The sequence below is a fragment of the Leptotrichia trevisanii DSM 22070 genome, from assembly GCF_000482505.1.
Taxonomy (GTDB): Bacteria; Fusobacteriota; Fusobacteriia; order Fusobacteriales; family Leptotrichiaceae; genus Leptotrichia; species Leptotrichia trevisanii.
Window position 1 is genome coordinate 115,344 of record NZ_KI519443.1, and the last position, 115,343, is coordinate 230,686.

Here is a 115,343-nt window from a genome sequence, read left to right on the forward strand (position 1 = left end):
TATTATATTGCAGATCATGGAATTAGAGAAGCCATTACCGAAAGTAATGAACGGGATATTAATCAGATTTTTGAAAATATAGTATTTTTGGAACTCCTAAGAGAGGGATATAATGTCAAAATAGGAAAAATTGACAGTTATGAAATAGATTTTGTATGCACAAAGCCAAATAGAGATTTAATCTATATCCAAGTAGCCTACCTGCTAGCTTCTCAGGAAACAATAGAGCGTGAATTTTCCCCACTTGAAGAAATCAAAGATAATTATCCAAAATATGTAATCTCAATGGATGAATTTGATATGTCTAGAAATGGTATAAAACACATAAATATAGTTGACTTTTTAACAAATGGATTTAACAATAAATAAGCAAGAGTGTAAAAAACAATTATGCTCTTGTTTTTTTGTACTACAATTTTTCAGAATTATACAAATATAAACTTTAAGCAGAGTTTATCAATACTTTTCTTCTCTTTTAAACAAATTTTTTAGAAAAATTTAAAAATGGACTTCCATTTAATAAAAATCGAGTTATAATTATGATATATAAAACTAATTTTGGACTAAACTTAAAGGGTGTGATAAATAATGATTGAACTGGAAAAATTGTCTACCGAAGAGAATAATCCAAACAGCAAGGATATTGAATTGCAGGATAGCCTTGAGATTGTGAGAAGGATAAATGAGGAAGACAAGAAAGTGGCGTTTTGCGCAGAAAAAGAATTAGAGAGCATTTCACGGCTGATAGATGCTATTTTGTCAAGATATAAAAAAGAAACAAGGATAATATATGTTGGGGCAGGAACATCAGGAAGACTTGGAATTCTTGACGCTTCAGAATGCCCTCCCACTTATGGGGTTTCCTTTGAAAAAGTTCAAGGAATAATTGCTGGTGGAAATGAAGCGATATTTAAGGCTAAGGAAAATGCTGAAGATAATCCAGAACTTGGAAAACAGGATTTGATAAATATTAATCTTACTGAAAATGATGTAGTTATTGGACTTGCCGCTTCTGGCAGAACTCCCTATGTTTTAGGGGCAATAGAATATGCAAACAGTATTGGTGCAGTTACAGGAAGTATAACTTGCTCAAAAAACTCTGAATTATCAAAGGTTAGTCAATATTCTATAGAAGTCCCTGTTGGAGCTGAAATTGTTACAGGCTCTACCAGAATGAAGGCTGGAACGGCACAGAAAATGATACTTAATATGATTTCCACAACAATTATGATAAAACTGGGAAAAGTATTTTCAGGCTACATGGTGGATGTAAAAACTTCCAATCAGAAACTGGTTGAGCGAGCGAAAAGAATAATAATGAAAACTACTGGGACTGATTATGAAAAGGCAAGTTCTGTTTTGGAAAAAGCTGGAAATGATGTAAAAACTGCTATCGCTATGATACTTTTGGATATTGATAGAGATATGGCAACGGAAAAATTAAAACAATACGACAATAATGTAGCAAAATTGATACATGAATATTCTGAAAAAAATATTTAGCAATTTAGAAAGGATAGTAAAATGGAAAAAAGGGATGGAATTAAAATTGTAACGATTGGTGGAGGCTCCAGCTATACTCCTGAACTGATAGAAGGATTTATTAAAAGGATAAAGGAATTGCCAGTAAGGGAAATATGGCTGGTTGATATTGAGGAAGGGAAAGAAAAATTAGAAATAGTTGGAAATTTGGCTAAAAGAATGGTGGAAAAGGCTGGTATTGACTGCAAGGTTTATTTGACGCTGGATAGAAGAAAAGCTATAAAGGATGCGGATTTTGTAACGACTCAGTTTCGTGTGGGACTTCTTGATGCGAGAATTAAGGATGAAAGAATACCATTTGAAAACGGACTTCTGGGACAGGAAACAAATGGGGCTGGGGGAATATTCAAGGCATTTCGTACAATTCCTGTGATACTTGATATTGTGAAGGATATTAAGGAACTTGCTCCAAATGCTTGGCTTATTAACTTTACAAATCCTGCGGGAATTGTGACAGAAGCTGTACTAAATTATGGAAATTTTGAAAAAGTTGTTGGGCTTTGCAATATCCCAGTACATACTCAGATGGATTGTGCAAGCCTTTACGAAAAAGATATTAGCGAGTTTAAATTCCAATTCGCAGGGCTAAATCACTTTGTCTGGTACAAAGTTTGGGATAAGAAAGGAAATGAACTTACGGCGGATTTATGGGATAAAAGGCAGGATAAGGAAAATCTCGGTGTAAAAAATATTGTCAGCATAAATTACGATTATGATCAGATAAAAAATCTAGGAATGCTGCCTTGTGATTACCATAGATATTATTATTTACAGGATGAAATGTTGGCTGAAGGATTGAAGTCATATAAGGAGAGGGGAACAAGAGGGGAAATTGTTAAAAGAGTTGAAGCAGAACTTTTTGAACTTTACAAGGATATAAATTTGAAGGAAAAACCTAAACAGCTTGAACAGAGAGGTGGAGCTTATTATTCTGACGCAGCCTGTGAATTGATTAGTGCGATTTATAACGATAAAGGCATAATAATGGCTGTAAATACTAGAAATAAAGGGGCTATTGCAGACTTACCGTATAATTCAGCTGTTGAAATTTCCTCATACATTACAGCAAACGGACCTAAACCTATAACATTTGGTAAATTTCCAAATGCTGGACAGAGAGGATATATTCAATTAATGAAGGCAATGGAAGAACTGACTGTGGAAGCGGCTGTTACAGGAAATTATTACACCGCATTGCAGGCTTTCACTACAAATCCATTAGTTCCTGGAACTACAATTGGAAGAAAAGTTTTGAATGAGCTGCTGGATGCACACGAAAAATATTTGCCACAGTTTAAGGACTATTATGAAAACAGAGAAAAATATCAAAATGGAGGAAAATAAGAAATTATGGACAAGGAACAAATGGAATTAGTCGTCTTTGAAATTGTAAATAGTGCCGGAATGGCAAAAGGACTGGCTTACGAAGCATTAAGCGAGGCAGGAAAAGGGAATTTTGAAAAAGCAGAAAATCTATTGAAAGAGGCTGATGAGGCTCTGTTGTCAGCTCACAATGTTCAGACGGAAATAATTCAGGCAGAAGTAAATGGGAAAGGTATCACGCCTTCGGTTTTATTCGTTCACTCACAAGATCATTTAATGACAGCAATTGAGGCAAAAACGTTAATTGAGGGTATGATAAAAATGTATAAAAGAATTGATAAACTTGAAAAGCAATAGGTTTATAAAACAGATAATTGGAAAACTAACACTATTTTGAATAGAATTGATACAAAAACTATAAAAATTGAAAAATAAAAACAAAATTAGGAGGATTTTATGAAAGTATTATTTGTATGTTCACTAGGAATGTCTAGTGCAGTAGCGGTAAAGGCTCTCGAAAAAGAAGCAAATGCAAAAGGTGTGGAAATTGAAGTGAAGGCTGTAAGTACGCAGCAATTTGAAGAAGAAGTAAAAAATGGATATGACGTGGCAATGGTTGCTCCTCAAATAAGACACAGATTTGACACATTAAACGCTCAGGCAAAAGATGCAGGTGTGCCGTGTGCAATGATTACGCCGCAAGGATACAGCCCGCTTGGAGGTCCAAAACTGTTAAAACAAATTCAAGAGCTGTTATCAAAGTAACAAATTTTAAAATACCAATACTAAATCCCATTTAAGAAACAGAAATTATGTTTTAGTCATTTGATAACAGGGGTATTTGCACCTTGCTAAAAAGATTTAGAACCGATCTGCTATTTAAATGGACAATAGTATAAAATTCAAAAAAAAATAATATTACAACAGGAAAGGAAGTAGAATTATGGCAGTTTTAGAACAACTTTCAATAAAAATGGCAAAAATATCAGAACAAAGACATTTAAGGGCGATACGGGATGGTATAGTTTCCACATTGCCACTAATCATTGTCGGATCAATATTTTTAATTTTAGCGTTCCCGCCTTTTCCAAAAGAATGGGCAATTTCAATTTTAGCGAAAAAACACGCAGTGCAAATGCTGCTCCCCTATCGTATGACAATGTTCATAATGGGACTTTACGCAGTTATGGGAATCGGTTACAGTCTTGCAAAATCGTATAAGTTAGACGGAATTACAGGGGCAATCCTCTCAGTCTGCGCATTTTTGCTTACAATTATGCCTAAAATGATTAATCCGATAGAAGTGATAAATCAGACTATCGGCGGAAAAGCAGTGCAAATTATCGTTGAGGAAGGTACAAAAGGCTCTCAAATTATTCAGGAAGATATTGGATACGCCCTGCAAATGTCAAAATTAGGCTCTGCAGGCTTATTTGTAGGAATAATAGCAGCAATATTTGCAGTTGAAGTATATAGAATGACTACAACAACTGGATTTAGAATAAAAATGCCTGAAGCTGTGCCAGAATCAGTTGCACGTTCATTTGAAGCCTTGACTCCAGCAGCAATAATCATTTTCACATTGACAATCTTAACTTACTGGCTAAATATCGATTTACACGACATAATTGGCTCAATTATAAAACCCGTTCTGAAATTTAGTGATTCGTGGTTTTCTGTAATACTTATCGTATTTATGATTACGTTTTTCTGGAGCTTTGGAATTCACGGTGATTCAATCGTCGGCTCAGTTGTACGTCCATTATGGCTTATGCTTCTTGAACAAAATGCCACAGCTTTGGCAAATGGACAAAATATTCCTCATATTGCGGCAGAACCCTTATATCAATGGTTTATCTGGATTGGCGGTTCAGGAACGACAATAGGATTTGCATTATTACTACTGCTTAAATCAAAATCAACTTACGGTAAGACTCTAGGAAAAGCAGCAATCCTTCCTTCAATATTCAACATAAACGAACCAATTATTTTTGGAGCTCCAATCGTATTGAATCCTACATTGTTGCCACCTTTTATAATTGTTCCAATCGTTAATGCCTCAATCGCCTATTTTGCAATGGTAGCAGGACTGGTAAACCGTGTAACTTCAACACCGCCTTGGACTCTTCCAGGACCAATAGGAGCATTTTTAGCAACAAATGGAGATTACAGAGCTGTGATTTTAAACATACTTCTAATTATAATTTCCGTTGCAATTTACTATCCTTTCTTTACAGCCTACGAGAAAAAATTGTTGGCAGAAGAACACGCTGAAACACAAGAATAAAAAAGAAGGGAAATAGTACAAAATGAGAAGATTAGGAATTTCAATTTATCCTGAAAAGACAACTGAAGAAGAATTGCTAAATTATATTGACAAATCTTTTGAAGCTGGCTTTAGCCGAATATTCAGTTGTCTGCTCTCTTCTACGGAGAATAAGGAAATAATTTTAAAAAAATTTAAAAAAGTAAATTATTATGCCAAGGAAAAAGGCTTTGAGATTATCCTGGATGTAAATCCAAAAGTTTTTGATGATTTGGAAATCAGTTATGATGATTTAACTTTCTTTAAGGAAATAGGAGCTGATGGAATCAGGCTTGATATTGGATTTACTGGATTGCAGGAAAGCATTATGACATTTAATAAGGAAAATTTAAAAATTGAGGTAAATATGAGCAACGATACCCATTATATCGACACGATTATGGATTACTGCCCAAATAAAAGCAATCTAATAGGATGCCACAATTTTTACCCTCATATTCACACAGGACTTGGATTGGAATTTTTCAAAAAATGCACAGAAAACTTTACAAAACATGGCTTACAAACAGCGGCATTTATAACTTCACAAGCCAAAAACACTTTTGGGCCTTGGCCAGTAACACAAGGGCTGCCAACTTTGGAAATGCACCGTAACTTGCCGCTAATAGTTCAGTTCAAGCATTTTGTGGCACTAGAAACAATTGATGATATAATTATTTCAAACTGCTATCCAACTGATGAAGAATTAGAAAAATTTAAAAAAGTGCGTAAAGATATGGTAAGTTTTTCAATCGAGCTGGAAAAAGATGTTCCTGAAATAGAGCAAAAAATAATTTTTGATGAATTTCACTTTAACAGAGGTGATATTTCCGAAAATCTAATCCGTTCCACAAGTAGCCGTGTCAAGTACAAAGGACATAATTTCAAAATTTTTAATGCTCCTGAAATAATAAGAAAAGGAGATGTAATTATTGAAAGCAGTGAATACGGGCATTATGCAGGTGAACTTTTAATTGCAAAGACAGAGATGAAAAATACTGGAAAGTCAAATGTTGTTGGAAAAATAGCTGATGAAGAAATATTTTTAATTGATTACATCAAACCTTGGCAAAAATTTTCTTTTGTAAAAAAATAAAAATGCCTCTATCTAATAGATTTATCTTTCACTATTTAATTAAAAAATTTTGAAACTTCAACTTACAAAGGAGATGAGCATTATGGATGCCAAAAAAACAGCACAGAAAATTTATGATATTTTAGGCGGTAAGGAAAATATTGTTTCAAATGCAGTCTGTATAACAAGACTGAGAGTAAAAATTAGAAATGAAGTGGATTTGGAGAAATTGAAAAAGGTTGATGGTATACTAAATGTAGTGAATGCCGAAACTTTACAAATTGTATTAGGGCCTGGAAAAGTAAACACTGTGGGAGATGAATTTTCAAAACTTAGTGGTATTGCTCTAGGATTTTCAGATAGTAATGTAAAAGATGTGGCAAATGAAAATAAGAAAGTCAATAGACAAAAACATAATGGGCCTGTTCAACAATTTCTTCAAAAAATTGCAAATGTATTTGTGCCTTTACTACCTGGAATAATTGCAGCAGGATTAATAATGGGACTTACAAATGTGATAAATGTTGCAACTAAAAATGCTTATAATACAATATGGTGGTTTGCTGCTATAAGAAGTATCGGATTTGTAATGTTTGGCTATCTTGCAATCTATGTAGGAATGAATGCATCAAAAGAGTTTGGCGGAACAGCCGTCCTCGGTGGAATTATCGGCTCTATATTCATAGCAAATCCTGCTTTGCCGCTACTTTTAAAAGTTGAAGAAAAAAACGCAATTATGCTGCCTTTTATTAACCATCCCTTTACACCAGGAATGGGCGGATTACTTGCAGCTCTTTTTATGGGAATGATTACCGCATTTCTGGAAAAGCAGATAAGAAAAATAATCCCATCAATGCTCGACACTTTCTTTACTCCCCTTTTAACATTAATAATCGGGATATTTATTGCACTGCTTGTAATTCAGCCTTTAGGAAGCATTATAACAGAATTTATATACGCTATTCTTGATTTCACATACAACAAACTAGGAATATTAGGCGGTTATCTGCTAGCTGCAGGATTTTTACCTCTCGTTTCCGTAGGATTGCACCAGGCATTAACTCCTATCCATGTAATGCTTAACAATCCTGAAGGTCCCACAAAAGGTATTAATTATTTACTCCCAATTCTTATGATGGCAGGAGGAGGACAAGTTGGTGCAGGAATTGCAATTTATATAAAAACTAAGAACCAAAGGCTTAAAAATATGGCAAGAGATTCCATTCCAGTTGGAATACTTGGAATTGGCGAGCCATTAATGTATGCTGTAACTTTGCCATTAGGAAAGCCATTTGTTACAGCCTGTCTAGGCTCTGGGATTGGCGGGATTCTTGCAGTTCTATTCCATCTTGGGACAATTTCTCAAGGTGTTTCAGGATTATTTGGGCTGCTTATTGTAGTCCCAGGAACTTGGATTTACTTTATGATCGCAATGCTTGGAGCGTATGCAGGTGGATTTGTGCTAACTTATCTATTTGGAATTGATGACGAAAAGATAGAAGAAATGTACGGTGAACAGTAAATTTTTATTTAATTTTATACTAAATTTTTCAAATTTTCCCTTGAAGCAGAAGAGCAGGTTTGCTATGAATAAATATAAAATGGAGGTAGCCATTATGAGAAAATTAAGATTATTACTATTATTATTTGGATTGCTTTTTATTTTTTCGTGTGATTCTAACTATATCAAGGAAGTGAAAAGAGTAAAATTTGAAACAATGGTTGTAAACAACTTTAGATGTCATTCAGTAGAAGATATTGCAGGTGCTTTAATTAAATATGTTTATCCAGAAGTTAATCTCGGAGATATAAATGATTTTATGAAATGGGAAGAAGATTCAGAAAATGGCTCTAAAATAATAAAAATTTCTTATAAAAAGGCAATTGTAAAAGTACCAACACACAAACAAGGAGATTCTATCCAAGTATCTCCTGAAGAAATTACATTATTAGCAAACAATAGATCATTACCATTATCTCAATTTGTAAGTCCTTACCATTGGAAATAACCTTAGCGAATTTATTTTGTCCTATTTCTTTATACAAAAAATATAGTGAAAAATTTTTATTTAATTTTATACTGACTTTTGATAAAATAAAAAGAGAATATTAAAACTTTTAAGGAGCAAAAGCAATATGAAAATCAGCAGATTATTTGAAATTGTTTATCTATTACTTGAAAAAAGGACTATTACTGCAAAAGAGCTTGCTGCACATTTTGAAGTATCAGCCAGAACAATTTACAGAGATATTGACATTCTCTCTTCTGCTGGTATTCCAGTTTATTTTCAAAGAGGAAAGCACGGCGGAATAAAGTTAATGGATAACTACATAATGAATAAATCCCTACTTTCCCAAAAAGAACAAAACGAAATACTTTATGCCCTCCAAAGTCTGAATGCCACAAACTATCCCAACAACGATAAAACTTTCTTAAAATTAAGTTCCATTTTTAATCAAAAAGCAAATAACTGGATAAAAATAGACTTCTCAAGATACAACAATGATGACAATACCCTATTTGAAAAATTAAAAGAAGCAATATTAACTAAACAAACTGTAAAATTTGACTATTTCAATACAAAAGGCGAACATTCTGAAAGAACAGCAGATCCCCTGACTTTATGGTTCAAGGAAAAAGCGTGGTATTTATTTGCCTATTGCCACGAAAAAATCGACATTCGACAATTTAAAATAACAAGAATCAAAAATTTAACTTTAACAAACGAATATTTTGAAAAAACAATCAAAGACTTTGAAATAAATAACAACAAAAGCACAGTAAAAAGTGTAAAAGTCACAGTTGAAATAGACAAATCACAGGCATACCGTGTCTATGATGAATTTTCGGAAGAAAATATAAATAAAATGGAAGATGGTAATTTTGAAGTTACAATGGAAAATCCTGAAAACGAATGGATTTATGGTTATTTACTTTCATTTGGAGAATATTTGAGGGTAAAGGAACCTGAGAGAATAAAGAAAATTTTATTTAAAAAAATTGAAAAAATGAAGAAAAATTATTTGTAAAAATAAATATTTTAAATATGACACACTGATGTCATATTTTTTATATTATAATAATTATAGAAATTTTATACTATTTCCCATTTAAATAGGGTTTAGTATTAGAGAGGAGAAACTTTTAAAATAATAAAAATAACTTAACAAAGGTGGTATAATTATGAAATATGAAATAGTAGAAATTAAAGAAAAAACTCTTGTTGGATTAAAGGCAAGAATAAAGGAAGAGAAAACAGCACATGATACAATCTGGAATTTATGGAAAGATTTATATTCTGAAAAAGGTGTGAAAAATGTAAAAGATAGAAAAAACGGTAATCTTATGGGAGTTTATTATAACTACAGTAATGAAAATGGATTTGCGTATGACTGTCTTACAGGTTGTGAAGTAAAGGATACAATAGATAAAATCCCTGAAAATATGATAAAAATACAAATCCCTGAGGGAAAATATGCAAAATTTGTAATTACTGGAAATCCTGAAAAGGCTGTTGGAGAGTTTTGGAATAAATTTTGGAAAGAATTGAGTAAGGATTTTTCAGATAATAGAAGGTATACATACGATTTTGAAGAATATATAACTAAAGATAACTATGAAATATCAGGTGAAAGCTATGAAAACATGGAAATTCACATTTATATCAGTATAAAATAATAATTAGGAGATGATAATTATGAAATATGAAATAGTAGAAATTAAAGAAAAAACTCTTGCTGGATTTAAAACAAGAGTGAAAGATGATGAAACAATGTATGAAAAAATTTCAGATTTATGGAAAAAACTGTATTCTGAAAAAGGTGCTAAAAATATAGAAAACAGAATAAATGACAATGCTATAGGTGTTTACTATAACTACAATAACGAAAATGGATTTGAGTACGATTGTCTTACAGGCTGTGAAATAAAAAGTACAATTGGTGAAATTCCTGAAGATATGATAAAAATACAAATTCCAGAGGGAAAATATGCAAAATTTATAATTATGGGAAATCCTGAAAAGGCTGTTGGAGAATTTTGGAATAAATTTTGGGAAGAATTTGGGAAGGAAAAATCTGACATGAGAAATTATACCTATGATTTTGAAGAATATATAGCAGGTAATGATTATGAAAATGCAGAAATTCACATTTATATCAGCATAAAATAATCATTAGGAGATGGTAGTTATGGCATTTGATTTTAAAAAGGAATTTAAAAGATTTTATAAACCATCAGAGAATCCTGAAATTATAGAAATCCCTAAAATGAATTTTATAGCAGTACGTGGAAAAGGAAATCCCAATGAGAAAGAAGGGGAATATCAAAAAGCTGTTGAAATGTTATATGGAGTTGCCTATACCCTTAAAATGAGTTACAAGACACAATATAAAATTGAAGGATTTTTTGAATATGTTGTTCCGCCACTAGAAGGACTCTGGTGGCAGGAAAATGTAAAGAATGAAAATTATCTGCTAAACAAGAAATTATTTAACTGGATTTCTTTAATTAGAGTACCTGATTTTATTAAAAAGGAAGATGTGGAATGGGCTATAAAGTGTGCTACTGAAAAAAAGAAAAAGGATTTTTCAAAAGTTGAATTTTTCAGCTATAATGAAGGGCTTTGTGTACAATGCATGCATATAGGAAGCTACAATGATGAACCTGAAACTATTCAGAAAATGAATGAATTTGCACAAAAATGTGGATACAGCATTGATTTAACAGGGAAAAGATATCACCATGAAATTTATTTGAGCGATCCAAGAAAGGCAGATGTGAATAAGATTAAGACAGTGATAAGACAGCCTGTTAAAGAATAGGGAGAAAATTATGCAGGAATATTCAAGTAAAAAAGAATTGACAGATGAAATAAATAAAAGAGCTGTATTATTTATTAATGAATTTTCAGAAATTACTGATAAAAATAAAGATACTTTTGTAGATGAAGTTGACAAAAGTCCTGTTCAAATGATTGCTTACCAGCTGGGATGGATGAATTTAATACTTTTATGGGAAGAAAAAAATAAAAATAATGAAATAGTTATTACTCCTTCAGAAAATTACAAATGGAATAATTTAGGTGGACTTTATCAATCATTTTATAAAAAGTATGAAAATTATTCAATAAAAAAGTTAATTGCAGAATTTAATATAACCGTAAAAAAAATAACTAATTTAATTGAAATTTATACAGAAAAGGAGTTATTTGAGCAAAATCAACGACAATGGGCTTCTTCCACACCAAGTAACTGGCCTATCTGGAAATGGATACACATAAATACAGTCGCTCCTTTTAAAACTTTCAGGACAAAAATAAGAAAATGGAAAAAATTAAATATTTGACTTTTTTTATATTATAATTTATAATATTTTCAATTCTTTTAAAACTTTAGAAAATTAAACTATTAAAAACGAAATAATTTTATTTAGTTTTAAAGTCGAAAATTTATTGCAACTAAGAAAGGACAAAATGATAATGAAAAATATAGTTTTTTTAATTTTAGATGAATTTGCAGATTGGGAAGCTGCATTTCTGTCTTCAGCATTGAATGACAAAAATATAACTCAAAATTATTCGATTAGTTATGCTTCAACTAACAAGGATATTAAAACATCAATGGGAAATTTAAAAATGTTGCCTGATATGACATTAGAAGAAATTATGGAAGACAATACTGATGGACTGATTTTAATTGGAGGAAAAACTTGGAGAAATCAGAGCTTTAAAACAAACTACACGATTATTGAACTTGTTAAAAAATTTAAGAATAATCCAAATAAAGTTGTAGGTGCAATTTGTGATGCCGCTTATTTCCTTGCAACTAATGGACTTCTAAATGATTACAAACATACTGTAAACAATTTTGCGGAAATAAAGGATAATGAAAATTATACAAATTCTGAAAATTTTGTGAAAGCAGAATCAGTAATTGATGGAAAGATGGTAACTGCAAGAGGTGACAGTCCCTTTCATTTTGCAAAAAATGTTATGAAAGCATTAGGCGATATTCCTGAAAAAAATATAAATTTCTTTTTTGATATGTACACAATTGGATTTGAAAAGGCTTTTGAAAAATATTCTAATAAATAAAAATTTAAAGGGAGTGACTTATTCGCTCCCTGTTTTTATACTATTTCCCTAATTCTTCCTTCAATCCTTCAACTTTATCCAGCTTTTCCCAAGGTAAATCAATATCAGTTCTTCCAATATGTCCAAATGCCGCTAAATCTTGATATCTAAATGATGGTTTTCTCAAGTTTAATGATTTTTGGATTCCATTCGGTGTTAAGTCAAATAATTTTGCAACAGCCTCTTCAATTCTTGTTTCTTCAACTGTCCCAGTTCCAAATGTTTCTACACGAATTGACACTGGTTCAACAACACCTATCGCATAAGATAGTTGAACTTCACATTTTGTAGCAAAGCCTGCTGCAACAATATTTTTAGCAATCCATCTTGCCGCATAAGCCGCCGATCTGTCAACTTTGGATGGATCTTTTCCAGAAAATGCTCCTCCACCATGTCTAAAATATCCACCATAAGTATCAATTATAATTTTTCTTCCAGTAAGTCCAGAATCTCCGTGAGGCCCTCCAATCACAAATCTTCCAGTTGGATTAATATGAAATTTTCTTACATTTTCAATATTCAAGTTATATTTTTCCAACACAGGTTTTATAACAAGTTCTTTTAAATCCTTCTCAATTTGTGCATTTGTAACATCTTCATTATGCTGTACAGATAAAACAACTGTATCAACATTTAACAACTTTCCATTTTCATCATAAGCCAGTGTAACCTGAGATTTTGCATCAGGCCTTGCCCAAACAAGTGTTCCATTTCTTGTGATTTCAGTTAATTTCTGAATAATTCCACGTGATAATACAAGTGCCAAAGGCATTAATTCTTCAGTTTCATTAACTGCTCCTCCGAACATAATTCCCTGATCTCCAGCTCCACCTGTATCTACCCCCATCGAAATATCAGGCGATTGAGAATGAATAGTATTTAACACACCGCAGTCAGAGTCAAATCCCATTCCTGGACGATATCCGATTTCATAAATTTTATCTCTAACAATCTTCTGCACATCCACATAAGTCTTAGTTGTAATCTCTCCCCCAACAACTACAAGCCCAGTAGTTGCAAATGTTTCACAAGCCACTCTCGAACTTTCATCATCTGCAAGACAGGCGTCCAATATTGAATCTGAAATCTGATCGCAAATTTTGTCTGGATGCCCTGGTGATACAAATTCCGATGTAAAGTAAATTTTTTTAGCCATTTCATTTCCTCCTAATTTCTAATTTCTATTTTTTTTATTGTAAAACAAATTATAATTATCAACCTTAAAATTTACACAATATTTTGTTATAAAAAATATTATTATCCTAAAAAAAACTCTTCCTTGCAAGGAAGAGAATTAAAATTCTTATCTTTGCATTTGTATGCCGGACTTAGCACCTTGTAATTACAGGTTGCTGGATACTCAAACGGGCCGTTCCCTAATATCTCTCTTGATAAGTTTTATTAAATTGTATCATAATTTTAAGTTTGATTTTCAAATAACTTTATTCTAAAACTAGTATATCCCATTTTTTAAAAAATGTCAATATTCAAAAATTTTTATTTTTCATATTTTTTTATTTATTGTATTCTGCTGCTTTTTTCTTCATAATTTCATCAATATTCACATCCGAAGATTTTTCAGCAGGTTTTACTGTCTGTGCAGGTTGTTGCTGTTTGGCTGCACTTGGTTTCTCAGCTTTAATCTCAACTTTTGAGGCTTCTTCCGCTTTGCTTTTACTTTTCACATCATTAAGCGTACTTTCCGTCAAACTTTGAGAAGAATTTCCGTTTCCTAAGAAAGTTTTTACGTGCTTATCATTTTTCTTTTCTTCAACTACTCCACCATTTTGAATTCTTTCTATAGCAGCAGCAGCATTCTTATCTCCATTCTTGGCAGCGATTTTATACCATTTTAAAGCCTCTGTCATATTATTCTGTTGATGATATGACATCGCAATCGGCATTGCAAGTCCTTTATTTCCAGCATTATATGCTTTCAGAAGATATGGACGTGATTCAGTCTGTTTTCCTCCATCATACAAAATTGCTCCAATTTCATAATTTGCTTCCTTTACACCACGATTTGCAGCCTTTTGGAACCATTTCATTGCTTCTGATTCATTTTTAAGCTCTTTATTTAAAAGTGCCACACGTATATCAGCTTCCTTTATTCCAGCATTATATGCTTTTTCAAATTCTGCTTTAGCCTCTTTGTATCTCTTTGCCTTTATTAAGTCAACACCTCTATTGTATGCTTCTGCACCAGGACGCATTTTTATTTGACGCATTTGCTGTCTACCAGCAGTCGTTGTAGCACCTTTTGGAAGTCTTGCAATCAATTTATTTGCTTCCGCCATATTTCCTTCTTCTTTAAAAATTACAGCCAAGTTATAAATTGCTTCAGGATAATTTTTATCTACACCATATTGCAAAATCTGTTTCACTTTATCCATATTTTTTAAGTTGTAATAAAGCTGTGCAAGTGACATAATTGATTCTTTATCTCCATTTTGAGCTTTTGTCAACGCTTCTGAAACTTTTGCTGGATCAATTTGATTGTCAATTAAATTTTGCTGCTCCTCAGGAGTCAAGTTTTGTATGTTAGGATTTCCTTGTGCCTGTCCTCCAAGATTAAAAATATCAGTATTGATGTCCTTATTTTGTTGCTGTTGTGTCTGTTGATTGTTTTTCTTGTTATCCTTTTTCTTTTTAAAGCAAGAAACTGACATCATTCCAATAGCCAAAATTACTATTGCAAACATTATTTTTCTTTTCATTTACTGCTCATTCCTCTCTTTCAAATTCTTTTCATTTTATAATTCAATAAAATCTTCTGCCCAATTTTTACATTTAAAATGATCCTAACTGTGTTGCATCCAATATTTTATACATAAAATCTGTACTTGCTTTCGTAGTTGGCTCATCATCAAAATTTATTGTAAACAAGCCATCCTTATTTTCCCACAATCTATCAAAATATGTATAAATATCCTTTGTCAACTTAGAATTTTTATTTGTCAAAATCCTAAAATTAGCATCCATTATGTAACCACGTATATTTTTTTTGATTAAATTAGCTGAACCTGTGTGTATTATAACATTGCCGTCTGTTTTTTTGATTAGTGTTATCTTTGTGTGATATTGCTCATTATTCGTAAAATACCATTTTACTTCTATTTTATTTTTAGTTTTTTTCTTCAATTTCTTAGAAACAGGTTTGTTAGGGAGTCCATTCGTACTCATTCCAAAAGCATCTCTACTTCTATCAAAAATAATCCGAACTTTTACACCACGGTTTGCAGCCTTTATCAGCCTTTCAATGACACCCTTGTCAGCCAGAAAATACATTCCCATAAGTATCTCATCCCCAGCTCTCGCACTGTCAATATCCTTATCCAGATGCTCCCCAATTTTTGCCTCTGTCACAAACTGCAGCTGATATTTATTATTTTCATCATCAAATCTGGTAATCATATCTCCATTTTTCTGATTTTCATTTTCAGAATTTTGACTTTTTTCAGGAAGTTCTCCAGTTTGTGCAAACCTTCTTGTTTCCTCTTCTACAAATTCTTCCTTCTTTTTCTCAATTTTTTTAACTTGCTTTTCAGTCTCACTTTCAGAAAAACTATTTATTAGGCTTGTCCTATCTTCTGTTAAATTCCCAATTTGACTGCTATTTATTCTATTCTCCTGCTTTCTGGTTACATCAATCTTCCCATCTGAAAATTCAGCCACAAGCTGCAATCCATGCAAAATATCCTTCGTAATTTCTCCATTAGCTGATATTGCCACATTCTCATGATAATAACTTGGATCGTGAATATTTGCACTCGAAACTACAACATTTTCCTCATTCAAAAATATTTTCCTATGATCCGCCTTCACATTCAGCGCCCTCAACAAATTTCTCAAAGTCAGTTTAGGCCACATAGGCCCATAAAAGTTCCCAATCCATCCCTTCCCCTGCGGATTCCCATGAGGTGCAATCAATGTTCTCCAAATTGGCGAGTACCAAGGAAACGTATCTTTTAACTTAAAAATATCCACCATTATAACATCAATCCCAGCATTTTTCATATCCGTAATAAATGGATGCTCAAAAGCCCCATACAAATTATTATTCTCATCTGAAAGCACATATACCTTCAAATCAGGATTTTCCATCTTCTTTTTAATAAGCCTTCTCGTATATTCCTTAGCAAACTCTGGAAAATGCTCCTTATCCTTATTATAAATGTCATTAAACAAAAACATCTCCACAATCAGATAATCCTTAGCCTCATCCACAACCTTATAAGTCGCCTCCCAAATCTTCCTGTCATACCGAATATTCCCATCCTTGTCCAGATAAGTCAAATCATAATGAAACTCAACATTATCACTATCCCTCAATGGACCTTCATAATTTACTCCAAGCGGAGGAGTTTTTATTGTGGAACATGAAATTGTAAAGGCTGTTAAAATACCAATTAATAAATACTTTTTTCTTCTTACTAAGTTCATTTTTCCCTAAGAGATTTTTATAATTCTTGAAAAAATCTCATTCTCCTTTCTTTTTGCATAAATTTGTTTGCCAGTTTTTCCTTTTTCTTTTTGGTTTCTTATTTTCTAATTCTTTTACACATTCAGAAATTTCTTTAGAAGTTGTTATACAAAATAACACAATACTAAATATTATCAAAGGTATCGATTCTAATGCTAATGTTAATGCTAATGTCCAAAATTTGATTTGTTTAACCATTTCTCCAATATTTGTTGTTGTTGCTATTTTCCAAATATTTTGTATTGTAATTCCAATCGCTGATAATGTTAAAAATTTATCATATTTATTTCTGTCTAAAAGAACTTTAGTTCCTTTTTTTATTTCTAATAATGTTATATAATCATAGTATTCTTTACTTTTTTTACCATATAACTTTAGCCAAAAATATATTATTCCAAATAAAAATAAAATTAAATTTAATAAATTATAACTAAATTTATCTTCTTCAATTTTTATTTCCTCACTCTGATTTAATTGCCATCCTAAATTATTTCCTAAAAATATATAATTTTTCATATTATTTTTATCAGCCATATTATTTTCTATTATTATTATTTTAGCTTCTATACTTATTTTGTCATTTATTGTTTTTTCATTTGCATCTAAAATTTTTAAATTTTCATTATTAATAAGTACAAACTCTCCTTTTTCTATCTTTCCATTTTTTGTTTCTATTTTATTAGAAATTTCAAAAATAGGTAAAGGAAAGGATGAAGGCATAAACAAAGATACATTATTTTCTTTGTTAAATAAAATTTTTTCTATAATAGAATTTCTAAATAATGAATCATTTTCAATATAAAATTCTTTATTTTTACTCATTATATTAAACTTCTTTTTTCCATCCTTAAAAAACAATTTTATACTTTTTCCTTCTAAATCTTTTAATTTTCCTTTTGTAACTCTAATTGCATTTTTATTTTCTTTAGTTGCATGATACCAAATTACATTAAAAACTATTATAAATGATAATACAAAACTAATTAAGTAAAAAAGGTAAGAGCCTTTGCATTTTGTAAAAATTAATAATCCGATTTTCAAAAAAAATAAAATATAAATTACAAACAAAAATTGAATGAAAATTATTGGCAATATAAGGCTAAATTTTTGAAACCAATTAAAAAGGTTCATTCCAAATAATGTTATTAAAACTATCCAAAGAATATCAATAAATTCTATAATTTTATTAAATAAAACTTTGATTATCTCTAATATTAATTTATTTGGAACAGGAAATAATAACGGAAAAATTACTATAAATTGTGGTAGCTTCATATGTAATACTAATATTAGCAATAATACTAATTTCAATGTAATTACCATATTTGATGTTTTTTTATTTCTAATTATTCTAACTTTATTATTATCTTTAAAATATTTTATAAGATATTGTGATAAGTAGAACTTATCCTTATACTTAAAAAGTAATGATATAATACATATTGTTGATAACATATATGCAATTCCATTAATCCAATTCATCATTTACTTCCTCCATAAAATTACAATTATCGAACTTTTTCCTTCACCATCTTAAATTTCTTCTTATAAAACGCTATCCCAATCAAATCAATCCGTTCAACATCCCCAAATTTATAAGTTTCTAAAATACTCCATACTTTCTGTATTTTCAATTTTTAATCCATTAAATAATTTTCTATTTTCGTCTTTTTTTGTTATGTCAAAAAAGCATTCCAACATTGATAAATTCGTTGTTTTTCCAAATCTTCTCGGACGAGTGAATATTTGAGCTTCCTCTTTTTTTCTTATTATTTCGTGAATCAATAAAGTTTTGTCTATAAATAAAGCATCGTCCTCTATCCTGTTTTTAAAACTGTCCGAACTTGTTTTTAATACTTTCACATCATTCACTTCCATTTCAGAAAATTTTCTGTTTTCTTTTTTTCCCCAATTTAACCACCCTCTTTTATTTTTTATTACTTTCCCTTTTAAATACTTCATTTTTATTCAAATTTCTAACTAACTAGATTATTTATCCACTTCTTGCTCTTTAATCTCCATATACATGGAAATATTTTTATAATTTCATCGCTACATGAAAGTAAATATACAAATACAACTGGAAATCCTAAATATAGTCCAGAAAAATATGTTATTGGAATCGCAATAAACCAAAGCGGAATCAAATCCACAAACATCGTCCAGAGCGTATCCCCTCCCGAACGTAAAATTCCAACTAACAGCTGCAAACTTATTGCCTTTACGAAAATTACAAATACTTCTGCCTTCACAATCTCCCTTGCTAATGGATAACTTTTTTCATTTACATGTTGTAGGATAAATGGACTGAAAATAAACACAATTGCTCCAATAATAATTCCTGAAACAACAGCCACCTTTAATAAAATTATCGAATAGTCATAAGCATTTTCTTCTCTTCCAGCACCAATCTCATTACCAATTATAGCCGAAGTTGCACTTGAAAGTCCAAATAACAATGTTAATACAAGACTGCTAATTGATTTTACAACCTGAACTGCAGCTGCAAAGTTTGTCCCCATTCTACCAAAAATCATCACATACATGCTTGCTCCAAGTACCCATAATATTTCGTGAATAAATACAGGAAGCGATATTTTCATAACCTTTACAAAAAATTCCATTGACAAATCAAATAACTCATTTATTTTACCTGCAATTGGCAATTTTAACTTGTAAATTATATAAATGATATAAAAAGTGCTTATAATTCTTGCAATAACTGTTGCAACCGCAGCACCACGTACTCCCATCGCAGGAAATCCAAAATGTCCAAAAATCAGCACATAATTTATAGTCACATTTATCAAAAGTCCAACAACGCTTGAATAAAACGAATACTTTGTTTTTCCAATTGCACGAAGCTGTATATTAAATGCAAATCCCACTCCCACAAGTGGATAAGTCCAAGCTACTATTCGCAAATATGAAGCTCCTATTTCTATAACTTTTTTGTCATTTGTAAATACTGAAATTACAAGTTTTGGTACAAATAACCCAGCAAAAAGGAACAGCAATGAAAATAAAAAACCAACGATAACAGTTATCCCAAGACATCTCTTCAAATTCTTGTAATCCTTATTTCCAAAATATTGTGCCGCCAAAATTCCACCACCACTATTCATCCCAAAAAGCGATGTCATAAAAATCATAAATATCTGATTAGCAAACCCCAATCCTGCAACAGCAACTGTCCCCAGTCCAAGTGCCACAATCTCTTTCCCCACCATAAACATATCCACAAAGTTCATAAGTGCATAAATCATATTCTCAATTGCCACAGGCAATCCAATATTAATAACCTTTTTATAAACCAATTTTCTATTTAATGCTTTTTCTTTCATTTATTTCCTTTCTTTTTCATTGATATTTTTTTAGATTTTCTCAACAGTTTCAGTTTACTTAATAATATTTTTTCCTTAATAAAATAAATTTTTAACTTTAATAAATCTATTTAATCTAAATCCTCCAATGTTGAATATTCTGAGAATATCAACAAATGATCTGACACATATTTCTTTATTATAGCATAGTTATTATTTTTTATAAAGTTATAAACTCCAAAATTTCCAGTAAATTCTTTTGTTTTTTCAAAATTTATGAAAAAATTATCATAAGAACTTACAAGTTTACTATCCGAAAGTGTAGTCAAATTTTCTTCAGGATTTAAAACATACTTGACGTTATATTTATCAGCCATATTTTTAAAAGCCATATTATCAGCAGGTGTATTAAAATCCCCAGTGATAATTATATCATCCTCATCTGTCAATTTAGAAAAATATTCATAAACATTGACATAATTTGCCGCCTCCAGTAGCCTCTGCTTTTCTTTATCACCAAAAACCGAATGTGCAATCACATACACAAAATCAAAGTTTCCAGCTTTAAAATATGCACCATACGGCTCTCTCATAAACTCATTCTCATCCTTTTCCTTATAAAATCCAAGCCCTCTTGCCTCAGAAAATTTGCTTTTCCTATAAATAAATGCAAAATATTCACGATAATTCTCACTTCCTACAGAATTTTCCGAAATAATATAATCCCATTTCTCCTTAGTCAATTTTTCTAAGTATGCTTTCGTTTTTTTAACTCCCTTCTCATTCATAACCTCTTCCAGCCCAATTAAATCAAACTTTGCCAAAATCTGTGCAAATATCCAATAATCTTTTTGTTTCTCTCCAAGCCGTAATGCATTAAACGATGCCACCAAAATCGTATTTTCATCCTTATTTATATCAATTTCCTCATTTATCTGCCCCTTTTTAAAACAAGAAAATATTCCAAAAATTAAAAATACAAAAATTACCCCTTTTACTGTTCTATTTTTCATCTCAATCAACCCCTTGATCTTTTAATTTTCTATTTTAAATTCAATATTATTCATAACACACCATTTCGGTATTTCCTCCAAAATTTCGAAAAATTTCTTCTGCTCGCTCTTAATCAATTCATAATCTACCATTTTTGTAAAAGTTATGCCAAAATTACAGCGTATCTCCTCTCTTTTCTTAGATATTCTAAACTCCAAATTATATTTGCTCGCTTTATCCACTGCCATACTTATAATTTCCTCAACTTTTATTCTGTTAATGTAATCTCCAGTATCTATAACTATTTTATCCTGATAAAAAGTTATGCTGTAAATCAGTGCTTCCAATTTTTTTCTCAAATTATTTTTCTTAATAAGAAATTTTACAATTATTATAAAAAGAATTATTACTACCATAACTGGATTTAAAAATTTTACATATGCAAGAATTCCCAATGTTAAAACATAATAAAATACTTCTGTAAACGATAGGTTTAAAAAATTTACAAATCCAGAATTCTTTTTAAAATCGTCTAAAAGTTCAGCTTTTCTAATTTTAAAAACTTTTTTCTCATAATTTGATAAAAATTTTTCTCGTGCCTCATTGTCTTTTATCTGCTCATCGTATTTCTCTTGAAGCTTTTCTCTACTTATTTTTCTTGAATCATAATTCCAAATCCACTCATTTATCAATTCATCTTTCATATGAAACTTCTGCTCATCTAAAATCAACCTTTTTGTTTTCAAACTTTCGATACAATCTCCCAGCTTTTTGAACTCATAATCATCCAGTTCACTTACATCTATTTCTTTTCCATCTAAAAATTTCAATTTTTTATATTTTATTAACTCTTTATACTTATTTTTATCTCTAATTTTATAATTTGGTTCTGGTGTGATAATTTCCAAAAAAAGACTAAGTCCTTCTTTATTTACATACTCTGTTTCAATAACTCTTTTATCAAATTTTTCAACATAAATAGCTTCTTTCAAATCATCATCTTCAAAATAATAAATTATTTCATTTTTTATTACAATTTTCTTTTCAAAAAACGACTTTTCATAAACTTCTGTGTTCATTTTCCCTATCTTCCACAATCTAAAATTTAAATTCCAAAACAATACTCTCACTAAGTATTTCCCTCAATTTTTCCTTGTCCTCAAAACTCAACCAATCCGTACTTTCCTGTAAAACCATTCGCCTTCCAAAATATTTTACTTTTTTAAAAGCTCTTAAAACTTCAACTATAACAGTTCTTCTAGGATGCCTCCCTGCAAATCTTTCATATGACACTTCCTCCAAAACGACTTCCTTTTCCATAAAGTTCAAATTAGCTTTCCTTATCCCAAATTCATAAAATTTTACATTTTTATCCTCAACAACTATTTTTATCATAGAATAATAAGAAATGTATAAAACTAAATAACTAAATATAAAAATAATTATCTGAATTTTGTTAAAAAAAACACTATAATTAAACATTGCCGCCATCGCAAAAATATTACTTTCTATTATTTGAGCCTTTCTCTTTAGAACTTCAAAAAGCAATATAAATATTGCACTTAAAATTGGAAAAATAATAATTTTTAAGTGAATCGAACTTTCATTTACTGGGAAATTTTGAATATTTGGAACAAACATCCATAAACATAAAATCACTATAAAGATAAATACTTTTATGAGTTTTCTTTTCAAAATTTTAAAATCTGTCTTAAATACAATTTTTTCCATTCACATTTTTCCTTTCTAAACATTTCAATATCTATTTACTTTTATTTTTATTCTATATTTTAACTATCTTCTCAACATCTTCGCTGCAATCTCTACCATCCTAATTGCCAACTCATGATTTTCCCCAAACAAATTATAAGCTCCATCTTCACTTAAAACTCCACATTTCAAGTCTTCTGGCAACACCCCATTATTAAAGTCTTCTACATCCAAAAACCAGTTTTCACTGCTATAATATTCATCCAGCTTTTTATAATCTGACAAATTTTCTTCCAGTTTGTCCAACGCTACGTTTAATTCTCTAAAAATATCTGCTGATTTATCCATAATTTTTTCCATTTTATCAATTCTTTTTATTTTATCTTTATTCACAATTTTTACCTCTTTCTAATTTTAATATATATTTAATTTTATCTTGTTTTTTCAAAAAAAGCTACCGTTTTTTCGATAGCTGTATTTTTTATTATTATAATCCTGAATCTGAGTCATTATTAATTTGCTCTTTCAATATATTCACCAGTTCTTGTGTCAATTTTGATTTTATCTCCAATTGCTACGAATAAAGGTACTTGCAATTCATAACCTGTCGATACAGTTGCCGGTTTTGTTGCACGTCCGATTGTATCTCCTTTTAATCCTGGTTCTGTGTAAGTTACTTCTCTAATTACTGTATTTGGCAATTCTACCCCAACTGGAGTTCCTTCATACATCAATACCTGAATAATCATTTCTTCTTCCAAGAAATTTACCGCATCTCCTAAATCTTCAGATGACAAGGTAATTTGCTCAAAAGTTTCCTGATCCATAAAATTGTATTCACCATCAATTTCATATAAAAATTGCATTTGATTTCTGTCAAGAATAATATCGTCCATAAGTTCAGTTGCCAAAACTGTGATTTCCTGTATTTTCCCTGAAATTAGCTCTTTTGTTTTAAATTTTACTTCGGCTGCTCTTTGTCTTTTTCCTGATGTTGACTGGTGTCTTTCAGCTTTTAATATTAAATATGGGATATTGTCCTTTCTATATGTACTTCCTTGTCTTAATTCTGCTGCTGGTTTCATTAATTTTTTCCTCCTAAATTTTACTTTTTATTTATAATTTTTTTTAATATATTTAAACAATTTTAAAATCAATAATTTGCAATTTAAATTTTAAAATATATATTCAAATTTTTTTAATTATTAACTATTAAAAATATTTTTAATATTTTATCAAATAAGTTGTCGTAACAACCAATCTCAATTTTTTATAAATTTGATTGCTTCCATCTTCATTGATTTTTCTCACATCTTCTGTATCTTCCAGTATTTCAAATTGCCCTTGACTCATATTTTTTAGTCCACCAATTTCATTGTTATTTACTTTTAACATTTCAATTGCTCTTATTTCGGCATTTCTTGAAGCATCAACAATCAAATCTCTTTTATATTTTTCAATATTTGTTATAAAATATTCAGGCATATTTATTTCTATATTATTATTTTTTAACTTTAGTTCCGATAATTTTTCATAAAATTCTTCTGCCTTATCAATATTTTTTGTAACAATCGAAATAGTTTCTATTCCGTCATAATCCAAAATTTTTACAATTGGTGCAGTTGTTGTGGAAGCTGTGGACGGCTGTTTCGCATTTGATGAATTTTCCGAATAGTTTGGCTGAATACGTAAATTTCCAACGCTGTATTCATTTACATCAATTTTCAGATTTTTAATTAAGTCAATTACCAGTTTTTCCCTTTCTGATACTTCTTTTTTTAATTCATCAAGATTAGTAGATTTTTGGGAAATAACTATATTTATAAGTGCCTTGTCCGCTTTAATCCTACGCTCAGCAACTCCCTTCACTGTAATTCTATTTTCATCCTTATTGGCTCTATTCATCGCATTTGAAATCAATGCCGAAGATATGATTAATCCGAAGGATAATATTATAGGAATTATTATAAATTGTATCTTTTTCAATTTTTACTCCTTTACTGAACTTTATAACCAGTTATAATATTCAAGTATTTACAATTATGATTTATCTACACAAAAGTCCTATCAAATTATAGATTATTTTAATAAAAAAGTCAATTACTATCCTAAACTTTTTTACTTTTTCTAGTTAAAATTTATAAAAAATAAAACAAGGGTAATAAATTTACTACCCCTGTATCAAATAATTAATTACTTTGTTTATACATTAGCCATCCATTAAAGTATAAAAAGGCACTGTCCCGTCCATTTATTCTTCTAATCTGTCCATTTTCCAGATACCATTTACTTCTATTCATTACTGCATCATAATTTTTTTCTTCTGCTAAATTAACTGTTATTGTTACAGGCCCCGTATGTTTCACAGAACCTCCACTATTAACTATGCAGTCTTGAAACGAAACATCAGCCATATATCCATGTTCCGCATATGAATCTACAACTGTATCGGTATCAAATGCTGATTCAGCAGGATTTGGATTTACACAATAACTTCCTTTTTTTACTGTTACTGGACTTTGCACAATTAATTTTCCGCCTGATTTTTGAACTTCCTCATTTGCATCCTTTTTTGGCTCAGCTTTTGGTAATTTATTAGCACTTTCAGAAGGCTTTTGCTCTGTTGTCTGAGTGCTTTGAGGGGTTACAGCAGGGATATTTTGAGTTTGTGACACAGCTGCCATTTCCTTTTTCAAATTTTCCCTTTTTTTCTTATTTTGGCTTCTCAAGTAAAAAATTCCAGAACCGATAATGACTATTGCCACCGCAACTACTGCCGCCAAAATCGTTGTCATTTTATTTGAAATATATTTTTCCTCAATTATTTCTTCTTCCACAGGCTCTTCTTCCGCCTGTCCAGACACTTCTTCCTGTTTTCCAGCTTGTCCACCCAAACTACCAAACACTGTTCTTTCAAGCTCTTCCTTCTGTCTTTGTAAATCCCTGATTTCCTTTTGACGTTTTAATTCTTCTATTTCTCTTTCTAACTGCTCTTTTGCATTTTCACCGAATTGGTTATCATCCATAATGCCCTCCTAAAAATTAATAATACTCTTAATAACAGTAATTTTTACACCGTAACATCCAATACAGTTTTTTACATACCCATATTAAATGTCATTACTTTATTAAATTTCGGATCCATTTCATCAGGTGCTGTCCAATTACCATTTACATTTTTATATGTTATGTCAAATGTTTCTTCCAAATACTTTACACTAGGATCGTTTATTTTTTGATTAATTAATTCTTTCATCCATTTCATAGTTTGCTCTTGTATAGCTGTTTCCGATTTACCTTGCAACTGTTGTACATTATCAGTTACTTTTTGATTAAGAAGCGTCGAAACTCCTGATAAATCAGGGTATCTCATAGTTACATTTAAAACAACTTTATCTTGTGTTTCAGTTGTATTATTTACTTTATAGCTTATTTTTTTGTATGCCTCTTTAAATAAATTCATTGACTCAAGTGCATTTTTATCTGTTACCGTTGATGAATATTCACCTTTTTGCAAAATATCAACTGTTTCTTTCAATATACTCTCAGCTGCTTCCTTTCCACTTCCACCATTTGTCACTGTCTGCGATTGTGGTTGTGGTTGCGGTGTAGTTATGCTCGCCATATTTTGACTTTGCACTATTGCCGGCACTGATAATTTTTTTAAGTTATCTTTTTTTCTTTTGTTTTGTGCATTTAGATAGAAAATTCCTGAACCTATTGCAACAATAAACAATGCTACTACACCTGCTAAGATTGTAGTTTTCCTATTTGAAAAAAAGTTTACTTCCTCTTTTGAATCTTCCTCAATTTTTTCTTTAACTTTTTCCTGTTTCTCGGCTGTACTTCCTCCTACGCTACCAAACATAGTTCTTTCCAGCTCTTCCTTTTGTCTTTGTAAATCTCTAATTTCCTTTTGACGTTTTAATTCCTGTATTTCTTTTTCCAATTGCTCTTTTGATTCTTCATTAAATTTATTATTATCCATAATATATCCCTCCTAAAAAATAACTTTCATATTTTACAGTAAATATTATACCATAATAAATTTAAAAAATCAAGAAAATTTAACAGAATTTTTTTTACTGTAATAATTCATTAAAAATTTCAAATAATATTTTATTACATTTGATAATTAAATGACATTACTTTGTTAAATTGTGGATTATCACTTTCTAATTCCCAATTTCCATTTTGTTTTACATATACCATATCAAATGTTTCTTCCAAATATTTTAAATTAGAATCATTTAATTTTTCATTTATTGCTTCCTTTAAGAATTGCATACTTTGTTTATCCACTTCATCATTTGATTTTCCTTGTAGCTGCTGTGCCTGGTTTAATACTTTTTCCTTGAATGTTTTTCCTGCTTCTGATAAATCAGGGTATTTCATAGTAACATTTACAAGAACTTTATCTTTACTTTCTTCTGTTGTTTTATTAATTTTATAAGTTATTTTCTTATATGCTCCACTAAATATTTGTAACGCTTCAACTGATTCCTTATCATAGTTTAATTTAGAAAAATCTCCTTTTTGAAGCGCTTCCATTGATTCTTTTACGTCATTTTCAGCAATTTTTTTCCCATTTTGACAACTTACCACCGTTAGCATTAAAACTAATCCTACAATAATTGATAATATTTTTTTCATATTTATCCCTTCTTTCTTTTTTATTTTTTAAAATCTTAATAAATTGTATAATCAAATCTATTTAAAACTAAACTTAAAAATTATGATTATCTTAATTAAAATTCAAGTTTATATAATCTTAAATTTATTATTTTCCCCATTTTTCAGGGTTCTTGCTCCATTCTAAAGCAATTCTTGCTTCATCCTGTGTCAAATAATCTGTCTGAGCCAATAACTTTATTAAAACATCAAAATTTGAAAGTGAACTGAATTTACAATTGTATTTTGCATAATTTTCCCTTGCACTGTCAAATCCGTAAGAAAAGATTGATTTCACTTCCAGCTCCCTCACTTCTTCCTTTTGAAGCACATCGACTGCAATAAGGCTGCTTTTCCCTGTTGTAATCAAATCTTCAATTACAACTACTTTTTCCCCTTTAACTTCAGCTCCTTCAATCTGTTTTCCTGCACCATGATCTTTTGGCTTGTTTCTCACATATGCAAGTGGTTTTTTCATTCTGTCCGCAATAAATGCAGCCCAAGGGATTCCTGCAGTTGCCACTCCCACAATCACGTCCACATCCTTGTCAATTCTTTCAATAAATGCTTCAACAATTGTATCCCTCTCATCTGAAAAACCTAAAACGTAACGGTTATCACAGTAAATGGGGCTTTTTATCCCAGAAGCAAATGTAAACGGCTCTCCCACATTAATTTTTACCGCCTTTACATCAAACAATGCCTTTGCCACTTTTTCTTCCAATGTTAAATTCGCCATTTTTTTATTTCCTTTCACCTTTCAAATTTTGATCTTTTTACTTTATTTCTAATTATTTAATAACTATTTAAATAGGGGTAAACAAATTACTTCAAAAAATTAACTTCTTTTCCATTATGACTATCATTAATTTTTCCATTTTCATAAACAATTTTTCCATTTACAATTGTCATTGTGTTTTTCCCCTTTAATTTCCAATTTTCATAAGGAGTCCAGCCACATTTTGACTCAATTGTGTCATCTACACCGACAATCCATTCTTTTTGTGTATCAACAACAATTATATCGGCAAAAAATCCTTCCTGCAACTTTCCTCTTTTTTCAATTTTCATTATTTTTGCAGGGTTTTCACACATCAACTTCTGTATTGCTTCAAGTGATATTTTCCCTTCATTAAAGGCATTTATCATAAGTGCAAGTGAAGTTTCCACTCCCGGCATTCCAAACGTAATTTTTTCCAGTTTTTCACTTATCAGATGCGGTGCATGATCCGTTCCAATTGTGTCAACTTCCCCACGATTTATTGCCTCCCACAAAAATTCATTATCAGATTTTTCCCTTAATTCAGGCTTCATTCTCAGAAGCATTTTATTTCGCTCTGTACTTTCACGAATTTCAGTATTTAAAAATAAATGATGAGGAGTAACTTCGGCATAAACTGGATGTTCTTTTGTATTCAATTCATTATTTTTCTTGGCATTTATAACTTTTTTTAATTCTTCTTCTGATGGAATATGACAAACGTAAAGCCCTTTTCCATAATTTTTATTTAATTCTATCGCCTTGTCAATCATCTCATTTTCAGCGTGAACTAGCACCAACTTAGAATTTCCAAATACTTTTTTCAATACTTCATCATCTTCAATAAGCATTTCTCCAGTTGTTACATTCATAAAAATTTTGACTGTATTTGCTTCACCATTTCTCAAAACCTTTTTTATTTCCTCAACATTGTCATTTTTACTTCCGCCAAAATGAAATCCAAAATTCACAATCGACTTTTCACCTGCCAATTTTTTCTTTTCCAGCAAATTTTTCAATGTTGTAGTCGTAGGAATTGTATTTGGCATATCATAAAAAGTCGTAACGCCAGCTTTGACACATGCACGTGAACCTGTTGCAAAATCTTCTTTGTATGTAATCCCAGGCTCTCTCATATGTGTATGCACATCAATAACTCCTGGCATTACCAATTTCTCTTCAACATCAATAATTCTCACATTTTCATTATTTTCAAATTTGCTTTCATCAATATTTTCAGAAATTTTTTCAATAATTTCTCCATTTATCAAAATTTCAATTTTATTTCCAAGAACATCCGTTCCATTTTTTAGAATGATAATTTTATTTTTTGTCATTTTCACTCCCAAATTCATCAATTAATTTAATTTTTATCTACCTTCCAGACTTTTTAACAGTCTTTCCATTTTCAAAATTTGCAAATCCAATTTTTCATCTAGTGACATATTTTTTTCCTTATTTCTTTTAGCTTTAGCTTCTAATCTTTTTTCCTGTGCCGGTGTAAGTTTTTTAGCTTTTGATGCTTCTTTTTGAGCTGGTGCTATCGTTGTCTGAGGTTTTTCTTCTGTTTCTGCTGTTTGATTTGATTCTGTTTCTGCTGTTTGATTTGATTCTGTTTCTGCTTCTACTTTTTCTGTTTCATCTGAATTTATCTGTTCTTGTTTCATTTCTGCATCTTGAGTTGTTTCAACCTTTGTATCTGTATTTTTTGTATCGGCATTTTCACTGTATCCCAGTTGATATGCTCCTAAAATTCCCAATATTAACAGTAATACTCTTTTTTTCATAAATTTCTCCTTCTATTTTTATTTTTTAAATTTAATACTCCTTATTTTAATACAGTTTTCTTTGAATTTCATTATTTTTGTTTCAGAATTTATATTTTTTTATTATTTTTATTTTACATTCAAAAAATTTTCAAATTTTACAATGCTTCTGAAATCTCTTCTAAAATCAATGTCGCACTTTCCACAGGATTTGCAGCCTTAGTTATTGGCCGTCCAACTACAAGAAAATCCACTCCCTGTTTTATCGCATCCGATGGTGTCATAATTCGTGTCTGATCATCATTACTTTTCCCATCAGCATTTAACGTAAATTTAGGACGTACTCCAGGACAGACTGTCACAAAATCCTGCCCTAATTTCTCTTTCACATCCTTTGCCTCCTGTGGCGAACATACAATTCCATGCATTCCGTTATTTCTGGCAAGTGTTGCAAGATTTAAGACAATTTCCTCCAGCTTTAGCTCACTTTTAAACATTTCAAAAATATCATTTTCTCCTAAGTTTGTCAAAACTGTTACTCCGATTAGAAGGCTTTCTGATTTACTTTCTTTCACCAAATCAGCAACTTCCCTCATAGTTTTACTTCCATTTGAGCAATGAATATTAAACATAAATACATTTTTTTTAATAGCATTTGCACAAGCCATTTTCACAGTATTTGTAATATCGTGAAACTTCAAATCCAAAAACACCTTTTTCCCATTTTCGTGAAGATAATCCACCAGTTTCCCATCTGTATTAAGATAACTTTCCAGCCCAACTTTGTACATCGAAATATTATCTCCCAACTCTTCAACTAGCTTCTTTGCACCTTCCATATTATCGTAATCCAATGCAACAAATATTCTCTCTTTTGCTCTCTCATCAATTTTACTCATTTATTCATTATCCTTTCTTTTAATTTCCCTTATTTCAAATATTCCCATAAAAATTAAAATCAAAAAATTTGTTATAACTATCATAAATGCTGTAAAAAATGGAATTGCTGCAAAAACAAATATCGACAATATCATTATAATATTTAAAAAAGTTACAATTCCCCATGCCTTATAATGAAGTGTAATTTTATATTTTTGATTATCTGATTCCACATTTATAATTTTTTTAGGCGTTTTTGCAAATAAATTATTATATATTTGGAGTGTTTGTTCTCCATAATCTACATCAATTTCTGTTTTTCCATTAGATTTTACTTCTACATTTCCTTCATCATTTATTCTTAATTTGAAATTATCTTCCCTACCGTTTAAAGATATTTTTGATTCTATAATAATTTTAGGCATTAAATATCCTCACTTTCTTCAAATCAACTATTTTAAATTACTTTGATTAATAATTTTTTTCTTATTTTTTATGTTGTTTTTTAAACAAATCTAGTTATTGTAATTAGACTAAAAACATAGTATTATTAAAAATACTTATTAACACTACTTTACGGTGTATTTAAAATTAAATTATTGAATTTGTATTTCATCTTCCAAAATTATTTTTTCACAGTAAAAACATTTATATTTTTCTTTTTCTTCCAAATTATTCTCATTTAAATTTTCAGTGTTTTCTTTTATACGAATAAATTTTGTTTCAATATTTTCGTGATTTGAAATGCATTTTGGATTATCACATTTCATAAGTCCGATAACTTTATTCAATTTTTCCAATTTTGCCTTTTCTACGACTTCATAATTATCAATTATATTTATTGTAACATTTGGAGCGAGTAGTGAAATATTGTTCAGTTCCTTTTCTTCCAATATTTTTTCCTCAATTTTTATAATCCCTTTTCTTCCAAGTGAACTGCTTGGCATATTTGTTGCGACTGTGATTCTTTCGCTATATTCCTTTAATTTTAAAATTTCCACAATTGCAAAAACTTTTTCTGACGGGATGTGATCTATTACAATTCCATTTTTTATTGCCCGTATAAGTAATTCTCTTCCTTCAGACATAATCTTTTCCTTTCCAAATATAATTTCTTATTTTACAAATAAATTTATAGAAAAAATTCCTTATCCTTTTTCAAAACAGTCATCATCATCGCCTGCCTCATAGGAATCCCATTTTTAGCCTGCTTAAAGTACAAAGCATATTTTGTATTATCTAAATCTGTATCAATTTCATCAACTCTTGGCAAAGGGTGCAAAATTATCATGTCATCTTTACATTTCCCTTCGATATTTTCACGATTTATAACATAAATTCCCCTTACTTTCTCATAATCTTCAATATCTGGAAATCTCTCCTTCTGAATCCGAGTCATATAAAAAACGTCAATTTTATCAAGGCAATCCCTAAAATCTTCCAAAACTTCATATTTTATCCCTTTTTTTCTCAAATCTTCCAATGAATAGCCAGGCATTTGTAAAATTTGCGGTGCTACAAAATAAATTGTTGGTTTAAAATGCGTAAGCGCCTTTACTAGCGAATGAACCGTTCTTCCGTATTTCAAATCTCCAACAAATGCAATTTGTAAATTCTCAAGCGTACCCTTTTCCTCTAGAATTGTGTACAAATCTAGCAAAGTCTGGCTAGGGTGCTGATTAGAGCCATCTCCTGCATTAATTACAGGTTTTCGTGATGTTTCTGAAGCAAGCCTCGCTGCTCCGTCAAACGGGTGTCTTACAACTATCACGTCTGAATATGCTTCCACCATTTTTATTGTATCTCTAAAGGATTCCCCTTTTTTTAAAGACGACTGCTCTAAAGGCGGTAACGATAAAATATTTGCTCCAAGCCGCATTGCAGCCGATTCAAACGACATTCTAGTACGTGTGCTCGGCTCAAAAAACAAAGTCGAAATAATTTTCCCGTGCAAAAACTTCAATTTTTCCTCTTCCGAACAACCCTCAATCTTCCTTGCCAGCTTTAAAATATCAAGAATCTCCTCTTTTTTCATATCATTCATAGAAATAATATTTTCCACCACTATCTCTCCCTTGAATTTTTATTTTTTCCTAAATTTATGATAACAAATTTTAATACCATTTGCAAACTTTTCTTTAATAGTAAATTTTTTTATATGCTTTGATAAAATTAAATAGTCATAACTACTATATTTAACTTTAAAAACATTAATACAAATAAAAATAGAGGGAAAAATTAAAACTCCCTCTTTTCTATAAAAAAACTATTTTAATAACATCATCACTAATGGCAAAAAAACTACTACTATTGCTAATATTAACTCTTTATTTGTAAGTTTGAATTTTTTTAACAAAATATGATTTAATACTAAAATTAAATAAAATATACTTATATATAAAAAAATGCCCATTTTTTTTAAAACAAAATATTTACTATATTCTTGTATGGCTTTATCTAAAGTTTTAAAAATAATAAACCAAAAAATAATAGTTATGAAATTTCTTTTTGTATTATTTCTTTTTAATAGAAAAGAGTATAGCTTTTCTAAAATTTCATTTATTTTTTTTATTATCATTATAATTTTATTCTCCTATTTAATAGTCGTATTTTTTCCATTTCACAAAACATTTTTTACAAATCATTTTCAATTTGTTTTATAACTTTCGCAGGAACTCCGCCCACAACACTATTATCAGGTACATCTTTTGTAACAACCGCCCCAACCGCAATAACAACATTATTTCCTATCATAACACCAGGCAAAATTGTGCAGTTGCCACCAATCCAAACATCATTTCCTATATTTACTGGCATTCCCTGTGCTTTTCTTTCCCGTCGTCCTTTTGGAGAAATCGGATGTCCCACTGTTGTTATTAATGTATTAGGCCCAATCATACAGTAATCTCCAATTCTAACTTCTGCAATATCCAGAATTGTAACATTGTAATTTGCTAAAAAATCTTCTCCTACATGAATATTTTTCCCACTATCACAATTAAAAAATGGCTGCACAATAAGCCCCTTTTTCTTAGCCAATTCAAACAATTCCTCAGCCTGCTCCAATGTTTCAACAAAAGGCTTTTCCACAAGGCAGTTCTTACCGTGTTCCAGTACCTCTTTGGCATATTTATAATGCAAATCAGGTCTTAGGCAGATAACAACCAAATCAATTTCAGGATCATTATACAATTCTTCAATTTTATCAGTATAATTAATCTCGTCTATTCGCTCCCAAGTTCTATTTTCCAAGTTATTCGTAACAATCGTCTTCACTTTTATTTTATCTTTTCTTTGCAGTAAAAATGGCAGATGGTATCTGTTTGCACTTTTGCCATTTCCAATAATTCCTATTTTCATCATAATAATTATCCTTTTTACAATTCCTTTCCATTGCTTTCAATTACTTTCTTATACCAGTAAAATGAGTCTTTTTTACTTCTTTCCAGCGTTCCGCTCCCGTCATTATTTTTATCCACATAAATAAATCCGTATCGCTTTTTCATCTCTCCAGTTGTAAAAGAAACCAAGTCAATACATCCCCAAGGAGTATATCCCCAAAGTTCCACACCATCAATTTCAATAGCTTTTTGCATTTCCTCAATATGTTTTCTCAAATAGTCAACTCTGTAATCATCGTGAACTTCACCTTTTTCATCCTTCACATCAATTGCTCCAAAACCATTTTCTACAATAAATAAAGGTTTGTTGTATCTTTCGTGCATTACGTTAAGAGCGTATCGAAGTCCAACAGGATCAATTGGCCATCCCCAGTCTGATTCCTTTATATATGGATTTTTAACGCTTCCAACCAGTTCATCTCCACTTTCCACATCTGATTTATCCGCTTTGTCAACTGAAGACATATAATAACTGAACCCAATATAATCAACAGTTCCTTCCTTCAAGTCAATCAAATCCTGCGGCTCAATATGTATGTTAAATCCTTTTCTTTCCCACATTTTTTTAGTGTAGGTAGGATACTCTCCTCTTACGTGAACATCAAGAAAGTGCCATCTTTTGTGCATTTCTTCTACAGATTTCATCATATCTTCAGGATTACATGAATACGGATAAATAGGTACAAATGAAACCATGCAGCCAATTTCAAAGTCAGGATTTATTTTTTTACCAGCTCTGACGGCTCTCGCACTTGCAACAAATTCATTATGAACGACTTGATACATTGTTTCCTCACGGTTTTCACCATCTTTGTAAGTAACTCCCGAACAAGTAAAGGCAAATATGTCAACATCAAGATTTGAAGCCTGATTATTGATTTCGTTAAATGTCATCCAGTATTTAACTTTATTTTTATATCTTTCAAAAACGGTAATTGCAAATTTTTCAAAAAAATCAATAACTTTTCTGCTTCTAAACCCGCCATAATTTTTTACAAGGTTATATGGAATTTCAAAGTGCGACAATGTAATTACAGGCTCAATTCCATATTTTAATAATTCGTCAAACAAATTATCATAAAATTGCAGTCCCGCTTCATTCGGCTTCTCATCATCCCCATTAGGAAAAATTCTGCTCCATCCAATAGAAGTTCTAAAACACTTAAATCCCATTTCTGCAAACAATGCCACATCTTCCTTGTATTTATGATAAAAGTCAATCGCTTCATGATTTGGATAATTTTTTCCAGCAATTATGCCATCTGTAATCTCTCTAGGCACTCCATGAGCTCCAGCTGTCATCACATCTGCTGTACTTGGCCCTTTCCCGCCTTCATTCCATCCACCTTCAAGCTGATGAGCAGCAACCGCCCCACCCCATAAAAACCCTTCTGGAAATCCTTTATTTACCATTTTCATCCTCCTAAAAAATAGTCATTTGTAAAAGTTTAAAATCTTTAATAATTACAACATTTTTGCATTTTTAATTTTTATCATTTTTGTATCAGCAAAATCGCTTTATTATGAATACAGGACATTCACACATAAAATATCACTTTTTATATGCAATTGTCCTGCCATAAATATTTCAAAATTTAAATTCTAAAAATTATTTCTGTTCCAATCTCTTATAAACTTCAATAAATTCTTTTGCAAGTTCCTTAAATAAAATCGCTGTCATCAAATGATCCTGTGAATGCACCATAATCAAACCAACATCAATTTTTTCTCCACCAGCTTCTCTCACAATCAGATCTGTCTGCAATTCATGAGCCTTCAACATTTCTTCAGTAGACTGCTTCATAAATTCTTCCGCCTCATCAAACTTCCCTTCCTTCGCCGCATTCATAGCCTGATAAGCCAAACTCTTAGTTTCCCCCGCATGCCCAATCAATGTCATCGCAATCATTTCAATATCCAATACTTCTTCAGCCATAGTAATTCCTCCTAAAATTATTTTTAATTTTTATTTTTTCTAGTCATCAAATATTTTTACTAAAATTTCTTCTTAATTTTGTTATAACACACGTTTCCCACTATGTCAATTTTTCATTTATTTAACCTAATTTTCGTCTATTTTTATTGTTTTTTTATTAATTTAAGCATAATTTCAATGTTTCCTGAAAATAAACGATTTACAAATCTATATTTTTTCGTGTATAATATCTACTAAGAAGTTTAAAAAAATATAAAATTAATAAAAATATTTTTACTTAAAGCCTATCAAACTAAATATTTAAAATTAAGAGGGGAAATTATATATGGATATTTACAAACCAATTAATAAACATTTTTTTGAAAATAAAAAAATAAAGATTTCATTTTCAAAAACGTTAAACAAAAAGGAAAAACATTTTTTGAAATTTCTTTTTACAGAATATAAATTGCTGGAAAAATTTGAGAAAACACCAATTTTGCAAGATATTGAATTGGATGAAATATTGGATGTACTTAAATTTAGTAAATTTGAACAGTTAAAAAAGTTTTTGGATAATTTGCAGGCAAAAAAATTAGAGTTTTCAATTTTTAGTAATGATAAAACTGTGCTTTATGGACGGTTTCCAATTTTGGTATCCTATGGTATTGTTTACTCAAAAATTGAATTTCAATTTGCACGAGAGATTCAAAGTGCCAGAAAAGATAATACTTTGTTTTCATTGCTTAGATTTGATTTTTTAGTTTTTATGGGGGATGAGGCTACTTATAACTTTTATACATATCTGATTTCTGATAAAAATTATAACAATGATACTATAATTACGTTGGAAAGATTAAAGGAAATGTTTGATACTGGGGATAAATATGAGCGTTTTTTTGATTTTGAAAAGCAAGTTTTGAAAAAAGTAGTTGAAACTATAAATCTTTTTTCAGATATTAAGGTGACTTATGAAAAAATTAAGGTTGGAGAACATATAAATAATAAAGTGGAAAAAATTCGTTTTAAAATAATTGACAATAGTAAAACTTTTAAAGAAAAAAACAGGGAACTTGTCCAAAATATAAATAGTGTTATGGATTTAATAAAAAATGATGTGAAAGATTTTCACACTACTTATGAACTAATAAAAAAGTATATTTTGAAAAGAAATTATGATTATGTCTATACAAATGTTCTTTTTACAAAAAAGCAATTTAAAAATAACGTAGAAAAACAATTAAAAAAAGTCTTACTGCTTGACTTGGCACAATTTTCAAAAACTAATTTTAGAGAAGAGTTAGAAATTATCAATATTAAAAGAAAATACTCTACATCTTTTTTTCTTCAGTTGGATGTAGCAAATCTTATGAGGCAAAATCATTTGGAAAATGAACTAAGAATAATAGTCGATGATGGTTATTTCAATGAAATTCTTACTTTAAAAAACGAACAAATTTTGAAAAAAAACTTTTATGATTTTAAAATTTATATTCAATATTTTCAAAATGCAAAAAGTATCATAAAATTCACTAAATATTTCTAAAAAACAGGTATATTTTTTAAAAAAATTTTATTTTTTTTGAAATATTTGTGTAAAAAAGCGAACGAAAAAACTAATAAATTTTTTATCGTTTATTTTGTTTTTAGTTTTATAAAGCCTTATTTTAATTATATTTAACATAAATTATAGACGAAAAATGATGATTTTTTTATAAAATTTGACTTCTTAAAATTTAATGGTATACTATAAATATGAAAGTTAAACTCATTGATTTGATAAAACAATGAAATTACAGAACAATAAAAAATTTAAGAAAAAGAAGAAAGGATGATTGAAAATGAAAAAAATCTTATTATGTTGTGCAGCAGGAATGTCTACTAGCCTATTAGTAAACAAAATGAAAGCAGAAGCTGAAAAAAGAGGACTAGAAGTTCAAATCTGGGCTGAACCACTTGACAAGGCAAAAGAGGAATTTGCTAAAGCTGACGTTGTTTTATTGGGGCCACAAGTAAAATATGCTTTACCAGAAGCTAAAAAAATCGCTGAAGAAAATAGCATTAGTATAGATGTAATTAATATGGTTGATTATGGAATGATGAATGGTGCCAAAGTATTAGATCAGGCATTAAATTTACTTTAATATAATTTATTTCTTTGATTGTATTCTAATTTAAAGTTTAAAGTTTAAATACTAATATTTGTAACTTACATATAAATTTGAACAATTATGAATATTAGTATTTAGCTTTAAGATAAATTGTATTTAAATTCTTTAGAACATACAGAAAAGAATTCAAATATAATTTAAAATTTCATAATTATTCATATCATATTTATATTTTTATTAATTTAACAATTATTTATCTTATAAATTGATTTGATAAATACTTTTAACATTAACATATTAATTACACTATCTATTCATTTTAATATATATTAAACGCTCTATTTATTGCTAAAAACAAAATGTTAACAAAATGAAAGATAATATATTTTTTACACAAGAACATTAAAATTTGAAATAAATATAATTTAGGAGGAATTAAAATGGCAAATATTATGGACAAATTTACACAATTTTTAGAAGAAAAATTAATGCCAGTTGCTGGAAAAGTGGCTAATCAAAGACATTTGGCAGCAATTAAAGATGGAATGGTTATTACATTGCCATTCATTATAGTAGGGTCTGTATTCCTAATTCTAGGAAACCTGCCAATACCGGCACTATCTAATTTTTATGCAAACAATGCGACTGGAAAAATTATTGCAAGATGGTTATCTTATCCTGTTGATGTAACATTTAACTTGTTAGGATTTATTGCGTGTATCGGTATTTCATATAAATTGGCTCAATACTATAAATTAGATGAGATTTCCAGTACAATATTAGGAGTTTTAGCATTTTTACTAGTAACTCCTTTTAATAATGGAATTCCGTTAATCAGTATGGGTAGTGGTGGATTATTTGTAGCTATAATAATGTCACTTTTAGCAATAGAAATTGTAAACTTTATTGTGAAAAAGAATATCGTTATTAAAATGCCTGATTCTGTACCACCTTCAGTAGCAAAATCATTTGCAGCATTAATTCCAGGATTTTTTGTTATTATGATTTCACTGATAATAAGAATTTCATTTGAAGTTTCACCATTTGGAAATATACATAAAGTTGTTGAAATGGTTTTAACTAAACCACTTACAGCATTAGGAGGATCTTTCTTTGGAATGATAGGGCTTTCTTTTATAACTAATTTATTATGGTCTGCTGGAATACATGGTTCAAATCTAGTAACCGGAGGTATTGCAAAACCTATATTAGATACATTAATGGATCAGAACAGAATTGCGCTTAGTGCAGGACAACCTCTTCCAAATATAGTTACAACTCAGTTTTTTGATATTTTCCATAATATGGGTGGGTCTGGAACAACTTTCTCTCTTGCTGTTATGCTACTTTTCTTTTCTAAGAGTAAACAGCTTAAAGAAATTGGTAAATTAGCAATCGGGCCAGCTTTTTTCAATATTAACGAACCTATTTTATTTGGACTTCCAATAGTTATGAACCCTATTTTAATAATTCCGTTTATACTGGCTCCATTAGTTACAGTAATAGTCACTTATTTGGCAATGTATTCAGGATTAGTTGCAAAAGTAACTGGAGTTGCTTTACCTTGGACAACGCCACCTTTCATATCTGGTTTCCTTGCAACGAGCCACTGGACTGGGGCAGCTATACAGGTAGTAAATTTCTTTATAACAGCAGCTATTTACTATCCATTCTTTAAATTATGGGATGATAAAAAATTGCAAGAAGAAAATGGAGCAGCAAGTACAAATTAATGATTAATAAAATTTATGATTAAATTAATAAAATATATTTTACAAAATAATTTTTTTGTGATATAGTAATTATAAATTAATAATAAAATAAAATTTTAAGGAGTGATTGCAATGATTAGACAAACTTGGACATGGTGGAAAAAATTAAATACAATTTAATATTTTTTTGCCAACTATGTTGAAATTTATTGTAATTACTATTATTAAATATTATGAGAAAAGCATTGGTGAAATAAAATCAATGCTTTTATTTTATACGATTCTCTTAGTCGGTAAATGACTTAAGGGAATTTTTTTATAAATTTCAACAAAAAAATAAAAACAATAAAAAGAAAAGAGAGGAAAAAGTATGAAAAATAAACATTTTAACGAAAAGGCATATTTTGGACAATTTGGCGGGCAATTTGTTCCTGAAACTACGATGCTTGCTCTATCGAAGCTGGAAGCGGAATATGAAAAATTAAAAAATGACAAGGAATTTTTTGAAGAATTTAATAATTTATTAAAAAATTACGTCGGACGTGAGACTCCTCTTTATTATGCAAAAAACCTTAGCGAACACTATAATCATGATATTTACTTGAAAAGGGAAGATTTGAATCATACTGGAGCTCACAAAATTAACAATGCACTTGGGCAGGTTCTACTTGCTAAAAAAATGGGAAAGAAAAAAGTGATTGCTGAAACTGGGGCTGGACAACACGGGGTTGCGACTGCTACTGCCGCTGCTCTGTTAGGCTTGGAATGTGATGTTTATATGGGAGCTGTTGATATTGAGCGACAAAAATTAAATGTATTTAGAATGGAACTTTTGGGAGCGAGGGTTATTTCGATTGAAGATGGGCTGAAGACATTGAAAGAAGCGACAACTGCGGCTATTCAGTCTTGGGTTGCAGAAATAGAAACCGTGTTTTATGTAATTGGCTCTGTTGTAGGGCCTCATCCGTATCCGACTATCGTACGTGATTTTCAGTCAATTATCGGTTACGAAACAAAAATGCAGCTGGAGAAACTTGGAAAGCATGCTGACCATGTGATTGCCTGTGTTGGTGGCGGAAGTAATGCGATTGGAATTTTTAGTGCATTTTTGGAAGATAATTCTACAAAACTTTATGGAGTGGAAGCTGGAGGTTATGGGATTGATACGGATATGCACGCTGCCACATTGACACTTGGAAAACCAGGGATTATTCACGGAATGAAAACTTATGTTCTGCAAAATAAATATGGGCAAATCAGTCCTGTTTACTCAATTTCCGCTGGACTGGACTATCCAGGAGTAGGCCCTGAACATTCACACTTATTTGATACAAAAAGAGCAACTTATGCACCAATTACAGATGATGAAGCAATGAAAGCACTAATACTTGTTACAAGAAAAGAAGGAATTATCCCAGCAATTGAAAGTTCTCATGCACTAGCCTATCTTGAAAAATTATGTTCTACTCTTTCAAAAGATAAGAGGGAAACTATCATTGTAAACGTGTCTGGGCGTGGAGATAAGGATATGCACACCGTTTTTTCTGTGTTAAAAGATAAGGAAAGTGGCGGAGAAAATGGAATTTATGAACTAAATGTAGGTTGGGAAAATGAGTGAATTGTTTAAATAGATATTTAGTAAAGATAGTTAGAAATAGCTATCTTTTTTTGTAACATTAATAAAGATTAAATAAATAAAATACGTTAGAATTTTTATGAAAATCTTTATTTTTTTTTGATTTTTGAGGTATAATTGAATAGGTAAAAATATTAATTAAAGGGGAATATATGTGTAGAGGGAATTATGAAACTCAAGATAATAGAATTGCTTTGGAAAAAAATCCAAAGAATTTAAAAAAGCTGGAAAAATACTGATGATGCAGGATATTCCACATTATAATTCAGCAGCAGGAAGATATTATTATTCTATTTATATTAGAATAGTACAATTAATGAGAATTTTGAATAAAATTAATAATATTGAAGATAGAAAGGATTCACATCAATATACAATCAGGTTGTTTAATCAAAGTTTACAACAAGAAATAGCACCTAAAATGTCAGTTAAAAACCAACATAAAGTTCTTTCTCTAATAAATAGATTGGAAAATTGTTCTAAATACAGAATAAAAGCTGACTATAAAGAAGTATTTTTAAATATAAACAATGTAAATTTTTTAAAAAAAACTTTAAATTTATTTGATGAGATTTATGATGAAACTCTTGAAGTTTTAGAAATTGAAAAATATGAAAAATAAAAAGGATGGTGTAAAAATGAAAGAAAACTGTAATAAAAAAGGTTATAAGAAAAGTGATAACAAAACTGATATTTTGGAAAGTATTTCTCCAAAAATAAAATTATTTTTTGAAGAAAATGAACAAAATACTGATTATTTAATACCTCTGGATAGAAATAACAGTGTAAAATTAGTGAAAGTGCAGGAAAAATAAAATTTTATAAATCCCCCCTAAATAATATCAAATATTTAGGGGAAATTTTTTATTTCAAATTATGACAATCTATTTCTAAAATCCTCATATCCAAACTTTCTAATAACCTCAACTCCACCTTTTTCAGTATAAACCGCAATCACAGGTAAATTTATCCCGTTGAAAGTATTCGTCTTAACCATGCTGTAATGTGCCATATCAGTAAAAATCAGCTTATCTCCCACTTTTACAGGATCATCAAAAGAGTAATCTCCAATTACATCTCCAGCAAGGCAGGTAGGGCCTCCCAATCTGTAAGTGTATTTCTTCTCATTTGGCATTCCTGAGCTGAAAATAAATGGACGGTATGGCATTTCGATTATATCAGGCATATGGCACGAAGCCGAAGTATCCATTAATAAAATATCCATCTCATTTTTTGTAATATCTAAAACTTCCGAAACTAAAAATCCTGTATTCAAGGCAACTGCTTCTCCTGGCTCCAAATACACTTCCACATCATATTTTTCTTTTATATGATTTATGCATTTTACAAGTTTTTCAATATCATAATCTTCTCTTGTAATGTGATGTCCCCCTCCAAAATTAAGCCATTTCATATTATGTAAATATTTTCCAAATTTTTCTTCAAAAACTTTTAGCACATTTTCAAGTGCATCTGAATTTTGCTCACAAAGTGCGTGAAAATGAAATCCGTCCAAACCTTCAAGTTCATCTTCCTTAAAATTTTCAAGTGTTACTCCGAATCTCGAAAATCTTCCCGCTGGATTATAAATTTCCGTCTCAACTTCTGAAAATTCTGGATTTAATCGGAGTCCACAGCTAATTTTTTTACCATTTTTTTCTTCAAATTCCTTTACTTTATTTTTAAATTTTTTCCATTGATTGAAGGAATTGAAAACAATATGATTTGTAATTTCCATTATTTCATCAAACTCATCTTCCCTATAAGATGGGTTAAAAATATGAGTTTCCAATTTTTTGTCAGGATTTTTTAATTCCATTTCCTCGTATCCAAGCCTTGCCTCAAACAGTGAACTTGCAGTCGTTCCATTCAAATACTCGCTAATTAATGGATAAAAATAAAACATCGAAAACCCCTTTTGAGCAAGCAATATTTTACATCCAGTTCTGTCAATTACACTTTTTAATATTTCAAGATTTCTTTTTAACAGCCTTTCATCTACTATGAATGCTGGCGTTGGCAAATTTATTATATCCATATCAAGATACTTGTTCTTTGACACTTTTTATCATCTCCTTTTATACTTTTATCAATATTATAATTCAAATATATCTAAAATTTATTCCTTATTATAGCATATTTTTTTCAAAATCTATAAAAAAAGATTATCTTAATTTAATATTTTTAAGATAATCAATTTTTATTTTTATCAAATTGTCAATTCTAATCTGTTCTTAGTGCCTCCATCGGCTCCAATGCCGCAGCTTTCTTCGCTGGATAAACACCAAAAACTAATCCTATCATTGTAGACACAAATATACAAACAAATACTATAACTGGACTTAATATTGGTGATGTCTGTATAAATATACCAACCAGAAGTGCTAATGAATATCCAATTACAACTCCAATTATACCTCCAAAAAATGTTAAAATAACTGCTTCTATAAGGAACTGGATAAGAATATGCCCTGTTTTTGCTCCAATGGCCTTTCTAAGTCCAACTTCTCTTATTCTTTCAGTAACACTTACAAGCATTATATTCATAACCCCTATTCCACCGACAAATAGTGAAATAGCAGCAACTCCGCTTATGAAAAGTGAAAGCATATTAAGAATGTTATTAAATTGATCCAGCCCTTGACTTGTTGAATATACATTGTAAATATTAGGTTCACTTCCCCTTGTTTTCAATAAATTTTTTACCACTTCCATTACTCTGTTCATTTCGTTGGCATCTCTTGCCTTTGCCTGTAATGCCATAAATTTCTCTTGTTCATTTCCTTCCAGATAATTCAAGTAATTATTGGGAAAAAGTGCTAAAGCAGCCATTCCATCTCCACCACCACCTAAACTAGCAAACGGATTTTTAAATACTCCAACAATTGTTACAGTTTGACTATTTTTTTTAAAGTTTAAAATCATTTTTTTCCCTATAGGATTTTGTCCAGGATATAATTGATCCGCCGTTGTACTGTCAATCATTATATATTTTCCATCTTTTCTGTATTCGTTTGGCAAAAATTTTCTTCCCTTTATTACTGTATAGTTTGACATTTTAAAATAATCTTCTGTCACTCCTGTACCTGAAAGCATCATATCCGAGCCATTGCTCAGTGATATTCTGGCATATGTACTTGAAGTCGGGGTAACAGCTTCAATACCATCTATACTTTTTATTCTTTCAATATCCTTTTTTGTCAATAAATCATATGATTTATAAGTCTGTCCTGGAGAAGTATCAATTGAAATTTGAAAATTCGATACTCCCAGCTTATTTAAATCTCCAGTAATATTTTCCTTAACTCCTGCTCCTAATGAAGACATCATTATAACCGAAGATATTCCGATTATTATTCCAAGCATTGTCAAAAAGGAACGTACCTTATAGCTAAATAAATTTGATACTGACAATTTTAGTAATTCCATAAAATCCATTTACACTACACTCCTCTCCGATGCTGAACAATTTCATCCTTTTCTATTACACCGTCTTTTAATCTGATAATTCTTTTACAATGTTCCGCCACATCTTCCTCATGTGTAACCATTACTATTGTTGTTCCATTATCATTCAGTTTTTTAAAAATCTCCAGAACCTCTTCCCCTGATTTTGAATCCAGATTCCCAGTCGGTTCATCTGCCAGAAGGATTTTCGGGTTATTTATTATTGCCCTTGCTATTGCTACCCTCTGTCTTTGTCCTCCTGACATTTCATTAGGCTTATGATGGATTCTTTCACCTAATCCCACACTTTCCAATGCTTCTGTTGCTCTTTTTATTCTTTCTGCTTTTTTTACTCCTGCATAAAGGGCTGGGAGAGCTACATTTTCTACAGCCGTCATTTTGGGCAATAAATTAAAAGTTTGAAAGACAAAACCTATTTTTTTATTTCTTATTTCAGCGAGGGCATTTCCCTTTATGGTTGAAACATCTTGATTATCCAAAATGTAAGTTCCAGAAGTAAGGCTGTCAAGACAGCCTAAAATGTTCATAAGAGTTGATTTTCCACTTCCTGAAGGCCCCATAAAAGCCACGTATTCCCCTTCGCTTACAGAAAGATTAAGCCCTTTCAAAACCTTTAATTCCATACTTCCATTTTTATATATTTTTACTATATCGCTCACTTTTATCATAAAAATTTACCTCTAAAGTTAAAGTTTATTTTTCTATCTTGGCGGTGGCCCATCAGGCCCTCCAGCATTTCCTGCCGGTTTTTCTTCCTTAAATATTACACCATTAGGAACCACTTTCTGTTTTGAAGGATCTGCAATTTTTATTTTTTGTCCATCCTTTAATCTCTCATCCACAGTAGTGATTACTCTTTCTCCTGCTGATACTCCTGATTCCACAGCATAAAAAGTATCATCATTTACTCCAACTTTAATTTCCCTTTTTGAAACTTTGTTATCTTTTCCTACAACAAAGGCATAATATTTACCATTTTCATTAATAACAGAACTATATGGAAGTTTTGTTACATTGTTACTTTCTTTGTAAAAAATTGTTGCTGTTATTGTAGCACCTGGTTTCAAGCCCTTAGTTTCATTTATTTTAATTTTTACGACTGTGTTACTTTCATCAAGCGATGAGCTTTTTTTAGCCACTCCAGAGATTTGTGTTACATAACCTTCAACTTTTTCTCCCTTAGGTAGTGCATCCGATGTAATTTCCACTCTTTGTCCTACTTCTACATTTTTTACTTCTGTATCCGACAGGCTCACTTCCACTCTCATATTTTGAGAATCTGACACCTTAAATAAAGTTGTTTCTGTATTTACTTTATAATTTTCATCGGCAGTCATTTCTGTAATAACTCCATCCACTGGACTTGTTATTTCATTTTTTATAAGTGCCAAATCTTCCTGCAACGTCGCCAATTCTAGTTTTGCAGTTTTTAAGGCAGTTCTTGAATCTTCCACGCTAGCTCTCTGCTCACTATCTACTGTTTCTAAATCCAATCTTGAATTTCTTAAAGCTTTTCTTGCATCATCTACATTCACTCTTGTTTCTCCACCGACTTTATACAGTTCTTCAGCATTATGTAAATCTCTTGATTTTTGCTGAATTTCTATACTTTTAGACTCTTTTTTTCTTCTAAGCGAGCCCTGAGCATCGGCTATATTTCTCTCATATTTTTGAATTTCCAAAGTTTTCATTTTTATTCTTCTCAAAGTTTCATTTTTATCAACTGGATAAAATGTTACAACAACATCCCCTTTTTTTACATTATCCCCTTCTTTAAAAAATACTTTACTAACCCTTTGACTTGCTGTCGTATAAACTGATACTGAGTTATCTGATACAACCTGTCCTGTTTTCGACACCGATAATGAAATGTCCCCTTTCTCAACTGTCGTAACTTCATATTCAGGTTCTGCTTCTTTTTTCCCGCATGAAACTGTAACAAACAACATTACAGCTAAAAATGTCATAAATTTATAAAAATAATTTTTATTTTTTGACTTTTTCTTCTTTGATTCAATCGTTTCAACTATTTCAGAAAATTCTGTCTTTATTTCCACAAAATCACCACTTTCCTAATTTTTATTTTTTTACATTAATAATAATTTTTACTTATAATATTTTATTTTTTTAGTAAATGCCGCTAGTTCATTTTTGGCAGTTTCATAGTCCATTACAGCCTTTTTATAGTTATTTCGTTTTTCCACGTAGTTGGAATATGTGTCAACTCCCAATTCATATTTTTTGGCATAGACTTCATACTCTTTTTTCTTGATTTTCATTGTATTTTCAGCTGTTAATTCATTTGTCTGGTAAGTTGTGTAAGTTATCATCTGCTGCCCTGCATTTGACACCAGCTCATTTTTTTTCTGTTCATACTGTAATCTCAATTTATCCGCTTCATTTTTCAAATCCTCTATCGTATCGTTATATCTCTTGAAAGATTTTGAAACAGAAAGTCCCACAACAACTGAATGATCCTTCAATGAATATCCAATATCCCCAGTCAGCTTTGGATACTTATAATCAATGTTTTCTTTTCTAAGCTGCTCATTATTCAACTGTGAATTTAATTCTATTGTTTCAGCCTCTGATAATCTAAGTGCATAAAAATCATCCTTTTTAAGCTCAACCTTTTTCAAGTCATCCAATTTTTCTTTTTCAGGCAATGTGATATTATAAACTGTAAACTGCTCGCCCAAAACTTGTAATTCTCGCCCAAGATTTTCATATTTTAACTGAGAATTTTCATATTCTGTCCTTGCCAGCTCATAATCATACTGTGATGCCGTCCCCAGTTCATATTTTTTAGACTGAATAGCATAGTCCTTTTTAGTATCTTCCAGCGTAAGTGCCTCCTGTTCAATTGCCTTCTGTTTATTCTTATAATTTTTGTACAAATCAATCAAATCACGTATTTCAGAATTTTTAGTAGTTTCATTCGTAATTTTTTGTATATTCCGTGAAATCTGATTTGTTTTTTTATTATACTTATTATCACTATAACCAAAATAATCATTCAATGTCTTTGAAATTCCAATTTTATTTTGAGTAACTTCCTTATTTCTAAAATTATACCCATGTCTATAATAGAAAATTCCATATTTCACATTATTTTCCATAGTAAGTCCATTTGCCTCACTGTGCAATGAATAATTATTATCCGATGTTACAGTAACCTCATTCCAATCCCCATTTTTCAGAACCTTATCTTTTATGTCATATTTCCTCATACTTTTTTCATTAATTTTGGTTGTATAAGAATTTTTTTCGTATTGTGAAATCAAATCATCCACATTTGTCCCAAATCCTACTAGACTAAACATAAATAATGCTGATAAAATCTGTATTTTCCTGTTTTTAAAATTTAAAAATACTCTAACCATGCAATCTCCTTTCATTCAGAATAAACAGCTTATTTTTTTAATCAAGACTTATTATAACATCTATTTCATAGAATATCATTTTTTTTTGACAAAATTATGTCATTTTTTTAAAATTTTTTATTTAATTTAACTTTAACATGAGTTGATTAATTTTTTTGTATTTTTATTTATTAAATTTGTCTAGCGATATAATTTATCAAATTCTATAATCTTTAAGTATTTAAATTAGTAATTTTAAAATAAAATTATTGAACAAACTTAATTTTAAAAATATTGAAATAAAATAAATAAAATGGTATACTTTTATAAGATAAAGAAAATTTTTGATAATATTTATAATATTTTTTCAATAATTTATTTTATGATAATTAAATATATTTTAGGAGGAACTCAAATGAATAAAATACTTGTAATCGGAACAACTTCTTGGGATACAATAATTAGTGTTAATGAATTTCCTTCAAAACCAACAACAATATTTGCAAGTGATCATAAGCAAATATTGGGAGGAACTGCTGCGGGAAAAGCTATAAACCTTAGTAAATTAGGGTTTGATGTTACATTGGCAACAAAATTTGGAAATGATGAGGCTGGAAAAAATATAAAAAATGTTTTAAGTTCAGAAAAAATCAGATTTTTTTATATTGAAGATAAAGAAAACACTGAGATGCATACTAATTTAATGGATTCACATGGGAAACGGATAAGTATCTACACTCATGTTGGAATGGCTAATCAAGATATTGACTTAAAACCGTTTAAAAAGGCTATTGATGATGCTGATATAATATTACTTGATATTTGTGAGTTTGTTAAACATCTTTTTCCTTTGTTAAAAGATTATAAAAATAAAATTTGGCTAGATATTCATGATTATGATGGTAAAAACCCTTGGCATAAAGAATTTATCCCCTATGCTGATGCAATATTTATGAGTTCCGATTCTATCCATTCTAAGACAGAATTGAAATCTTTAATGAAAGAACTTATTAAAGATAAAAAATTTGTTGTCTGCACACACGGAAAATTAGGTTCAGAAATATTGATGAATACTGGTGAAATCTACTCTGAAGGAATTTTAAGGCAATACAGACTTGTAGATTCCAATGGAGCTGGTGATTCTTTTGCAAGCGGTTTTTTATATGGTTTTTCAAAACAAAAACCAATTACTGACTGTTTAAAATATGCAACATTAGTTTCAAGCCTAACAATTACATCACCATATCTTTATTCTTCTAAACTTAACTCCGACTGGCTGGAACAAGAATTTGAAAATAACTTTAATATCTGAGTAAAACATATTTGCTTAAACTGTTTAATTTTATAAAAAATGAATATATATTTAGAATTCTTTAAAAACAAATTTGTAAAATAAAAAATAATATAAATTGGAGGGTAATTTAATGGAAAAATCGGCATTTTATCATAGGACTGAATCAGAATATGCCTATCTTTATACAAAAGACGAAATTCACATTAGATTAAGGACAAAAAAGAACGATGTCGCTCAAATGATACTGCATTATGGCGATACAGCCCTGTTTGATTTTACGCAGGACTATCAGTACCATATTCCAATGTCAATAATTACAAGTGATCTTTGTCATGACTACTGGCAAGTCAGTGTAAAAGTTGATTATCATCGAATTTCGTATCTATTTGAAATAACAGGGACAGATGGAGAAAACGTATTTTTTGGCGATATGGGAGTTGCCGAAAATCAGCCACATCAGTACAAGGATGCTTCAAACAGCTTTAGAATTCCATATTTACATGACTCTGACAGGATAAAAGTGCCTGAATGGGTGCGAGATACCGTTTGGTATCAAATATTTCCAGAGCGTTTTGCCAATGGAAAGCCTGAAATTTCTCCCATAAACAGTTTAGCCTGGGATACGGATATTTCGCCTAAACATGATGATCTTTTTGGTGGTGATTTGTATGGGATACTCCAAAAACTTGACTATTTAAAAGATTTAGGTATTACAGGACTTTATTTCTGTCCTATATTTGAAGCACCAAGCAATCATAAATACGATACGGTTAATTATTTTGAAATTGATAAGCATTTTGGAAATAGGGAAATTTTTAAAAAATTAGTTGAAGAAGCTCATAAACGAAAAATGAAAATTATGTTGGACGCTGTTTTTAACCATATTGGCAACAATTCAAGTCAATGGCAGGATATAATAAAAAATGGGAAAAATTCCATTTACTGTGACTGGTTTCATATTCATAACTTTCCAGTTTATGCGAAAACAGAAAAATTCCCAAATATTCATCATTATTTAAACTACGACACCTTTAAATTCAGTCCTAAACTACCCAAACTCAATACATCCAATCCCGAAGTTCAACAATATCTACTTGATATTGCAACTTACTGGATAAGGGAATTTGATATTGATGCTTGGAGGTTAGACGTGGCAAATGAAATCGATCATCAGTTCTGGAAAAAATTTCATAAAGCTGTAACGACTATCAAGCCAGACATTTATATATTAGGCGAAGTTTGGCATAATGCACATCCTTGGCTAAATGGTGATGAATTTCACGCTGTAACAAACTATCCGCTTGCAACCAGTATTAAAAGCTATTTTTTAACAAAAACAATTTCAACAGAAGATTTTAAAAACCAGATTAACAGCCAACTTATGTACTATCGTCAGCAAACTAATGAAGTTATGCTTAATATGCTTGATTCCCACGACACCGAGCGTATCCTTACCACAGCCAAAGAAAATCATAATGCTGTGAAGTCCGCATTAGTCTTTATGTTCCTTCATTTAGGATCCCCTTGTATTTATTACGGTACCGAAGTCGGCATGAAAGGTGGATCAGATCCCGATTGCCGCCGAGTTATGCCTTGGGATGAAAATAAGCAAGATACAGAAATGAAAAATTTTGTTAAAAAACTAATTGCTTTAAGAAAAGAGTACATAAACTGGATTATTTATGGAAAACAAAATATTCAGACTCTTGAAAATGATATTTTACAAGTTACAATTAACTATAATGGTTCTCAGATTATTATAAATTATAATAATACAAATAATTCTATTAAATTATCAAATACAGGAAAAACTCTTTTGACTAATTCTGAATTTACTTCGGATGAAAATTCTATTTTTCTTAAACCTGATACATTCATAGTAACATTACTTTAAACCAAACTTAAAAGTTATGATTATGATTGTTTAAATTCTAAATTTATTTCTGTCAGCTCAATATCAAAGAAATCCAAATATATACTTTAAATTTCAAAAATTTCCTCTTAGACTAGAGGATTTTTTTATTTACAAAAATTCAAATACAAAAAAATAAAGACAGAATAAAAAAACTGTTCTACTCCATCTTTATTATTATAATTTGTTTAATTTAGTTAATTAAAATATATGCTCAAGCTCATAAACCAGATTTAAATAAAACTGTTAAAACTTATGAGCTTAATTTAAATTGTATTTACTAAAACACTCGTCAATCCAGAAATTTTTACGTTTTTTCCATCTACATTTACATTTTTTTCTGTATTGGATAAATTATGTAAAACAATTACCGATTTATTTTTATAAGTCCGTTTATATGCCAATATTTGATTATCATTGACATTTACTATTTGTAAATCGCCATATTTTAAAGCTTCATTTCCATTTCTTAGAGCTATCCATTTTTTGTAATAATTATATAGTGAATCAGGATTTTTCTTTTGAACTTCCAAAGTAGGTGTATCTGTATTATTTTTTATTTCCTCCCATTTTGTCTGTCCATTTTCATTTCCCCACAAATAAGGTTCCCTTATCTCTTCATCAGGCTTGCTTCCCTTCATTCCCAATTCTTCTCCATAATATATAAATGGATTTCCAGACAATGTCAATAATATTGAAGCCGCTAATTTTTGCTGCCTCAAATCAAGCAGGGTGTTAGCAATTCTATTTTGATCATGATTTGTTAAAAATGGTGCATCAATGTAATTGGAAGCAACTTTTCCATAAGTTTCATATATTTTTGTTAATTTGTCAGAAAAAGTTGTAGCATCTTGAGAAATTATCGCTTCGGATATACCATTTTCCGATATTTCAAAATCAAAATTTGAATCAAAGGCTGCGTAATAAGGAGCAATCTTATTTGTATCATTCCAAACTTCACCTACAATATAAATATTCGGATGTTCCTTTTCAAGACTGCTTCTAAATTCCTTCCACCAGTTCACACTTTCCTTTTCCAAATCAACATTTTTAGAATATTCTCCATCACCATATATATGATACGCTCCATCAATTCTATAGCCATCTATGTTAGTCTCATTAATCCAATAGTTTGCAATCTTTTTCACTTCTTCCCTGACTTGTCTATTGCTGTAATTCAAATCAGGCATTCCTTCCCAGAATATAGCATAATACATTTCCTCATTATTTAACTTATTCCAAGTTTTATGATTCATTGCATAAGAATTCAGGTTTAAAGACTGATCATTGTTTTTTGCCACTCTATAATAAGACTTGTATTGACTGTTTTTATTCTGGAGCACATCTTTAAACCATGGATGTTCCTTGCTTGTATGGTTTACAGGCAAATCTAAAATTACTTTTATTCCTTTGCTATGTGCCTTTGAAACCAGATTTTTCAAATCTTCCTTTGTTCCGTATTCTGGATCGACAGTATAGTAGTCAGTTACGTCATATTTATGATAACTAGGCGACTTAAAGATAGGAGTAAGCCATATTCCCTGTATTCCTAATTCCTTTAATTCATCCAGTTTATCAGTTATCCCGTTAATATCTCCTATTTTGTCATTATTGCTGTCTGCATAAGATCTTACAAATATTTCATAATAAACTCCTGATTTTTCAATTTTACTTTTTTCAGTATTATTAAAGTCTTTTATATTTTTATTTTGACACGAAAAAAGGCTTAAAAATAATGCTGTTATTAATAAAATCCATCTATTTAATTTTTTCATAGATTTAACTTCCTTTCATTCTGAAAGATCGAGATTATCCTTTTGAAGCTCCAGCTGACAGTCCTGCCACTATATTTTTCTGAAGCAGTACAAATAGCAAAGTTATCGGTATCGCAACCAATATTGCTCCTGCCGCAAACAATGTATAATTACTGTTATTCACTCCTGAAATCCACTCAAACAGTCCGACTGCCAATGTCTTCTTATGCGGACTTAAAAGTACCATTTTTGGAAATATAAAATCAAACCAAGGTGCAGTAAAATTAATTAATGCAATAAAAACTAATATTGGCCTTGCTACTGGCATGATTATTTGGAAAAATGTTCTAAGCGGCCCTGCTCCATCGACTCTTGCCGCTTCATCCAGACTCGCAGGTATTCCATCAAAATACCCTTTTGCAAGCCAAGAATTATAAGGAATTTGCCCTGCTATGTATATCACAAGAAGTCCCAGATAAGTATCAACTAGATTAAGTCTTTTTAAGAACGCATATATTGCAGTCATTGCTAAGAATGATGGAAACATTTGCAATATAAGGACTGTTACCATTGTCTGTTTTTTCCCTTTAAATTTATATCTTGAAAAAATATAAGCCGTTAATGTTGTTATAAACAATGAAATTACCATATTTACTACTGCTATGAAAAGTGTATTCAAATACCATCTTGGATAATCTGTCTTAAACAGTTCTGCATAATGAGCAAATGTTATCTGTTTTGGAAAAATATCAGTTCCAAATATTGAAGTTCCAGGCCTTAGTGACGCTCCTACAATCCATATTACAGGAAATATTACAATGAGTGATATTATAACAAGTAATATGTATATAAACACGGTTAGTATATCAAATTTTATTTTTTTTTCTTCTCCCATTTTACAACACCGCCTCCTGATTGAAAGTTTTAGATCTAGCCAATGTCAATAAAGATATACTTGCTACAAACAGGAATATGAATATAGTTACTGTTGCCGCTAAGCTGAACAAGTTATTATCCATTGTAAGTTTGTATATCCAAGACACCAATATATCAGTATGTCCTGCATATCTCAGGCTGGAATCTGCTGGAAGTCCATTTGTTAACAGATAAATCGCTCCAAAATTGTTAAAGTTAAATGCAAAAGTTAATATCATTGTAGAACCTAATTGAAGCCATAACATCGGAAATGTTATATTTTTAAATTTTTGCCATTCAGTAGCTCCGTCTATATCTGCTGCTTCATACAACGAACTCGAAATATTAGTCAATGCTCCTGATATTAATACCATGAAATATGGTGCTCCTAACCAAGTATTTACCAATATTGCAATTATTTTTGCCCCTGTTGGATCAGTTAAAAATGGAATATTTGTATGCAACAAAGCATTTATAGGCCCTAATCCATTGAACATCAGTCTAAATACTAACAATGATACAAAAGCAGGCACTGCATAAGGAAGTATGAAAATTGCTCTCCAGAATCCTTTAAATTTTATTCTTCTGCTGTTAGTTATAAGTGCCAAAAGCAATCCTGCTGCAAAGTTAAATATAGTAGTTAAAATGGCCCAAACTAGAGTCCATCCTGCAACTACAAAAAATGTTTTAGATAATTCCTTATATTTTATAAGCCTTACAAAATTCTGAAATCCTATCCAGTCAAATAGATTTTTAGGCGGAAGATGATCTGGCCCTGAATAGTTTGTAAATGCTATCAAAACTGTCAAAAGCATAGGAAAGAATACAATAAAAATTGTTCCCAAAGCCCCTGGTGTCAAGAATGTCGGCATAAAAAATTCATCCATTACATAATCTCTGTATTTTTCACCTTTTGGCAAACTATTTCCTTCATCAATGAATTTCCCAAGTTTTTTTGCATCTTTTAAATTATATACATAAAAAATCGTAAACAAAATTAATATTATAAAAAATAAAGCACCATTTACCAGATAATCAAGTGAATTATCTCCAGCCGTAGTCTTAAATATAGTCCTTACTTCAGGTTTATCTCCCAGACTTATAAATTTATAAATTACATTGCTAAATAAACCTGCCAGAAGTATTCCTCCCATTAGTAAATGCATTACAACAAAAAGGATTCCCTTGACTATATGTCCAGCCAGAAATTGCCCAGCTCCCGGTAAAAGTGCCGAAGCTATCAAAAATTTTTTCTCTTTATTCATCTCACTTCCACACTTTCCATATTTATTTTATGTCTAAACATTTTAAAATCAGACGAAAAATTAAATAATAAAATTATTTTAGCCAAACTACTTCTTATCTTAAAGTTCAAAAAAGCAGTTTGACTATATATTGTTTATTAAATCTCTAACTAAAAAGTTTTTAATTAATTATTTTATTTTTTTGTTGCGGCAATTTGATCTTTAATTGCTTTTACAGCGTTATCAAGTGCAACTTTTGGTTGTGCTTTTCCTGCCCAGGCATCTCCTAATGCTGCTCCCATAGGATCCCATACGGCTCCCATTTGAGGAACTGATGGCATTGGTTCAGCAACTGAGATTTGTGCTAAGAATGCTTTTGAAATATCATCTGCTGGTTCGAAAGATTTTAATGGAGGAATTTGTCCTGTCATTTCAAATCTTTTTTGAAGCATTTCTTTTGAAGAAGCAAATTCTAGGAATAACACTGCTGCTTGTGGATATTTAGTAGTAGAATTAATTCCTAATATTCTTACACCTGAGAATGATTTAGGTTTTTGTCCATTAATTGTAGGTAACGGTACTACACCATATTTTACTTTAGAATCTTTTAAATCACTCAGGAACCAAGGCCCATTTATTACTGCTGCAACTTTTCCTTCGGTAAACAAAGCTTTTATAACATTTGCATTTACATCTTGAGCTTTATCAGCAGAAACTTCTTTTAATTTTAACATTGCTTCAAGCCCTTTTACAGCACCATCGTTGTTAAGTCCCATATCATTAACATCTGTTCCATTTTTGAATACATAACCTCCATCAGCTGAAAGGAATGCATAAGAAAAATAGAAATTAGCTGGTTCAAATAAAATTCCAAATTTTTGTGCACCTTTATTAGTTAATGATTTTGTAGCTTCAATTAATTTTTCAAACGAATCAGGTGCTGTTGGTAATAAATCTTTATTATAGAATAAAGCGTAAGTTTCCATTGCCAAAGGTACACCGTAATGTTTGTTATCCATTGCTTTAGATCCGCTTACAGCCCCTGGATAAAAATCCTGTTCCACTTTATTTACCAATTCAGGTACATCATCCAATGTGAATAATAATCCTGCACTTGCAGCTGTTCCTATATTATCATGAGGGAAAACTACCAAGTCTGCCGCTCCAGAATCTGTTTTTCCTTCAGTTTGCAATTTTTTCACTACATCAGGTGCTTCCACATTTTCATAAGTTACTTTAACATTATATTTTTTTTCAAATTCCTGAGCCACATATTTTATCCAGTCCGCTTCTTTTCCTTTAGATTCCCAGATTTTCAAAGTAGCTCCACTTTCTGGCTTTAATTCTGACATTGCAGAACCTTGTTTACCTCCATCTGTTTTTTCAGCTTCTTTTTTTCCACATGAAAATAGAACCATCATAGCCGAAATAATTAATAATATCTTTTTCATCCTTGTATCCTCCAATTTTATCTTCAAATCAATAACTTGCTATTAGAACCAAACTTCTGTTTGAATTCCAAATAATACTCCTTTATTATGTTCTTTTCCATCCAAATCTTTTCTTATCATTTTCTTATCCCCAAAACCATGTCCATAAGTTACAAATGCTCTGATTTCAGGACGTCCCCAGAAGTTTTCTGTATCAAGTTTTAAAGTAGGTGCCACTGTTAATTTGAATAATCCACTGTCGTAGTCTGTTTGTCCTTTACGAACTTTTACATAGTCAACTCCTGTTTCATATTGCATAGCAAAATGGCTTGTTATAGGGTTGCTAACTCTTACTCCTGCTGTTACCCATTGTTGTCTTTGATCTTTTGCTCCCCAGAAGTTTTTATCATATCTATACCCTAATTCAGGCATAACTTGCCAGCTATCTGAAAGATTAGCCTGTCCATATGTGATTAAGTTTACAGATACAGCATCTTTTCTGCTATCTCCCCATGAAGTAGCACTTCCAAGTCCACTTGCAGAACCAAGTCCTACCCCACCTTGTAATACAATTTTAGAAAATCCGTTATCTTTAAATCCATAGAATCCTGGTAAACTATAACTAATTGCACCTTGTGTTCCCCATTCAGTTATATCTTTATCAGTAGAATCTGATCTCATTGTATGTCCTGCCAATTCAAATGCCCAAGGGCCTACTGAATATTTAGTATGAAGTGTGTATTCAGGATGTTTTCCTGGATCTGTTGCTATTAGGGCAACATCAGCTGTTCCTGAACCAAGTTTTATGTTTTGAACCCCTGCTCCTGTTCCTGAGAAGTCTTTAATATAATAGTCATTTATATGAATGTCTTCTCTGTTGTAATATCTTTTTCCAGCCCAATATGTAGCTCCACCATTCGGTGTTATATCAACATAAAATTGTCTAGTTTTAAATGAATCATTTTCAGAACCTGGATCATTTGCACTTCCTGCAGTCCATGTTTTATAGTCATTTCCTGAACCTGATTTTGTTGAGAACATGTAGTGAACTGAACCTTGTGCCCCATTTATATCAAATTTTTTCACTAATTCCATTTCTGCATATGTATCATCTTCATTACCAAGTCTATATTTTTTAGCAAATCCTTCATCCTGTACTTTAAATGCAGATCCTTTTTCTCCTTGTTGATCTATAAGAAGTCCCGCTCTTCCGTAACCATGAAATTCAAATCCATCAGTTATGCTTGCCATACTGAATGCTGGTGCAGGAGCTGGTGGTGGTGTTTGTTTTTCAGCTATTTGTTTTGACAATTCCTGTTTAGTTTCTATCAACTCTCTTTCAAGTCTTTCAACTCTTTCTTCCAGTGTTTCCGCATTTATAAATGAACATGCCATTAAAAACGCTGTCAATGCTAAAAGTATTTTTTTTCTCATAATAAAATCCTCCAAATATTTTTTATTTTTATTTATTAAATTTAAAGCTAATTTACAAAACAGATTATAGATTGTTGTGAATTATCAATTTTATAATTTATATTTGTCTATTTGTTAAAATTATTTATCGAAGTATAATAATGTTTGTTTTACTTAAAAAATATTTAAAATTCTATTTCTTTTGGTAAATTAACTTTTTATTAACTATTCTTTAGTTTATAAATTGCTTAACTTCTTAAAAGATCCAATTATCCCAAAATTGAATAACTTAACTACAATGTCTAAGTTTGGCTAAATGATTATGTTAGGCTGTATTTTATAAACTTATATTTTCTTCTGTCTGTGCATCAAATATATGTGCTTTTGAAGTGTCAAATCTAAATATTTTTTTCGTTTTGTTGCTCTTAATTTGTGTAAAATTTGAATTTAATCTGCAAGTAAATTGATGATCATTAAGTGAAAAATAAATGTATTCTTCATTCCCCATCTGTTCTACAACATTTATTTCCCCCTCTTTTGAAAAACTGTCTTCCACTTCGGAAACTGATATATTTTCAGGACGTATTCCAAATACAACTTTTTTCCCGACATGGTTTTTCAATTTTTCAGCTTTCTCACTTGCAATTTCTATTTGTGTTCCACTTAAATCTATGTATATTCGCCCTTCATTTTCTACTAATTCACCATCTATAAGATTCATAGTGGGAGAACCGATAAACCCAGCTACGAACTTATTGGCAGGATAATGATATAGATTTAAAGGTGTATCAACCTGCATTATTCGTCCTGATTTTAATACTGTTATTCTGTCACCCATAGTCATTGCTTCAACTTGATCGTGAGTAACATATATCATTGTTGTTTTCAGTTCCTTATGAAGTTGTGCTATTCTTACACGCATTGAAACTCTTAACTTAGCATCAAGGTTTGATAAAGGCTCGTCGAATAAGAATACTTCTGGCTCTCTTACGAGTGCCCTTCCAAGTGCAACCCTTTGTCTTTGTCCTCCTGACATTTCTTTAGGTTTTCTATCCAAAAGATCTGTTATCTCAAGTTTTTCTGCTGCTTCCCGTACTCTTCTGTCAATTTCATCTTTTGGAGTTTTTTTCAATTTTAATCCAAATGCCATATTTTCATAAACTGTCATATGCGGATACAAGGCATAATTTTGAAACACCATAGCTATTCCTCTATCCTTTGGCGGAATGTCATTTACTAGTCTGTCACCTATGTATATTTCACCACCACTTATTTCCTCAAGCCCTGCCACCATTCTCAACGTTGTTGATTTTGCACAGCCTGATGGCCCTACAAATACCATAAATTCGCCATCTTTTATGTCCAAGTCTATGCCGTGAACCGCTTTAAAGCCGTTTGGATATTGTTTTTCAACTTTTTTTAATACCACTCTTGACATTGATACTCCTCCTAAAACTTAAATAATACTTTTTTTACCCTTTATGTTCTAAGTATACCTTAATTTTTTCTATTGTCAATACCTATACGTAAATCTTTTTTTAAAATTTTTAATTCTCACCTTTAAATTTTCTTACAAACACTGAAAATACTTACTTATTTAGAATATAAAAATTTTTTATAATTTTTAAATACCCTAAAAATCAGACGATAAAACTTTGATTATTATATTTGAAGTTTATAATTATTTAATATTCAATAACAATTTACTGTATTTTTACTTCTAAATTCATACATATCTATTCCAAAGTCTGCCCTTTAATATTCAACTAAAGATTTTTTATAATCTTGATTTTAATTTATTATAAAAAATCAGTGTAGTTAAATTAAAATTAAGAAAAAAATATTTATTAGTCAAAATCCATTTAGTAAATTTTAAAATAAAAATTATTTATTTGAATACTTAAAAACAAATTTTTACTCTAATCTAAATATTTCATTTTAAAATTATACATTTACAATTTTACATATTTATTATATAATAATGCTACAAACTAAATAATAAACTGAAAAAGGAGCATTTCATTATGGCAAGTTACAAAAATTTTGACTTTAAAAAATTATATTTTCTTGTATATATTGCTTTAATTCTGCTAGTTGTATTTATAGCGTTTAAACTTGGAATTTTTTTGTTTCCATTTACAATAGCATTATTTTTATCAATATTGACACGTCCATTTACACGATTTTTACAAAGGAAGTTGAAATTATCAAAAAAACTTTCTACAATAATTTCAATTATAACATTTTTAATTTTATTTTTTGGAGTAATAGGATGGGGATCATTAAAGTTAATAAGTGAAATTTATAAATTATCACAGAATCTTAATAGTTACAGCGAAATTGCACAAAAATTATGGGTTGACAATATGGCAAAAGTTTACACTTATCTTGGAAATTTCCCATCAGGTTTTACAAAGCAGGTAAATGATACGATAAACAGTTTTATTTCGTCAGGTTCTGCAAGACTTGGAATGTTTATAAAAGGATTAATAAGTTTTATTACTTCTATACCAACATTGATTTTATATATCTGCATAACGATTTTAGCGACTTTTTTTATAAGTCTTGATAGAGATGAGATTGTATCATTTTTAGAGCAACAATTGCCAAAATCTTGGTTAGACAAGGTATTTAATATAAAAACGGATATGTTTACCGTTCTAGGTTCCTACATAAAAGCACAAGTTATTTTGATGACAATTTGTTTTTTTGAACTTTTAATCTGCTTACATTTACTGTCATTTTTAAATTTAAATGTACCATACCCTTTGTTAATGTCAATTATAATCTGTGCAATTGATGCCTTGCCAATTTTGGGAGCAGGAACTATTTTAATTCCATGGGCAATAATTTCCTTTGCACTGGCTGATATTAAATTAGGAATCGCACTAATAATAATTTACTTGTTTGTTTTATCAGTACGGCAAATGCTGGAACCAAAATTAGTAAGTCAAAATTTAGGAGTACATCCACTAATCACACTAATTTCAATGTATTCAGGTTTCAAAATTTTTGGAGTAATTGGGTTTTTAATAGGGCCAGTTGTAATGATTATTTTAAAAAATGTATTTTCAAGAGAACTGGAAGTTGGATTTTTCCGAGATATTTTTGGTGAACCATCTGACAATATAAAGTCCAATAATACCAAAATAAATGATATTGAAATAAAAACAAAAAAAGATATTAAATAATAGCCAAACATAAAAAGAGCCGCAATTAAGCGACTCTATTTTTTTATCCCAGATAAAATTTCTAATTTATTTATGCTTTTTCAGCCATCATATCCTTAACTTTCATAAGCCTTGTAATGCTTGATCTCTCATTTTCATCAAGCTTCATCTGGATATAACGAATTGTTTCTTCAAGTTGTGGAATTGTCATATATTCCAGTGCATTTACACGCCGTCTTGTCTTTTCCACTTCGTCTGCCATAAGCTGACATGCCTTTTCAATTTCTGCCAGTTCCAGCAAGTCTTTCATCACTTTATTCAAGCCGTCAACAGCATCATCCAAGTCAGCAGATGTTTGTGCATATCCATATGGATAAGCTACTTCTGCACTTTCCAGATCCCTGTTAAAAGTCATTTTTGGTACAATTACGCTCATTACATTTTTAGTTTCTATATTTGCAAAAAGTTTATCTTCTGAATATGCAATGGCATTTTCCAGCATTTCATCAGACATTACCCCTCTTGCAAGCAGAAAATCCTTAAACGAATCCTGCAATTTCCCTTCCACCTCTTCACGTAATTTTCTATTCTGCTTTATCAAAATTATAAATTGTCGCATAAGTTCATCCTGCTTGTCCTTTAACAATTTATGTCCACTTTTGGCAGTTTTTAGACGTGCCTTTAAACGGCTTAACTCCATTCTTGTAGGATTTACATTTAATCTTGCCATAGTTTATTCATCTCCTGCAGGTAAATATTTTTCCAAATATTCATCTCTAATTCTTTTCAACTCTGTTCTTGGTAATATTTTTAGTAAATCCCATCCTAAATTTAAAGTATCCTCAATAGTTCTGTTATTGTCAAAGCCTTGAGCCACATATTGTTCCTCAAATGCAGTCGTAAATTTAACAAACGCCTTATCAGTTTCAGACAATGCTGATTCTCCCAAGATTACAGCCAATTCTTTAGCTTCCTTACCAGTCGCATAAGCCGCAAACAATTGGTTCATCGTATCCGCATGATCCTCTCTTGTCTTTCCTTTTCCAATCCCTTTATCCTTCAATCTTGAAAGTGACGGCAAAACGTCAATTGGAGGCATTAAATTCTGTTTATACAAATCTCTTGACAAGATTATTTGCCCCTCTGTAATATATCCAGTCAAATCTGGAATTGGGTGAGTCTTATCATCTTCAGGCATTGTCAAAATTGGTATTTGCGTAATCGAACCTTCACGCCCTTTAATTCTTCCCGCTCTTTCATAGATTGTCGATAAATCGGTATACAGGTATCCTGGATATCCTCTTCTTCCTGGAACTTCCTTTCTTGCTGCCGATACTTCACGTAACGCTTCACAATAGTTAGTCAAGTCAGTTAAAATTACAAGTACGTGCATCCCTTTTTCAAATGCCAGGTATTCTGCACAAGTAAGTGCCATTTTTGGTGTAGACAGACGCTCGATTGCTGGATCGTTAGCCAAATTCATAAATAATACCGCTCTATCTATCGCTCCTGTTTTTATAAAGTCTTCCGTAAATGTCTGAGCTTCTTCAAATGTAATCCCAATCGCTCCAAATACTACCGCAAATTTTGAATCTGTTCCCAAAACTTTTGCCTGTCTTGCAATTTGCAGTGCCAATTCTGCATGCGGAAGTCCTGAACCAGAGAATATCGGTAATTTTTGCCCCCTAACAAGAGTATTTAGCCCATCAATGGCAGAAACTCCTGTTTGGATAAATTCTGACGGATAATCACGTGCAACTGGATTTATAGCCGTTCCATTTATATCCAATGTCTTTTCAGGAATAATTTTCGGCCCGTTATCTTTTGGACGTCCCAATCCATCAAATACACGTCCAATCATATCTTCAGATACTCCAAGTGATAAAGGCCTACCCAAGAATCTTACTTTTGAATCTTTCAGGTTAATTCCAGCCGAATTTTCAAATAACTGCACTACAGCCTTATCTCCATTTACTTCAAGCACACGTCCACGACGAAGCTCTCCCTTTTGAGTTTCAATTTCAACAAGCTCTTCATATTTGATGCCCTCAACACCTTCAACCATCATCAATGGCCCTACAACTTCCTTAATAGTTTTGTATTCCTTAAGCATTTGCCACACCTCCTTTATTTACAAGTTCATCTATTCCTGTTTCCAATTCTTTTGCTATTTCTTTAATTTTACCTAATTCCGCTTCAGGCAGATATTTTGCCCTTGCAATTCTTTCTCTTACGGGCATTGCGATAATTTCACTTAAATAAGCTCCATTTTCAAGCCCTCTTAATCCTTCGTCATAGAATTTCAATACCAAATCAAGCATTTTATCCTGTTTTTCAAGTGAAGTATAAGTATCTGACTCCATAAACGCATTTTGCTGCAAGTAATCTTCTCTTATTGATTTTGCAATTTCCAGTTTAAGCTGATCCTTTTCTGACAAAGTATCCTTACCAACCAGTCTAACAATTTCCTGCAAGCTGTTCTCCTCTTGTAACAATGACATTGCACGAGCCCTGTTTTTAGAAAATTCAGGCCCCACGTTCTGATTCATCCAGTTATCAACTTTCGCTTGATACAAAGAATATGAATTTAACCAGTTAATCGCTGGGAAATGACGTCTATATGCCAAATTTGCATCTAGTCCCCAGAACACCTTAACAATACGAAGTGTCGCCTGTGATACTGGTTCTGAAATATCTCCACCCGGAGGTGAAACCGCTCCAATGACTGTCAAAGCCCCTTCTCTTCCATCTTGTCCAAGACAAATTACTTTTCCTGCTCTTTCGTAAAATTCAGCGGCTCTTGAACCTAGATAAGCTGGGTATCCTTCATCCCCTGGCATTTCTTCAAGCCGTCCAGACATTTCCCTAAGTGCTTCCGCCCATCTTGAAGTAGAATCCGCCATTATTGCCACTGAATATCCCATATCCCTAAAATATTCAGCAATTGTAATTCCTGTATAAATACTGGCCTCTCTGGCCGCAACTGGCATATTTGAAGTATTTGCTATAAGTACAGTTCTTTTCATCAATGATTGTCCAGTTTTTGGATCTATAATTTCTGGAAATTCCATAAGAACGTCTGTCATCTCATTCCCACGCTCTCCACATCCTACGTAAACTATAATTTCTGCATCTGCCCATTTAGCCATTTGGTGTTGTACAACCGTTTTTCCAGATCCGAAAGGCCCTGGTACACACGCAGTCCCACCTTTAGTTACAGGGAAAAATGTGTCAATTACCCTTTGTCCTGTAATTAACGGAGCTTCTGGATTTAATTTCTGTTTATATTTTCTTCCACGTCTTACTGGCCATTTTTGCATCATTTGAACTTCTACCAATTCACCTTTTTCAGTTTCAATAACCGCAATTGTGTCAACTACTGTATAACTTCCGCTTTTAATAGTTTTCAAAGTCCCTTTAATTCCAGCTGGCACCATAATTTTGTGGTTTACAACAGAAGTTTCCTGAACAGTTCCCAAAATATCCCCAGTTTCAACTGTTGCCCCAACAGATAATACAGGCTCAAATTCCCATTTTTTCTCTCTGTTTAAAGGCTTAACTTCTACCCCTTTATCCAGAAAGTCCCCTGCTATTTCCTGATATTCCTTTAGCGGACGCTGAATCCCATCAAACATCGCTTCAATAAGCCCAGGCCCCAATTCAACACTCAAAGGCTCTCCAGTTGTAAAAACCTCTTCTCCTGGCCCAATTCCCGATGTTTCTTCATATACTTGAATAGAAGCCTGATCGCCTCTCATTTCGATAATTTCACCTATCAATTTTTTCTCCGAAACTCTTACCACATCATACACATTGGCATTTTCCATACCTTCTGCAACAACAAGAGGCCCAGATACTTTTATTATTCTTCCTGTTTTCAATGAATTTTCTCCTTTCATCTAAAATATATTAGATCCTATCGCTTTTTCAACGTACTCATCTATCTTTTTAAGCCCAATTCCCAAACTTCCCTGATTATTCGGAATCAAAATAACAGCTGGAAGCACTTCACGGTTGTATCTTTCAATGGTACTTTCAACTAATGCGGCAACTTGCTCTGTCACAAAGATAATACCATAGTTATTACTTGCCATCTCATCAATTGTGCTTCTCGCTTCTTCCTTTGTAATAACAGGGTACACGTCAATTCCCAGTGCCTTAAATGATAAAATAGAATCCTTATCTCCAACTACACCTATTTTATGCATAAGTTTCACGCAACCTTTCCCTTATTTTATCCGATCCTATGTTGTTTATTTTGCTTACCATTATCATTCTGACTGCATTGATTTCACGCTCCTTTGCAACTAGATAGGTAAACAATGGCTCTGGCCCAAATACAACATATTTTGATTCCCTATTTAATTCCATCAGGTAATTATCCGAAATTTTTTCAAGTTCCGATAATCTTTTTGTTTCACTAAATGTTTCCAATCCTTTTGTCAGATATATTCCCAGTTTTTCTTTCTTGAACTTATTCAAAATGGTATCTATATTATCATTTATTGACGCAACAATTTTATTTTTTGAAATTGTCCCACCATCAAAAATAACGGTTTCCAAAAATCTTGCATCACGATTCTGCTTTTGAACTCTGAATAAAGTTATCATATTTTGAAAGTCAATTAATCCTTCAACATAATCAGTAATAACTTTTACATCAATTTCTTTAACAAGTCTTGATAAATTTTTAAAATAATGCTTGTCTACAATTATATCAATTCTTTGCGGATTATGATTTTCTTCAAAGTCCTTCTGCACTTCATTAATCGCATCCAAAATTTCCTGTGGCAAATCATTACTTTGTAATTCAAACTTTGTCTTAAATTTTCCAGCGTCAATCGTTCCAGCCTGCATAAGCAATTTTGAAAAATCTTTTCCTGTTATTTTACTTTTCAATAATACCTTTAGATTATGATAATCATATTTAAGAGACAAAATATCAACAATTGCAGTATTTTTAACCATATTTCGTACAATAGAAAAAACACGCTCTGTTTCTCTTTTCAGTATTGTTTCATAATCCTGACTACCATGAATATCAGCCATATCTTGAGAATATTCCGTTTCTCCCAATAATTTTAGCACTTCTTCGGGAGTCTGGGCTTCTATCATCCGTTCCAGTCTATTTCTAGTCAAAAGCCTCTTTTCCAATACTCTAATAGTTACGACACTTTGTCCGTAATCCATTCTATTCATTTTTTTCTCCCTTTATCGATTCTCTTTGTCAATTATAAAAGTTTTTTTCTTTTCTCACAAAATATTTTAATTTCTTGATAAAATTTATTTTAATTTTTACTCTTACAACTAACTATTGATTCATTTCTATTTTTTATATTAGATATGCTTAACAACTTGTTTATTCTTAATTAAAGTAAATATTTACTTTATTGTACTTTCAATAGTTATCAGGCAACTCTATTTATGAAAATAAAAGTTTTGAAATTTCAACTTCCAGTTCATCCCTCATAAAGTCCAGTTTCACTTCAAAAGTGTAATTTTCCTGGATTCCATTTTCTTCAATGATAAATCCCGAAGTTACAAACTCATTTTCCTTCACTTTTGCATTTGGAAATTCTTTTTTTACTTTATTTAAAAATTCTTTTTTTACAATTAATTCTTTTCCTGTTATAGATTTTTTATCAATATTTTGAGTTAAATAATTAATATATTCACTCTCATTCATATTGACAAGTTTTGTTTTTAATTTATCTATAACTTTATCAATTACTGTCTGTTTTGCCTTTAATTTTTCATTTCTTGCCTTTAAGTTTGCACTTGACTTAATTCTGTCTGAAAGCAGTTCACGCTCTCTTCTTGCATTTTCAAGCAATGTTTGCTTTTTGACAGTAATCTTTTTTATTTCCAAATCGTATTTTTGCTTAGCTTTTTCCTCAGCACTTCTTACAATTTCGTCTGCTTGTTTTTTAGCATCATTTAATATTTTTGAGGTTAAATTGTTTAAATTAGACATATTCACTCCTTACCATATTTAAGGGGTATAAATACCCCTTTTAAAATTAGAATCTTCCTAATAGCATAATTGATACAACGAATGCCAATAACGCATAAGTTTCAACCATTACTGAGTAAATAATACCTTTTGTGTTTTGTTCCTCATTTTTTGCAAGTAAACTGATACCAGATGCGGCAACTCTTCCTTGTGCGATTGCTGAACCGTAACCTGCAATTGCGATTGGTAAACAAGCCATTAAAATTCCTAATCCAGTTTGTAAAGTCATTTCAGGTTTTAATTTTCCTAACACCATAAGTCCAATAACGAATCCGTATAATCCTTGTGTTCCCGGCAATAATTGCAATACTAACGATTTACCAAATTTTTCAGGTTCCTCACTCATAAGTCCAGTAGCTACTTCCCCAACGATACCTACACCTTTTGCAGATCCAATACCTGCTAATAATGTCGCTAATGCCGCACCTAATGTCGCCATTACGATTCCTCCATTTTGTACTAAAAACTGTGAAAAATTCATTTTATTTCCTCCTAATTTTTTCTATTTTATTTATTAATAATTTTTACTAAACTTAAATTATAAAACTAATCATCAAGATTTACATATTTACTTTCTGTTCTAAAATCTTTAAACGGCTTTCCTCCACCTTCATAAAACTTACCAAAATATTCTACATACATAAGTCTTGAAGTGTGAACATATGCACCTAGGAAAGATAAGAACATATTAAATAAATGTCCTGCTACCAGTATTACTGGAATAAATATCATTCCAACCCAGCTTCCGCTAATCATTCCGGCAATCATATTTATAGCCGACGCAATAAATCCACCAGAAAGCCCCAAAGCCATAAGTCTTGAATATGATACAAAATCTCCCACATAACTGGAAATTCCATAAAGGCTGTAAAGCCCTCCACCTAATTTTGCACCAATCCCCTTAGCTTCACGTCCACCAGTAAGTACGATTCCAGCCATTCCAGCAATCATTACCCACATTGACACATTTGTTACAACAGGTGATAAATTCATCAGTTTGAATATTAAATAAACTATTCCGCCCATAAGTGCCATATACCAGAACAGCACGTCATAAACTGCCTCCAACGACTTGCCATCTCTAATTAGCATATACGCTTTTATTGCCAATCCAACAAAAATATGGACTACACCAAACACAATTGAACCTATTAATAAATCATTATATTGCGATGCTGGATCTATCAATCTCCACATTCCTGGAATTGTCGCTCCAAAATATGAACCATATAAAAGTCCCCAAAAAATAACGGAAAAACTTAAATAAAAGAAAAACTTGACAGATTTTCTCATTTGAGAACTTAAATTTACTACTTTTAGAACAAACATTGTTGCCAAGAGCAATACAAGCCCATAACCTACATCCGCTCCCATCATTCCAAAGAACAAAATATAAAACGGTGTAAACAGCGGCGTCGGATCAATTTCATTATATCTAGGATAAGCATACATCCCTGTCAAATTTTCAAATGTACTTGCAATCTTTCCATTTTTCAACTTTATCGGTACTGTCGCATCATCCCTATCCGCTTCTGTAAATGTCAAATAATAATTATCCCCAGCCTCGTCTTTTACCACTTTCTCAAATTCATTTACCTTTTCAGTAGGAATCCATCCCTTTATTAAAATAGTATTTTCAGTCTGAGCCAATTTTTCTGATTCAACAATTCTTAGCTTTTTATTTTGCATATACTCATAAACCGCCTGTAAATCAGTTAAGTCTTCACTATAAGTTTTGATTTTGGCCTTTAATCTACGTTTTTCCTTTTTCAGTCCTGAAATTTCCTTTTGCAATTCATTTTTGTAATCTTGTGGAACTGCATCAATATCCAGATTTTCCACTGTAAAACTGCTGTTTCTGAAAACTTCAGCTAATTTTTCCTTTTCACTTTCATCAATACTTGAAATTACAAGATAATACACTTCATCTTTTACTATTTTCAGCTCTTCATAATAAGTTTTATCAAGTTTAGAAATGCCGTCAATAAAACTACCTTTTAATTTTATCGGTACTGTCCCCAAAAATGTATTTACCTTTTTCAAGCTCTTTAATTCTTTCGGATTTACATCCAGCCGTTCCCACAAATCAATTTCGTCATAGCGTGCATATTTTTTAGAAATTTTCGATTTTATTTGTGAATACTGCGCTCCAATCTGGTTTAGCTCAGAAGAAATTTTCTTCCAGTCATAAGTCAATGCTTTTTTCGCTAACTCATCAAACGTATAATTTTCATTTCCATGAATAACATCCCTTAAACGTGTTTTTCTCTCATCATATTTTTTAATAAGAGAAATTGCACTGCTTAACTGATAAAGACGCTCATCAATGTGAGTCAGTTCCTCATTGTTTACATACTTTGTAACGCCTTCAACAACATCCTTATTAACTTCCCCATTTTCATCACGCAACTCAATATCTACAAAATTTACTTCCTTAAATTTTTGAAGTTTCTTTAATACTTTAGCCCTTTGTTCTGCGAAAACAACTAAATCAAATCTACTCATTTTAACTATTGCCATTATTTCACAATCCTCTCTGCTAATAAATTAACAACTTCATCTATTTTTCTTTCGTCAATTTCGAGAATTTTATTTACATTTTCCTCTTCACTGCTTAAAAGAGATTTTACTCTTTTTTCGGCATCATCCATTGACTGTTTCTTCAAATTTTCCACTTCAAGATTTGCCTCAGAAATCATTTTATCGCCGTCATCCTTTATTTTCTGCTCAATATTTTTCAAAATATCTTTTGCCTTTTCATTTGCATCAGCAATAATTTTATCTGACTCCCCTTCAGCATCTCTTATTTTTTGTAAAACTTCTTTTGCCAAGATATAACCTCCTTCAAAATTTATTTTTACTTTTTAAAATTATTCATATTTTTTTAATTTTTTATAAATAATTCTACAAAAATAAATTAACTGATTAGTCACCATATTATTATGTTATCAATTTTTTCACATATTGTCAATAAAAAAATATAACACAGATTTTATGTTATATTTCTCCTTCGGTTAATTATTCAAATTTATATATATTGGAGCATTCGGAACATCAAATCCTTTTTCTTTTGCTCTTATTTCTTTGGTTTTCAAGTCTTCATTATCCACTGTCTGAGTATCCAGTCTTGCAACTTCCTTTTTAAGTTCAATTAGCTGCTTTTCCTTTATATCCATTTTTTTCCCTAATTCAGAAATATCAAATGAAACAAAAACTCTCAGCAAAGCTACCATAGTTACAATAGCCACATAGATACTAACTATACCAATTACTTTCATATTTAACCCCGCTGTTCTGGAAAGTTGTTTTCTAACTTCTTTAGGAGCTACTATTCTTTCTCTTCTTGCATCTTCATGTGATCTTGCTGTATTTGTAATTTTTGGAACATCAAGTATTTCCATTTGCATTTTTTTGTTTTTTGAAACACCATTCATAACTGTTTATTCACTCCTTTCAAAAATTCTCAATTTTGCTGAATGTGCCCGGTTATTTTCTTCTAATTCTAACTTTTTAGCAATAATTGGTTTTTTTGTAATTATCTTTCCTAAACTTTTTTTGTTACATACACAAATTGGTATATCCTTTGGACAAGTACATGGATCTTCATATTCACGAAATTTTTCCTTTACAATTCTGTCTTCCAGTGAATGAAAAGTAATTACTAAAAGCCTACCATTTTTATTAAGTAGTTTTATCGTTTTATCCAATGTTTCGCTTAGCACCTCAAGCTCCTTATTCACAAAAATTCTTATAGCCTGAAATGTTCTTTTGGCAGGATGCCGTTTCATACTTTTTCCTATTGATTTTATAACAATATCCGCAAGTTCCGTTGTAGTTTCAACTGGCTTATTTTTTCTATATTCTACAATTTTTTTTGCAATTTTTCTTGATTTTGGCTCTTCGCCGTATTTGTAAATAATATCGGCTATTTCCTTTTCAGAAAAATTATTGACAACTTCATAAGCACTTATTTTTAAGTTACTGTCCATCCGCATATCCAGCCTTGCCGCAAACCTGTATGAAAAACCTCTTTTAGCATTATCCAGCTGATTTGAGGAAACTCCTATATCCATCAGTATCCGATCTACTTTTTCAAAGCCCGCAAGATAAACAGCAGTATCAATATTTCTAAAATTATCTTGAAATATTTGAAGTTTATTTTCATATTTCTCAAGCCTTTTTTTTGCAAATTCAATAGCTTGTATATCCTGATCAATTGCAATAACCTTTGAATTTTCAGAAGAATTTTCCAGAATACCCTCTGTATGCCCACCGCCACCAAGCGTACAGTCAACATAAATTGCATCTTTATCTGTTATTATATTATCTATCACTTCGTCAAGCAGTACGGGCTTATGATATTCCATAGTTTCTTCCTTTCCAAAACATTTTTAAAATATATAAATTTAATATTTACAAAACTCCTTAAAACCAATTTCAATAAAGTAAACTAATTTCATACAAACTCCAAAATTTATAATTTATCTTCAGTTTCATTTTAAAGTTTTTGTTAAAACTACTTTAGTTCAAGTGTATATTGTAATTAAATCAATAATTTGTAATCTTGTTAATTATTAAATCATTTTATTTCTTTCATAATTACTGAAACATTTTAGCACACTTTTCTTATTTTTTCCATATAACTTTTTAAAATTTATACTTTTATTTACAAATATTTATAAATCTATCTGTAAACAATTTCCTCAGCAATTCTTTTCGCCTCTTTTTCACCCAAAAGTTCACTAATAATTTCAAAGGCAAAATCCAGTGCCGTTCCCGCACTTCTGCTTGTTATAACATTGCCATCCGTAACAGCTCTATCTTTTCCTAGCAATGCCTTCCCTTTTACCAGTTCGTTTTCACACGCTGGAAAACACACTGCATTTTTTCCTTCCAAAATTCCAAGACTCGCCAATACTGTAGGAGCAGCACAAATAGCTGCAATTTTTTTATTTTCACTATCTTTTGAAAATTTTAACACGTTATCTAATAGTGTCTTTGAATTAAAATAATTTCCAACTCCAGGACCACCAGGCAATATTAACATATCGTATTCAGAAAAATTAATTTCATCAATTATCTTATCTGCCAATATCTTCATTTTTCTCGCACTTTCCACAAGGTTCTCCTTTGTGATTGAAACTGTATCTACTGTAATTCCTGCCCTTTGAAGCAAATCAATTGGGGTTACTGCTTCAATTTCCTCAAATCCATTAGCTAAGAATACTGCGACTTTTTTATTTTCCATATTTTTTCACTCCTTATTGATAAATTCTGTTTTTAAGGCAAAAAAAGGCTAATAAACTAACTAGCCTTTTTTATTATAATTTATTATAATTTTGCTACAACATCTTCAGGTGTATCTTGTTGTAAAATTAAATCTCTGAATTTTTTCGCATCTGCATAATTGCTGTTTCTAATTATTTTCTTAACAGTTAGTCCTGATGAGGCACTCATACTGAATGAGTCAAGTCCCATTCCTAACAATAATTTAGTTGCTCTTTTATCTCCAGCGAACTCTCCACACATACTGACATTTATATTAGCCCCATGTGCCGCATCAATTACTTTTTGGATAGCTTCCAATACCGCTGGATTGAATGAATTATATAAGTTTGCAACCATTTCATTTCCTCTATCTACTGCCAGGAAGTATTGTGTCAAGTCATTAGTTCCGATTGAGAAGAAGTCAACTTCCTTTGCGAATTTGTAGGCAATAATTGCTGTTGAAGGAGTTTCAACCATTATTCCTACTTTTATATTTCTATCGTAAATTTTTCCAATTTCATCAAGTTCTCTTTTACATTCTTCCAAAATAGCATTTGCTTTTCTGATTTCATTAACTGAACTTATCATTGGATACATAATTTTAATTTGTCCGTATTGAGAAGCTCTCAAAATAGCTTTTAACTGCGTTTTGAACATATCTTTATTTTCCAGTGAAATTCTGATTGCTCTATATCCTAGGAATGGATTTAATTCTTTTGGTAAATCTAAGTATGGTAACTCTTTATCTCCACCAATATCCATTGTTCTTATTGTTACAGGTTTCCCTTGCATTTTTTCAGCAACTACTCTGTACGCCTGATATTGTTCTTCTTCTGTTGGAAAATGATCAGAGTTCATAAATAAGAATTCTGTTCTATATAATCCAATTCCTGTCGCTCCTGATTCAATTACAGCATCAACATCGTTAGGACTTCCAATATTTCCCCAGATGTCAACTTTTCTACCATCAAGAGTAATCGCATCTTCATGAATTAATTTTTTCAATTCTTCTTTTTCTTTTCTTATTACTTCCTGTTTCTTAATATATTCATTAACCAAGTCTTCAGATGGTTCTAGGTACAATTCCCCTGTTTCTCCATCCATAACAACAACTTCCCCATCTTTTACTTCGGCAAGTATTCCTTTTACTCCAACTACTGCCGGTAATTCAAGTGATCTCGCCATTATTGCAGAGTGAGCTGTTTTTCCTCCAACTTCTGTAATAAATCCTATACAGTTTTCCAAATCCAATTGTGCAGTATCAGATGGAGTCAAATCTTCTGTTACAACGATTGTTCCTGGTTCCAAGTTGCTCAAGTCGTGGATTTTCATACCTAATAAGTTTTTAAGCCATCTTTTACCTATATCTTGTAAATCAGCGGCTCTTTCTCTTAAATAAGGATCATCTAATTGTGAAATCATATCACAATATTCATTAATTCCATCGTGTAACGCTTTTGCAGCTGGAAGTCCTTCTCCTTTAATTTTATCTTCAACTTCCATAATCAAATCTTCATCTTCAAGAAGCATAATATGACCATCAAAAATTGCTGCTTTATCTTCCCCCATTTTTTCCTTTACTTTTTCTCTAATTGCGATTAATTGTGTTTTAGATTGTTTCAATCCATCTTGCAATTTCGCTAATTCAGCCTCAATTGTTGAATTCTCAGTTTTATTTTCTGGAATAACAATTTCCTCTGCGATAAAAAGTAATACTTTACCTATAGATACTCCTTCTGAAGCACCAATTCCTGTCATTCTTTTCATTTTTTTCTCCTCTATATATAAATTTTTTTATTACAAACAAATTTAAAAATTATAACTTACCCCTATTAGCCTTTATATAATCCCTTAATATTTTTACAATTTCACCTTTTCCAAACTTTGTTGCCATATCCATTGGGGTACCACCATGTTTATCTGTAATTGTAGGATTAGCCCCATATTGCAACAACATTTTCACAATTCTGGAATTAGCTTTTAATGTAGCGTCTTCAAGTGGAGTCCATCCATCAACAACACTTCCTACATTCGCAAGTTTTGAATCTTGTTTCAGTAACATTTCTAATGCTTCAATATTTTCATAATATGCCGCAGTTCCTACTGTTGTCCTATTAAAAACTGGGTGTGTTTCATATAAATTAGCACCATTTTCAATCAAAAGTTTCAAAATATCGTTATTTTTAGCTTCGATAGCAACAATAATAGGAGTATATCCATCCCTACTCCTTGCATTTATATCTACTAAATTCCCATTTCCCTCAAATATTGATTCTTCATCAAGCTGAACTCCATAGACTCCAATTTTTGGATTTAAAAGTTCATCCTTGAGCCTTTTCCTATTTTCAACATTATCTCTAGTTGAAAGATAAAATTTTACAAATTTATTATTGTGTGCACGTATGGCATCTAATACTGATTTTAAAAGTTTTTCATCTGCATTTTCCTTGTTTATTTTTGGTACCAGATTTTCTCCAGTATCATATTTAAAAGTTACAGGATATAATCCCTGATAAAAAAACATAAAAGTTATAATAAAAATTATTTTATATTTCTTAAATAAAAAAAACTTATTCACTTTTTATACCTCACTATTATTATTATACCATATGATTTTAAAAGTGCAAATACTTTTTAAGATTTTTTTCTAATATTATAGCACTATCCCCTTAAAATTATGTTTAATACTAAACTCCATTAAAAAATAGTTATGAAACTTATTTATTCCATAACTATCAACTTCTTTATTTACTTAGTAATTTATCATATTTTTTAGCTAATTCCAATGCTCTTTCCTCTGTCATGGAAAGTCCAGTTCCAGCTGCTCCGAACACAGCCATTTTAGGCCCATCTTCTTCATCAGCCAGTGCTTTTTTTATAGCCACTTTTCTATCATTTAGCCATTTTGACTGTTCAGCCTTAAATTTTGACTGTTCTTTTGCTGGCAATTTTTTCAAAATTAAATCATAAACTTTATTCAATTCCTTTTCCCACTCATCTGTTAATTCATAACTGGCATTCAACATATCAGCTGTTGTTCCTTCAAATTTTGATTCAAGTTTTTCTTCCGCAACTTTCATACGTTCCTTTAATCCATCTTCATATTTTCCTGCAAATGCCACAACTCCCACAAGCAACATTCCTATTATTAATAATAGTTTTTTCATAAGTTTCTCCTTAAAAATATGCAAATTTAACTATATTTTATTTGCTTTTATTTAACTTATCATATCTTTTTGCCAATTCCAATGCTCTAGTTTTTGTTATATCCAATCTATCATTAGCCGACAATTCTCCTGCCATTCTTTCTCCATGTTCGGCAACATAGTTATTATAAGCCTTTGTTGTTTTTGTTTCTCTATCTTTTATCCATTTTTGCTGCTCAGCTTTAAATTTTGTTTTTTCTTTTGCCGGTAATTTTTTTAGAATCAGATCATAAACTTTATTTAGTTCTTTTTCCCACTCAGCATCCAAATCTATTGAAGCATTAATCATATCAGCTCTTACTCCGCTATCCCATCCAGCTTGTGCCTTTTCTTCTGCAGCTTTCATTCTTTCTGTCAAGCCATTTTCATAATTTCCTGCAAATGCAACTGCTCCTACAAGTAATAATCCTGCTATTAGTAATTTTCTCATTTTTTATCAACTCCTTATTTTTATTATTTTTTATATTTTGTATTAAACCACAAACCCCTTTTTTAGTCAACTTAATTTTCAATAAAATTCAGATATTAATTATATCCTGTCGGACAGTAATCCTTTAATATATACGGATGAATTATATTTCCGTCCTTATCAATTTCTACCATTGTTTGAAGTTTTGTATCAAAAGTAAATCTTCTGTCATCTCCAGTATCTTTAGTTCCATATTCAACGGTAAATCCATTTTTTGCTACAGTTATAAGTTCGTCCCATCCGCCGTTATCCTCACCATGTAAATACCACTTTCCATTTTTCTGAACAATTTCAAACAGTTGATCACACCAATATCCCTTCACTTTATTCATATTAAAGTTTGTATCCACTGTTGCTTTTGTTTTTTCAGGCAGTTCAATAAAAAGTATCTGATCTGTATCATTTTTAGCAAGTGTTACTAAAGTTTTCATTTTCGTATCATAAGCATAAGTTTCTTTTTCACGTTTTTTATAATTTGCTGAAAATTTTCCATTTTTTTCCATTACTATAGGAACTGTTTCCGTTTCATCGAATCCGTCATGTATTTTTGTTATGTACCATTTTTCATTTTTTTTAAATATTTCAATACCTTGATATTTTCCTGCCACTTTCTCCAAATTGTGTTTTCCATCTGTCGTAACTTTTACTGCAAATGCTGGTATTGCAGCTAACGCCATAATTAAAAATAATATTTTTTTCATAATTTTTACCTACACTTTCGATTTAAATTTAGTATTTATAATTGTTTTATTTTTCTCAACTCCTATTTCTATTATTTCGCTTATTATAATCATTTTTTATAACTCTACATATCCTTCTGGACAATAATCCTTTAGTATATACGTATCAACTATATTTCCATCCTCATCAATTTTCACAAGTGTCTGAAGTCTTGTGTCAAATGTAAATTTTGCAATATCATTCTCAATTTTAATAGTAAATCCATTTTTTGTTACAATTAAAGGAGTGTATTCGTCATCAAAATCAGTATACATGTACCATTTTCCATTTTTCTGAACAATTTTTTCAAAATCACACCAATATCCCTTTACTTTATTCATATTAAAGTTTTTATCCACTGCTGCTTTTGTTTTTCCTGTAGGCAATTCTATAGAAAGTATCTGATCTGTGTCATCTTTAACAAGCGTTACCAAAGCCTTCATTCTTGTATCATAAGCAAAAGTTTCTTTTCCATGCTCAAATTCTGCTGAAAATTTTCCATCTTTTTCTAAAACTAGAGGAACTGTTTCTGTTTTAAAAGCTTTTTTTGTCGCATACCATTTCCCACTTTTTTCAAATATTTCAAGTTCCGAATATTCTCCGTATTTCCCCGCTACCTTATCTAAATTATGTTTCCCATCTGTCGTAACTTTTACTGCAAACACTGGTATTGCAGCTAATGCCATAATTAAAAATAATACTTTTTTCATAATTTTTACCTACTCTTTCCTAATATTTATAATTTTTTCATTTTTTAATCACAATTTATTTGTACAATTTATAATAATCACGGTATAATTTATACATTTCAGGATTATCCTCAGGGAATCTTCTTAAAGTTTCAGGATCATCAACTTTATTGTAGTTTTCTTCACGTACAATACTAATTATTCTTTTCGTTTTTCTATTCAAAATTACTGGTTCTTTTAATTTTGTATCGTATCCAACACAGATATATTCATCACAAAGCACATTTTTTTCCTTAACTGCATCTGAAATTCGTGGCGGCTCATTTTCATCTCCAGTATCAGAAGCGTAATCCCAGAACTGATACTTTCCATTTTTCAATTTTTTGATTTCTATCGAAACATCATCAGCCGTTATCTCTCTTTTCAGTAATATTTCCTCATGCAGTTTTCCATCAGTTGTAAAAGGTAAATCATAACCTTTGTAACTAAATTCTTCTTCTGAAAATCCAATAACTCCTATTAATAGCAATAATGCCATAATAATTTTTTTCATTTTCATTTCCTCCGCTTTCTATTTTTCTTCTTTATCTATTTTTACACTAACAATATATCATTATTTTATTAAAGAAAAATGAGAATTCTTATTATTTTTTGTGTATCTGATCATATCTTTTGGCAAGCTCCAAAGTTCTTTCCTCTGTTTCGCTTACCCGAACATTTCCGCCTAGAGTTCCTGATATTGTTCCGCCTTCTGCTTCCTCAGTGCTTTTTTCAATATTCACTTTGACTTTTTTTGTCCATTCTTCCTGTTCTTTTTTTAATTTTACCTTTTCACTTTCTGGCAGTTCTGATAATAGCAATTTATAAACCTTATTCATTTCTATTTCCCAAGAATCTCCTATTTTCTGAGTTGCATTATCCATATCTACTGTCACCCCAGACTCCAAAGCTGGCTGAACTTCTGTTTTTATTGCCTCCATTCTTTGTAATATTTCAGCTTCATAACCGCTTTCTCCGTTTACAGGAACTGCAGCTGTTACATTAACCTCCTGTTTCACTTCTTTTTTTTCTTCTTTTTCAGACTTTGAACATGACATAATTCCCACTAGCAATACTGCTATTATTAAAAGTAATTTTTTCATAATTTTCCTCCATTTTATTATTTAATTTCTAATACTTTTTTCATTGATACTATACCATAATTTTATTAATAAATAATGAGAATAAAAAATTAATTATCTTTATATTGTATTTCAATTTTCTGATTTCTACATTTTTCTACTTCTTTTTCAAAATATATTTTTACCATTCAGGATAAATTATTCTCATGTCATCCTTATCTAAAAATACAGCTTTCTTTAATTTTGTATCATATCCAATACAAATATCTTCATCACAAATCACGTTCTTTTTCAGGATTGCTTTGCTTACTATTGTTGTAGTTTCCACTTTACCAAAGTCTTCATCTTGTGAAGCATAATAACCTGTAATTTCATATTTTCCTTTACCTATTTTTTTTATTACAACATCTGTATCTTCAGAACTAATATTTCTATTCAGTAATTTTTCTTCATGCAATTTTCCATCAGTTGTAAAAGGTAAATTCATTCCTTCTGCAGCATAATTTATTGCTCCTATCAACAATGTTGCCATTAATAATATCTTTTTCATATAAATCTCCTCCATTTATTATTTTTTTAATTCCTATTTTGAAATTTTCTATTTTTTATATTAATATTATACCTCATAATCCATTAAAATAAATATGAAACCACAATTTTATACTTTACTCATAAACTGGTTCATTTGTCCAGTTAAGACATTGTCTAACTCCGCCATAGCTATCAGAATAAGCTGTGCATACTCTTTTTGTACCTTTATAGGTTTTTGTTTTTCCACTTTTTTTATCTTCCCACGCAGCCGCTCCAGCAACTCCAGCTAATCCAACTGCCATCGCATTGTAAAATAAAGTACAGCTATGAAGTGATAGCAATGTTGCTATTATTACTAAAGTTTTTGTTTTTTTATTCATAATTGTTTCCTCCATTTGTTATTTAATTGATATAATTTCTCTAGCCAGCAGCTACCTTACATCATCTAAATTATTTTATCCATTGCAGATTAATTATTTTTATTCTGTCCATTTTTTACAGTAATTTATTTTCTTTGTTTTTTTACATCCATAGTATACAACACAATTTAAATTTTGTCAATATATTTTTTTAAATTTTATGTTATTTTTTACAGTAACTAAAAAACTGTTTTTATTAAATCAAAAATAGAGAAACAACAAAGTTTTAAATTCAATGTCATTCCTCTATTTACAATCAAATTTTTATATTTTATTCCATAAAACTAGGTAATTTAAATTTACTTTTTCTTTTTTTTCCTTTATTCGACTCATCATTTGCATCTTCTATTTTATTTCCTGATTCATCATCATTTCCAAAAGAACCGTCTGAATTACCATCACTATCATTATTTTCATTTTGATTATCAGTTTTAGAATTATCTTCCGATTCTTCCATTTCCGAAGTTTTTTCTAATATACCACCTGTTTCACCAGTAATTTCCCGCACAGCTTCCGCTAATTTTTCAGTTTTACTTTTTTCTTCCAGCTGTTTAGCATCTTCTGTAACTTGCTCTTCTACTTTTTCTTCAAGCTCTATTGTTTTTTCAACTTCCTCCACCGCTTCTGTTTTTTCAGTTTGCTCTATTTTAGAAGTTTCTTCATTTTCACGTTCTTTTTCTAAATTTTCATTTTCCTTTAAAATTTGTTCAGCAGTTTCACCTTTGATAATTCTTCTAACTTCATCTCCAGTGATAGTTTCTTTTTTCAATAATAATGCCACCACTTCTTCTAACTTGCTCCAATTATCCTGCAATGTATTTAAAGTGTTAAAATACTCTTCTGTCAATATTTTTCTTATTTCCAAATCAATTTCCCTGACAGTTTCATCACTTTTATTTGGAGCAAACGAATATTCATCATCTGAATTTTCAAAGTTAATTGGCCCCAGTTTTTTACTCATTCCGACGCTTTCTACATAGGCTCTTGCGACTTTTGTAGCACGTTTTATATCAGAATATGCTCCTGTACTCACATCATCCAGTCCAATTTCCTCAGCTGCACGTCCACCAAACAGCACTTTTATTTCGGCTAACATCTGTCTGCTTGTAGTTACCAATTTTTCTTCAGGAAGCGGCATCATAAATCCACCAGCCTCTCCTCTAGGAATTATTGTAACTTTATGAACAGGATCAGCTCCCGGTGTCAATTCAGTCATGATGGCATGCCCAGCTTCATGATAAGCCAATAACTTTTTCTCTTCAGGTTTAATAATCTTACCTTTTTGCCCAAGTCCCATTCCGATTTTATCTACAGCTTCATCCAGATCAGCCATTTTTATTGTATCACTAGCTCTTCTTGCTGCCAAAATTGCCGCTTCATTTAATAAGTTTGCCAAATCCGCTCCAACAAATCCTGGAGTTATTTTAGCAATATCTTCCAATCTCACGTCACTTGCCAATTTCTTATTTCTAGAATGAACCTTTAATATTGCAATACGCCCCTGCAAATCAGGTGCATCAACCGTTACACGTCTATCAAAACGTCCTGCACGCAATAACGCCGGATCCAGAACATCTTCCCTGTTAGTTGCCGCAAGTACGATAACTTTTGTGTCTGTTTCAAACCCGTCCATTTCAACTAACAGCTGATTTAAAGTTTGTTCTCTTTCATCATTGCTTCCACTGTTCTTTCCAACACTTCTTCGTCTACCGATGGCATCAATTTCATCTATAAAAATAATTGATGGACTGGATTCCTTCGCCTTTTCAAACAAATCCCTCACACGTGAAGCTCCAACTCCAACAAACATTTCCACAAATTCTGAACCTGAAATACTGAAAAATGATGCTCCAGACTCTCCAGCCACCGCTTTTGCAAGTAATGTTTTACCTGTTCCCGGCCTTCCTAATAAAAGTACACCTTTTGGCACTCTTGCTCCAGCCTTTGTATATTTTTCAGGATTTTTCAAGAAATCTACAACTTCCCGCAGTTCTTCCTTCGCTCCGTCAACACCTGCCACATCATCAAATTTCACATCTGGTTTCTTATCAATTTTATTAACTCTTGATTTTCCAAAGCCAAAAATATTTCCTGGCCCTCCACCTTGTGAACCGCCTACCATTTTTCTAGCCAAGTAAACCATAAGTGCAATCATTATAACCATTGGTAAAAATTGAACCAGAATTGCCAAAAAGAAACCTCCACCTGATGGTTGCAATGAATTTAACCTAACTTTTTTTTGTTCAATTGCATTTATTATTTTGGGTTCATTTCCAACACGTTCTGTTATTTTTTTTGTATAATAAAGAACATCTTTCCCATTTTCCTTCACTTGTGCGATTAATTTATCATCTTTTTCATTGATTTCTGGAAACTCACCTTTTTGTGTTCTGCTTACAAATTCTGTATATGGAATATCCTTTTTTTCCAAAAAGTATGTCTGTATATCACGATGAAATAATGCTGTAAAAGTAAATAACAAGACTACAAAGACAAAAAATAAAAATCCTGAAAATGGAGATTTATTTCCGTTATCTTGTCTATTATTTCTTCTGTTATTATCTTTTCGTAATTCTTCTAGTCGTTTTCTTATATCATTCTTATCTCTATCTGCCATTTTTCCTCCCAATTATTAATAATTTACTGGTATTTCCCAGTTTTTCAACACTATTATTATAAATTTTTTCCAGAAATTTTGAAAATTTAATATCCGAAACAGTCAAAATTTCTTTCATTTTAGTTCCATTTTCCCCATTTTGAAATTCAAAATTTGAATTTTTAACTTCTATTTTATTTTCCAGATTTTTTAAACAATCTTGACTTTCAGAAATTTCCATTTCAATAATTGGCAAAAAATCTCTTTCCCACTTTGAAATCTTTTCATCAATCAAAATTTTCTTAACCTTTTTATGTCCCAATTTTTTTAAAAAAATCCTATCCCCATCCTTTCGATTTCTAACAATGATTTTTTTATAATCCATGTCATCAGTAAACTTAAGAAACGTATAACTCATATTTTCTTCATTTACAAAATAAGTTTTAAAATCGCTAATTTTTTCATATAACATTATCTTGTAATTATACCACTCAATACTTTGATTTTTCTTTAAAACCTCTACTTTATCAAATGAACTGTCAATATTTTCACTTTTTTCAGTTCTATCATTATTTTTATTACTCTTTTTTACTATTTGTAAATTTCCATATTTGTTTTGTAAAAATTTATTTTCCCCCAAATAAAATTCCTTTGAACCTTCATCTTTTAAAATTCCATTTTTATAAAAAAAACTGTCAAAAATCTGATTAATCTTCTCTCTCGAAATTTCCACATCATTTTGTTTCAAAAACTGAACCAATTTATTCTTCTCTTTTAATTTTTTTTTCAATTCATCTTCATTTTTAAATATTTCAGCCATTTTATCAAAATTTTCACTTTTTTCAAGCTCTTCAAATTCTCTATCATTAATTTCTTCAATTAATGCGTAAACTTTTTGTCTAAAACTTGGATTTATTCTTTCAAAATCAGGAAAAATTTTATTTCGGATAAAGTTTCTTGTATAATCATTTTCATTATTTGTATAATCAATTATATATTTCTGATTTTTATGTTTCAAAAAAGATAAAATTTCACTTTTCTCAAATTCCAATATCAGCCTTACTATATTATCTCTCACTCTTGGAATACCTTTTAACCCATTTATCGAAGTCCCTCGCAAAAGCCTAAAAATAATAGTTTCCACATTATCATCCAAATTATGCCCTGTTGCAATTTTATCATAACCTATTTTTTTTCTAATATTTTCAACGGCTTTATACCGCAACTCCCTTGCAGCAAGTTCCAGCGACTTCTTATTTTCCTTTGCATGCCTTTTTACATCTATACTTTCAATATAGTAATCAACACTATTTTCAGCTGCAAATTCCTTTACAAATTTTAAGTCATTTTCAACATCATTACGTAAGTTGTGATTAATATAAACTATTGAAATTTCAAGTGAAAGTTTACTTTTTAAAAAATTTAGAAAATAATAGAGGAAAACTGAATCTGGCCCACCAGAAAACGCAATAAGAATTCTTTCCTTTTCAATAACCAGTTTATTTTCAATTGTTTTTTGCAATTTTTTCAATATTTTCTTTTCAATTTTTTTTACTTTTTCCATTAATTTGTTCCCGTTTTTTTATTTTTTAAGTATAACAATTATTTTAACTGTCCGCTTTCACGACGTTTTTTCAAATGCTCCTCGTGGGTTTTTGAGTAATAGGTTTTTCCTTTGTGTGTAAAGAAAAATAAATTATCTGTTTTTTCAGCATTTAATACCGCTTTAAAAGTTTCTATTGGAGGATTGCCAATCGGTGTTGGGGGCAGTCCTTTTACTTTATATGAATTATATGCAGTATTTTGTGCCTTTAATTCATTTCTTGTAGCCTGTCTACCCAGCTCATATTTCAAAGTGGCATCTGATTCCAGCTTCATTCCAATTTCCAGCCTTTTCATAAATATTCCCGCAACTTTTGGTTTATCTGCCGCATCTGGCACTTCCGCCTCCACAATCGAAGCCATTTTCAAATTATCATAAAACTTCTGTTTATCAGGATATTTTTCAGGCGGGAATTTTTTTAAAAATTCAGCAAGAATGGTTTGAATAACTTGCTTTGTCGTTACATTTTCAGAAAAAATATAAGTTTCAGGGTAAAAATATCCTTCAAAATTATTATTTTCGTGTGGATATGGAAAATCCATTTCACTCAGGACTTTGTTAATCTCTTCAGGCGTTCCCAGCTCCAGTGCCTCCATCCGTGCAAATACCTGCTTTGAAGTAAATCCTTCTGGAATTGTAAGTCTTATCCCATTAGTTTCACTGCTCTTAATTTTTCTTATAATTTCATATTTCGAGAATTTTCCATTAAATTTATAGGTTCCTACTTTTAACTTTATATTTCCACCATTTAATTTTAGATAAACCTTATCTATAATTCCATAATTTAATTTTAAATCCTTGTAAATCTGTACAAATGTTGTTCCTTTTTTTACATTTATATTAACATTTTTATATTCTTTTTTTGCAACAAAAAAATTATAAAAAAGTGCCAGACACATAAATAATATTAAAAATATTACAACGTAAACTATTCTTAGTGTGTTTTTCATTTTTTTCTCCTAAATATTCAGTATTTTATATATTTTAACTATTTTAAATTACTATAAAAATCACTTGTTTTTTATTTTCAATTTTTAACTCTATTTCAAAATAGTTTTCCAAATTCTATTCAATAAAAATTTGATAATTAGTTATTATACTTAATATTCCTTATTTGTTCCTGTGTCATTATCATTACTTTTTATTTTATTTTCATTTTTTAAGTCTTTATCCTGTATTTCAATAACTTCTACATTTTTAGTTCCATCTTTTGTTTCAAATTTTAACATCTGTTCTTTTTTTCTTCGTCGTTCAAGCTCTTTTCTCGCACCAATTGTGTCAATTTGAAATACACTCGCAGGATTTTCACTTAACTGTTTTTCCAGTTCATCTGTTTTAGCCTTTAATTCGGCTTTTTTTCTTTCGTTTTCTATTTCTCTGATATTTTTTATTTTCACATCATAAATAACATTTTTTAAATTGTTTTTATTTTCCACAATTCGTTCAAATTCTTCCAATTCTTCATCTTCAAGAGAAATTTTATTATTGTTTGGATAACGTGAAAACACTTTTGTTAGCCCATTATTGTATTTAATAATCATATAACGGTAATTTTTATCAAAAAATACTATTTCATTTTTATTATTTTTAAAATATTTCTTTTCAACTTCAAAATATACGTGTCCTTTTTTCTCCTCAATCCAAGCTCTATGTCTTTCTTCATTCCAATTGTTTGTTTTAGGATCAAAATAGCTTTTAACAACCAGGTAACCATTTTCCTGCTGTAAAAAATCATAACGTACATTTCTTAAATCTTTTTCTAAATTATCTTCTGTCTTCAAAAGATACCACGTTCCATAACTTTTTGAAATCTGAAATTTTAATATCGGATTAACTTTTTCATCTATCTTTCGAATAAACCGCTCAAGTTTATTAGTTTTTTCCAATTTTTTCTGTTTTTTTTCATCTTCATCATCCTGAATCTGATCCAAAAAAATCAAATCCTTGTCTTCATCATTTCCAATATCATTGCCACCATTTTCAAACTCATTAATATCATTCTTATTAATAATAATATCAATTTTTACCGCTTCGTCCTCAACCTTGTTCTTACTGATCGAATTTTTACTCCCATTTGCAAGCAACGATAACGAAAATACCCAAAAACAGGTTGCAATATATAATTTTACCTTTCCATATTGATTAAATTTTTGTCTATTCAAAGCATTCACCTTTTTATCTTCAATTTTTTCAAATTTGTAATATACTTTATCTTAAAATAATATTTTTAACTTAACATTTTCCATAATCAAGTTTTCAAGACTAATTTAAGAATAACCCAATTTTTATTAATTATATCACACATTTTTTAATTTGCAAATTAAATATTTTTTACTTATTTATTTTTAGATTCTTAGAATTTGCAATGAGACAGTCTTTCATTTACTGTAAAAATTTTTATATTTTTTATCAAAAAGATATTGACTTTCACAAATTCTTGTTGTATAATTGTTTCAGAAAATAAAAGAAAATTATTTACCGTTAAAAAAGAAAGGAATGAGTATGAAAATGAAAAATTTAAAAAGAATTTTATTAATGCTATTTTTAGTAACATCACTATTCTCTTTTGCAAGTGGAAACTCAAGAGAAACTGTTAGATTCGGAAGTAAGACAGTTGGATACATTTCCGTTCCATCAGACTGGTACGCATTTGATGATTCCAATCCTGCCACTTCTTCAACCGCAAAACAGGTATCCATTGATAATACAAACATTATAACTTTGGATATAGTAAACACTAGAAATGTAAATCCTGAATTGGCTGTAAAAGCAATGGCGGAAAAATACCTTAATTCAGGAATTTCAGAAGAAAACATTGATTTACGTGATGCCAATGTGAACGGATATGTTGGAAAACAAATAGGGATAGGTTTTGATGATGGAACCGTATTAATAATGTATTTTATTAAAGCAAACGGAAAACTTTATTACATTGCCCAGGAAGGTAATCCAGAACATCAGGTGAAACTGGCAAAAGTGATTAGTACTTGGAAACCTGACAGATAAAATTGATTTAAATAACAAATTTAATGCAGGAATAATTAATGTTCCTGTATTTTATTATAAATTTAGACTGATGGAATAAAAAATCCCAATATTTTATCATACATTTTTATAAAAAAAATAATTTTTAAATAATTTAAGTACAAAAATGACAAAAGTATGGTATAATAATATATACAAAAAATTTTTTATAAATGATTGAGTATAAATTAAATTATGAAACGAAGGAAGGTAAAATAAAAAATAATGCAAAGATTTGAAGATTTTGGATTAAGTACGGAGATGCTTAATGCTTTAAGCAAAAAAGGATTCGAGGAGCCAAGTGAAATACAAAAATTGGTAATCCCTGAATTATTAAAGGAAAGAACACACTTAATAGGACAGGCTCAGACAGGAACAGGAAAAACTGCGGCATTTGGTATTCCTATTCTGGAAACAATCGAGGCTGATAAAACGGTTAGAGCTTTAGTTTTAGCACCAACAAGGGAACTTGCCAATCAAGTTGCCGATGAAATTTATTCATTAAAGGGAACAAAGGATTTAAAGGTGCTTGCTGTTTATGGTGGGGCTTCCATAGAAAATCAGATAAAAAAATTAAAATCTGGAGTAGATATTGTCGTTGGAACGCCGGGACGTGTTATGGACTTAATGAGAAAAAAAGTCCTAAAAGTTGATAATTTAGACTATTTTGTCCTAGATGAAGCTGATGAAATGCTAAATATGGGATTTCTGGAAGATATTGAAGCAATTCTAGAAAAAACTAACGATGGAAAAAAAATGTTATTCTTTTCAGCAACAATCCCTAAAGCAATTATGGCTATTGCCAAAAGATTTATGCCGGAACATAAATTATTAAGAGTTGAGAAAAAAGAACTTACTACTAATTTAACTGAACAAATTTATTACGAAGTAAAACAGGAAGATAAGTTTGAAGCTCTATGTAGAGTTCTTGACTATGAACAGGACTTTTACGGAATCGTATTCTGCCGTACAAAATCAGAAGTTGACGATGTTACAAATAAATTAAAGGCAAGAAACTACGATGCAGAATGTATTCACGGTGATATTACTCAGGCTCTTAGACAAAAGGCTCTAGACTTATTCAAGAAAAAAATATTGACAATATTAGTTGCAACAGATGTCGCTGCACGTGGAATTGATGTAAGTAACCTGACACACGTTATTAACTACTCCATCCCTCAGGAAGCCGAATCATACGTTCATAGAATCGGTAGAACTGGGCGTGCTGGACAAAAAGGGATTGCAATAACATTTGTAACACCGAGAGAAGCTAGCAAATTAGCACAAATTAAACGTATCACAAAAACTGATATAAAGAGGGAAAATATTCCAAACGTCGAAGAAATTCTTGAAGCAAAAAAAGAAGCATTAATTGCTTATGTGGATGAAATTATTAAGGAAAGTGATTTTGACGCTTATGAAGAGCTGGCTGAAAAATTAATGGATGGAAGAGATGCAAAACAGGTTCTTGCTTCTGTATTAAGACATGTTTACGAAGATGAATTTTTACCCGACAATTACAGTGAAATTCAAGATGTAAAAGTTAAAATTGATGACAAAACAAGATTATTTATTGCACTTGGAAGTAAAGATGGATACAACGTGGGAAGATTGCTTGATTTGTTAAACAAAAAGGCAAAAACACCAGGAAGAAAAGTAAAAGATGTCAAAATTATGGACAAATACTCTTTCATAACAGTACCATTACAAGAAGCCCAATTCATAATGCGAGCCTTAAATTCTAAAAAAGACTCAAAGCCGCTTGTTGAAGAAGCTACTGGAAACAGAAACAGTGGAGAAAAATCTGGTAAAAAATCAGATAGAAGAAGAGATAGAAAAGGAAGAAAAAAATCTTCTGATAAAAAATCATCAAAAGGCAAGAAAGACAGTAAAAAAGACAAAAAAACAAGAAAAGTAAAAAAATAATTAAATTATTTAAACAAAAAAACTCGGAAAATAATATTTATCTTCTGAGTTTTTTATTTTATTATTTTAAATATTTTCTACTATTTCCCATTTAAATAGTAGAAGTCAGAAAATTTATGAGATAAAACTTTTTTTACAAGATTATGCTATTATACAATCTATTAACTATTAAAATATCCTTTAATTAAATTTTATCGTCAAGTATCCATATAAGAGATTCTTATTCAGAATTTGAAAAACTGTTTATTGTTAATATATGTTTTTCATAATTCTATGTTTTTTCTTTTTATATAAACAATTATTAAACAGAATAATCTAAATTAATATTATTCCTATTAAAAAAACTAAAATTTTCTTAATTTTTCAACTGGAAATTTCCATTCAGGTGTTACAAGTACATTTTTCCCTTTTAACGAATACCAGACTCCATCATTTTCTGGGTTTATCAAAATTTGAGTTTGCTGTGCAGGCATATATGATTGGGCAAGCATAAATATTTTTTCACCTTTTTCATTTTTAGCCATATCCACTACAATAACAGCGTGTCCTGGACTGCCACCCATAATAAATACATCTCCAATTTGCATATTTTCAATTTTTTGTGGTATCATTTCTTTTTCAAGTGACAATGTTCCAGAATATCCAAAAACAATATTCATAAAGTTCCTGAAATCCTTGTATGTATTAGATGGAGCGGATTTTTTATAATAGCTTCCTTTTCCATTAGGATTTATCCGATAGCCTTGCATCCATTTGGAATACTGCGCATTAAAACCTGTCACAAATTTAAAGCTGATTTTATCATATTCTTTTTTCCCGTAAAAATATTCTGCACGCAAAAGCATTATCGCATCAGCACATTGATGTAAATCCCTATCCCCTATTTCCACATCAAATACACTATCATAAATCCCTTCATTTCGTTTATAATTTCCATTAAAATACTGTACTTTTTCTCCGTAAGGCTTTAATTTCTGACTTCTCAAAAATTCAGCAAAACTACCTTTTTCTACCGCTACTCTTTTATACCCTTGTGGAACGCCGTATCTTGTTTCTATCGTCATTCCTCCTGAATTTATCAATTTTTCAGATTTAATATTTCTTTCTGAATTTATTTCTTTAGACTTATCCTTCACTTCATTACTACATGCAAATTGAAAAATTATTAATAAACTCACTCCAGCAAATAATTTCCATGATTTTTTTCCTTTTAAAAAAAACATTCTCAGCATACTCCTTCTAAAATACTCAAAAAATAATTATTTATTATTATTCGGATTATTTCTGTATCCTTTCAGTAATTCATCATTTTCCATGATAAATGGCTTAGCGACAGGCTGTCCCCATGCAGTATCATATTTATTCATAAGATAATCATTCAATTCTGTTCGATTATTAAACTTCAATACTTGGTAAGGTTGCTGGAATGCCAGCTTTTCAATAAACAATAATTTTCCATTATCTTCTGGAACAAGAATACCAACATGCCCAATAAATAAAATATTTTCTTCAGGATCATCATTAAAATGGAAAAATACAGAAATCATTGATACTTTACTATTTTTATCAAATTTAACTCCTCGCTCCTTCCAGACGTTTTTAACATTTTCAACATGAATTTTCACATCCTTAGTAGCCTTTGTCGGAATTTCTGAAAATAAATTCACAAATTTATCCTTTTCCGTTTCTGAAAATAATTTAAACGGCAGATTTTTTAGTGATTCCATATCCATAAATAACATTTCACCTGATTTTGCAAGTGAATTTTTTGTTGTTATAAAATCCTTCATCAATGTAAAAGCTGTTATTCTGCAATTAAATCCTACAAAATTACTGCTATTTTTATCCCAGAGTTTTTGTATTTTTGCTTCATCATAAGCTGGATTTATATTTTGAGAATTTACAAAGTCTGATTTTATTAAATCCGTATTTTCTGTTTTTTTATTATAATAATTTACACTTTGAAAAAATAAATTTATATTTTGAGAACTAATCCCGGAGTTTTTTAATATTCCCTGCACCTCATTCTGTGTTTTTTCATCTGCTAAATTTGAATATGTTATATTTTTTAAATAATCATTTCCTGTTATTACATTATTTTTTGCTATATTCTTGTTCAAATCTGATTTATTAAAATGCGTATTATTTTTATTTGAGCAATTGATTATTGTCATCATCAAGCCTATAAATAATAATAACTTTCTTATTTTTCTCATCCTCAGTCAAAAGCTCCCATCTCAATTTTATTTACCGTTTACATTAAAACTTTTACTACTTATAAAATAATTATTTTTATCTTGTGAAACAGATATTTTTACACTATCCAAGTCTGATTGTGTAACAATATTGTTATTTTTTGTATCTTCAGCCAGTTCTACATAAAGATATTTCCCATTTTCCTCTTTTCCAGTTTCGTCTATTTTATTACTTGTATATATTTTGGAAATTTCTCTATTTACTTTTGTTTCTGTTGTATTTGCTAAAGGTTCATCTTCTGCATCCCCTGTATTCTTTTTAGAAATACTTTTTTGCGTTACTGTAACGGCATCTTTCGATAGTTTTGATTTTTCTATTGCTTTGTCAAATTCAATAATTACAGCCTTTACTTTCTTACCTGAACCTTTTTGTTCAGTTACTGCCGTTACATTTTTTACATTATTTACACTCAGATTCCCTTTATCCGCAATTTTTATATCAATATGATTATCGTTACTTTCTGTTAAAATTACAAGTCCAACTAGCATGATTAGAGCTCCAAGTATTATATTTCCTGTTTTTCTCATAGTTAATCATCCTCCTTTATTTTCATAACTATTTTAATAGTTTTATAATTTTTAAACATTTCTACTATTATAGTATACACTCTAATCTTGTCAAATTTTAGTCTTTTTCCTTAAAAAATTCTGTATCCTTTTTTCTAAATTTAACTTTGCTAAAAAAAACAGGCCATCACCAGCCTATTCTTATATTCCTTAATTTGTTTTATTTTCAATCATTTTCTCAACCAAGTTTCTAGCATGATCTCCGATTCTTGTAAAGTGTGATACAACATCAATGTAGTAAAGTCCAGCTTTTACGTCACATATTTGCTTACTTACACGTTTTATGTGGGCTTTTCTTACCTCTTTTTCCTTGGTATACAGTTTGTTATGCAAATCTACTACTACAAAGGCTTTTTCTGTATCGTTGTTTTTTAGTGCTTCTTCTGCTGTTTCGATAATTTCTTTTGAGATTAGGAATAATTTTTGCACTTCTTCATGAGCTGTTTCTGTGAATACTAATTTTTTCTTAATTTCATATCGAACATCTCTTACGATTCCAACTGCGTGATCTCCTATACGCTCTACATCACGGCACATATCCAGATACATGCTGATTTCTTCCCCATCTTTTTCAGTTATATGCTCCTGTGACAACGAAGTCAAATACTTCGTAATTTCCTGATCAATGTTATTTATTGCTTCCTCTGTTTTTTCAACTTTTTCTGCCGTTTTTTCGTTACGATCATGGAAAAATTCAACTGATTTTCCTAAACTTTTCAGGGCAATCGAAATCATTGAAAGCATTTCCTGTTTTACTTGTCCCAGAGCAATTGAAGGTGTATATATTAATGCTGCATCCAAGTATTTTGGCTTTTGTTCAACAACTTTGTCCTCTTCTTTTTCTCTGATTAATTTTACAACTATGTATTCTAAAACTCCAATGAACGGAAATAATAAAATTGTTGTCATAATGTTAAATGAACCATGTGCAAATGCTATTGTTACTTTTGGATTCAAATGGAGAAAGTGTGCCATTTTTTCTACAAACATTGAAAATGGTGATAACAAAATCATAAAAATTAATGTTCCAATAACATTGAACATCGTGTGTGACAAGGCCAGTCTCTTCGCCGAAGTATTTGCTCCGATTACTGCGATTACTGCTGTTATAGTTGTCCCTATGTTATCTCCAAAAAGTACAGGCAATGCAGCCTTTAATGTTATAAGGTTTTCCTGATACACATTTTGTAAAATACTGATTGTGGCACTTGAAGCCTGAACCAGCATTGTGATTAATGTCCCAATAAAAACTCCTAAAACTGGACTATTGCTTAACTTTACCGTCAATTCCGTAAACGCTGGCAAATGTTTGAGCGGTTCCATTGCACTTGACATTAATGTTAATGCGAAAAATATTCCACCAAAACCAAATAAAATTCTACCTAAATTGTTTATAAAATTATGTTTTACAAAAAATAGGCATGCTGCCCCTAAAAATAATATCGGCAATGCATAATGCGTAATATTAAATCCGATTATGAAAGTTGTAATTGTTGTACCAATATTGGCTCCCATAACAATTCCAATCGCCTGTCTTAAAGTCAAAAGCCCTGCTCCAACCAGTCCTATCGTAATAACCGTAGTTCCTGAACTCGATTGTATCAATGCTGTTACTAAAATTCCGACTAGAACGCCTAAGAATGGTGAAGTTGTATACTTATCCAAAATATATCGAAGTCTATCTCCAGCTGCCATTTGCAGCCCATCCCCCATATACTTTATACAAAATAGGAATAGTCCCAGTCCCCCCAGGAATCCAAACGCCATCTGCTGATAGTTAATCGCACCAAGTGCTGCTCCGTTCATCAAATCAATCCTCTCTCTTAATTTTTAATTTACTTAGATTTCTTCTTCAATTATACTTATATCATATTTTTTCTAAATTTGCTATCTTTTTTTGCTATGAAAACAGAATAAAATTATTAATTAAAATTTAAATATTACCCCGACAATAGCCGCAATTAAAATTAATACAATCGGATGCAAATCAAATTTTTTCATTATCCCAAAAATAGCAGCCACTAAAATTATTGACTTATAATTCAGCAAATCAGCAAAATCCTGAGTAATTTGGTATTTTGGCAAGTTTAAAAGCGTTATTTTTGCAATTCCTAAACCTGCCGCTACAATTAGCCCTGTTGATGCGGGACGTAATCCGTAAAATATTTTTTGAACTAGTGCGGCTTCTTTAAATTTTGTCAAGGTTTTTGAAATTGCAATTATTATGATTACTGATGGGAATATCAAAGCTGTTGGAGCCACTACTGCACCTATTAATCCAGATATTGAAAATCCCACATAGGTTGCCATATTTATTCCCATTGGGCCGGGAGTGGATTGAGAAATGGCAATCATATTTGATACATCGCCCGCTGTGTACCAGCCAGTTCTTTTCCCAATATCGTATAGAAACGGAAGTGTTGCAAGTCCACCGCCCACTGCAAATAAGCCTGTTTTAAAAAATTCAAACGATAATGCCATCAATTTGATTAATTCTATTTCCATTATTTATCTCCTCTTTTCACAAAATTTTTTATAAGAATACCTGAAATTCCTGCTAAAACAACTATTAGAGCTGGAGAAATCCAATTTGTAATTGATAACACAATCACTGCAATAAAAACTACTAAACAAAATTTATCAACTACCGATTTTTTCGTCATTTTTCTCACTGCTTCAAAAATAAGTACACAGACACAGGCTCTAACACCATTAAAAGCATATTGCACTGGCTTGTAACTTGCAAAATTTTTCAAAAAAGCGGCAATCACCGTAATAATGATTAACGACGGAAACACCATACCTGCTGTAGCAACAATCCCACCAATAATGCCCTTCGTTTTATATCCAACAAAAGTAGATGTATTTACGGCAATAATTCCTGGCGTCACTTGTCCAATAGCAAAATAATCCATAATTTCATCCTCTTTTGCCCATTTATGCCTTTCTACTATTTCCTTTTGCAGCATCGGCAGCATTGCATATCCACCACCAAATGTAAATAATCCTATTTTTGCAAATACAAAAAATAATTCAATTAATTCCTTCATAATTTTCATTACCCTTTTTCTTTTTTTCTTTCAGAGGATAATCTCTCCTTTCATTTTAAAACTGCTTAATTATAAATTTAGATTATATAATTTAAAAGATTTACAAGATATTTTAACACATTTTACTTAGATTTTTTACAAAAAAATTTAGTTGTTGCAATTTTTTATATCAAAAGTTAAATTACTTAATATTTTTATTTTTTACTTTTATAAAAATAACTTTATAGAAAATTTTTTAAAAATAATAAAAATCTTGTAAAATCATTTGACTTAGCCTAATTTTTTTTGCTATAATAAATACAAGAGATAATAAATTTTAGGAGGAATGTAAAAATGAAAATTGTAGTTTTCGATGCAAAACCTTATGATATTGAGTTTTTTGACAAATGGAATGAAACATTTGGAGCGAATATTACATATTTTGAAGAAAAATTAAGTCTAAAAAATGTAATGCTTACAAAATATCAGGATGTTGTCTGCACATTTGTAAATGATGATTTGAATGCAAAAGTATTAAACATACTTTCAAAAAATGGAGTTAGAGTTGTTGCCGCAAGATGTGCTGGTTATAACAATATTGACTTAAAGGCTGCCCGTGAAAACAGAATCACTGTTTTAAGAGTACCTGCATACTCTCCATATGCTGTCGCTGAACATTCATTAGCACTTCTAATGTCAGTAAACAGAAAAACTCATAAGGCTTATAATAGAACAAGAGAAGGGAACTTTAGCTTAGCTGGATTAACTGGAATGGATTTAAATGGAAAAACTGCTGGAATTATAGGAACTGGTAGAATCGCAAGAATTTTCATAAGAATCTTGAACGGATTAGGAATGAAAGTTATTGGTTATGATAAATTCCCTAATGAACAAGCCGCAAAGGAAGAAAACTTCACCTATGTAACGTTAGATGAAATATTTGCAAATTCTGATGTAATTTCATTACATTGCCCATTATTCCCTGAAACAAGACATACAATTAATAAAGAAACTATTGCTAAAATGAAAGATGGTGTTATTATCATTAATGCTGCCAGAGGTGGATTAATCGATACTGAAGCACTAGTTGAAGGATTAAAAGACAAAAAAATCGGTGGAGCAGGACTTGATGTTTATGAAAATGAAAGCAGCTATTTCTTTGAAGATGAATCAGCAAGCGTATTAGAAGATGATTTACTAGCTAGATTGTTATCATTTAACAACGTTGTTTTGACTTCTCACCAGGCATTCTTAACAAAAGAAGCATTAGATAATATTGCCGAAGCAACATTCAACAATATTTTATCTTATGTAAAAGAAGAACCATTAACAAATGAAGTTTGGTACAACGAAGAAACTGGTAAGGTTGTTGAAGGTTTAAGAAAATAATTATTACCTAAAATATTAAAAAAGTTTTTATTTTCTAAAAACTTAAAGAGAGGCTGTTTTAAAAAGCAGCTTCTTTTAATATTTTCAAAAAAATGTTTAAAATCTAAATTTAAAAACTTTTTTGTATTATAAACTTATTTAATTAATAATTATTTTCTTTTTACTTAACGAAATTTTACTTTTAGTATTAAATAAACTAGAGTATCTCTAATGAAATTGCTAAAATAATAATTACAAATTTTAAAACAAATATCAACTTGTATAAAGAAAGGAGCTTGTATAATGTAACTATATTATACAAGGAATAAAAATATGGATTTATTTGAAATAAAAAAACAAAACGAAATGAATGAAACTAATATTGAAGAAATCAGGAGGCATCTTTGACATTGAAAATTTAAAAAATGAAATTGATGACTTAGAGAAAAAGACGTTTGAGGCGGATTTCTGGAATAGTGAAAATAGTCAGGAAATATTAAAGACTATTAGTGCAAAGAAAAAACTTCTTGAAGAATACCATAATTTAAATGGACTTTTTGAAGATGTTTCCACTATTATTGAGTTTATTGAGATGGGAGACAATTCGTTTGAAAATGAACTTGAGCAGAAGGCACAGGATTTGACAAATGAAATTGATAATTTTAAGACAAAATTGCTTCTGGATGAAGAATATGATATGAATAATGCAATTCTTACAATAAATTCGGGGGCTGGTGGAACTGAGGCTTGTGACTGGGCTGAAATGCTTTACAGAATGTACGACAGGTGGGCAAATCGTCATAATTTTAAGATTGAAGTGCTTGATAGTCTGGCTGGAGAAGAGGCTGGGATAAAAAGTATTACGTTAAATATAAAGGGAAATTATGCTTATGGGTATTTAAAAGGAGAAAAAGGTGTTCATAGACTTGTCAGAATTTCCCCATTTGACTCAAATGCTAGACGACATACCTCATTTGCGGCAGTTAATGTTACGCCAGAAATAGAAGACGATGTTGAAATTGATATTCGTTCAGAAGACTTGAAAATTGATACTTACAGGGCAAGCGGTGCTGGAGGGCAGCATGTAAACACAACAGACTCAGCTGTAAGAATCACACATATTCCAACAAATACAGTAGTTACCTGTCAAAATGAACGTTCACAGCTAAAAAACCGTGAAACTGCAATGAAAATACTAAAATCCAAATTATTCGAGCTGGAACTGGAAAAGCGTGAAAAAGAAATGGCTGAACTAAAAGGAACCGAATCAAAAATCGAATGGGGAAGCCAAATCCGTTCGTATGTCTTCCAGCCTTATAAAATGGTAAAGGATCACAGAACAAAAGCAGAAGAGGGAAATGTGGAAAAAGTTATGGATGGAGATATTGATTTATTTATAAATGAGTATCTAAAATATGCTAAATCCTAATAATTTATTTAAATTCTATAAAATTAGACTTATAAAATATTTGTATTTAAACAAAATAATTTTACTGTAACACTAAACAAAAATTGAAAGGCTTAAAATATGAAAAACACAAGATGTCCATGGGCAAAATCTGAAAATGATATTGCCTACCACGATACTGAATGGGGAGTGCCTTCCCACGATGATAATTATATTTTTGAAATGCTGATATTAGAAGGCTTTCAGGCCGGACTTAGCTGGAATCTTATTTTAAATAAAAGAGAAAATTTTAGAAAGGCTTTTGATAATTTTGATTATAAAAAAATTGCAAAATATGATGAAACTAAGTTGGCTGAACTGGCTAAAAATCAAGGAATTGTAAGAAATAACTTAAAAATAGCCGCTTCTGTTAAAAACGCCCTTGCATTTATGGAAGTACAAAAAGAGTTTGGCTCATTTGATAAGTACATTTGGAATTTTACAGATAACAAGCAAATTATTAATAACTGGAAAGAGATATCAGAAGCACCTGCTACTACAGAATTATCTGATAAAATCAGCAAAGATTTGAAAAAACGTGGCTTTAAATTTGTTGGATCTACAATCGTTTATTCTTTCTTACAGGCAATTGGAATAATTGATGATCATTTAATTAGCTGTCCTTATAAAAAGTCAGCTAAATAATTATTTATAAAATGTTTGTAAGATAAATTTTTATATTTTATTTAATTTCAGAGATCCTTTTTATTTCGTTATTTACGAGTATATAAGGATCTATGTATCTTTTTTTTACTTTTATCTTTTCTGCCAAAATCCTGAAGCTGAATAATTTTTTCATTCAAAGCCGAAGCCAATAAATTACTTAGCATCGTGTTTATATACATATTTAACGGATCTTGAAAATACTCTACTACTTCCTGAAAATACAATTTCTGAAACCATTTTCCAATTTCTAAAGAATTAAAGCATAATTTATTTTGATATACCGCTAGATTATTAACTATTTCCCTTACGTCTTTATGTGAAATCCTTTTCTGCCTAAACAAATCCCTTAAAGTATAGTCTATTCTGTCAAATGATAATTCAGGCAATTCATTGTCTAAAAAACTATAATTTTTTAACATTATTCTTTTTATATTCAAATTATATTTTCGTAAAATACTTACCAGTTCTTCATCATTTAAAAAATTTTTTTGAATCTTCTCATGATAATCTTCATTTTCGTTTTTTAAAATATAATCAATTACATGGGAAAAAGCCGTATGTGAAATATCATGTAAAAGTGCTCTTATTTGTTCTTCAATATTCCCACCAAATTTTAAAGATAGTATCATTGTTCCTATTGAATGTTCCTGTCTATTTACATTCCATAAGTCATTAACCAGATATCCACCACCAGATTGATAGATATTTTTTAATCTTTTAAAAATTTTTGTGTTTATTATTTCATAAATAACATCATCTACATAGTATTCTCCATATAATTCATCATTATTCTTATACATTTTTTTGCATCCTTTTTATTATTTAAACTTATACTTCATTAATAAATTATATTAAGCCCTTTTTAAAAATAGGAACAAATTTTTATAATAGGGTTGTTCAATAACTAATTCATAATCATTCAACTTTTTTCTTCTTTATTTTCGTTATTCTACACTAGCTTTATTTATCTCTTCAACAGCTCTCTCAAACTGTTCTTTTGAAATATTAAACGAATTAAGAGCCTTTAAAAGCTGTTTTGCATTATAATAGCCAATTTTTAAAATATCTCCAAGCATTATTCTACGTTCTTTTGTATTACTTCCAGAAATAAGTCCATTATCTATCAAGTCACTAATATTAAATCTATCTTCAATATTTTGACTAGATGTAATAACATTTTTTAATGCCTCTAAAATTGCTTTGTCATTGGCATTTTCCACTCCAATATTGTCATTTTTAGTTGCTTCCTTCTGACTCACGAAAGCATGCTTTATATTGGGAATATACTTTTTTAACGTATCTCGAATTTTTTTCCCTGCAAAATCAGGATCTGTAAATAAAATTAAATCGTTATTTTTTGACAATTCAATCATTTTATTAATTGTTTTCTTAGATAATGCGGAAAAGCCGTTTAAGGCGATGATATGTGCATCTACAACCCGTTTTATGGCTGTTATATCATCTCGCCCTTCAACTACTATAATTTCATTTATTTTTATTTTTAGTTTTTCTTTTTGTTTTTTTGGCTCTTTTTTCATTTAATATTTCCTTTTGTTTTTTATTTTTTATTTAATGTTATAATCTTCCATAACTTTTAGCAATAATTCCCAAGTTTTACCAACTGACTCTATTTCCATTCTTTCTTCTGGAGTGTGAGCACCGTAAATATTAGGCCCGATTGAAACAATATCAACATTTTCCATATTGTTGTCAAAAATTCCGCATTCAAGTCCAGCGTGAATTGCCTTAATTTCAGGATCTTTTCCTGTTATTTTTTTAAATGAGTTTACTACAATGTCACGAATTTTTGAGTCTTTTCGGTATTCCCAAGATGGGTATGGAGAATTTACTTTTACTGCTACTTCATATTTTTCAGAAAGTTCCTTCACATCATTTAGTAATTTTTCAAGTGATTTATTTACCGAACTTCTTGGCAATGCCTGAATTTTTATAGCAATTTTCCCATCCTTATTTTCAGTTTTTATAACTCCCAGATTTATTGAAGTTTCCACAAGCCCCTCAATATCCTTGCTCATTGAAATAACTCCATTTGGAAATTCGTGGAAAAATGAAATAACGGCATTTGTGTTGGAAATTGACAATTTTCCTTGATTTTCCAGTTTTTCTTTTTTAGCTTCCTTCACTTCAATAACTGGATTTTTATCAATAATCTTAAAATCCTTTATTATATTTTCAAAAGCCAATTTTGCCAATCTTTCAAAATCGCTGACTTTTTCATCTTCAAGTTTCACAGCCAGCACCGCCATAGCCTCTCTCGGTATCGCATTAGTCTTTTCCCCACCATCAATATCCATTATTGAAAGCGTATATTTTTTATTTAAATGATTCAGGATTTCTGCCAAAATTTTATTTGAATTCCCTAATCCTAAATGAATTTCAGCACCTGAATGTCCGCCTAGAAGCCCTTTTACATCAACACTTATCACGGTATCATCAGCTTCAAGTTTTTCTGTATCAAAGTTAAATTCGTTAAAAATTCTCGCACCACCTGCACTGCTCACATAAACTTGCCCATATTCTTCTGTATCCAAGTTTATAAGTGTCTTTCCAGAAAAAATGCCAAAGTCAAGGTTATTAACTCCGCTCATTCCATCTTCCTCATCAGTTGTGATGATAATTTCGAGTGCTGGATGTTTCAAGTCATTGCTGTCAAGTATCGCAAGTGCATAAGCCACAGCAATTCCATTGTCCGCTCCAAGTGTCGTTCCATTTGCTTTCAAATATCCATCTTCCACAACAAGCTCAATTCCCTGTGTTTCAAAGTCAAACTGTGTATTTTTATTTTTTTCCCAAACCATATCCATATGCCCTTGCAGTATAAGTGGTGAATATTCCTCATATCCAGCTGTTGCAGGCTTTCTTATCAATACATTTAACGCCTTGTCCTGAATAACTTCCAGATTTCTTTCCTTCGCAAATTCTACAATCCAGTCACTAATCTTTTTCTCTTTTCTTGAACCTCTCGGTATTTTTGAAATTTCACTAAAATAGTGAAAAACTTTTTCAGGATATAAATTTTCTATTTTCATTCCATTTTCCTTTCTCTTGATTTAAATTAATAACAAGGGGATAACCCCCTTGCTTCAAGGATAAAGATTTTTTAATATTTTTATTTATAAAATATTTTCCAGTAATTCCTCAAGTTCTGCCATTTCCTTTTGTGTCAAGTCATACCCACTTTTTAACTTTTTCAAAATTCTATTTTCAGAGCCAACCGAACTACGTTCCAAAATTTTTATAACTAATCTTTTATAAAATTCCACTAATTTTTCTCCCTTTAGTTATTTTCTTTAATTATTTTAGAGCTGTATCGCTGTTTCCAACGCTACTTCTATCATTTCATTAAAAGTTGTCTGTCTTTCCTCAGCACTTGTAACTTCGTGAGTAATAAATGAATCACTGATTGTAAGCAATGTTAAAGCATTAGCTCCCAATTTTGCCGCTGTTGTATAAAGCTGTGCTGTTTCCATTTCCACACACAATACTCCAAACGCAGCCCATTTTTTCCAAGCGTCAGGATTATCCCCATAAAAAGTATCGCTTGTAAACACATTTCCAGCCTTTACATTCAATCCTTTCGCCTTAGCAATTTCATAAGCCTTGAAAACTAAATCTGAACTTGCTGTAGGTGCATAATCTGCTCCATTAAATCTCAACTTGTTAATAGCAGAATCTGTCGAAGCTGACATTGCGATAACAACGTCCCTAACTTTCACATCTTCCTGATAAGAACCAGCAGTTCCTACTCTAATCAAATTTTTTACTCCAAATTCAGTTATCAGTTCATGTGAATAAATCCCAATCGAAGGCACTCCCATTCCAGTTCCCTGAACAGATACTTTCTTCCCTTTATAAGTCCCAGTAAATCCAAGCATCCCTCTAACATTGTTATACTGAACAACATCTTCCAAAAATGTCTCTGCAATATATTTTGCCCTAAGCGGATCCCCCGGCAATAATATAGTTTCTGCAACATCTCCTCTATTCGCTCCAATATGTGGTGTTCCCATTTTCATTACCTCCTAAATTTTTTATAATTATTTTTATTTTTTCTAAAAAGTTTTTACTTATATATTTTACTTCAATTTGTTAAATTGTTCAAGGAATTTATTTTCTTTTTTTTGATATTTTTATTTTCTTACATTTTCCTGCTTATTCCAGTATAATTTAATCAAGAAATCAAAAAGGAAGAAATTTTAGAATAAAAAGACATTATACTATTTCCCATTTAAATAGTTAATGTTTAATAAATTTTGAATTACATATTTTTAATAAGGAATTAAAACTTATTGTTCTTAATATAGTTCCTATTTTCTAATGAAATTTAGTATTAAACAACCTTATTATAAAAATTTATTCTTATTTTTAAACGGAGTTTAGTATTAATTTGATGAATTATTTTAAATTCAAATTTATAAAATAAAAATTATGGGCTACACTAAGATATTCTCCTAGATTAAGCCCTTTTTTTATTAATCATCTCTTTGTGCTCTCATATTCATTCATCAAATCAATAATATGGGCATTCTCAACTTTCTCATTATCCAGTCCAGCAAGCCATTCAATAAACTTCTGCTCATCTTTATACCTTCCAGCAAGTTTTGCCCTATTAAAATCTTTTCTATAAAATTCCAAAATACCACGCCGTTTTTTCCAAAGGCTGTAATGTTTTGCCTTGTATTTAAACATAAGTCCATTTTCAGCACAAAATACAATGCCTTCAGCATTTTCAAAATTATCATAATTTTCCATCAAGTCAATTATTTCGTCAAAGTTATTGCATTTTTTGATTTCCTTTTTCATTTTAATAATATCATCATCAAAATTCAGCTCTTTTAAAAATCTTTTACTAAAATTATTATCCACATGCACACCATTTATAAACAGGCTATTATCAATAACATCTAAGATAAAAAGATATTCCTTTCCAAAATAATCAACTATGTGTCTGTCTTCATTTGAAACCACTTCAAACACTATAGAAACATCATTTTCACTACAAATTCTAAAAATCTCATTTTTCATTCTTTCACTTGCATTTTCAAAAAGATTTTCAAAATATTTGACATGTGTTCCATTTGTCACACTTTTTGTCGCAAATACAAATTTATCATCAATGACTGAAAGTATTCCTAAGAAACCATTGTATTTTTCATAGGCTATAACTGGGTAAACTATGTTGTTTTCAATATATTCTCTCGTAGAATATTTATTTTCTCCGTAATTAAAGAACTTGTTATAGCTTCTTATTTTGACTGCCCCAGTTCCCACATCCACAAAAAGTCCACGTGCCTTAATTGTCGAGTCATTCCACAATTTTTTCCGAAACACGTTTCTTCCAAAATTTAATGAATACAAGTTTGGTTTTGTCTTTTTAACACTAATTAATTTACTTACAATTAATTTATTCACGTCTTCATCCGCCGTCAAATTTATCTGCTTGTTTTCTTTTGCCTTTTCCAGTTCGTGCTGTAGATAATCTTTATCATAAACAGTGTTTATAACTGATTTCTGCAAAATTTTATCAGGCATTACATCCAAATATTTCAGTTCTCCACCATACTCAACTTCTCCTTCCAGACAAATTGAATGTTCAATCGAGTTTACACCTCTATGCCCATGAACCTGCACAAAATCCTGACATTTTCCCTTCAAATAATTTTCCTCATAAAGTTCTCCAATTTCGGTTTCAAAGCTTCCAACGCCGTTTATCATTTCGTTAGTCGACACAAGTGCCAAGTTCGGTACAAAAGACAGCCCTGCATGTGTACAAAGAATTTTATGATTGTGAAATTTAAAAGCATAACATTGTCTTAACTTTTTATAAAATTTACGAATTTCCCTTTTTAAATTGTCAATATTTTCTTCATCTTCTAAAATCGCTGGCAAAGTTTCATTTAAGAATTGTTTTGAATCAATTTTAAAATCATTGGCAAAATTTTCCAGATGAATTTCGTGATTTCCCTCAATCATTATAACATTTTCCTTTTTATATAAATCCAGCATTAATAAAAGCGTCTGTTTATGCTCAATTCCCCTGTCCAAAAAGTCTCCCAGAAACACATACAGAGTATTTTTGTCAAAATCTTTCACGATTTCAGAAATCGCTGTAAAACAAGAATGAATATCCCCGATTATCCGAACTTTTTCATATTTTCCCGTCACATCGGCAACATAAAAATTTATAATTTCATTTATGTCAAAAATTCTTTTAAAACTTCCCGAAATTTTTTCATTCTGAATATTCCTAAACATTCTACTTATAACATTTTCATCAACCTGCTTATAGCCTTCACGCTTTTTATTATTTTCAATACACTCTTCAAGCGGTATATCCAGTTGATAATAATAAATTGTGTATTTATATTTGTCTGCAAGAGCCTTGTAGGAATTCATTGCCCTTTTTGTAGTATGTGTCGCATCAACAACTGTAAATTCCCCTTTTTTCATTCTTTCTTCCAGACAGTTAAAAAGCATTTCCCAAACCAGCCTGTCATTTTTCTGCGAAATCTCAAAATCCCCAAATTTTGTTAATTTAGGATTGGAAATTAAAAGCCTGAATTTATCAGCTTCAAGAGTGTACGGTTCCAAGCCATTTTCCTTAACAAAACTACTTTTTCCACTTCCAACTGTCCCCCGTAACAATAATAATGTCCTCATCTTTTCTACTCCTCTTTTTTATCACAATGAAATTTAAAAGCTGTAATTCCAATTAAATTATAAGATTTCCTGACTTATAATAAAATTATTTTTACCTAAAATCTTAGATTTATTTAGTTTTAGAAATTATTTTATTTATTTAGGGCAAATTTCCTTATAGCTTTTGCTACTCCATCATTTTCATTAGTATCAGTGCTGTATTTAGCAGCTTTTGTAGCAAGCTCAGTGGCATTTCCCATTGCGACACTATAATTTGCATACTCAAACATTTCCAAATCATTGTTTCCATCCCCAATTGCCATTATTTCTTCCTGCTTTATCCCCAATTTTTCTGCCAAAGTCTTTAACCCAGTTCCTTTATTATTCCCTTTTGGCAACACTTCATAAACATATGGCTGACTTAACACTTCACTATAATTTTCCTTTAAAATATTTTCATACTTACTATGAAATTCTTTCATCTTTTCAGGATTTCCCAAATACATTGCTTTCACAATATTATATTTTCCACTTTTAGCCACTTCCAAAGTTATATCCGTAATATCCGCAAAAACAAATTTTGCATCCATGACAAGCTCATCAGTTGGCTCCTTCCCGATGTTAAAATAATGCTTTTCATCAACTAATGTAAAGTTTATATCGTCTTTCCCTTCACTAAATTTATACAAATAATTAATATCATCGGCTGTCATTTTCACTGAATCTATCAACTCCCAATCATGAGTCCTGTGAATCGAACACCCGTTATTCAAAATAACATATCCTTCCAAATCCAACTCATGCAACCCAAGCTCTTCATAAAATGGCAAAATCCCATACAAAGGCCTACCGGTACAAAGAACAATCTTTATTCCAGCTTCTATTGCCTCGTGAATAGCCTCTTTCTGTGCCTTATCAATATGCTTTTTCTTATTTAACAAAGTCCCGTCCATATCAATTGCAATTAATTTTATCATTTTTTTATCCTTTCTATTTTAAAATTTTGTTACTAATACTTCAAAAAAATACAAGAATTCATTTAATAATCTAAAATTCTATATTTTATTTTATCTTTAATTATTTAACTTAAAGATTTTTAATAATCTTAATTTTAGATTTTTTATTAATATATAGGAAATGGTGACTGATTTCCTCTGCTTTAAAAAAGGGAACTATTCCCATTAAATCAGAAATAATTCCCCTTAACAAATAAATAATTCAATTTGTTATACTTGCCCTTTTTTTACAAATCTAAATTCTACCCTTCGATTCCCTTCTCTTCCTTCTTCCGTGTCATTTGTCCTAATTGGATTGCTTTCTCCACGTCCTATCAAATCTAGAACTCTATCTTTAGAAAGCCCTAGTTCTATTAATTTTGAACTTACTTTTTCAGCTCTTCTAAGAGATAATCTTTTATTATATGAAGATGCACCTCTTGTATCTGTATACCCAATTATAGACACAAGAAAATCATTTTTTTCAATATAATCCTTTATATCACGTAAAACAGGGTATGCTTCCTTGCTTATATCAACACTATTTTTATGAAAGCTCAAATCTTTTGTTCTCAATGTTATTATTTCTGATTTTGAAATTTGTACCCTTTCTGGATTATTTATTGGATTTTTCTGAATGTCAGAAGATAACTGTTCAGATTGTACTGGTGCTACCACTGGTTCCTGTGGAGGAACAGGTGAAGATTTTTGTTGATTTTGTTCTGGTACCGGAGTTTTTTTATTGACAATTTGTGTTCCAGTACCGTCCTGTGTAAGGGCAACTGTTATCAAATCTGGATTATCTGATGCTGCTGTTGCTACTTTTTGAGGATTTGGCGTATCCATTGTAGGAACGTCATTTTTTACATTCTGTTGTATATCTGCCACATTTGCACGAATTATATCTTTTCTCATATCGGAAGTAGTCATTTTTTCAGATACCGTTGGTACCGCCATTGCTACCATTGAAGAAACTGCAACTAATGTTGGCTTTTTCATGATTTATTCTTCCTCCCTTTTCAAGTAAAATATTTTATTTTTGACTATTTTCTAAACCATATTTTTTAATTAATTCGTCATATTTCCCATTTTCCCTCATTTTTTTCAATTCAGCATTTATTTGTTTTATTAATTCAGGATTTTTCCCTTTATTTATTGCCATCGCCATACCTATTGCAGCTGATTTTTCATCAAAAATTTCCATTTCAGGATTTTTCTTCATATATTCTTCAGCAACTGCCTTTTCCAAGATAATTGCATCAATTTTTCCTGCCTTTAAGTCCAAAATTGTATTTACAGTACTTTCATTTGGCACTACAGTGGCTCCATTAATAGATTTTGCTTCTATTTCCTGAATTGTACCCAATTGCACTCCAATTTTCTTACCACTTAAAGTAGTTGGTGTAACCGCTGTATTTCCTTTTTTTCTCAAATAAGTTTCTTTAGAAACAAAATAATCATCTGTAAAATCAACTGATTTTTTTCTTTCCTCAGTCGAACTCATTCCAGAAACGATAATATCAATTTTACCTGCTTTTAATGCTGGTATCAACCCGTCAAACGACTGATCCACAATTTCAATTTCATATCCGAGATTTTTTCCAATTTCATTTATCATATCCACATCAAATCCCGTAATTTTCCCATTTTCAATATATTCAAACGGAGCAAAAACTGCATTTAGCCCTACTCTTAATTTTTTCTGCCCGCTATCTTTTTTTCCGCACGACATAATTCCAAAAATTACTAATATCAATATTAAAAATACTTTTTTCATAATTTTCCTCGCTTTCTATTTTTTATTATTTAATTTCTATTTGTTTCCAATCCATATTTCTTGATTAATTCTGCATATTTACCATTTTCCTGCAATTTTTTCAGTTCTTCATTTATCTGTTTAATAAGTTCCGAATGTTTTCCTTTATCAAATGCGATTGCCATTCCATACGGCAATTTTTCCTCATAAAAAATCTCTATCTCGGGATTTTTTTTCATAAATTCCATTGCAACAATATTTTCCAGTATTACAGCATCACTTTTTCCGCTTTTCAAGTCTAGAATCAGATTAACAGTTGCATCATTTGCTACAACATTTGCATTTTGTATTTTTTTAGCTTCTAATTCCTGAATTGTCCCGAGCTGTACTCCAACTTTTTTTCCAGCCAGGCTCTCTTTAGAATTTACTGCCGTATTCCCTTTTTTTCTCAAGTAAACCTGTGTTGATTTAAAATATTCATCTGTAAAGTCAACTGATTTTTTTCTTTCTTCAGTTGCACTCATTCCAGAAATAATCGCATCCAGCTTTCCAGTCTTAAGTGACGGTATAAGAGCGTCAAATGGCTGAACTTTCATTTCAATTTCATATCCCAAATCTTTCCCAATCTGTTTTATCAAATCAATGTCAAATCCTACTAATTCACCATTTTCCATATACCCAAACGGAGGAAATACTCCATCTGTCCCTACAACAAGTTTTTTCATATCTTGCTTTGCTTCTGTTTTGTTCCCACACGACACTATCCCGAATATAGCCATCATAATTACTATTAATAATTTTTTCATCTCTGTACCGCCTTTCCACTATACAGCCTAAGTCAATATATTTTTATTATTTTAATGATTTAACACTTTATCTAAAAATATCCTTGCCCTTTCTGATTTTGGATTGTCAAATAAATCTTGCGGCTTCGCATCTTCCAAAATATATCCCTCATCCATAAAAAACACTCTATTTGCAACATTTCTAGCAAATCCCATTTCATGTGTTACTACAATCATTGTCATTCCAGCATTTGCAAGTTCTCTCATTACTTCCAGAACTTCCCCTATCATTTCGGGATCAAGTGCCGATGTCGGCTCATCAAATAGAATCACCTTAGGATTCATTGCTAATGCCCTTGCAATAGCAACTCTTTGTTTCTGCCCGCCAGACAGTTTATTTGGGTAAACATCTCTTTTATCAGAAAGTCCTACTTTTTCAAGTAATTCCACTGCCAATTTTTCTGCCTCAGGTTTTGACATTTTTTTCAATCTAATTGGCCCTAAAGTAATATTTTCCAATACTGTTTTATGAGGATACAAATTAAAGTGCTGAAACACCATTCCAACTTCTTCACGAATTTTGTTTATATCCACTCCACGTTCCAAAATATTTTTATCATTTATTTTAATTTCTCCAGATGTAGGTTCTTCAAGTCTATTTATGCAACGTAAAAATGTTGATTTCCCACTTCCAGAAGGCCCTATAATTGAAATTACCTCACCTTCTTTGATTTCAGTACTAATTCCTTTTAGCACTTTCAGTTCTCCATATTTCTTCTTCAAATTTTTTATCTTAATCATTTTCCTTTAATCTCATCTCCAATCGTTTCCCAATAAATGAGAATAATTTTACGCTGATATAATAAACCAAACCAGTAAACAATATTGGTTTTACACTATAATATACAGCTTGTAAACTTTTACTGTTCATTGTAATGTCTACAACACTAATATACCCTACAACAGCTGTTTCCTTAAACAAGTTTATAAATTCATTTAAAAGTGCTGGTAAAATATTTTTTATTGCTTGTGGCATTATAATTTCGTTCATTGCCATTCTATAAGGCATACCAGTCGCTCTTGCAGCTTCCATTTGTCCCTTGTCTATACTTTCAATTCCAGAACGAATCGTCTCCTCCACATAAGCCGCACTATTAAGTCCTAAAGCAATTAATGCAATCCAGTAATTATTAAATATCACAACTACAAAAGATAATGTCAAAAGCTGTAGAACCATTGGCGTACCACGCATTATATCAACATATTCGTCAATAACGACATCTTTTATCATATTAACAACTTCACTTTTTGTCTTCTGGAATTTAAAAAATGCTAACAACATTCCAAAAAGAATACCAATAGCAGCCCCTCCAACTGTAAGCCCTAACGTAGTCACAAAGTAGCTTCCAGCATAAATTTCCCACTCTTTCGGCTTCATATCGTACGGAAACGCAAGAAGCACTGCAACCGTTACAACTGCTATAAAAAATGATGTTTTTACTATTTTTCGTGTTTTTTCCAATTCTTCCATTATATTTAATGAACTTTAATTTTGTTCATATCCTCCTTATATTTTAGTTATTATAACATTATTATACCTAATATTTACAGGTTTTTCAATAAAAACTTTTTATTTTATTTTTAATTTAATTGCTTTTCTTCTATTTATCCACCTTCAAAGAAGATTAAATATTTTTTCAAAATATTTTTAAATAATTAAGTGATATAGTTACTTGATTTTGGAAATAATATTTATAAATCTAGTAAAATTTCCAAAACAGAACATAATTTGAAAAGGAGTTTATAGCTATGAAATTATTTAAATTTTTATTTTTTTCAATTATTATATTAATTGTAGGCTTAGGTTACTACATTTACACTCAAAACCAGTTAAAAATTCCAGATTCTATGGTAAAAAGTGCTGTTGCTTCCAAATTTCCAATAGAAAAATCCTACCCTCTTGGAAAAATTAAACTATTTAATCCAAAAGTACATTTTGAGAATGATAAGTTAATTATTGAAGCAGAATACCTAAATGATGCATTAAATGATCAGATTAGCGGAACAATGACCTTTGCAACTGACATTCGTTATGATCCAATGAAATCAAACCTTTATCTCGAGGACTTCCAAATTGTAAGACTGACAAAAGAAAATAAAGAAATTGATCTTGATAAAAAACCTATTATCAGAACAGGGTTAAATTATGCTTTTAGTCAGCTTGAAAAAAAAGAAATTTTGAATTTATCAGGAGTTGAAAAATTTCAAATGATAAAGGATATAAAAATTGAAAATAATAAATTGACAGTTGTTAAATAAAATTTTTTCTTTTTATTTGATTTATAAATAAATTTTGTAAAATCTCAATTAACATTTGTTTTTTCTATTATTTTTTATTTACTTCAGTTTATCTAAGCAGAGGTATCAAACGCCATACCTCTGCACTCCCGCTTTACGCAAAACTTTCTTTTAGAACAAAAATAGAACTCGCTTTTGAACATATATTATTTTAATTATGAATAAACATTCGTAATTTTAAATAAATTCCAAAAGCTCAGACAGCTATTTTTCTTCTAACGAAATTTTGCTTATTAAAATACATAATTTAATTCTCATCATTTCAAATAAATTTTCAAAGTCCCTAAAAAATATATCACTGCAATAGAAACAATTATTATTATTCCCAGATTTGTCTTCCTAAAAGTTAAATATGCCACGATTGCCATTCCAATCAGAACTCTTATTATGTCAAAATTTGTACTTCCAGTAGAAGTAAAAATATCTGGAAATACTAATACTGTCAATACTGTATAAGGAAGTGCTTCAAAGAACTTATTAACTTTTAGGTTGTTTTCTGGAATTTTTACAAATATTGGCAATGTCCTCAGTATTACCGTCATGATTATGAGTGTCATCAAAATCATTGTTAAAATTCCTAAATTTTCGTTATAATTCAATCTTATCACTTCCTTTCCCTTTATTAATTTAATCGTTTTCCTGCTTTTCAGGATTTTCATTATAATAAAGCTGTGCGTATATAAAACTTGCCAAAAACATTGTCAAAATCATAACCCATCCTGAACTTACCTTATTTAAAATAGGCAAAAATGAAAATGCCATTTTTATAATAAGTGCCAGCAAAACAATTTTTATATATTTAAAATTTTGGCTTAAAGCCATTATTAACATACTGAAAAATATTGAATAAAGCACAAAATTCATACTTGTCATAAGTGATTCAGGCAATTTTTCACCAAATATCGCTCCAAAAATTGTACCAAAACAGTAGCAAAAATATGGAATTGTATTTACTCCCATCATATACCATGCATTTTTGGCCTTTTTTAATGTCAGATATGTTACAGTTTCATCAGTAAGCCCCACGCCTACCAGAAACTTCTGAAAAATAGGAGTTTTTTCACCAAGCTGTCTAAAAATAACGATATTTAACAATAAATATCTTAAATTTATGAGAGCAATTGATAAAATCACTTCAACTGGAGGCGACTTCATCACATAAAGCACCTTTAACAGTAATGAATGAGCCCCTCCTGCATACATTCCAAACGATGTAAGCCCAATCATTGGCAAAATTTGGGAAAAACTTTTGGCTGAAATCAGTCCGATTGCAACTCCAAAGGGAATGTAGGCAATTCCGACAGTACCGTCTTTTAATCCCTTTAAATAGTTTTCCAGTTTTCTTATTTGTGCCATTTTTTGTTCTGATTCCTTCCTTATATAGTATTATTCTAACAATTTCAAAACAATTAGTCAAATATATAATATATATTTCTATCATATATAAAATATATTATTACTTTAATAATCCCCAATTTTTAGCAACACTTCCATTAGCTTTTAACGGAACTTTCTTAAATTTAACAGTATTTTCCATAATTTTTTCAATTTTTTCCATGTATTCCTTAGCAAATTCATCACGAACTTCAAAAATCAGTTCATCGTGAACTTGAAGAAGCATTTTGATATTTTCATCATTTTTAAACTCCTCATGAAGTTCAATCATAACTTTTTTTATAATATTTGCCGCTGTTCCCTGAACGACAGTATTTACCGCCATTCTTACAGCCTGTGCCTGTACATTCTTATTTGTAGCATTAATTCCGCTAATATATCTTCTCGTACCGTAAAAAGTTTCTACAAAACCGTGAAGTTTAGCCGTTTCTGTAACAATATCCAAAAATTTTCTGACTCTAGGATATTCCTCGAAATACGTCGTAATATATTGCGAAGCCTCCTGAACTGTAATTCCCAGTTCCTTTGACAACCCAAACGGAGTTTTTCCATACAAGATACTAAAATTAATTACTTTTGCAATACTTCTCTCATGCCGTGAAATCTCATCTTCTTTGGTTTTAAAAAATATCTTTCTTGCCGTCAAGTTATGTAAATCCTGATTATCCTGATACGCCTGTACTAAATGCCTATCTTTTGACAATTCAGCTAGAACTCTCAATTCAATTTGCGAATAGTCAAATGAAATCAAACTATGTCCTTCCTTTGCTACAAAACCAGTACGAATCCTTATTCCATCATCTGTTCTCACTGGAATATTCTGTAAATTTGGATTTGCTGACGAAAGCCGTCCAGTAGATGTCCCATTTTGGTTAAAAGTCGTATGAATCCTATCCTCTTTATCTGCCAGCTTTGGAATTGGCTCAATGTATGTTGATAATAATTTCTTATAAGCCCTGTATTCTAGTAGCTTTTTCCCAATCATCCGTTTGTCTTCTGTCAATTCTACATTGTTTGCAATCATTTCTAGAACTTCCACATTTGTTGAATATCCAGTTTTTGTCTTTTTGCCTGATGGAATCTGTAATTTTTCAAACAAAACTTCTCCTAATTGTTGTGGCGAATCAATATTAAATTCCCCATCAGCAAGTTTATAAATATCATTTTGAAGCATATTTATCTTTTCTTCCAGTTCATTCTGAAATTCACTGAAATATTTTTTATCAATCTTTATTCCAGTTTCCTCCATTTGTGCCAATACTGGTATTAATCGACTTTCCAGCTTGTCAAATATATTTAAGAACTGCTCATTTTGTAATCTATTTCTAAAAATTATTTCCAATTTATAAATAAAAAACGTTCTCTTTGATAAAAACTCACAAACCACATCATCAGAAACATCGCTAAAATCCTTCTTTCTTCGTTCCTTCTTAAACTGTTCTTCAAAAGTTGCAATCTCAACACCAAACTCATCTAGAATTATTTCCTCGATTTCCTGCAAACTTTCCGTCCCAAGTACATATCTTGCAAGCAAAATATCAAAATATTCAGTACATTTTATTCCAAACCTGTCATTATTTATCCCATAAGTTTTACCGCCAACAGAATATCCAAAATACTCACTTTCCCCACTTTTCATATACTCTTTCACATTATAGGCGATAATTTCTTTTTTGCTCAATAATTTATAAATATTCTCAATATTTTTTTTATTATCTTTTTGCTCATTAGCATTATCACTTAAACTAAACAAATTAATCTGTACTCCAGATTCTGCATTTTTTTGATTTCCATTTTGCAAAATATCCTGAAGTTCACTGTCCAAAAGAACAATATTCGTTTTTTCATCACAAATGGAAAGTCCAAGCATATTTCCAAAAATAGCCACTTTTTTATCCATTTTCTCAATCACGGAATAAGCATCACTCCAGCTCACAACTTTTCCATAATTTTTCTCAAAATACACTTTTTCATCTTTAATTTTTTTAGTTTTTTCAGTTTTCTGATTTTCTAACGCAATCTCTTCTGCCTTTTTCTTCTGAGCCTCATATTCTATTGCCAATTTTTCCTTTAAAACTTGAATTTCATCAATTTTTTTATCTATTTCTGAATTATGTTCGTACTCCACATGCTCATAAAAATGTGAAATTCCATCAAAAATCGGATTTTCCTTATCATACTCCAATTCCTGCTTTTCAACTTTTTCTCTTTCAAGTCTCTCTTTTTCCAATTTTTCTTCATCAATTTTTTTATTTTTTTCTAAAATTTGCTTTTCTTCTTCAGTAAGTTCCTTTTGGTTTCCATTTTGCAAAAATCTTTCCTTTTCTTCTTCCACAGCTTTAGAAAATCTTTTAAAATCAAGCTCTTCATAAAGTTTCAAAAGACTGTCAAAATCCTTTTCCTCAAATTTCAATTTCTTTTTATCATATTCAATATCAAGTTCTTGCTTCACAGTTGCAAGTTCCCGGCTTATAAAGGCATTTTCCTTATCATTCAGTAATTTTTCCTTCTGTTTTCCCTTTATTTCATCAATATTTTCATAAATTCCTTCTAAATTTCCATAAGTCGTAATAAGTTTTACCCCATTTTTAGGCCCAATCCCAGCAACTCCTGGAATCCCATCTGACTTATCCCCCATAAGTCCAAACAAGTCAGGAATCTTATCAGGCGTAACTCCCAAATATTCAACTACATCTTCATCAGTCTTTATATGTTTAAATGCAGAATTTTTATCTCCTTTTCCAAGCAAGGCAATGTTAATTTTTCCATCTACAAG

114 protein-coding genes and 1 riboswitch (2 of these 115 cut by a window edge) are annotated in these 115,343 nt (G+C 30.5%); of the genes, 30 read left to right on the top strand and 84 right to left on the bottom strand.

From position 1 onward, the window contains the following. The 15 genes from K324_RS0110170 to K324_RS0110240 all read left to right on the top strand — a co-directional run. On the top strand, nt 1–369 hold the 3' portion of the coding sequence (locus K324_RS0110170; RefSeq protein WP_026749022.1) for an ATP-binding protein. The gene continues 858 nt to the left of window position 1, outside the view; 369 of the gene's 1,227 nt are visible here — the last part of the coding sequence; its start codon lies beyond the left edge, outside the window; it ends in the stop codon at nt 367–369. Nucleotides 370–588: 219 nt separating this feature from the next. Further along, entirely contained in the window at nt 589–1,503 is a 915-nt protein-coding gene (murQ, locus tag K324_RS0110175) for an N-acetylmuramic acid 6-phosphate etherase (protein WP_026749023.1), read from the top strand. 21 nt (nt 1,504–1,524) lie between these two features. Beyond that, complete coding sequence (locus tag K324_RS0110180; protein WP_026749024.1) at nt 1,525–2,886, top strand: 6-phospho-beta-glucosidase; 1,362 nt, start codon at nt 1,525–1,527, stop codon at nt 2,884–2,886. Nucleotides 2,887–2,892: 6 nt separating this feature from the next. Then, nucleotides 2,893–3,222: a PTS lactose/cellobiose transporter subunit IIA gene (locus K324_RS0110185; protein ID WP_026749025.1), complete on the top strand. Its 330-nt coding sequence runs from the start codon at nt 2,893–2,895 to the stop codon at nt 3,220–3,222. Nucleotides 3,223–3,321: 99 nt separating this feature from the next. Then, nucleotides 3,322–3,630, top strand: coding sequence for a PTS sugar transporter subunit IIB (locus K324_RS0110190; RefSeq protein WP_026749026.1), 309 nt, complete (start codon nt 3,322–3,324; stop codon nt 3,628–3,630). Nucleotides 3,631–3,808: 178 nt separating this feature from the next. After that, nucleotides 3,809–5,152 (top strand): PTS sugar transporter subunit IIC, encoded by a 1,344-nt coding sequence (locus K324_RS0110195; protein WP_026749027.1) that lies wholly within the window; start codon nt 3,809–3,811, stop codon nt 5,150–5,152. A gap of 22 nt (nt 5,153–5,174) precedes the next feature. Next, a complete protein-coding gene (locus K324_RS0110200; protein ID WP_026749028.1) occupies nt 5,175–6,266 on the top strand; it encodes a DUF871 domain-containing protein in 1,092 nt (363 codons plus the stop codon). Nucleotides 6,267–6,348: 82 nt separating this feature from the next. Continuing rightward, on the top strand, nt 6,349–7,767 hold the full coding sequence (locus K324_RS0110205) for a PTS transporter subunit EIIC (protein ID WP_026749029.1): 1,419 nt from the start codon (nt 6,349–6,351) through the stop codon (nt 7,765–7,767). Nucleotides 7,768–7,861: 94 nt separating this feature from the next. Then, entirely contained in the window at nt 7,862–8,254 is a 393-nt protein-coding gene (locus K324_RS0110210) for a hypothetical protein (protein ID WP_026749030.1), read from the top strand. A gap of 127 nt (nt 8,255–8,381) precedes the next feature. Then, nucleotides 8,382–9,275 carry a helix-turn-helix transcriptional regulator gene (locus K324_RS0110215; protein WP_026749031.1) on the top strand — a complete coding sequence of 298 codons (894 nt, stop codon included), beginning with the start codon at nt 8,382–8,384 and terminating at the stop codon, nt 9,273–9,275. Between the two features lie 154 nt (nt 9,276–9,429). Next, nucleotides 9,430–9,924, top strand: a complete 495-nt coding sequence (locus K324_RS0110220; RefSeq protein WP_026749032.1) for a GyrI-like domain-containing protein — start codon at nt 9,430–9,432, stop codon at nt 9,922–9,924. A 19-nt stretch (nt 9,925–9,943) separates the two neighbouring features. Further along, nucleotides 9,944–10,417, top strand: a complete 474-nt coding sequence (locus K324_RS0110225; protein ID WP_026749033.1) for a GyrI-like domain-containing protein — start codon at nt 9,944–9,946, stop codon at nt 10,415–10,417. Nucleotides 10,418–10,436: 19 nt separating this feature from the next. Further along, nucleotides 10,437–11,069, top strand: coding sequence for a GyrI-like domain-containing protein (locus K324_RS0110230; RefSeq protein WP_026749034.1), 633 nt, complete (start codon nt 10,437–10,439; stop codon nt 11,067–11,069). 10 nt (nt 11,070–11,079) lie between these two features. Beyond that, the gene (locus K324_RS0110235; protein ID WP_026749035.1) at nt 11,080–11,592 is read left to right on the top strand and encodes a ClbS/DfsB family four-helix bundle protein; all 513 of its coding nucleotides are present in this window, start codon (nt 11,080–11,082) and stop codon (nt 11,590–11,592) included. Between the two features lie 133 nt (nt 11,593–11,725). Next, a complete protein-coding gene (locus K324_RS0110240) occupies nt 11,726–12,340 on the top strand; it encodes a DJ-1/PfpI family protein (protein WP_026749036.1) in 615 nt (204 codons plus the stop codon). 40 nt (nt 12,341–12,380) lie between these two features. Here the strand turns inward: K324_RS0110240 and metK are convergent, their stop codons facing one another. The 26 genes from metK to K324_RS0110370 form a co-directional block, all read right to left on the bottom strand. Beyond that, nucleotides 12,381–13,535 (bottom strand): methionine adenosyltransferase, encoded by a 1,155-nt coding sequence (gene metK, locus K324_RS0110245; RefSeq protein ID WP_026749037.1) that lies wholly within the window; start codon nt 13,533–13,535, stop codon nt 12,381–12,383. Between the two features lie 144 nt (nt 13,536–13,679). Beyond that, a riboswitch (SAM riboswitch) is annotated at nt 13,680–13,777 on the bottom strand. Between the two features lie 116 nt (nt 13,778–13,893). Continuing rightward, nucleotides 13,894–15,096, bottom strand: coding sequence for a tetratricopeptide repeat protein (locus K324_RS0110250; RefSeq protein WP_026749038.1), 1,203 nt, complete (start codon nt 15,094–15,096; stop codon nt 13,894–13,896). 73 nt (nt 15,097–15,169) lie between these two features. Then, entirely contained in the window at nt 15,170–16,822 is a 1,653-nt protein-coding gene (locus tag K324_RS0110255; protein ID WP_026749039.1) for a phospholipase D family protein, read from the bottom strand. Between the two features lie 37 nt (nt 16,823–16,859). Next, on the bottom strand, nt 16,860–18,347 hold the full coding sequence (locus tag K324_RS0110260) for a hypothetical protein (RefSeq protein ID WP_026749040.1): 1,488 nt from the start codon (nt 18,345–18,347) through the stop codon (nt 16,860–16,862). 108 nt (nt 18,348–18,455) lie between these two features. Beyond that, a complete protein-coding gene (locus tag K324_RS14845; protein ID WP_084533629.1) occupies nt 18,456–18,824 on the bottom strand; it encodes an AAA family ATPase in 369 nt (122 codons plus the stop codon). A gap of 14 nt (nt 18,825–18,838) precedes the next feature. Then, on the bottom strand, nt 18,839–20,206 hold the full coding sequence (locus tag K324_RS0110270; RefSeq protein WP_026749041.1) for an MATE family efflux transporter: 1,368 nt from the start codon (nt 20,204–20,206) through the stop codon (nt 18,839–18,841). A 110-nt stretch (nt 20,207–20,316) separates the two neighbouring features. Beyond that, nucleotides 20,317–21,198, bottom strand: coding sequence for an endonuclease/exonuclease/phosphatase family protein (locus K324_RS0110275; protein ID WP_026749042.1), 882 nt, complete (start codon nt 21,196–21,198; stop codon nt 20,317–20,319). Nucleotides 21,199–21,219: 21 nt separating this feature from the next. Next, nucleotides 21,220–22,257 (bottom strand): hypothetical protein, encoded by a 1,038-nt coding sequence (locus tag K324_RS0110280; RefSeq protein ID WP_155282687.1) that lies wholly within the window; start codon nt 22,255–22,257, stop codon nt 21,220–21,222. A gap of 19 nt (nt 22,258–22,276) precedes the next feature. Then, nucleotides 22,277–22,909 (bottom strand): hypothetical protein, encoded by a 633-nt coding sequence (locus K324_RS0110285; protein ID WP_026749044.1) that lies wholly within the window; start codon nt 22,907–22,909, stop codon nt 22,277–22,279. 63 nt (nt 22,910–22,972) lie between these two features. After that, nucleotides 22,973–23,281 (bottom strand): DUF4298 domain-containing protein, encoded by a 309-nt coding sequence (locus K324_RS0110290; protein WP_146996511.1) that lies wholly within the window; start codon nt 23,279–23,281, stop codon nt 22,973–22,975. 119 nt (nt 23,282–23,400) lie between these two features. Further along, the gene (gene efp, locus K324_RS0110295; protein WP_026749046.1) at nt 23,401–23,973 is read right to left on the bottom strand and encodes an elongation factor P; all 573 of its coding nucleotides are present in this window, start codon (nt 23,971–23,973) and stop codon (nt 23,401–23,403) included. Between the two features lie 139 nt (nt 23,974–24,112). Next, entirely contained in the window at nt 24,113–24,874 is a 762-nt protein-coding gene (locus K324_RS0110300) for an SIMPL domain-containing protein (RefSeq protein ID WP_026749047.1), read from the bottom strand. A 203-nt stretch (nt 24,875–25,077) separates the two neighbouring features. Continuing rightward, entirely contained in the window at nt 25,078–25,914 is an 837-nt protein-coding gene (locus K324_RS0110305; RefSeq protein WP_026749048.1) for a hypothetical protein, read from the bottom strand. 71 nt (nt 25,915–25,985) lie between these two features. Further along, the gene (locus K324_RS15290) at nt 25,986–26,876 is read right to left on the bottom strand and encodes a hypothetical protein (protein WP_051354449.1); all 891 of its coding nucleotides are present in this window, start codon (nt 26,874–26,876) and stop codon (nt 25,986–25,988) included. A 134-nt stretch (nt 26,877–27,010) separates the two neighbouring features. Beyond that, entirely contained in the window at nt 27,011–27,541 is a 531-nt protein-coding gene (locus K324_RS0110315; RefSeq protein WP_026749049.1) for a hypothetical protein, read from the bottom strand. Nucleotides 27,542–27,668: 127 nt separating this feature from the next. Next, complete coding sequence (gene pyrE, locus K324_RS0110320) at nt 27,669–28,298, bottom strand: orotate phosphoribosyltransferase (RefSeq protein ID WP_026749050.1); 630 nt, start codon at nt 28,296–28,298, stop codon at nt 27,669–27,671. Nucleotides 28,299–28,384: 86 nt separating this feature from the next. Beyond that, nucleotides 28,385–29,656 (bottom strand): dihydroorotase, encoded by a 1,272-nt coding sequence (locus K324_RS0110325; RefSeq protein ID WP_026749051.1) that lies wholly within the window; start codon nt 29,654–29,656, stop codon nt 28,385–28,387. A 33-nt stretch (nt 29,657–29,689) separates the two neighbouring features. Then, nucleotides 29,690–30,106, bottom strand: a complete 417-nt coding sequence (locus K324_RS0110330) for a hypothetical protein (RefSeq protein WP_026749052.1) — start codon at nt 30,104–30,106, stop codon at nt 29,690–29,692. Between the two features lie 137 nt (nt 30,107–30,243). After that, nucleotides 30,244–30,984: an orotidine-5'-phosphate decarboxylase gene (gene pyrF, locus K324_RS0110335; protein ID WP_026749053.1), complete on the bottom strand. Its 741-nt coding sequence runs from the start codon at nt 30,982–30,984 to the stop codon at nt 30,244–30,246. Continuing rightward, on the bottom strand, nt 30,985–31,389 hold the full coding sequence (locus K324_RS0110340; protein ID WP_026749054.1) for a hypothetical protein: 405 nt from the start codon (nt 31,387–31,389) through the stop codon (nt 30,985–30,987). It abuts the gene before it with no gap. A 171-nt stretch (nt 31,390–31,560) separates the two neighbouring features. Further along, nucleotides 31,561–32,052 carry an aspartate carbamoyltransferase regulatory subunit gene (pyrI, locus tag K324_RS0110345; RefSeq protein ID WP_026749055.1) on the bottom strand — a complete coding sequence of 164 codons (492 nt, stop codon included), beginning with the start codon at nt 32,050–32,052 and terminating at the stop codon, nt 31,561–31,563. A gap of 44 nt (nt 32,053–32,096) precedes the next feature. Continuing rightward, nucleotides 32,097–33,026 (bottom strand): aspartate carbamoyltransferase, encoded by a 930-nt coding sequence (gene pyrB / locus K324_RS0110350; RefSeq protein WP_026749056.1) that lies wholly within the window; start codon nt 33,024–33,026, stop codon nt 32,097–32,099. A gap of 204 nt (nt 33,027–33,230) precedes the next feature. After that, nucleotides 33,231–33,542 (bottom strand): hypothetical protein, encoded by a 312-nt coding sequence (locus K324_RS0110355; RefSeq protein ID WP_026749057.1) that lies wholly within the window; start codon nt 33,540–33,542, stop codon nt 33,231–33,233. Between the two features lie 56 nt (nt 33,543–33,598). Next, entirely contained in the window at nt 33,599–34,327 is a 729-nt protein-coding gene (locus K324_RS16555) for a Gfo/Idh/MocA family oxidoreductase (protein ID WP_084533631.1), read from the bottom strand. A gap of 14 nt (nt 34,328–34,341) precedes the next feature. Beyond that, complete coding sequence (locus tag K324_RS0110365) at nt 34,342–35,778, bottom strand: 6-phospho-beta-glucosidase (protein ID WP_026749059.1); 1,437 nt, start codon at nt 35,776–35,778, stop codon at nt 34,342–34,344. 196 nt (nt 35,779–35,974) lie between these two features. Further along, nucleotides 35,975–36,301 carry a PTS lactose/cellobiose transporter subunit IIA gene (locus K324_RS0110370; RefSeq protein WP_026749060.1) on the bottom strand — a complete coding sequence of 109 codons (327 nt, stop codon included), beginning with the start codon at nt 36,299–36,301 and terminating at the stop codon, nt 35,975–35,977. 325 nt (nt 36,302–36,626) lie between these two features. Between K324_RS0110370 and K324_RS0110375 the strand changes: the two genes are divergently transcribed. The 6 genes from K324_RS0110375 (at nt 36,627) to K324_RS0110405 (ending at nt 42,554) form a co-directional block, all read left to right on the top strand. Next, the gene (locus K324_RS0110375) at nt 36,627–37,826 is read left to right on the top strand and encodes a replication initiation protein (protein ID WP_026749061.1); all 1,200 of its coding nucleotides are present in this window, start codon (nt 36,627–36,629) and stop codon (nt 37,824–37,826) included. 295 nt (nt 37,827–38,121) lie between these two features. Next, the gene (locus tag K324_RS0110380) at nt 38,122–38,424 is read left to right on the top strand and encodes a PTS sugar transporter subunit IIB (protein ID WP_026749062.1); all 303 of its coding nucleotides are present in this window, start codon (nt 38,122–38,124) and stop codon (nt 38,422–38,424) included. 407 nt (nt 38,425–38,831) lie between these two features. Continuing rightward, entirely contained in the window at nt 38,832–40,124 is a 1,293-nt protein-coding gene (celB, locus tag K324_RS0110385; protein WP_026749063.1) for a PTS cellobiose transporter subunit IIC, read from the top strand. A gap of 349 nt (nt 40,125–40,473) precedes the next feature. Next, nucleotides 40,474–41,721: a tryptophan synthase subunit beta gene (gene trpB / locus K324_RS0110390; RefSeq protein WP_026749064.1), complete on the top strand. Its 1,248-nt coding sequence runs from the start codon at nt 40,474–40,476 to the stop codon at nt 41,719–41,721. A gap of 256 nt (nt 41,722–41,977) precedes the next feature. Continuing rightward, a complete protein-coding gene (locus K324_RS0110400; protein WP_026749065.1) occupies nt 41,978–42,361 on the top strand; it encodes a hypothetical protein in 384 nt (127 codons plus the stop codon). A gap of 16 nt (nt 42,362–42,377) precedes the next feature. Beyond that, nucleotides 42,378–42,554, top strand: a complete 177-nt coding sequence (locus K324_RS0110405) for a hypothetical protein (protein ID WP_156906993.1) — start codon at nt 42,378–42,380, stop codon at nt 42,552–42,554. Between the two features lie 59 nt (nt 42,555–42,613). On the opposite strand, the gene nspC is transcribed toward K324_RS0110405, so the two are convergent. The 5 genes from nspC to K324_RS0110430 form a co-directional block, all read right to left on the bottom strand. Then, nucleotides 42,614–43,801 carry a carboxynorspermidine decarboxylase gene (nspC, locus tag K324_RS0110410; protein WP_026749067.1) on the bottom strand — a complete coding sequence of 396 codons (1,188 nt, stop codon included), beginning with the start codon at nt 43,799–43,801 and terminating at the stop codon, nt 42,614–42,616. 161 nt (nt 43,802–43,962) lie between these two features. Then, a complete protein-coding gene (locus K324_RS0110415; RefSeq protein ID WP_026749068.1) occupies nt 43,963–45,177 on the bottom strand; it encodes an ABC transporter permease in 1,215 nt (404 codons plus the stop codon). Nucleotides 45,178–45,182: 5 nt separating this feature from the next. Continuing rightward, entirely contained in the window at nt 45,183–45,875 is a 693-nt protein-coding gene (locus K324_RS0110420; RefSeq protein ID WP_026749069.1) for an ABC transporter ATP-binding protein, read from the bottom strand. A 33-nt stretch (nt 45,876–45,908) separates the two neighbouring features. Then, nucleotides 45,909–47,264 (bottom strand): efflux RND transporter periplasmic adaptor subunit, encoded by a 1,356-nt coding sequence (locus K324_RS0110425; RefSeq protein ID WP_026749070.1) that lies wholly within the window; start codon nt 47,262–47,264, stop codon nt 45,909–45,911. A gap of 48 nt (nt 47,265–47,312) precedes the next feature. Beyond that, nucleotides 47,313–48,590, bottom strand: coding sequence for a TolC family protein (locus tag K324_RS0110430; protein ID WP_026749071.1), 1,278 nt, complete (start codon nt 48,588–48,590; stop codon nt 47,313–47,315). A 394-nt stretch (nt 48,591–48,984) separates the two neighbouring features. Between K324_RS0110430 and K324_RS0110435 the strand changes: the two genes are divergently transcribed. After that, complete coding sequence (locus tag K324_RS0110435; protein WP_026749072.1) at nt 48,985–49,881, top strand: carbohydrate kinase family protein; 897 nt, start codon at nt 48,985–48,987, stop codon at nt 49,879–49,881. Between the two features lie 112 nt (nt 49,882–49,993). Then, nucleotides 49,994–51,757 carry a glycoside hydrolase family 13 protein gene (locus K324_RS0110440; protein ID WP_026749073.1) on the top strand — a complete coding sequence of 588 codons (1,764 nt, stop codon included), beginning with the start codon at nt 49,994–49,996 and terminating at the stop codon, nt 51,755–51,757. 284 nt (nt 51,758–52,041) lie between these two features. Here the strand turns inward: K324_RS0110440 and K324_RS14860 are convergent, their stop codons facing one another. The 6 genes from K324_RS14860 to K324_RS0110470 all read right to left on the bottom strand — a co-directional run bounded on the left by K324_RS14860 (nt 52,042) and on the right by K324_RS0110470 (nt 59,969). Continuing rightward, a complete protein-coding gene (locus K324_RS14860; RefSeq protein ID WP_036095619.1) occupies nt 52,042–53,550 on the bottom strand; it encodes an alpha-amylase family glycosyl hydrolase in 1,509 nt (502 codons plus the stop codon). Between the two features lie 34 nt (nt 53,551–53,584). Continuing rightward, nucleotides 53,585–54,424, bottom strand: coding sequence for a sugar ABC transporter permease (locus K324_RS0110450; RefSeq protein ID WP_026749074.1), 840 nt, complete (start codon nt 54,422–54,424; stop codon nt 53,585–53,587). A 1-nt stretch (nt 54,425) separates the two neighbouring features. Next, the gene (locus tag K324_RS0110455; protein WP_026749075.1) at nt 54,426–55,709 is read right to left on the bottom strand and encodes a carbohydrate ABC transporter permease; all 1,284 of its coding nucleotides are present in this window, start codon (nt 55,707–55,709) and stop codon (nt 54,426–54,428) included. 173 nt (nt 55,710–55,882) lie between these two features. Beyond that, nucleotides 55,883–57,139: a sugar ABC transporter substrate-binding protein gene (locus K324_RS0110460; protein ID WP_026749076.1), complete on the bottom strand. Its 1,257-nt coding sequence runs from the start codon at nt 57,137–57,139 to the stop codon at nt 55,883–55,885. 42 nt (nt 57,140–57,181) lie between these two features. Beyond that, nucleotides 57,182–58,552 carry a carbohydrate porin gene (locus K324_RS0110465; RefSeq protein ID WP_026749077.1) on the bottom strand — a complete coding sequence of 457 codons (1,371 nt, stop codon included), beginning with the start codon at nt 58,550–58,552 and terminating at the stop codon, nt 57,182–57,184. Between the two features lie 316 nt (nt 58,553–58,868). After that, nucleotides 58,869–59,969, bottom strand: a complete 1,101-nt coding sequence (locus K324_RS0110470) for an ABC transporter ATP-binding protein (protein WP_026749078.1) — start codon at nt 59,967–59,969, stop codon at nt 58,869–58,871. 586 nt (nt 59,970–60,555) lie between these two features. Here K324_RS0110470 and ytvI point away from each other — a divergent pair. Beyond that, nucleotides 60,556–61,722 (top strand): sporulation integral membrane protein YtvI, encoded by a 1,167-nt coding sequence (gene ytvI, locus K324_RS0110475; protein ID WP_026749079.1) that lies wholly within the window; start codon nt 60,556–60,558, stop codon nt 61,720–61,722. Between the two features lie 70 nt (nt 61,723–61,792). Here ytvI and K324_RS0110480 read toward each other — a convergent pair whose 3' ends face one another. From K324_RS0110480 to K324_RS0110610, 26 genes are all read right to left on the bottom strand, one after another. Further along, complete coding sequence (locus tag K324_RS0110480) at nt 61,793–62,431, bottom strand: V-type ATP synthase subunit D (RefSeq protein WP_026749080.1); 639 nt, start codon at nt 62,429–62,431, stop codon at nt 61,793–61,795. Between the two features lie 3 nt (nt 62,432–62,434). Beyond that, nucleotides 62,435–63,814, bottom strand: a complete 1,380-nt coding sequence (locus K324_RS0110485; protein WP_026749081.1) for a V-type ATP synthase subunit B — start codon at nt 63,812–63,814, stop codon at nt 62,435–62,437. Then, nucleotides 63,807–65,582 (bottom strand): V-type ATP synthase subunit A, encoded by a 1,776-nt coding sequence (locus tag K324_RS0110490; protein ID WP_026749082.1) that lies wholly within the window; start codon nt 65,580–65,582, stop codon nt 63,807–63,809. Before K324_RS0110490 ends, K324_RS0110485 begins: the two co-directional genes overlap by 8 nt. A gap of 18 nt (nt 65,583–65,600) precedes the next feature. After that, nucleotides 65,601–65,909 (bottom strand): V-type ATP synthase subunit F, encoded by a 309-nt coding sequence (locus K324_RS0110495; RefSeq protein ID WP_026749083.1) that lies wholly within the window; start codon nt 65,907–65,909, stop codon nt 65,601–65,603. Continuing rightward, on the bottom strand, nt 65,902–66,900 hold the full coding sequence (locus tag K324_RS0110500) for a V-type ATP synthase subunit C (protein WP_026749084.1): 999 nt from the start codon (nt 66,898–66,900) through the stop codon (nt 65,902–65,904). The genes K324_RS0110495 and K324_RS0110500 overlap by 8 nt, the downstream gene beginning before the upstream one ends. 223 nt (nt 66,901–67,123) lie before the next feature. Then, nucleotides 67,124–67,675: a V-type ATP synthase subunit E gene (locus K324_RS0110505; protein WP_026749085.1), complete on the bottom strand. Its 552-nt coding sequence runs from the start codon at nt 67,673–67,675 to the stop codon at nt 67,124–67,126. A 46-nt stretch (nt 67,676–67,721) separates the two neighbouring features. Further along, a complete protein-coding gene (locus K324_RS0110510) occupies nt 67,722–68,195 on the bottom strand; it encodes a V-type ATP synthase subunit K (RefSeq protein WP_015769010.1) in 474 nt (157 codons plus the stop codon). 65 nt (nt 68,196–68,260) lie between these two features. Then, on the bottom strand, nt 68,261–70,234 hold the full coding sequence (locus K324_RS0110515; protein ID WP_026749086.1) for a V-type ATP synthase subunit I: 1,974 nt from the start codon (nt 70,232–70,234) through the stop codon (nt 68,261–68,263). Next, entirely contained in the window at nt 70,234–70,545 is a 312-nt protein-coding gene (locus tag K324_RS0110520; RefSeq protein WP_026749087.1) for an ATP synthase subunit G, read from the bottom strand. The genes K324_RS0110515 and K324_RS0110520 overlap by 1 nt, the downstream gene beginning before the upstream one ends. Before the next feature lie 183 nt (nt 70,546–70,728). Further along, the gene (locus K324_RS0110525; RefSeq protein ID WP_026749088.1) at nt 70,729–71,148 is read right to left on the bottom strand and encodes a hypothetical protein; all 420 of its coding nucleotides are present in this window, start codon (nt 71,146–71,148) and stop codon (nt 70,729–70,731) included. A 6-nt stretch (nt 71,149–71,154) separates the two neighbouring features. Beyond that, nucleotides 71,155–72,081: a 16S rRNA (cytosine(1402)-N(4))-methyltransferase RsmH gene (gene rsmH / locus K324_RS0110530; RefSeq protein ID WP_026749089.1), complete on the bottom strand. Its 927-nt coding sequence runs from the start codon at nt 72,079–72,081 to the stop codon at nt 71,155–71,157. Nucleotides 72,082–72,398: 317 nt separating this feature from the next. Beyond that, on the bottom strand, nt 72,399–72,962 hold the full coding sequence (locus tag K324_RS0110535) for a DJ-1 family glyoxalase III (protein ID WP_026749090.1): 564 nt from the start codon (nt 72,960–72,962) through the stop codon (nt 72,399–72,401). A gap of 83 nt (nt 72,963–73,045) precedes the next feature. After that, nucleotides 73,046–74,749 (bottom strand): phosphoenolpyruvate--protein phosphotransferase, encoded by a 1,704-nt coding sequence (gene ptsP / locus K324_RS0110540; protein WP_026749091.1) that lies wholly within the window; start codon nt 74,747–74,749, stop codon nt 73,046–73,048. 49 nt (nt 74,750–74,798) lie between these two features. Next, the gene (locus K324_RS0110545; protein WP_026749092.1) at nt 74,799–75,560 is read right to left on the bottom strand and encodes an ankyrin repeat domain-containing protein; all 762 of its coding nucleotides are present in this window, start codon (nt 75,558–75,560) and stop codon (nt 74,799–74,801) included. A gap of 166 nt (nt 75,561–75,726) precedes the next feature. Continuing rightward, the gene (locus tag K324_RS0110550) at nt 75,727–76,149 is read right to left on the bottom strand and encodes a lysozyme inhibitor LprI family protein (RefSeq protein ID WP_026749093.1); all 423 of its coding nucleotides are present in this window, start codon (nt 76,147–76,149) and stop codon (nt 75,727–75,729) included. 37 nt (nt 76,150–76,186) lie between these two features. After that, nucleotides 76,187–76,618 carry a lysozyme inhibitor LprI family protein gene (locus K324_RS0110555; RefSeq protein WP_026749094.1) on the bottom strand — a complete coding sequence of 144 codons (432 nt, stop codon included), beginning with the start codon at nt 76,616–76,618 and terminating at the stop codon, nt 76,187–76,189. A gap of 95 nt (nt 76,619–76,713) precedes the next feature. Beyond that, a complete protein-coding gene (locus tag K324_RS0110560) occupies nt 76,714–77,358 on the bottom strand; it encodes a hypothetical protein (RefSeq protein WP_026749095.1) in 645 nt (214 codons plus the stop codon). Between the two features lie 96 nt (nt 77,359–77,454). Then, nucleotides 77,455–78,087, bottom strand: a complete 633-nt coding sequence (locus tag K324_RS0110570) for a hypothetical protein (protein WP_026749096.1) — start codon at nt 78,085–78,087, stop codon at nt 77,455–77,457. Between the two features lie 55 nt (nt 78,088–78,142). Beyond that, entirely contained in the window at nt 78,143–78,619 is a 477-nt protein-coding gene (locus K324_RS0110575; RefSeq protein WP_026749097.1) for a hypothetical protein, read from the bottom strand. A 91-nt stretch (nt 78,620–78,710) separates the two neighbouring features. Then, entirely contained in the window at nt 78,711–79,208 is a 498-nt protein-coding gene (locus K324_RS0110580; protein WP_026749098.1) for a lysozyme inhibitor LprI family protein, read from the bottom strand. Between the two features lie 160 nt (nt 79,209–79,368). Continuing rightward, nucleotides 79,369–79,737: a hypothetical protein gene (locus K324_RS0110585; protein ID WP_026749099.1), complete on the bottom strand. Its 369-nt coding sequence runs from the start codon at nt 79,735–79,737 to the stop codon at nt 79,369–79,371. A 115-nt stretch (nt 79,738–79,852) separates the two neighbouring features. Next, nucleotides 79,853–80,098 (bottom strand): hypothetical protein, encoded by a 246-nt coding sequence (locus K324_RS0110590; RefSeq protein ID WP_026749100.1) that lies wholly within the window; start codon nt 80,096–80,098, stop codon nt 79,853–79,855. Nucleotides 80,099–80,408: 310 nt separating this feature from the next. Further along, nucleotides 80,409–82,754 (bottom strand): ATP-dependent zinc metalloprotease FtsH, encoded by a 2,346-nt coding sequence (gene ftsH / locus K324_RS0110595; protein ID WP_026749101.1) that lies wholly within the window; start codon nt 82,752–82,754, stop codon nt 80,409–80,411. Further along, a complete protein-coding gene (gene tilS / locus K324_RS0110600) occupies nt 82,744–84,297 on the bottom strand; it encodes a tRNA lysidine(34) synthetase TilS (protein WP_026749102.1) in 1,554 nt (517 codons plus the stop codon). Before tilS ends, ftsH begins: the two co-directional genes overlap by 11 nt. Nucleotides 84,298–84,335: 38 nt before the next feature. Continuing rightward, on the bottom strand, nt 84,336–85,286 hold the full coding sequence (gene mltG / locus K324_RS0110605) for an endolytic transglycosylase MltG (RefSeq protein ID WP_026749103.1): 951 nt from the start codon (nt 85,284–85,286) through the stop codon (nt 84,336–84,338). A gap of 150 nt (nt 85,287–85,436) precedes the next feature. After that, entirely contained in the window at nt 85,437–86,507 is a 1,071-nt protein-coding gene (locus K324_RS0110610; RefSeq protein WP_026749104.1) for a hypothetical protein, read from the bottom strand. Between the two features lie 337 nt (nt 86,508–86,844). Between K324_RS0110610 and K324_RS0110615 the strand changes: the two genes are divergently transcribed. Beyond that, a complete protein-coding gene (locus tag K324_RS0110615) occupies nt 86,845–87,342 on the top strand; it encodes a hypothetical protein (RefSeq protein WP_155282673.1) in 498 nt (165 codons plus the stop codon). Between the two features lie 243 nt (nt 87,343–87,585). Next, on the top strand, nt 87,586–89,286 hold the full coding sequence (locus tag K324_RS0110620; RefSeq protein ID WP_026749106.1) for a DEAD/DEAH box helicase: 1,701 nt from the start codon (nt 87,586–87,588) through the stop codon (nt 89,284–89,286). Nucleotides 89,287–89,630: 344 nt separating this feature from the next. On the opposite strand, the gene K324_RS0110625 is transcribed toward K324_RS0110620, so the two are convergent. The 6 genes from K324_RS0110625 to K324_RS0110650 form a co-directional block, all read right to left on the bottom strand. After that, complete coding sequence (locus K324_RS0110625) at nt 89,631–90,350, bottom strand: DUF4846 domain-containing protein (protein ID WP_232056195.1); 720 nt, start codon at nt 90,348–90,350, stop codon at nt 89,631–89,633. Nucleotides 90,351–90,545: 195 nt separating this feature from the next. After that, nucleotides 90,546–91,502 carry a DUF4300 family protein gene (locus K324_RS0110630; RefSeq protein WP_026749108.1) on the bottom strand — a complete coding sequence of 319 codons (957 nt, stop codon included), beginning with the start codon at nt 91,500–91,502 and terminating at the stop codon, nt 90,546–90,548. A gap of 27 nt (nt 91,503–91,529) precedes the next feature. Next, on the bottom strand, nt 91,530–92,069 hold the full coding sequence (locus K324_RS0110635) for a hypothetical protein (RefSeq protein ID WP_026749109.1): 540 nt from the start codon (nt 92,067–92,069) through the stop codon (nt 91,530–91,532). Between the two features lie 189 nt (nt 92,070–92,258). Continuing rightward, the gene (locus K324_RS0110640; RefSeq protein WP_026749110.1) at nt 92,259–93,914 is read right to left on the bottom strand and encodes a Na/Pi cotransporter family protein; all 1,656 of its coding nucleotides are present in this window, start codon (nt 93,912–93,914) and stop codon (nt 92,259–92,261) included. Nucleotides 93,915–94,034: 120 nt separating this feature from the next. Continuing rightward, a complete protein-coding gene (locus tag K324_RS0110645) occupies nt 94,035–94,613 on the bottom strand; it encodes a chromate transporter (RefSeq protein WP_036095627.1) in 579 nt (192 codons plus the stop codon). Continuing rightward, a complete protein-coding gene (locus K324_RS0110650) occupies nt 94,613–95,158 on the bottom strand; it encodes a chromate transporter (protein ID WP_026749112.1) in 546 nt (181 codons plus the stop codon). The genes K324_RS0110645 and K324_RS0110650 overlap by 1 nt, the downstream gene beginning before the upstream one ends. A 333-nt stretch (nt 95,159–95,491) precedes the next feature. Here K324_RS0110650 and K324_RS0110655 point away from each other — a divergent pair, with 333 nt between their 5' ends. From K324_RS0110655 to K324_RS0110665, 3 genes are all read left to right on the top strand, one after another. Continuing rightward, a complete protein-coding gene (locus K324_RS0110655; RefSeq protein WP_026749113.1) occupies nt 95,492–96,526 on the top strand; it encodes a 2-hydroxyacid dehydrogenase in 1,035 nt (344 codons plus the stop codon). A gap of 312 nt (nt 96,527–96,838) precedes the next feature. Then, a protein-coding gene (prfB, locus tag K324_RS0110660) for a peptide chain release factor 2 (RefSeq protein WP_211231558.1) occupies nt 96,839–97,934 on the top strand; the annotation gives its coding sequence in 2 pieces (ribosomal slippage) (nt 96,839–96,910 and nt 96,912–97,934; 1,095 coding nt in all). A gap of 99 nt (nt 97,935–98,033) precedes the next feature. Further along, a complete protein-coding gene (locus K324_RS0110665; RefSeq protein WP_026749115.1) occupies nt 98,034–98,597 on the top strand; it encodes a DNA-3-methyladenine glycosylase I in 564 nt (187 codons plus the stop codon). A gap of 68 nt (nt 98,598–98,665) precedes the next feature. Here the strand turns inward: K324_RS0110665 and K324_RS14865 are convergent, their stop codons facing one another. The 12 genes from K324_RS14865 to K324_RS0110725 all read right to left on the bottom strand — a co-directional run bounded on the left by K324_RS14865 (nt 98,666) and on the right by K324_RS0110725 (nt 110,345). Further along, nucleotides 98,666–99,418 carry an HD domain-containing protein gene (locus K324_RS14865; RefSeq protein ID WP_051354450.1) on the bottom strand — a complete coding sequence of 251 codons (753 nt, stop codon included), beginning with the start codon at nt 99,416–99,418 and terminating at the stop codon, nt 98,666–98,668. Nucleotides 99,419–99,562: 144 nt separating this feature from the next. Next, on the bottom strand, nt 99,563–100,156 hold the full coding sequence (gene rnmV, locus K324_RS0110675) for a ribonuclease M5 (RefSeq protein WP_051354451.1): 594 nt from the start codon (nt 100,154–100,156) through the stop codon (nt 99,563–99,565). 27 nt (nt 100,157–100,183) lie between these two features. Further along, the gene (locus K324_RS0110680) at nt 100,184–101,668 is read right to left on the bottom strand and encodes an aminoacyl-histidine dipeptidase (protein WP_026749117.1); all 1,485 of its coding nucleotides are present in this window, start codon (nt 101,666–101,668) and stop codon (nt 100,184–100,186) included. An 84-nt stretch (nt 101,669–101,752) separates the two neighbouring features. Further along, the gene (locus K324_RS16125) at nt 101,753–101,902 is read right to left on the bottom strand and encodes a hypothetical protein (RefSeq protein WP_169720582.1); all 150 of its coding nucleotides are present in this window, start codon (nt 101,900–101,902) and stop codon (nt 101,753–101,755) included. 36 nt (nt 101,903–101,938) lie between these two features. Beyond that, entirely contained in the window at nt 101,939–102,649 is a 711-nt protein-coding gene (deoD, locus tag K324_RS0110690; RefSeq protein ID WP_026749118.1) for a purine-nucleoside phosphorylase, read from the bottom strand. Between the two features lie 466 nt (nt 102,650–103,115). Further along, nucleotides 103,116–105,299, bottom strand: coding sequence for an RNA ligase (locus K324_RS0110695; RefSeq protein WP_026749119.1), 2,184 nt, complete (start codon nt 105,297–105,299; stop codon nt 103,116–103,118). A gap of 131 nt (nt 105,300–105,430) precedes the next feature. Next, on the bottom strand, nt 105,431–106,255 hold the full coding sequence (locus K324_RS0110700) for a Cof-type HAD-IIB family hydrolase (protein ID WP_026749120.1): 825 nt from the start codon (nt 106,253–106,255) through the stop codon (nt 105,431–105,433). A 249-nt stretch (nt 106,256–106,504) separates the two neighbouring features. Continuing rightward, nucleotides 106,505–107,272 carry an OmpA family protein gene (locus K324_RS0110705; RefSeq protein ID WP_026749121.1) on the bottom strand — a complete coding sequence of 256 codons (768 nt, stop codon included), beginning with the start codon at nt 107,270–107,272 and terminating at the stop codon, nt 106,505–106,507. 34 nt (nt 107,273–107,306) lie between these two features. Beyond that, the gene (locus K324_RS0110710) at nt 107,307–108,050 is read right to left on the bottom strand and encodes a basic amino acid ABC transporter substrate-binding protein (RefSeq protein ID WP_026749122.1); all 744 of its coding nucleotides are present in this window, start codon (nt 108,048–108,050) and stop codon (nt 107,307–107,309) included. A 29-nt stretch (nt 108,051–108,079) separates the two neighbouring features. After that, nucleotides 108,080–108,835 (bottom strand): basic amino acid ABC transporter substrate-binding protein, encoded by a 756-nt coding sequence (locus K324_RS0110715; protein ID WP_026749123.1) that lies wholly within the window; start codon nt 108,833–108,835, stop codon nt 108,080–108,082. 51 nt (nt 108,836–108,886) lie between these two features. Next, complete coding sequence (locus K324_RS0110720; RefSeq protein WP_026749124.1) at nt 108,887–109,615, bottom strand: amino acid ABC transporter ATP-binding protein; 729 nt, start codon at nt 109,613–109,615, stop codon at nt 108,887–108,889. Beyond that, entirely contained in the window at nt 109,608–110,345 is a 738-nt protein-coding gene (locus K324_RS0110725) for an amino acid ABC transporter permease (RefSeq protein WP_026749125.1), read from the bottom strand. Before K324_RS0110725 ends, K324_RS0110720 begins: the two co-directional genes overlap by 8 nt. Before the next feature lie 278 nt (nt 110,346–110,623). On the opposite strand from K324_RS0110725, the gene K324_RS0110730 reads away from it, so the two are divergent. After that, nucleotides 110,624–111,133, top strand: coding sequence for a DUF1439 domain-containing protein (locus K324_RS0110730; RefSeq protein ID WP_026749126.1), 510 nt, complete (start codon nt 110,624–110,626; stop codon nt 111,131–111,133). Between the two features lie 296 nt (nt 111,134–111,429). On the opposite strand, the gene K324_RS0110735 is transcribed toward K324_RS0110730, so the two are convergent. The 3 genes from K324_RS0110735 to polA form a co-directional block, all read right to left on the bottom strand. Next, a complete protein-coding gene (locus K324_RS0110735; RefSeq protein WP_248615385.1) occupies nt 111,430–111,780 on the bottom strand; it encodes an AzlD domain-containing protein in 351 nt (116 codons plus the stop codon). Nucleotides 111,781–111,799: 19 nt separating this feature from the next. Next, nucleotides 111,800–112,528 (bottom strand): AzlC family ABC transporter permease, encoded by a 729-nt coding sequence (locus K324_RS0110740; protein ID WP_026749128.1) that lies wholly within the window; start codon nt 112,526–112,528, stop codon nt 111,800–111,802. 100 nt (nt 112,529–112,628) lie between these two features. Continuing rightward, nucleotides 112,629–115,343, bottom strand: the 3' portion of a protein-coding gene (gene polA / locus K324_RS0110745) for a DNA polymerase I (protein WP_026749129.1). It continues 426 nt past the right edge of the window; 2,715 of the gene's 3,141 nt are visible here — the last part of the coding sequence; its start codon lies off the right edge, out of view; its stop codon occupies nt 112,629–112,631.

Coding starts and splice junctions, on each gene's coding strand:
- K324_RS0110285 (WP_026749044.1), bottom strand. CDS start 22,909: ATGGAAAAAATTGTATTTAAGACAGATTTTAAAATTTTGAAAAGAAAA.
- K324_RS0110665 (WP_026749115.1), top strand. CDS start 98,034: ATGAAAAACACAAGATGTCCATGGGCAAAATCTGAAAATGATATTGCC.
- K324_RS0110460 (WP_026749076.1), bottom strand. CDS start 57,139: ATGAAAAAGATATTATTAATTATTTCGGCTATGATGGTTCTATTTTCA.
- rsmH (WP_026749089.1), bottom strand. CDS start 72,081: ATGGAATATCATAAGCCCGTACTGCTTGACGAAGTGATAGATAATATA.
- K324_RS0110730 (WP_026749126.1), top strand. CDS start 110,624: ATGAAATTATTTAAATTTTTATTTTTTTCAATTATTATATTAATTGTA.
- K324_RS0110190 (WP_026749026.1), top strand. CDS start 3,322: ATGAAAGTATTATTTGTATGTTCACTAGGAATGTCTAGTGCAGTAGCG.
- K324_RS0110370 (WP_026749060.1), bottom strand. CDS start 36,301: ATGGCTGAAGAAGTATTGGATATTGAAATGATTGCGATGACATTGATT.
- K324_RS0110580 (WP_026749098.1), bottom strand. CDS start 79,208: ATGAAAAAATTACTTTTAATAATAGCAGTATTGCTAGTGGGAATTATG.
- K324_RS0110195 (WP_026749027.1), top strand. CDS start 3,809: ATGGCAGTTTTAGAACAACTTTCAATAAAAATGGCAAAAATATCAGAA.
- K324_RS0110435 (WP_026749072.1), top strand. CDS start 48,985: ATGAATAAAATACTTGTAATCGGAACAACTTCTTGGGATACAATAATT.
- K324_RS0110365 (WP_026749059.1), bottom strand. CDS start 35,778: ATGGTAAATAAAGGATTTCCAGAAGGGTTTTTATGGGGTGGGGCGGTT.
- K324_RS0110705 (WP_026749121.1), bottom strand. CDS start 107,272: ATGAAAAAGCCAACATTAGTTGCAGTTTCTTCAATGGTAGCAATGGCG.
- K324_RS0110570 (WP_026749096.1), bottom strand. CDS start 78,087: ATGAAAAAAGTATTATTTTTAATTATGGCATTAGCTGCAATACCAGTG.
- deoD (WP_026749118.1), bottom strand. CDS start 102,649: ATGGGAACACCACATATTGGAGCGAATAGAGGAGATGTTGCAGAAACT.
- K324_RS0110715 (WP_026749123.1), bottom strand. CDS start 108,835: ATGAAAAAATTATTAATAGTAATTATGATGGCTATATTCGGGATAGTG.
- K324_RS0110420 (WP_026749069.1), bottom strand. CDS start 45,875: ATGATAAAAGTGAGCGATATAGTAAAAATATATAAAAATGGAAGTATG.
- ftsH (WP_026749101.1), bottom strand. CDS start 82,754: ATGGCAGATAGAGATAAGAATGATATAAGAAAACGACTAGAAGAATTA.
- K324_RS0110635 (WP_026749109.1), bottom strand. CDS start 92,069: ATGAGAAAAACAGGAAATATAATACTTGGAGCTCTAATCATGCTAGTT.
- K324_RS0110740 (WP_026749128.1), bottom strand. CDS start 112,528: ATGGCACAAATAAGAAAACTGGAAAACTATTTAAAGGGATTAAAAGAC.
- K324_RS0110655 (WP_026749113.1), top strand. CDS start 95,492: ATGAAAATTGTAGTTTTCGATGCAAAACCTTATGATATTGAGTTTTTT.
- K324_RS0110575 (WP_026749097.1), bottom strand. CDS start 78,619: ATGAAAAAAATTATTATGGCATTATTGCTATTAATAGGAGTTATTGGA.
- pyrE (WP_026749050.1), bottom strand. CDS start 28,298: ATGGCGAATTTAACATTGGAAGAAAAAGTGGCAAAGGCATTGTTTGAT.
- K324_RS0110225 (WP_026749033.1), top strand. CDS start 9,944: ATGAAATATGAAATAGTAGAAATTAAAGAAAAAACTCTTGCTGGATTT.
- K324_RS0110680 (WP_026749117.1), bottom strand. CDS start 101,668: ATGAAAATAGAAAATTTATATCCTGAAAAAGTTTTTCACTATTTTAGT.
- K324_RS0110230 (WP_026749034.1), top strand. CDS start 10,437: ATGGCATTTGATTTTAAAAAGGAATTTAAAAGATTTTATAAACCATCA.
- K324_RS0110645 (WP_036095627.1), bottom strand. CDS start 94,613: ATGGAAATAGAATTAATCAAATTGATGGCATTATCGTTTGAATTTTTT.
- K324_RS0110305 (WP_026749048.1), bottom strand. CDS start 25,914: ATGGATGATAACCAATTCGGTGAAAATGCAAAAGAGCAGTTAGAAAGA.
- K324_RS16555 (WP_084533631.1), bottom strand. CDS start 34,327: ATGATGAAAATAGGAATTATTGGAAATGGCAAAAGTGCAAACAGATAC.
- K324_RS0110560 (WP_026749095.1), bottom strand. CDS start 77,358: ATGAAAAAAATATTATTTTTAATTATGGCGTTAGCTGCAATACCAGCA.
- K324_RS0110650 (WP_026749112.1), bottom strand. CDS start 95,158: ATGAAGGAATTAATTGAATTATTTTTTGTATTTGCAAAAATAGGATTA.
- K324_RS14860 (WP_036095619.1), bottom strand. CDS start 53,550: ATGAAAAAATTAAATAGATGGATTTTATTAATAACAGCATTATTTTTA.
- K324_RS0110275 (WP_026749042.1), bottom strand. CDS start 21,198: ATGAAAAATAGAACAGTAAAAGGGGTAATTTTTGTATTTTTAATTTTT.
- K324_RS0110375 (WP_026749061.1), top strand. CDS start 36,627: ATGGATATTTACAAACCAATTAATAAACATTTTTTTGAAAATAAAAAA.
- K324_RS0110515 (WP_026749086.1), bottom strand. CDS start 70,234: ATGGCAATAGTTAAAATGAGTAGATTTGATTTAGTTGTTTTCGCAGAA.
- K324_RS0110535 (WP_026749090.1), bottom strand. CDS start 72,962: ATGGAAAATAAAAAAGTCGCAGTATTCTTAGCTAATGGATTTGAGGAA.
- trpB (WP_026749064.1), top strand. CDS start 40,474: ATGAAAAATAAACATTTTAACGAAAAGGCATATTTTGGACAATTTGGC.
- K324_RS0110555 (WP_026749094.1), bottom strand. CDS start 76,618: ATGAGAAAATTACTAATAGCAGGATTATTACTTGTAGGAGCAGTTGCA.
- K324_RS0110405 (WP_156906993.1), top strand. CDS start 42,378: ATGAAAGAAAACTGTAATAAAAAAGGTTATAAGAAAAGTGATAACAAA.
- K324_RS0110720 (WP_026749124.1), bottom strand. CDS start 109,615: ATGATTAAGATAAAAAATTTGAAGAAGAAATATGGAGAACTGAAAGTG.
- K324_RS0110700 (WP_026749120.1), bottom strand. CDS start 106,255: ATGATAAAATTAATTGCAATTGATATGGACGGGACTTTGTTAAATAAG.
- K324_RS0110695 (WP_026749119.1), bottom strand. CDS start 105,299: ATGAGGACATTATTATTGTTACGGGGGACAGTTGGAAGTGGAAAAAGT.
- metK (WP_026749037.1), bottom strand. CDS start 13,535: ATGGCTAAAAAAATTTACTTTACATCGGAATTTGTATCACCAGGGCAT.
- K324_RS0110210 (WP_026749030.1), top strand. CDS start 7,862: ATGAGAAAATTAAGATTATTACTATTATTATTTGGATTGCTTTTTATT.
- K324_RS0110430 (WP_026749071.1), bottom strand. CDS start 48,590: ATGGTTAGAGTATTTTTAAATTTTAAAAACAGGAAAATACAGATTTTA.
- mltG (WP_026749103.1), bottom strand. CDS start 85,286: ATGAAAAACACACTAAGAATAGTTTACGTTGTAATATTTTTAATATTA.
- K324_RS0110480 (WP_026749080.1), bottom strand. CDS start 62,431: ATGGCAAGATTAAATGTAAATCCTACAAGAATGGAGTTAAGCCGTTTA.
- pyrI (WP_026749055.1), bottom strand. CDS start 32,052: ATGTCTGAAGGAAGAGAATTACTTATACGGGCAATAAAAAATGGAATT.
- K324_RS0110455 (WP_026749075.1), bottom strand. CDS start 55,709: ATGAATAAAGAGAAAAAATTTTTGATAGCTTCGGCACTTTTACCGGGA.
- K324_RS0110415 (WP_026749068.1), bottom strand. CDS start 45,177: ATGGATTTTATGGAATTACTAAAATTGTCAGTATCAAATTTATTTAGC.
- K324_RS0110325 (WP_026749051.1), bottom strand. CDS start 29,656: ATGACAAAAAATAAAATTATCATTCTAAAAAATGGAACGGATGTTCTT.
- K324_RS0110340 (WP_026749054.1), bottom strand. CDS start 31,389: ATGCCTAAAATTATTATAGAATCAAAAATATCTTTAAACGGTAGGGAA.
- murQ (WP_026749023.1), top strand. CDS start 589: ATGATTGAACTGGAAAAATTGTCTACCGAAGAGAATAATCCAAACAGC.
- K324_RS15290 (WP_051354449.1), bottom strand. CDS start 26,876: ATGGATAATAATAAATTTAATGAAGAATCAAAAGAGCAATTGGAAAAA.
- K324_RS0110250 (WP_026749038.1), bottom strand. CDS start 15,096: ATGAAAAGAAAAATAATGTTTGCAATAGTAATTTTGGCTATTGGAATG.
- K324_RS0110485 (WP_026749081.1), bottom strand. CDS start 63,814: ATGCTTAAGGAATACAAAACTATTAAGGAAGTTGTAGGGCCATTGATG.
- K324_RS0110525 (WP_026749088.1), bottom strand. CDS start 71,148: ATGAATGGTGTTTCAAAAAACAAAAAAATGCAAATGGAAATACTTGAT.
- K324_RS0110235 (WP_026749035.1), top strand. CDS start 11,080: ATGCAGGAATATTCAAGTAAAAAAGAATTGACAGATGAAATAAATAAA.
- K324_RS0110200 (WP_026749028.1), top strand. CDS start 5,175: ATGAGAAGATTAGGAATTTCAATTTATCCTGAAAAGACAACTGAAGAA.
- ytvI (WP_026749079.1), top strand. CDS start 60,556: ATGGCAAGTTACAAAAATTTTGACTTTAAAAAATTATATTTTCTTGTA.
- efp (WP_026749046.1), bottom strand. CDS start 23,973: ATGAAACCAGCAGCAGAATTAAGACAAGGAAGTACATATAGAAAGGAC.
- K324_RS0110255 (WP_026749039.1), bottom strand. CDS start 16,822: ATGAACTTAGTAAGAAGAAAAAAGTATTTATTAATTGGTATTTTAACA.
- K324_RS0110500 (WP_026749084.1), bottom strand. CDS start 66,900: ATGAATAGAATGGATTACGGACAAAGTGTCGTAACTATTAGAGTATTG.
- K324_RS0110615 (WP_155282673.1), top strand. CDS start 86,845: ATGAAAAATTTAAAAAGAATTTTATTAATGCTATTTTTAGTAACATCA.
- K324_RS0110355 (WP_026749057.1), bottom strand. CDS start 33,542: ATGATAATAAAAAAAATAAATGAAATTTTAGAAAAGCTATACTCTTTT.
- K324_RS0110625 (WP_232056195.1), bottom strand. CDS start 90,350: ATGACGATAGAAACAAGATACGGCGTTCCACAAGGGTATAAAAGAGTA.
- rnmV (WP_051354451.1), bottom strand. CDS start 100,156: ATGAAAAAAGAGCCAAAAAAACAAAAAGAAAAACTAAAAATAAAAATA.
- K324_RS0110185 (WP_026749025.1), top strand. CDS start 2,893: ATGGACAAGGAACAAATGGAATTAGTCGTCTTTGAAATTGTAAATAGT.
- K324_RS0110280 (WP_155282687.1), bottom strand. CDS start 22,257: ATGAACACAGAAGTTTATGAAAAGTCGTTTTTTGAAAAGAAAATTGTA.
- K324_RS0110725 (WP_026749125.1), bottom strand. CDS start 110,345: ATGGAAGAATTGGAAAAAACACGAAAAATAGTAAAAACATCATTTTTT.
- K324_RS0110220 (WP_026749032.1), top strand. CDS start 9,430: ATGAAATATGAAATAGTAGAAATTAAAGAAAAAACTCTTGTTGGATTA.
- K324_RS0110400 (WP_026749065.1), top strand. CDS start 41,978: ATGATGCAGGATATTCCACATTATAATTCAGCAGCAGGAAGATATTAT.
- ptsP (WP_026749091.1), bottom strand. CDS start 74,749: ATGAAAAGAATGACAGGAATTGGTGCTTCAGAAGGAGTATCTATAGGT.
- K324_RS0110470 (WP_026749078.1), bottom strand. CDS start 59,969: ATGTCAAGAGTGGTATTAAAAAAAGTTGAAAAACAATATCCAAACGGC.
- K324_RS0110550 (WP_026749093.1), bottom strand. CDS start 76,149: ATGAAAAAACTATTATTAATAATAGGAATGTTGCTTGTGGGAGTTGTG.
- K324_RS0110630 (WP_026749108.1), bottom strand. CDS start 91,502: ATGAGAAAAATAAGAAAGTTATTATTATTTATAGGCTTGATGATGACA.
- K324_RS0110450 (WP_026749074.1), bottom strand. CDS start 54,424: ATGGGAGAAGAAAAAAAAATAAAATTTGATATACTAACCGTGTTTATA.
- K324_RS0110620 (WP_026749106.1), top strand. CDS start 87,586: ATGCAAAGATTTGAAGATTTTGGATTAAGTACGGAGATGCTTAATGCT.
- K324_RS0110495 (WP_026749083.1), bottom strand. CDS start 65,909: ATGCATAAAATAGGTGTAGTTGGAGATAAGGATTCTATTTTATCATTT.
- K324_RS0110215 (WP_026749031.1), top strand. CDS start 8,382: ATGAAAATCAGCAGATTATTTGAAATTGTTTATCTATTACTTGAAAAA.
- K324_RS0110710 (WP_026749122.1), bottom strand. CDS start 108,050: ATGAAAAAAGTATTTTTAATATTGATATTAGTAATTTTTGGAATTATG.
- K324_RS0110205 (WP_026749029.1), top strand. CDS start 6,349: ATGGATGCCAAAAAAACAGCACAGAAAATTTATGATATTTTAGGCGGT.
- K324_RS14845 (WP_084533629.1), bottom strand. CDS start 18,824: ATGAAGTATTTAAAAGGGAAAGTAATAAAAAATAAAAGAGGGTGGTTA.
- K324_RS0110380 (WP_026749062.1), top strand. CDS start 38,122: ATGAAAAAAATCTTATTATGTTGTGCAGCAGGAATGTCTACTAGCCTA.
- pyrF (WP_026749053.1), bottom strand. CDS start 30,984: ATGAGTAAAATTGATGAGAGAGCAAAAGAGAGAATATTTGTTGCATTG.
- K324_RS0110240 (WP_026749036.1), top strand. CDS start 11,726: ATGAAAAATATAGTTTTTTTAATTTTAGATGAATTTGCAGATTGGGAA.
- K324_RS0110465 (WP_026749077.1), bottom strand. CDS start 58,552: ATGAGAAAAAAAATACTTTTAGCATTGACAGCGTTTTTAATGGCATGT.
- K324_RS0110590 (WP_026749100.1), bottom strand. CDS start 80,098: ATGAATAAAAAAACAAAAACTTTAGTAATAATAGCAACATTGCTATCA.
- K324_RS0110440 (WP_026749073.1), top strand. CDS start 49,994: ATGGAAAAATCGGCATTTTATCATAGGACTGAATCAGAATATGCCTAT.
- K324_RS0110510 (WP_015769010.1), bottom strand. CDS start 68,195: ATGAATTTTTCACAGTTTTTAGTACAAAATGGAGGAATCGTAATGGCG.
- K324_RS0110315 (WP_026749049.1), bottom strand. CDS start 27,541: ATGAAAAAAATATTATCAATTATTGTAGGATTAGTTTTAATGCTAACG.
- tilS (WP_026749102.1), bottom strand. CDS start 84,297: ATGGAAAAAGTAAAAAAAATTGAAAAGAAAATATTGAAAAAATTGCAA.
- K324_RS0110260 (WP_026749040.1), bottom strand. CDS start 18,347: ATGATGAATTGGATTAATGGAATTGCATATATGTTATCAACAATATGT.
- K324_RS0110640 (WP_026749110.1), bottom strand. CDS start 93,914: ATGAACGGAGCAGCACTTGGTGCGATTAACTATCAGCAGATGGCGTTT.
- K324_RS0110270 (WP_026749041.1), bottom strand. CDS start 20,206: ATGAAAGAAAAAGCATTAAATAGAAAATTGGTTTATAAAAAGGTTATT.
- K324_RS14865 (WP_051354450.1), bottom strand. CDS start 99,418: ATGTATAAGAATAATGATGAATTATATGGAGAATACTATGTAGATGAT.
- celB (WP_026749063.1), top strand. CDS start 38,832: ATGGCAAATATTATGGACAAATTTACACAATTTTTAGAAGAAAAATTA.
- K324_RS0110505 (WP_026749085.1), bottom strand. CDS start 67,675: ATGTCTAATTTAAACAATTTAACCTCAAAAATATTAAATGATGCTAAA.
- K324_RS0110180 (WP_026749024.1), top strand. CDS start 1,525: ATGGAAAAAAGGGATGGAATTAAAATTGTAACGATTGGTGGAGGCTCC.
- K324_RS0110330 (WP_026749052.1), bottom strand. CDS start 30,106: ATGAAAAAAAGAGTATTACTGTTAATATTGGGAATTTTAGGAGCATAT.
- K324_RS0110585 (WP_026749099.1), bottom strand. CDS start 79,737: ATGAAAAAGATATTATTAATGGCAACATTGTTGATAGGAGCAATAAAT.